This window comes from Corallococcus exercitus (genome assembly GCF_042231735.1).
GTDB lineage: Bacteria > Myxococcota > Myxococcia > Myxococcales > Myxococcaceae > Corallococcus > Corallococcus exercitus_B.
The window spans coordinates 3,595,753-3,710,783 of sequence record NZ_CP102577.1; the positions used below are offsets into that span (position 1 = coordinate 3,595,753).

At 70.5% G+C, this 115,031-nt stretch carries 91 protein-coding genes and 2 pseudogenes (2 of these 93 only partly in view); 61 read left to right on the plus strand and 32 right to left on the minus strand.

The features are described 5' to 3' along the window. The 4 genes in view from NR792_RS13835 to NR792_RS13850 are tightly spaced (at most 14 nt apart) and all read left to right on the plus strand, a layout consistent with a single transcriptional unit that may run on beyond the window. Window positions 1–848 carry the end of a response regulator gene (locus tag NR792_RS13835; protein WP_375760505.1) on the plus strand. 2,635 nt of this gene lie to the left of the window's left edge, so 848 of the gene's 3,483 nt are visible here — the last part of the coding sequence; its start codon lies beyond the left edge, outside the window; the stop codon is at window positions 846–848. Between the two features lie 8 nt (window positions 849–856). Further along, window positions 857–1,684 (plus strand): CheR family methyltransferase, encoded by an 828-nt coding sequence (locus NR792_RS13840; RefSeq protein WP_375760506.1) that lies wholly within the window; start codon window positions 857–859, stop codon window positions 1,682–1,684. A gap of 14 nt (window positions 1,685–1,698) precedes the next feature. Beyond that, window positions 1,699–2,319: a chemotaxis protein CheB gene (locus tag NR792_RS13845; protein ID WP_375760507.1), complete on the plus strand. Its 621-nt coding sequence runs from the start codon at window positions 1,699–1,701 to the stop codon at window positions 2,317–2,319. Next, window positions 2,303–3,466, plus strand: a complete 1,164-nt coding sequence (locus NR792_RS13850; protein WP_375760508.1) for a response regulator — start codon at window positions 2,303–2,305, stop codon at window positions 3,464–3,466. The genes NR792_RS13845 and NR792_RS13850 overlap by 17 nt, the downstream gene beginning before the upstream one ends. Here the strand turns inward: NR792_RS13850 and NR792_RS13855 are convergent. Continuing rightward, window positions 3,456–4,382, minus strand: coding sequence for a metallophosphoesterase (locus NR792_RS13855; protein WP_375760509.1), 927 nt, complete (start codon window positions 4,380–4,382; stop codon window positions 3,456–3,458). The genes NR792_RS13850 and NR792_RS13855 overlap by 11 nt on opposite strands. Before the next feature lie 84 nt (window positions 4,383–4,466). Further along, the gene (locus tag NR792_RS13860) at window positions 4,467–7,409 is read right to left on the minus strand and encodes a choice-of-anchor D domain-containing protein (RefSeq protein WP_375760510.1); all 2,943 of its coding nucleotides are present in this window, start codon (window positions 7,407–7,409) and stop codon (window positions 4,467–4,469) included. 418 nt (window positions 7,410–7,827) lie between these two features. Here NR792_RS13860 and uvrA point away from each other — a divergent pair, with 418 nt between their 5' ends. Then, window positions 7,828–10,701 carry an excinuclease ABC subunit UvrA gene (gene uvrA / locus NR792_RS13865; RefSeq protein WP_375760511.1) on the plus strand — a complete coding sequence of 958 codons (2,874 nt, stop codon included), beginning with the start codon at window positions 7,828–7,830 and terminating at the stop codon, window positions 10,699–10,701. A gap of 3 nt (window positions 10,702–10,704) precedes the next feature. On the opposite strand, the gene NR792_RS13870 is transcribed toward uvrA, so the two are convergent. Beyond that, complete coding sequence (locus NR792_RS13870; protein WP_375761618.1) at window positions 10,705–11,943, minus strand: FadR/GntR family transcriptional regulator; 1,239 nt, start codon at window positions 11,941–11,943, stop codon at window positions 10,705–10,707. Window positions 11,944–12,379: 436 nt separating this feature from the next. On the opposite strand from NR792_RS13870, the gene NR792_RS13875 reads away from it, so the two are divergent. Together NR792_RS13875 and NR792_RS13880 are read left to right on the plus strand one after the other, a co-directional pair. Beyond that, window positions 12,380–13,414, plus strand: a complete 1,035-nt coding sequence (locus tag NR792_RS13875; RefSeq protein ID WP_375760512.1) for a histone deacetylase family protein — start codon at window positions 12,380–12,382, stop codon at window positions 13,412–13,414. A 40-nt stretch (window positions 13,415–13,454) separates the two neighbouring features. Continuing rightward, window positions 13,455–14,903 carry a POT family MFS transporter gene (locus NR792_RS13880; RefSeq protein ID WP_375760513.1) on the plus strand — a complete coding sequence of 483 codons (1,449 nt, stop codon included), beginning with the start codon at window positions 13,455–13,457 and terminating at the stop codon, window positions 14,901–14,903. On the opposite strand, the gene NR792_RS13885 is transcribed toward NR792_RS13880, so the two are convergent. The 6 genes from NR792_RS13885 to NR792_RS13910 form a co-directional block, all read right to left on the minus strand. Continuing rightward, on the minus strand, window positions 14,900–17,029 hold the full coding sequence (locus NR792_RS13885; protein WP_375760514.1) for a PAS domain-containing sensor histidine kinase: 2,130 nt from the start codon (window positions 17,027–17,029) through the stop codon (window positions 14,900–14,902). The two genes, NR792_RS13880 and NR792_RS13885, sit on opposite strands and share 4 nt — an antisense overlap. Window positions 17,030–17,045: 16 nt before the next feature. Further along, window positions 17,046–18,212, minus strand: coding sequence for an FIST signal transduction protein (locus NR792_RS13890; RefSeq protein WP_375760515.1), 1,167 nt, complete (start codon window positions 18,210–18,212; stop codon window positions 17,046–17,048). A gap of 123 nt (window positions 18,213–18,335) precedes the next feature. Continuing rightward, the gene (locus NR792_RS13895; protein WP_375760516.1) at window positions 18,336–19,724 is read right to left on the minus strand and encodes a peptide MFS transporter; all 1,389 of its coding nucleotides are present in this window, start codon (window positions 19,722–19,724) and stop codon (window positions 18,336–18,338) included. 173 nt (window positions 19,725–19,897) lie between these two features. Then, window positions 19,898–22,825, minus strand: a complete 2,928-nt coding sequence (locus NR792_RS13900) for an ATP-binding protein (RefSeq protein ID WP_375760517.1) — start codon at window positions 22,823–22,825, stop codon at window positions 19,898–19,900. Then, entirely contained in the window at window positions 22,822–23,607 is a 786-nt protein-coding gene (locus NR792_RS13905) for a methyltransferase domain-containing protein (RefSeq protein WP_375760518.1), read from the minus strand. The genes NR792_RS13900 and NR792_RS13905 overlap by 4 nt, the downstream gene beginning before the upstream one ends. Next, on the minus strand, window positions 23,607–26,039 hold the full coding sequence (locus tag NR792_RS13910) for a PilZ domain-containing protein (protein WP_375760519.1): 2,433 nt from the start codon (window positions 26,037–26,039) through the stop codon (window positions 23,607–23,609). The genes NR792_RS13905 and NR792_RS13910 overlap by 1 nt, the downstream gene beginning before the upstream one ends. A 379-nt stretch (window positions 26,040–26,418) precedes the next feature. On the opposite strand from NR792_RS13910, the gene nadA reads away from it, so the two are divergent. Further along, window positions 26,419–27,351, plus strand: coding sequence for a quinolinate synthase NadA (gene nadA, locus NR792_RS13915; protein WP_375760520.1), 933 nt, complete (start codon window positions 26,419–26,421; stop codon window positions 27,349–27,351). 86 nt (window positions 27,352–27,437) lie between these two features. Continuing rightward, window positions 27,438–28,049, plus strand: coding sequence for a hypothetical protein (locus NR792_RS13920; protein WP_375760521.1), 612 nt, complete (start codon window positions 27,438–27,440; stop codon window positions 28,047–28,049). A gap of 54 nt (window positions 28,050–28,103) precedes the next feature. Here NR792_RS13920 and NR792_RS13925 read toward each other — a convergent pair whose 3' ends face one another. Continuing rightward, window positions 28,104–28,481 carry a metallothionein gene (locus NR792_RS13925; protein ID WP_375760522.1) on the minus strand — a complete coding sequence of 126 codons (378 nt, stop codon included), beginning with the start codon at window positions 28,479–28,481 and terminating at the stop codon, window positions 28,104–28,106. A gap of 182 nt (window positions 28,482–28,663) precedes the next feature. Here NR792_RS13925 and NR792_RS13930 point away from each other — a divergent pair, with 182 nt between their 5' ends. Both NR792_RS13930 and NR792_RS13935 read left to right on the plus strand, forming a co-directional pair. Next, window positions 28,664–30,226, plus strand: a complete 1,563-nt coding sequence (locus tag NR792_RS13930; RefSeq protein WP_375760523.1) for a hypothetical protein — start codon at window positions 28,664–28,666, stop codon at window positions 30,224–30,226. Window positions 30,227–30,249: 23 nt separating this feature from the next. Further along, window positions 30,250–31,437 carry a hypothetical protein gene (locus tag NR792_RS13935; RefSeq protein ID WP_375760524.1) on the plus strand — a complete coding sequence of 396 codons (1,188 nt, stop codon included), beginning with the start codon at window positions 30,250–30,252 and terminating at the stop codon, window positions 31,435–31,437. Window positions 31,438–31,634: 197 nt separating this feature from the next. Here the strand turns inward: NR792_RS13935 and NR792_RS13940 are convergent, their stop codons facing one another. The 3 genes from NR792_RS13940 to NR792_RS13950 all read right to left on the minus strand — a co-directional run bounded on the left by NR792_RS13940 (window position 31,635) and on the right by NR792_RS13950 (window position 36,624). Continuing rightward, window positions 31,635–32,381 carry a hypothetical protein gene (locus tag NR792_RS13940; protein WP_375760525.1) on the minus strand — a complete coding sequence of 249 codons (747 nt, stop codon included), beginning with the start codon at window positions 32,379–32,381 and terminating at the stop codon, window positions 31,635–31,637. 218 nt (window positions 32,382–32,599) lie between these two features. Beyond that, entirely contained in the window at window positions 32,600–35,353 is a 2,754-nt protein-coding gene (locus NR792_RS13945) for a protein kinase (protein ID WP_375760526.1), read from the minus strand. Between the two features lie 236 nt (window positions 35,354–35,589). Next, window positions 35,590–36,624, minus strand: a complete 1,035-nt coding sequence (locus NR792_RS13950; protein ID WP_375760527.1) for a hypothetical protein — start codon at window positions 36,622–36,624, stop codon at window positions 35,590–35,592. A 161-nt stretch (window positions 36,625–36,785) separates the two neighbouring features. Here NR792_RS13950 and NR792_RS13955 point away from each other — a divergent pair, with 161 nt between their 5' ends. The 3 genes from NR792_RS13955 to NR792_RS13965 are packed head-to-tail and all read left to right on the plus strand — an operon-like array spanning window position 36,786 to window position 38,924. Continuing rightward, a complete protein-coding gene (locus NR792_RS13955; protein WP_375760528.1) occupies window positions 36,786–37,604 on the plus strand; it encodes a glycerophosphodiester phosphodiesterase in 819 nt (272 codons plus the stop codon). Between the two features lie 13 nt (window positions 37,605–37,617). Next, on the plus strand, window positions 37,618–38,370 hold the full coding sequence (locus tag NR792_RS13960; RefSeq protein WP_375760529.1) for a deoxynucleoside kinase: 753 nt from the start codon (window positions 37,618–37,620) through the stop codon (window positions 38,368–38,370). A 35-nt stretch (window positions 38,371–38,405) separates the two neighbouring features. Then, on the plus strand, window positions 38,406–38,924 hold the full coding sequence (locus tag NR792_RS13965) for an acyl-CoA thioesterase (RefSeq protein WP_207056310.1): 519 nt from the start codon (window positions 38,406–38,408) through the stop codon (window positions 38,922–38,924). A 75-nt stretch (window positions 38,925–38,999) separates the two neighbouring features. Here the strand turns inward: NR792_RS13965 and NR792_RS13970 are convergent, their stop codons facing one another. After that, complete coding sequence (locus NR792_RS13970; RefSeq protein ID WP_375760530.1) at window positions 39,000–39,383, minus strand: HesB/IscA family protein; 384 nt, start codon at window positions 39,381–39,383, stop codon at window positions 39,000–39,002. A gap of 101 nt (window positions 39,384–39,484) precedes the next feature. Here NR792_RS13970 and NR792_RS13975 point away from each other — a divergent pair, with 101 nt between their 5' ends. Next, window positions 39,485–39,817 carry a rhodanese-like domain-containing protein gene (locus NR792_RS13975; protein ID WP_375760531.1) on the plus strand — a complete coding sequence of 111 codons (333 nt, stop codon included), beginning with the start codon at window positions 39,485–39,487 and terminating at the stop codon, window positions 39,815–39,817. Here the strand turns inward: NR792_RS13975 and NR792_RS13980 are convergent. Then, complete coding sequence (locus NR792_RS13980) at window positions 39,814–42,033, minus strand: serine/threonine protein kinase (protein ID WP_375760532.1); 2,220 nt, start codon at window positions 42,031–42,033, stop codon at window positions 39,814–39,816. The genes NR792_RS13975 and NR792_RS13980 overlap by 4 nt on opposite strands. Before the next feature lie 100 nt (window positions 42,034–42,133). Here NR792_RS13980 and NR792_RS13985 point away from each other — a divergent pair, with 100 nt between their 5' ends. From NR792_RS13985 to NR792_RS14010, 6 genes are all read left to right on the plus strand, one after another. Further along, window positions 42,134–42,799, plus strand: coding sequence for a hypothetical protein (locus NR792_RS13985; protein WP_375760533.1), 666 nt, complete (start codon window positions 42,134–42,136; stop codon window positions 42,797–42,799). Between the two features lie 224 nt (window positions 42,800–43,023). Next, on the plus strand, window positions 43,024–44,271 hold the full coding sequence (locus NR792_RS13990) for a hypothetical protein (RefSeq protein ID WP_375760534.1): 1,248 nt from the start codon (window positions 43,024–43,026) through the stop codon (window positions 44,269–44,271). 13 nt (window positions 44,272–44,284) lie between these two features. After that, on the plus strand, window positions 44,285–45,004 hold the full coding sequence (locus tag NR792_RS13995; protein WP_375760535.1) for a VTC domain-containing protein: 720 nt from the start codon (window positions 44,285–44,287) through the stop codon (window positions 45,002–45,004). Window positions 45,005–45,010: 6 nt separating this feature from the next. Beyond that, window positions 45,011–46,723, plus strand: a complete 1,713-nt coding sequence (tmk, locus tag NR792_RS14000) for a dTMP kinase (protein ID WP_375760536.1) — start codon at window positions 45,011–45,013, stop codon at window positions 46,721–46,723. Window positions 46,724–46,728: 5 nt separating this feature from the next. Continuing rightward, entirely contained in the window at window positions 46,729–47,439 is a 711-nt protein-coding gene (locus NR792_RS14005; RefSeq protein WP_375760537.1) for a DUF4956 domain-containing protein, read from the plus strand. Then, entirely contained in the window at window positions 47,436–48,245 is an 810-nt protein-coding gene (locus NR792_RS14010; RefSeq protein ID WP_375760538.1) for a hypothetical protein, read from the plus strand. The genes NR792_RS14005 and NR792_RS14010 overlap by 4 nt, the downstream gene beginning before the upstream one ends. A gap of 22 nt (window positions 48,246–48,267) precedes the next feature. On the opposite strand, the gene NR792_RS14015 is transcribed toward NR792_RS14010, so the two are convergent. Further along, window positions 48,268–48,465: a hypothetical protein gene (locus tag NR792_RS14015; RefSeq protein WP_375760539.1), complete on the minus strand. Its 198-nt coding sequence runs from the start codon at window positions 48,463–48,465 to the stop codon at window positions 48,268–48,270. A gap of 208 nt (window positions 48,466–48,673) precedes the next feature. On the opposite strand from NR792_RS14015, the gene NR792_RS14020 reads away from it, so the two are divergent. The 7 genes from NR792_RS14020 (at window position 48,674) to NR792_RS14050 (ending at window position 57,629) form a co-directional block, all read left to right on the plus strand. Continuing rightward, window positions 48,674–50,344, plus strand: coding sequence for a metallophosphoesterase (locus NR792_RS14020; RefSeq protein WP_375760540.1), 1,671 nt, complete (start codon window positions 48,674–48,676; stop codon window positions 50,342–50,344). Window positions 50,345–50,632: 288 nt separating this feature from the next. Continuing rightward, window positions 50,633–52,123 carry an SAM-dependent methyltransferase gene (locus tag NR792_RS14025; RefSeq protein WP_375760541.1) on the plus strand — a complete coding sequence of 497 codons (1,491 nt, stop codon included), beginning with the start codon at window positions 50,633–50,635 and terminating at the stop codon, window positions 52,121–52,123. 36 nt (window positions 52,124–52,159) lie between these two features. Beyond that, window positions 52,160–53,932, plus strand: a complete 1,773-nt coding sequence (locus tag NR792_RS14030; RefSeq protein ID WP_375760542.1) for a M61 family metallopeptidase — start codon at window positions 52,160–52,162, stop codon at window positions 53,930–53,932. A 13-nt stretch (window positions 53,933–53,945) separates the two neighbouring features. Beyond that, window positions 53,946–55,382 carry a hypothetical protein gene (locus NR792_RS14035; protein WP_375760543.1) on the plus strand — a complete coding sequence of 479 codons (1,437 nt, stop codon included), beginning with the start codon at window positions 53,946–53,948 and terminating at the stop codon, window positions 55,380–55,382. A 67-nt stretch (window positions 55,383–55,449) separates the two neighbouring features. Next, window positions 55,450–55,839 carry a carboxypeptidase-like regulatory domain-containing protein gene (locus NR792_RS14040; protein WP_375760544.1) on the plus strand — a complete coding sequence of 130 codons (390 nt, stop codon included), beginning with the start codon at window positions 55,450–55,452 and terminating at the stop codon, window positions 55,837–55,839. A 279-nt stretch (window positions 55,840–56,118) separates the two neighbouring features. Next, the gene (locus NR792_RS14045; protein ID WP_375760545.1) at window positions 56,119–56,997 is read left to right on the plus strand and encodes a ribonuclease HII; all 879 of its coding nucleotides are present in this window, start codon (window positions 56,119–56,121) and stop codon (window positions 56,995–56,997) included. After that, entirely contained in the window at window positions 56,994–57,629 is a 636-nt protein-coding gene (locus NR792_RS14050) for a hypothetical protein (RefSeq protein WP_375760546.1), read from the plus strand. The genes NR792_RS14045 and NR792_RS14050 overlap by 4 nt, the downstream gene beginning before the upstream one ends. A 41-nt stretch (window positions 57,630–57,670) precedes the next feature. Here the strand turns inward: NR792_RS14050 and NR792_RS14055 are convergent, their stop codons facing one another. Beyond that, window positions 57,671–58,513 (minus strand): ankyrin repeat domain-containing protein, encoded by an 843-nt coding sequence (locus tag NR792_RS14055; RefSeq protein ID WP_375760547.1) that lies wholly within the window; start codon window positions 58,511–58,513, stop codon window positions 57,671–57,673. 188 nt (window positions 58,514–58,701) lie between these two features. Here NR792_RS14055 and NR792_RS14060 point away from each other — a divergent pair, with 188 nt between their 5' ends. The 7 genes and pseudogenes from NR792_RS14060 (at window position 58,702) to NR792_RS14090 (ending at window position 66,214) form a co-directional block, all read left to right on the plus strand. Then, window positions 58,702–59,577: a hypothetical protein gene (locus NR792_RS14060; RefSeq protein ID WP_375760548.1), complete on the plus strand. Its 876-nt coding sequence runs from the start codon at window positions 58,702–58,704 to the stop codon at window positions 59,575–59,577. A gap of 88 nt (window positions 59,578–59,665) precedes the next feature. Further along, a complete protein-coding gene (locus NR792_RS14065) occupies window positions 59,666–61,042 on the plus strand; it encodes an AHH domain-containing protein (protein WP_375760549.1) in 1,377 nt (458 codons plus the stop codon). 21 nt (window positions 61,043–61,063) lie between these two features. Further along, entirely contained in the window at window positions 61,064–61,633 is a 570-nt protein-coding gene (locus NR792_RS14070; protein ID WP_375761619.1) for an imm11 family protein, read from the plus strand. A 143-nt stretch (window positions 61,634–61,776) separates the two neighbouring features. Beyond that, the gene (locus NR792_RS14075; protein ID WP_375760550.1) at window positions 61,777–62,511 is read left to right on the plus strand and encodes a glycoside hydrolase family 16 protein; all 735 of its coding nucleotides are present in this window, start codon (window positions 61,777–61,779) and stop codon (window positions 62,509–62,511) included. A 120-nt stretch (window positions 62,512–62,631) separates the two neighbouring features. Beyond that, entirely contained in the window at window positions 62,632–63,837 is a 1,206-nt protein-coding gene (locus NR792_RS14080) for a DUF1624 domain-containing protein (protein ID WP_375760551.1), read from the plus strand. Between the two features lie 134 nt (window positions 63,838–63,971). Further along, a pseudogene (locus tag NR792_RS14085) lies at window positions 63,972–64,693 on the plus strand (IS5 family transposase); the annotation flags it as partial. Between the two features lie 132 nt (window positions 64,694–64,825). Beyond that, on the plus strand, window positions 64,826–66,214 hold the full coding sequence (locus NR792_RS14090; protein WP_375760552.1) for an amidohydrolase family protein: 1,389 nt from the start codon (window positions 64,826–64,828) through the stop codon (window positions 66,212–66,214). Window positions 66,215–66,219: 5 nt separating this feature from the next. On the opposite strand, the gene NR792_RS14095 is transcribed toward NR792_RS14090, so the two are convergent. Beyond that, window positions 66,220–66,921 (minus strand): TetR/AcrR family transcriptional regulator, encoded by a 702-nt coding sequence (locus NR792_RS14095; RefSeq protein WP_375760553.1) that lies wholly within the window; start codon window positions 66,919–66,921, stop codon window positions 66,220–66,222. Between the two features lie 76 nt (window positions 66,922–66,997). Between NR792_RS14095 and NR792_RS14100 the strand changes: the two genes are divergently transcribed. The 12 genes from NR792_RS14100 (at window position 66,998) to NR792_RS14155 (ending at window position 76,675) form a co-directional block, all read left to right on the plus strand. Further along, window positions 66,998–67,471, plus strand: a complete 474-nt coding sequence (locus tag NR792_RS14100) for a MarR family winged helix-turn-helix transcriptional regulator (RefSeq protein ID WP_375760554.1) — start codon at window positions 66,998–67,000, stop codon at window positions 67,469–67,471. After that, window positions 67,461–68,057, plus strand: coding sequence for a VOC family protein (locus NR792_RS14105; RefSeq protein WP_375760555.1), 597 nt, complete (start codon window positions 67,461–67,463; stop codon window positions 68,055–68,057). Before NR792_RS14100 ends, NR792_RS14105 begins: the two co-directional genes overlap by 11 nt. A 101-nt stretch (window positions 68,058–68,158) precedes the next feature. After that, entirely contained in the window at window positions 68,159–68,500 is a 342-nt protein-coding gene (locus NR792_RS14110; protein WP_375760556.1) for a DUF3060 domain-containing protein, read from the plus strand. 166 nt (window positions 68,501–68,666) lie between these two features. Continuing rightward, complete coding sequence (locus tag NR792_RS14115; protein ID WP_375760557.1) at window positions 68,667–70,232, plus strand: GMC family oxidoreductase; 1,566 nt, start codon at window positions 68,667–68,669, stop codon at window positions 70,230–70,232. 85 nt (window positions 70,233–70,317) lie between these two features. After that, window positions 70,318–71,904, plus strand: coding sequence for a GMC family oxidoreductase (locus NR792_RS14120; protein WP_375760558.1), 1,587 nt, complete (start codon window positions 70,318–70,320; stop codon window positions 71,902–71,904). Window positions 71,905–71,936: 32 nt separating this feature from the next. After that, the gene (locus tag NR792_RS14125; RefSeq protein WP_375760559.1) at window positions 71,937–72,827 is read left to right on the plus strand and encodes an alpha/beta fold hydrolase; all 891 of its coding nucleotides are present in this window, start codon (window positions 71,937–71,939) and stop codon (window positions 72,825–72,827) included. Between the two features lie 75 nt (window positions 72,828–72,902). Beyond that, window positions 72,903–73,907, plus strand: coding sequence for an alpha/beta fold hydrolase (locus NR792_RS14130; RefSeq protein WP_375760560.1), 1,005 nt, complete (start codon window positions 72,903–72,905; stop codon window positions 73,905–73,907). A gap of 40 nt (window positions 73,908–73,947) precedes the next feature. Continuing rightward, window positions 73,948–74,271, plus strand: a complete 324-nt coding sequence (locus NR792_RS14135; protein ID WP_375760561.1) for a Nif11-like leader peptide family natural product precursor — start codon at window positions 73,948–73,950, stop codon at window positions 74,269–74,271. Continuing rightward, on the plus strand, window positions 74,271–74,612 hold the full coding sequence (locus NR792_RS14140) for a hypothetical protein (RefSeq protein WP_375760562.1): 342 nt from the start codon (window positions 74,271–74,273) through the stop codon (window positions 74,610–74,612). The genes NR792_RS14135 and NR792_RS14140 overlap by 1 nt, the downstream gene beginning before the upstream one ends. Next, on the plus strand, window positions 74,609–75,313 hold the full coding sequence (locus NR792_RS14145) for an EthD domain-containing protein (protein ID WP_375760563.1): 705 nt from the start codon (window positions 74,609–74,611) through the stop codon (window positions 75,311–75,313). Before NR792_RS14140 ends, NR792_RS14145 begins: the two co-directional genes overlap by 4 nt. A 28-nt stretch (window positions 75,314–75,341) precedes the next feature. Then, window positions 75,342–75,761, plus strand: coding sequence for an ester cyclase (locus NR792_RS14150; protein ID WP_375760564.1), 420 nt, complete (start codon window positions 75,342–75,344; stop codon window positions 75,759–75,761). 62 nt (window positions 75,762–75,823) lie between these two features. Next, window positions 75,824–76,675: an SDR family oxidoreductase gene (locus NR792_RS14155; RefSeq protein ID WP_375760565.1), complete on the plus strand. Its 852-nt coding sequence runs from the start codon at window positions 75,824–75,826 to the stop codon at window positions 76,673–76,675. Window positions 76,676–76,687: 12 nt separating this feature from the next. Here NR792_RS14155 and NR792_RS14160 read toward each other — a convergent pair whose 3' ends face one another. Both NR792_RS14160 and NR792_RS14165 read right to left on the minus strand, forming a co-directional pair. Beyond that, window positions 76,688–80,353: a serine/threonine-protein kinase PknK gene (locus NR792_RS14160; RefSeq protein ID WP_375760566.1), complete on the minus strand. Its 3,666-nt coding sequence runs from the start codon at window positions 80,351–80,353 to the stop codon at window positions 76,688–76,690. 198 nt (window positions 80,354–80,551) lie between these two features. Continuing rightward, the gene (locus NR792_RS14165; protein ID WP_375760567.1) at window positions 80,552–81,520 is read right to left on the minus strand and encodes a 3-oxoacyl-ACP synthase III family protein; all 969 of its coding nucleotides are present in this window, start codon (window positions 81,518–81,520) and stop codon (window positions 80,552–80,554) included. Between the two features lie 630 nt (window positions 81,521–82,150). On the opposite strand from NR792_RS14165, the gene NR792_RS14170 reads away from it, so the two are divergent. Beyond that, the gene (locus NR792_RS14170) at window positions 82,151–87,301 is read left to right on the plus strand and encodes a patatin-like phospholipase family protein (RefSeq protein WP_375760568.1); all 5,151 of its coding nucleotides are present in this window, start codon (window positions 82,151–82,153) and stop codon (window positions 87,299–87,301) included. A 15-nt stretch (window positions 87,302–87,316) separates the two neighbouring features. Then, entirely contained in the window at window positions 87,317–87,886 is a 570-nt protein-coding gene (locus NR792_RS14175) for a carboxymuconolactone decarboxylase family protein (RefSeq protein ID WP_375760569.1), read from the plus strand. Window positions 87,887–87,900: 14 nt separating this feature from the next. Here NR792_RS14175 and NR792_RS14180 read toward each other — a convergent pair whose 3' ends face one another. Further along, a complete protein-coding gene (locus NR792_RS14180) occupies window positions 87,901–88,341 on the minus strand; it encodes a nuclear transport factor 2 family protein (RefSeq protein ID WP_375760570.1) in 441 nt (146 codons plus the stop codon). 262 nt (window positions 88,342–88,603) lie between these two features. On the opposite strand from NR792_RS14180, the gene NR792_RS14185 reads away from it, so the two are divergent. From NR792_RS14185 to NR792_RS14200, 4 genes are read left to right on the plus strand one after another with little or no spacing between them, the layout of a single operon-like run. Continuing rightward, a complete protein-coding gene (locus NR792_RS14185) occupies window positions 88,604–90,070 on the plus strand; it encodes a GMC family oxidoreductase (protein WP_375760571.1) in 1,467 nt (488 codons plus the stop codon). A gap of 38 nt (window positions 90,071–90,108) precedes the next feature. After that, a complete protein-coding gene (locus NR792_RS14190; RefSeq protein ID WP_375760572.1) occupies window positions 90,109–92,049 on the plus strand; it encodes an AGE family epimerase/isomerase in 1,941 nt (646 codons plus the stop codon). Then, window positions 92,046–93,581 (plus strand): DJ-1/PfpI family protein, encoded by a 1,536-nt coding sequence (locus NR792_RS14195; RefSeq protein WP_375760573.1) that lies wholly within the window; start codon window positions 92,046–92,048, stop codon window positions 93,579–93,581. Before NR792_RS14190 ends, NR792_RS14195 begins: the two co-directional genes overlap by 4 nt. Beyond that, complete coding sequence (locus NR792_RS14200) at window positions 93,581–95,326, plus strand: thiamine pyrophosphate-binding protein (protein WP_375760574.1); 1,746 nt, start codon at window positions 93,581–93,583, stop codon at window positions 95,324–95,326. Before NR792_RS14195 ends, NR792_RS14200 begins: the two co-directional genes overlap by 1 nt. Before the next feature lie 285 nt (window positions 95,327–95,611). Here the strand turns inward: NR792_RS14200 and NR792_RS14205 are convergent, their stop codons facing one another. After that, on the minus strand, window positions 95,612–98,065 hold the full coding sequence (locus NR792_RS14205; RefSeq protein ID WP_375760575.1) for an alpha-amylase family glycosyl hydrolase: 2,454 nt from the start codon (window positions 98,063–98,065) through the stop codon (window positions 95,612–95,614). 143 nt (window positions 98,066–98,208) lie between these two features. On the opposite strand from NR792_RS14205, the gene NR792_RS14210 reads away from it, so the two are divergent. After that, window positions 98,209–99,405, plus strand: a complete 1,197-nt coding sequence (locus NR792_RS14210; RefSeq protein ID WP_375760576.1) for a low temperature requirement protein A — start codon at window positions 98,209–98,211, stop codon at window positions 99,403–99,405. 14 nt (window positions 99,406–99,419) lie between these two features. Here NR792_RS14210 and NR792_RS14215 read toward each other — a convergent pair whose 3' ends face one another. Further along, entirely contained in the window at window positions 99,420–100,022 is a 603-nt protein-coding gene (locus tag NR792_RS14215) for an RNA polymerase sigma factor (protein ID WP_375760577.1), read from the minus strand. Between the two features lie 218 nt (window positions 100,023–100,240). Between NR792_RS14215 and NR792_RS14220 the strand changes: the two genes are divergently transcribed. Together NR792_RS14220 and NR792_RS14225 are read left to right on the plus strand one after the other, a co-directional pair. Then, on the plus strand, window positions 100,241–100,735 hold the full coding sequence (locus tag NR792_RS14220) for a response regulator (RefSeq protein ID WP_375760578.1): 495 nt from the start codon (window positions 100,241–100,243) through the stop codon (window positions 100,733–100,735). Between the two features lie 85 nt (window positions 100,736–100,820). Further along, window positions 100,821–101,693, plus strand: a complete 873-nt coding sequence (locus NR792_RS14225) for a hypothetical protein (protein WP_375760579.1) — start codon at window positions 100,821–100,823, stop codon at window positions 101,691–101,693. A gap of 34 nt (window positions 101,694–101,727) precedes the next feature. Here NR792_RS14225 and NR792_RS14230 read toward each other — a convergent pair whose 3' ends face one another. Beyond that, window positions 101,728–103,524 (minus strand): DUF885 domain-containing protein, encoded by a 1,797-nt coding sequence (locus tag NR792_RS14230; protein WP_375760580.1) that lies wholly within the window; start codon window positions 103,522–103,524, stop codon window positions 101,728–101,730. Then, window positions 103,521–104,459, minus strand: a complete 939-nt coding sequence (locus NR792_RS14235) for a LysR family transcriptional regulator (RefSeq protein WP_375760581.1) — start codon at window positions 104,457–104,459, stop codon at window positions 103,521–103,523. The genes NR792_RS14230 and NR792_RS14235 overlap by 4 nt, the downstream gene beginning before the upstream one ends. Before the next feature lie 94 nt (window positions 104,460–104,553). On the opposite strand from NR792_RS14235, the gene NR792_RS14240 reads away from it, so the two are divergent. Next, entirely contained in the window at window positions 104,554–105,468 is a 915-nt protein-coding gene (locus NR792_RS14240; protein ID WP_375760582.1) for an aldo/keto reductase family oxidoreductase, read from the plus strand. On the opposite strand, the gene NR792_RS14245 is transcribed toward NR792_RS14240, so the two are convergent. The 3 genes from NR792_RS14245 to NR792_RS14255 form a co-directional block, all read right to left on the minus strand. Next, window positions 105,465–105,773: an FHA domain-containing protein gene (locus NR792_RS14245; RefSeq protein ID WP_375760583.1), complete on the minus strand. Its 309-nt coding sequence runs from the start codon at window positions 105,771–105,773 to the stop codon at window positions 105,465–105,467. The genes NR792_RS14240 and NR792_RS14245 overlap by 4 nt on opposite strands. Before the next feature lie 121 nt (window positions 105,774–105,894). Beyond that, on the minus strand, window positions 105,895–107,118 hold the full coding sequence (locus tag NR792_RS14250) for an FAD-dependent monooxygenase (protein WP_375760584.1): 1,224 nt from the start codon (window positions 107,116–107,118) through the stop codon (window positions 105,895–105,897). Window positions 107,119–107,231: 113 nt separating this feature from the next. Continuing rightward, window positions 107,232–108,302, minus strand: coding sequence for a hypothetical protein (locus NR792_RS14255; RefSeq protein ID WP_375760585.1), 1,071 nt, complete (start codon window positions 108,300–108,302; stop codon window positions 107,232–107,234). A 375-nt stretch (window positions 108,303–108,677) separates the two neighbouring features. On the opposite strand from NR792_RS14255, the gene NR792_RS14260 reads away from it, so the two are divergent. Then, window positions 108,678–108,872: a hypothetical protein gene (locus NR792_RS14260; protein ID WP_375760586.1), complete on the plus strand. Its 195-nt coding sequence runs from the start codon at window positions 108,678–108,680 to the stop codon at window positions 108,870–108,872. A gap of 31 nt (window positions 108,873–108,903) precedes the next feature. Here the strand turns inward: NR792_RS14260 and NR792_RS14265 are convergent, their stop codons facing one another. Then, a complete protein-coding gene (locus NR792_RS14265) occupies window positions 108,904–109,770 on the minus strand; it encodes a LysR family transcriptional regulator (RefSeq protein ID WP_375760587.1) in 867 nt (288 codons plus the stop codon). A 71-nt stretch (window positions 109,771–109,841) separates the two neighbouring features. Here NR792_RS14265 and NR792_RS14270 point away from each other — a divergent pair, with 71 nt between their 5' ends. Continuing rightward, complete coding sequence (locus NR792_RS14270) at window positions 109,842–110,687, plus strand: nuclear transport factor 2 family protein (protein WP_375760588.1); 846 nt, start codon at window positions 109,842–109,844, stop codon at window positions 110,685–110,687. 6 nt (window positions 110,688–110,693) lie between these two features. Here the strand turns inward: NR792_RS14270 and NR792_RS14275 are convergent, their stop codons facing one another. Then, window positions 110,694–111,506 carry a HEAT repeat domain-containing protein gene (locus NR792_RS14275; protein WP_375760589.1) on the minus strand — a complete coding sequence of 271 codons (813 nt, stop codon included), beginning with the start codon at window positions 111,504–111,506 and terminating at the stop codon, window positions 110,694–110,696. 404 nt (window positions 111,507–111,910) lie between these two features. Between NR792_RS14275 and NR792_RS14280 the strand changes: the two are divergent. After that, a pseudogene (locus NR792_RS14280) lies at window positions 111,911–112,051 on the plus strand (GntR family transcriptional regulator); the annotation flags it as partial. Window positions 112,052–112,939: 888 nt separating this feature from the next. Here NR792_RS14280 and NR792_RS14285 read toward each other — a convergent pair. Continuing rightward, a complete protein-coding gene (locus NR792_RS14285) occupies window positions 112,940–113,311 on the minus strand; it encodes a type II toxin-antitoxin system PemK/MazF family toxin (protein WP_375760590.1) in 372 nt (123 codons plus the stop codon). Between the two features lie 101 nt (window positions 113,312–113,412). On the opposite strand from NR792_RS14285, the gene NR792_RS14290 reads away from it, so the two are divergent. Beyond that, window positions 113,413–114,300 carry a lysostaphin resistance A-like protein gene (locus tag NR792_RS14290; RefSeq protein ID WP_375760591.1) on the plus strand — a complete coding sequence of 296 codons (888 nt, stop codon included), beginning with the start codon at window positions 113,413–113,415 and terminating at the stop codon, window positions 114,298–114,300. A 26-nt stretch (window positions 114,301–114,326) separates the two neighbouring features. Here NR792_RS14290 and NR792_RS14295 read toward each other — a convergent pair whose 3' ends face one another. Next, window positions 114,327–115,031 carry the 3' portion of a CheR family methyltransferase gene (locus NR792_RS14295; protein WP_375760592.1) on the minus strand. Its footprint extends 189 nt past the window's final position, so 705 of the gene's 894 nt are visible here — the last part of the coding sequence; its start codon lies beyond the right edge, outside the window; the stop codon is at window positions 114,327–114,329.

The window sequence follows — 115,031 nt, forward strand, 5'->3', positions numbered from 1 at the left end:
TGGAGACGAAGTCCGCGCCGGGTCCGCGCCGGGTGCTGGTGGTGGAGGACGACGCCCGCCAGCGCGAGAGCCTCCAGAAGCTGCTGGAGACGGAGGGCGTGGAGGTGGAGGGGATCGCCACCGCGCACGCGGCGCTCCAGCGGCTGCGCGAGCACACCTTCGACTGCATCGTGATGGACCTGCACCTGCCGGACTTGAGCGGCCATGACTTCCTGGAGCGCATGGCCGCGGAGGAAGGCGTCTCCTTCCCGCCCGTCATCGTCTACACCGGGCACTCGCTCAGCCGCGACGAGGAGCAGCGCCTGCGCCGCTTCTCGCGCTCCATCATCATCAAGGGCGTGCGCTCCCCGGAGCGGCTGCTGGACGAGGTGACGCTGTTCCTGCACCAGGTGGAGTCGCGCCTGCCGCCGGAGCACCAGCGCATGCTCCAGGCCGCGCGCGACCGCGAGTCCACGCTGGAGGGCCGCCGCATCCTGGTGGTGGAGGACGACGTGCGGAACATCTTCGCCCTCTCCAGCGTGCTGGAGCCCCGGGGCGCGAAGGTGGAGATCGCCCGCAACGGCAGGGAGGCCCTGGCGCTGCTGACGAAGAGCCTGGCCCAGCCCCAGCTCGCGGTGGACCTGGTGCTCATGGACGTCATGATGCCGGAGATGGACGGCATCACCGCCACGCGCGAAATCCGCAAGCAGGACGCGTGGCGCAAGCTGCCCATCATCGCGCTCACCGCGAAGGCCATGCGCGACGACCAGGAGAAGTGCCTCCAGGCGGGCGCCAACGACTACATCGCCAAGCCGCTCGACGTGGAGAAGCTGCTGTCGCTCTTGCGCGTGTGGATGCCCAAGGGATGAGGCCGCGCATGCTCGACGTGACGTCGAAGGACTTCGACATCGAGCTGCGGCTGCTGCTCGAGGCCCTGTACCTGAAGTACCACTACGACTTCCGCGGCTACGCGGCGTCGTCGCTCAAGCGCCGGCTGGCCCAGGCCGCGGACCACTTCGACTGCGCCACCCTGTCCCAGCTCCAGGACCGGGTGCTGCACGAGCCCGCGCTGTTCCCCTCCCTGCTGGACTACCTCACCGTGCAGGTGAGCGAGCTGTTCCGCGACCCGTCGTACTACCGCGCGCTGCGCGAGCACGTGGTGCCGGTGCTGCGCACGTACCCTTCCCTCAAGGTGTGGATCGCCGGGTGCAGCACGGGCGAGGAGGCGTGGTCGCTCGCCATCCTGCTGCGCGAGGAGGGGCTCCTGGAGCGCACGCTCATCTACGCCACGGACATCAACCCCAGCGCGCTCCAGCGCGCGGAGGCCGGCGTGTACGCGGTGGACCGCATCGCGTCCTTCACCCAGAACCACCGGCTGTCCGGCGCGCGCACGTCGCTGTCGGACTTCTACACGGCCGCGTACGGCGGCGCGGTGTTCGACCGTTCACTCAAGGGGCACATCGTCTTCTCGGACCACAGCCTGGCCACCGACAGCGTCTTCGCGGAGGTGCAGCTCCTGTCGTGCCGCAATGTGCTCATCTACTTCAACCGCGAGTTGCAGGAGCGCGCGCTGGGACTGTTCGCGGAGTCTCTCTGTCACAAGGGGTTCCTGGGCCTGGGGGCGCGCGAGTCGCTGCGCTTCTCCTCCCACGAGGCCGCCTTCACCCCCGTCGTCCCCGAGGACCGGCTCTACCAGAAGCGCTAGAGGACCCACCGTCCATGCCCACCGCGCGCCATCCTTCCGCGACGCCTCCTGGCCGCGTCGACGCCATCGTCCTGGGCACGTCCGCGGGCGGGGTGGACGCGCTGTCGCAGCTGCTGCCCACGCTGCCCGGCGACTTCCGGCCCGCGCTGCTCGTCGTCGTGCACCTGCCCCGCGACCGCCCCAGCCTGCTGGTGGACGTGTTCGCCCCCCGGTGCGCGCTGCCGGTGTACGAAGCGGCCGACAAGCAGCCCATCCAGCCGGGGTCCCTCTACTTCGCGCCCCCGGACTATCACCTGCTCGTGGACCGGGACGCGCACGGCCCCACGCTCGCGCTGTCCCAGGACGCGCCGGTGCACTTCTCCCGCCCGTCCATCGACGTGCTCTTCGAGTCCGCGGCGGGCGTCTACGGCGAGCGCCTGGGGGGCGTCCTCCTGACGGGCGCCAACACGGACGGGGCCCTGGGCCTCCAGGCGGTGCGACGCGGGGGCGGCGTCACCCTGGTGCAAGAGCCTGACACCGCGCGTGTGGCCACCATGCCCGCGGCGGCGCTCGCGGCCGGGCCGGTGGATTTCGTGCTTCCTCTTGAACAGATGCCCGCCGTCTTCCGGGCATGGGGAGATGGCGGTGCTATCTGACCTGTCTGTTCTCAGCAAGGAGCCCCTGTCCGTGGCCTCCCGGGTGAAGTGCCTGCTCGTCGATGACCTGGAGGAGAACCTCCTGGCGCTGTCCGCCGTGCTGCGGCGCGACGACGTGGAGGTGCACTGCGCCCGCTCCGGCGCGGAGGCACTGGAGCTGCTGTTGCAACACGAGTTCGCGCTCGCGCTCGTGGACGTGCAGATGCCGGAGATGGACGGCTTCGAGCTGGCGGAGCTGATGCGCGGCTCCGAGCGCACGCGCGACGTGCCCATCATCTTCGTCACCGCGGGCACGGGCGACCCCCGGCGCACCTTCAAGGGCTACGACGCGGGCGCGGTGGACTTCCTCTACAAGCCGCTGGAGGCGCGCGCGCTGCGCAGCAAGGCGGAGGTCTTCTTCCAGATGCACCGCCAGAAGCAGCAGCTGGCGCAGCAGCTGGACACGCTCGCGGAGACCCTGCGCCTCAACGAGATGTTCACCGCGGTGCTGGGCCACGACCTGAGAAACCCCCTCTCCGCCATCCTCACCGCGGCGGACCTGCTCCAGCGCCGCTCGGACGACGAGGCCGTGAAGAAGACGGCCACGCGGATGATGGCCGCCGGCAAGCGCATGGGCCGGATGATTGAGGACGTGCTGGACCTGGCGCGCGCGCGGCTCGCGGGCGGCATCCCGCTGCGCCGGGGAGAGACGGACTTCGGGCAGCTGGTGCAGCGCATGGTGCAGGAGCACCAGACGGCGTGGCCCCGCCACCGCATCGAGGTGCAGCAGGACGGCGACCTCGTGGGGGACTGGGACGCGGACCGGCTGGCGCAGGTGGCCTCCAACCTCATCGGCAACGCGCTCCAGCACGGCGACGCCGCGGAGCCCGTGCGCATCCGCGTGGACGGCACGCGCGACGACGCCCTGCGCTTCACCATCACCAACGTGGGCGTCATCCCGCCCCACCTCCTGCCCTTCCTCTTCGACCCGTTCCGGGGCGGCAACCAGCGCCGGGGCCGGGGCGAGGGGCTGGGCCTGGGGCTCTACATCGTCCAGCAGATCATCCACGCGCATCAGGGCGGCGTGGAGGTGCTCTCCGGCACCGGGCCCTACACGGAGTTCCGGGTGGAGCTGCCGCGCAAGGGCGTGGACGTCGTCAAGCTGTAGCGCCGTTGTCCGCGGGCACGCTGCCCGGCCCGTCCGGCTCCGGCTCGGGGAGCGGCAGCGTGTGCAGCCCCCAGCGCTGCCCGGCCTGCCAGGAGGCGACGCCGGACACGCCCCAGCCGGCGCGCTGGGCCTCGCGGCCCTCGAACTCCAGCCAGAAGACGGCGGTGTCCGGCCGCGCCGCCTGGTCCAGGCACGCCACGCGCGACGTCGTGCGCCCGTGGGACTCCAGCGCCACCGCGAAGGGCTTGTGCGAGTGGCCGCAGAGCACCCACTTCGGGTGCACCGTGTCCACCAGCTTGCGCGTCACCGGGTTGCCAATCCACGGCGACGGCAGGGGGCGCGCGGGGGCCAGCCGCTCGTCGCGGGCCTTCTGCACGATGCCCCGGGGCCACTCGTGCACCAGCAGCAGGTCCACGTCGCGCGCCGCGGCCACCTGCTCCACCTCCGGCGTGCGGAAGTAGCCCGCCTGCTTCGCCGTATCCAGCGACGTGGGCCGCTTCAGCGGCTGGTCGATGAAGCGCGGCGCGTGGATGCCGGACAGGTACGCCACGCGCAGGGGGCCCAGGGTGCGCAGTCCCGCGCGGCCCAGGTAGTGGACGTCCGGGGCCAGCTCCCCGCCGTCGGGCAGGTCGTGCAGCGCCTCGAAGTCCTCGTTGTTGCCGCCAATGAAGTACAGCGGCCGCTTCACGCGGCGCACGCCGTCCGCGTACTCGGCGAACTCCGCGGGCATGGCGCGCTTGGCGGCCTTGCGCCGGTGGTCGTCCGCGCGGCGGAAGGCCTCCACGTCCCCCACCGCCAGCACGAAGTCCACCCGCCGGCCGCGCGCCTGCTCCAGCGCGTCCAGCCACGCCTCCACCCGGTGGAAGCGTCCATGGATGTCACCCAGCGCGGCGACGAGGAGGGAGTCCTGCGGCATGCCCTTCACTCAAAGCCTCCCGCCCCGCGCTGTCGAGTCATCCCCCTCCGGCACTTTCCGGTGACGGACGAATGGCCGTCCTGGCTACGGGCAACCCAGCGGATAGGTGACTTCCACCACCGTGCCGGGAGCCGGGGCGTGCGCGCGGTCGAAGACGACGGCGTTGGCGCGCGCGTCATAGGTCCAGCCGTCCGTCACGGGCACCCCATCCACCCGGACGACGAGGGCGCCCGGGTCCGCGGGCAGCTCCGCCAGGGGGAAGGTGCGGTTGGGGCCGAAGGCGCTCTCCGACAGCTTCTCCAGCGACGCGGCCCAGTTGGGCGTGCAGATGCTGTCCACCACGCCGCCCAGCTTGTGGGCCAGCTCCATGTAGCGGCTGCCGGAGCTGCTGGACGTGGTGCAGGTGGACAGGTCCTCCGGGCCCACCACGGCGTTGAAGCTCACCTTGGTGGGGTCGTTCCCCTTCAGGGCCAGCAGGTAGGTTTCGTACCAGGCCACCGGCTGCGCGCTGAAGTCCTCCTCGTCCGACAGCACGATGATGGCCAGCTTCGCGTCGTCGCGCAGGAAGCCGCCGTTGCCGTCGTCGGACTCCGCCGTGCGCGGGTCGTCCAGGTTGTAGAGCAGTGGATCCGACAGCGCGCGGTACGTGGCATCCAGACCCTGCTCGTTCCAGTGGCACACGCCCACGTGGGTGTTGATGGCGAAGACGCCGGCCGCGTTGGGCGTCTGGGGCGTGATGATGCGCGGGCTGGAGCCGTCCACGGGGAACAGGCGCCCGTTCTCACCGCCCATCGCGCCGCCGGGGCACTCGGACCAGCCGCCGGGGGACGGGTCCAGGCCGGTGGTGGTGACGCCGATGCGGTAGTCCACCTGCGCGGCGGTGGCGGCGGAGAGGAAGGCCGCGAAGTTCTCCCCCAGGCTCTGCTGCTCCTCCATCATGGAGCCCGAGTTGTCGACGACGAAGAGCACGTCCACGCGCGCCTCCGCCTCCTGGACGAAGCGGTCCGTCTGCTCCGTCTTCGCCAGCCCCCGCCCCACGAGCCCCGCGTTGTAGACGGCGCCGTCCTTCAGCGTGAAGCGCACCGTCGCCGCGGCCTCGCCCTCCTCCACGGGCGCGTACTTCGCGGTGAGCTTCACGCGCCCGCCCGCCGGAATCGTGGCCGGCAGCGCGCCGGACACCTCGAACTCCTGGCCCGCCTGCTCCAGCTTCATGCCCGCGACCTTCACGTCCCCCGGACAGTCGTTGTAGGCCATGAACTCGCGGGTGCGCGGGCCGCACACCAGCCGGCTGACGCCGAAGTCCACCGTGGTGGGCTGCACGGAGAAGCACCCCTGCACGCCCCGGCCCACCAGGTTCACCAGCGGGTGGCCGCGCGTGGGGTGGCTCACCCAGCCCTCCGCGAGCCCCTGGAACTCCCCTTCCACGGGCGGCTGGAAGCGCACGATGAGCGTCGCCCTCTTGCCGGGCTCCAGCACGCTGTTGGCCACCGCCGTCGCGCGGAAGGCCGGATCCGACCCCGACGCCAGCTGGAGCGCCGACAGGAAGCACGCCTCGTTGCCGGTGTTGCGCAGCGTGACGCCCAGCGCCACCTCCGAGCCCACCGGCACCTGGCCGAAGTCCAGCACCGCGGGCAGCGCGTACTCGCACGGCGCGAAGGCCCGGCCCTCGCCCGACAGCGTCACCCCGTCCGTGGCGCTGGAGGTGCGCTGGGTGGAGGTGACGGCCAGCTGCCCCTGGCTCACGCTGCCCACGCCCGCGCGAGGGCTGAAGGTGACGCCCACCTTCAGCGTGCCCCCCGGCGCCACCGGCTGGTTCGACGGGGGCTGCGCGAGCGTGAAGTAGCCGCCCGCCTGCGTGGTGAGGTGCAGGCCCGTGACGGAGGTCTCCTCGCGGCAGTGGTTGTGCACGGTGACGTCGCGCGTGGCCGTCATGCCGAAGGCCACCGGCCCGAAGTCCAGGTGCGCGGGCGTCACCTCCACGCACGACGCGCCCCCCTCGCCCGTCAGCGTCACCTTGGGGCCGGGCGACGTCGTCTTCGGCTTGCGCACGGCCACCTCCACGCGGCCGTCGCGCACCCGGCCGGACGCCCGCGGCGTGAAGGCCACGCGCAGTTCCACCACCGCGCCCGGCGGCAGGATGTCATTGGGCAGCGCGGGCGCGCTCACCACCTTGAACACGCCGGACGGGTCCTCCAGGAGCGACGCGCCCTTGTAGCTGAGCGGTTCGTTGCCCTGGTTGCGCACGGTGATGCGTTCCTCGGCGGTGGCGCCCACGGCGACCCGGCCGAAGTCCACGCGCAGCGGCGTCACCTCCAGCGCGCTGGCCACGCCCATCCCCGTCAGCGTCACCACCGCGGGCTCGCAGCCGTCACAGACGGCCACGTGCAGCGCCGCCTCCGCGTTGCCCAGCCGCACCGGGCTGAAGGCCACCGGCACCTTGCGCGTCTCGTGCGGCGCCAGCGAGGACGGCAGCCCCGCCCCGGCGGAGAACTGATCCGCGTCCGCCCCCTCCACCGACAGCACCAGCGGGCTCTCCACGTCGGAGGGGTTGCGCACCGTCACCTCGCGCATCTCCACCAGCCCCAGGTTCACGTTGCCGAAGTCGAGCGCCGACTCCGGCACCTCCACCATCGCCTTCACGCCGCGCCCGCTGACGGGCACCTGCGCCGCCGCGCCGCCGGAAGCGTCGGTAAGCAGTTCCAGCTGCCCTTGCACCGCGCCCTCCACGTCGGGCGTGAAGCGCACTTCAATCTCGTGCTCCGCGCCGGCCGTGAGCGTGAAGGGCTCGAACGCGGGGACGCTCACGTTGGGCAGCGACGAGCGCGCCCCTTCCACGCGGTACGACGCGCGCCCCTGGTTCGCCAGCCGCAGCTTCATCACCTTGGTGCGGCCCACCGCGGCGGCGCCGAACTCCAGGAGCTCCGGCCGCGCGGCGAAGCCCGTGCGTGCCTGCTGTGAAGTGGGTCGCTCACACGCCGTCCCCGCCGCCACCGCCACCGCCAACACCAGCCATCGGAGTCCACGCATACAGAGTCCCGTCCTTCCTACACACGGCACCGGTGTCCCCCCACACAGCCCTGCACGTGGATCCGGTCGACGTGGAAAGGTGCAACCCTGGTGCCTGGACGTCCCAACGAGGCGCCGTCACGCCGCCAACACGGCAAACGGGCGCCCACGCAAGGGAACGGGCTTTAACGGGTAAAGCAGGAGATTCCACGTTTCGTGGAAGCGACTGCAAAAGCTTCTAAAACGGCCGATGCCACACCGACCTCTCACCCTCGGGGGCCGTGCGACTTGCAGCGGGGAGGAGTGGAGCGCGCAGGACGGCCGTGTGCCCGTCAGGCCGGGGGATGCGGGCGGGCGTCCCGGGTGTTGCTCCAGAACCGCTCCGGGCGTGCGCCTTTGCGTGCACCGGAACACCCTTTCAGTGATAAAGCGCGCCCCCATGTCCGAGCCCGACGTCATTTCCATCCGTGGAGCCAGGGAGCACAACCTCAAGACCGTCTCCCTGGACATCCCGAAGAAGAAGCTCGTGGTGTTCACCGGCGTGTCGGGCTCCGGCAAGAGCTCGCTCGCGTTCGACACGCTCTACGCGGAAGGCCAGCGCCGCTACGTGGAGAGCCTGTCCTCCTACGCGCGCCAGTTCCTGGGGCAGATGGAGAAGCCCCGCTACGACACGCTGCGAGGCCTGTCGCCCACCATCTCCATCGAGCAGAAGGCGGCCAGCAACAACCCGCGCTCCACGGTGGGCACCGTCACGGAGGTGCACGACTACCTGCGCGTGCTCTACGCCTCCATCGGCGTGCAGCACTGCCCCCAGTGTGGGCGCAAGGTGGGCAAGCAGAGCGCGCAGCAGATCGTCGATGAGATCATGAAGCTGCCCGCGGGCACCAAGCTCCAGGTGCTGGCGCCCATCGTCACGAACCGCAAGGGTGAGCACAAGGACCTGCTCGCGGAGGCGCAGAAGCGCGGCTTCTCCCGCGCGCGCGTGGACGGGAAGGTGCGCGAACTGGAGGAGCGCATCGAGCTGGACAAGAAGTCCAAGCACGACATCGCGCTCATCATCGACCGGCTGGTGTTGAAGCCGGACCTGCGCACGCGCCTGACGGACTCCGTGGAGACCGCGCTGCGCGAGGGCAAGGGCACGCTCATCATCACGGATGAGAAGGGAACGCTCGCGTCCGACCGCGTGATGAGCGAATTGAACGCGTGCCCCGCGTGCGGCCTGTCCTTTGGCGACCTCACGCCCGCGTCGTTCTCCTTCAACAACCCGCTGGGCATGTGCACGGACTGCAACGGCCTGGGCACCCGGCCGGAGATGGACGCGGACCTGCTGGTGCCGGACCAGAGCCGCAGCATCCGCGACGGCGCGATTGAGCCGTGGGCCAGCGGCATGAACCGCGGCGAGGGCTGGACGGCGGACTTCGTGGAGAGCCTGGCGACCGCGTTCAAGATCGACCTGGACGTCCCGTACGCGAAGCTGTCCAAGCGGGAGAAGGACGTCCTGATGAACGGCGTGAAGGGCAAGTCCTTCACGGTGCAGTGGGGCGAAAACGGCCAGTACAACATGGAGTGGGAGGGCCTGCTCGCCCGCACCATGCGCAACTTCAAGACGACGACGTCGGAGGCGCGCAAGGCGGAGCTCCAGAAGTACTTCAGCGACAAGCCCTGCCCGTCCTGCAAGGGCGAGCGCCTGCGTCCGGAGAGCCGCGCGGTGAAGGTGCACCAGCGCACGCTCGTGGACCTGAGCCGCATGACCATCACGGAGGCGCGCAGCTTCCTCACGCAGATGGGCCTGAGCGCGCAGGAGGAGAAGATCGCCCAGGAGCTGCTCAAGGAGATCCGCAGCCGCCTGTCCTTCCTGGTGGACGTGGGCCTGGGCTACCTCACGCTGGACCGCACCGCGTCCACGCTGTCCGGCGGTGAGAGCCAGCGCATCCGGCTGGCGTCGCAGATGGGCAGCGAGCTGACGGGCGTCATCTACATCCTGGATGAGCCCTCCATCGGCCTGCACCAGCGCGACAACGGCAAGCTCTTGACCACGCTCAAGCGCCTGCGCGACCTGGGCAACTCCGTCATCGTCGTGGAGCACGACGAGGAGACGATGGAGGAGGCGGACTACCTGGTGGACTTCGGCCCTGGAGCGGGCGAGCTGGGTGGGCAGGTGGTGTCCCAGGGCACGCCCAAGCAGGTGATGGCGGACGAGAAGAGCCTCACCGGCGCGTACCTGTCCGGGCGCCAGGAGATTGAAATCCCGGAGACGCGGCGCAAGCCCAATCCCAAGCATCAAATCTCCATCCTGGGCGCGACGGAGAACAACCTGAGGAACGTGGACGCGGACATCCCGCTGGGCATCTTCACGGCCGTCACGGGCGTGTCCGGTGCGGGCAAGTCCACGCTGATCAACGAGATTCTGTACCCGGCCCTGGCGCGCGCGCTCTACGAGAGCCGCGAGCCCATGGGGAAGCACAAGTCCATCAAGGGCCTGGAGCACCTGGACAAGGTCATCGACATCGACCAGCGGCCCATTGGCCGCACGCCGCGCAGCAACCCGGCCACGTACACCAAGGTGTTCGACGCCATCCGGGAAGTGTTCGCGATGACGCCGGAGGCGCGCACGTTCGGCTACGGGCCGGGGCGCTTCAGCTTCAACATCAAGGGCGGCCGCTGCGAGGCGTGCGAGGGCGACGGCGTGAAGCTGGTGGAGATGCACTTCCTGGCGGACGTCTACGTCCCCTGCGAGGTGTGCAACGGCAAGCGCTTCAACGAAGCCACGCTGCGCGTGCGCTACAAGGGCAAGAACATCGCGGAGACGCTGGACCTGAGCGTGCGCGAGGCGGTGGACCACTTCGGCGCGCACAAGGACATCATGCGCGTGCTCACGACGCTCACCGACGTGGGCCTGGGCTACCTGCGGCTGGGGCAGCCCTCCCCCACCCTGTCCGGCGGCGAGGCGCAGCGCATCAAGCTGGCGCGCGAGCTGGCGCGCGTGGCCACCGGCCGCACGCTCTACATCCTGGACGAGCCCACCACGGGCCTGCACTTCGAGGACATCCGCAAGCTCCTGTCCGTGCTCAACCGGCTGGTGGAGGCGGGCAACAGCGTGCTCGTCATCGAGCACAACCTGGACGTCATCAAGAGCGCGGACTGGCTCATCGACCTGGGGCCGGAGGGCGGCTCGGGCGGCGGGCAGATTCTGGCCACCGGCACGCCGGAGGACGTGGCGAAGGTGGAGGCCAGCCACACGGGCCGCTACCTCAAGCACGTGCTGGGCAAGGCACGCCGGGCCCGCATCGGCAAGCGCGTGGACGCGGCCTGAGTCTCACGAAGCAGGTGGCTCCTGGGTCGTGGGCCAGGAAGACGCCAGAGGCACGCAGCCGCCCAGCCCGGTGGTGGGTGGAGGCGGGTCCTGAGGTTCGGGCTGGAGGCCCTCCTCCGCTGACGGAGTTGCCAAACCTGTCCGACAGTCGGACAGGTTTCCCAGGGCCGCGCCTGGAGTGGCCTCCTCCTGGACGCAGTCATCACCGGGTTCGCGGGGATGACTCTCCAGAGCGGATGGAAGCAGCTGCGCCCCGCGGTCCGGCTGCCCGGGGAGGACCGCTCCCCGCGGGCGAGGCACGGACCCGAGCGCCTCGGTGGGCTCGGCGGCTGGTGCGAGGGTGCCGAGGTCACGCTCCCCGACGAAGGGGCGTGCCTCAATCACCTCATCCTGCTGGGGGGCCGCCGAGAGGCCGCCAAGGTCCAGTTCCTCTACGCATGGGCGTGCCTCAAGAGGACCGTCCTGGTGGGTGGCTGACGCGGGTGCGCCGAAGCCGCACGGCTGGGCGTGGTGGACCTCGGGAGCCCCAGTCTCCGGGGGGACTGGCGCGAACTGGTTGAGCACGCGCTCATCGCACGCCTTCATCAGTGCAGGCAGCTGGTGCTGAAGTGCCTGCGCGTCGCGCTCGCTCAAGGCGTGCATCGCGCACAGGGCCCACTGGCGCAGGGATTCGCCGCCCATGAAGGACAGCAGCCGGGCCGCGTTGCCTCGCAGGGCCCGTTGCAGGGACTGAATGAGGAGCACGTGCCCTGGACGTGACGCCGCCTGGGCCGCCAGCCGCAGCAACTCGAATTCCAGCTGCGCGCACCGTGCCCCGGGGTTCCAGTGCGCCGCGTCCGAGAGCCTGTAGCAGGTGTCCTCCAGCAGGCTCACGTCCCGCTCGGAGGCACTCGCGCAGCAGTCCGCCAGGAGCTCCACCAGCACCTGTCGCTTGAGGCTGAAGAAGCCCTCCAGCAGCCGCCGGCATTCCTCGGAGCGCGCGTCATGCAACGCCAGGCCCAGGTTCTCCAGCGTCAGTGACTCATCCAGCGCCACCGCACGCGTCACCCGGCCGGGACGCTGCACCACCAGGCCTCGCGCCGCCAGCCGCCGCAGCGCTTCGCGCACGGTGCCTCGGCTCACCCCATAGCGACGCGCCAGCACCTGCTCCGAGCCAATCTGCCCGTTCCTCGGCAGCCTCCCCAGCGAAATCTCGCGCTCGAGTTGCTCCTCCACGTACGCCACGAGCCCCACCCTCACCATCACCGTCCGCCTCCTCGTCCCAGCCTCGCCCATCCAACCAGAGGGGTCTGACATGGACGCGTGGGCACATTGTTCTCGGCGGCTGCCGGGCCAGGCCGGCCTGGGCCCCAGGCAGTGCGAACCTGTCCGACTGTCGGACAGGTTTGGCGAAAGCGCTCCCGGCGGGCCCCCCTGCCTGTGGCTCCACTCGGGTCTCCGCCCAGGCACACCGTCGCGGACCGCCTCCGTGCTCGGCGAGGCGCGCGTGCGCTGAGAACTCCCGGCGGGCCCCCCTGCCCGTGGCCCCACCCGGGTCTTTGCTCAGCCCCCCCTCGCGGACCGCCTCCGCGCTCCGCGAGGCGCGCGTGCGCGGAGGACTTCCGGGCCCAGGATTGGGTAACGAACTTCGGGCGTCCTGCTTACGCTGTCCCCACTTCGCGAACGGGAGGAAGGCTCGATGGACGTGGTGCACAGTGCCCTGCACGCAGGGCATGACGGCGGGGTGGAGCTTCATCGCGGTCAACTGGTGCCCTGCTACGAGTGCCCCGCTCGGGTGGACTTCATCGAGCAGGCGCTGCGGGCGGCGGGCCGTCACACCTGGCTGCCGCCGCGCGACTTCCCGCTGGAGCGCCTGCTGAGCATCCACGACGCGGGCTTCATCGAGTTCCTGCGCACGGCCTATCCGCGCTGGCAGGCCGAGGGGCGCGACGGCTCCATGCTGCCGAGCGGCTTCCCGGCGCGGGGCCTGCGCCGGGACCGCGTGCCTTCCGGCATCCACGGCGCGATGGGCTACTACGCGTTCGACGCAGGGACGCCCATCGTGCCGGGCACCTGGGAGGCGGCGCTCGCCTCCGCGCACTGCGCGATGACCGCCGCGGCGCTCGTGGCGGAGGGCGCGCGGGCGGCCTATGCGCTGTGCCGGCCGCCAGGGCACCATGCCGCGAGCGGGACCTACGGCGGCTACTGCTTCCTCAACAACGCGGCGCTGGCGGCCCAGGGGCTGCGCGACGCGGGCAAGGCGCGGGTCGCGCTGCTGGACGTGGACTACCACCACGGCAACGGCACCCAGGAGATCTTCTGGGAGCGCGATGACGTGCTCTTCCTCTCCATCCACGGCACGCCGGACACCGAGTACCCCTACTTCCTCGGGTACGCCGACGAGCGCGGCGCGGGCCGGGGCGAGGGCTACACACTGAACCTCCCGCTGCGGCGCGGCACGGACTGGGCGGGGTACTCCGCCGCGCTGGCCACGGCGCGGCAGGCCATCCAGGCCTTCGGGGCGGACGCACTGGTGGTGTCGCTGGGCGTGGACACCTACGAAGGCGACCCCATCAGCGCGTTCAAGCTGCGCAAGGAGCACTTCCCGCTGCTGGGAGAGCAGTTGGCCGGGCTGGGGCTCCCCACGGTGCTGGTCCAGGAGGGCGGCTACGCGGTGGAGGACATCGGCCACAACGTGGCGGCCGTGCTGGGCGCGTTCAACGCCGCTGGTTGAGTCGCGCGACCCCCACGCACTCCTGCGGTAGGGTGGGGCCATGGCCGAGACCTCGACCGCCCCCAGCCCCCAGCGCTTCCCGCCCCAGATTCCCTACATCATCGGGAACGAGGCCTGTGAGCGCTTCAGCTTCTACGGGATGCGGAACATCCTCACGGTGTTCTTCATCGACTACCTCTTGCGCACGCACGTGCCGGAGACGGGCCTGCGGGAGGCGCAGGCGAAGAGCCTGATGCACCTGTTCATGGCGGGGGTGTACTTCTTCCCGCTCATCGGCGGCTACCTGGCGGACCGCTTCTTCGGGAAGTTCCACACCATCTTCGTGCTGAGCCTCGTGTACTGCGCGGGGCACGCGTGCCTGGCGCTCTTCGAGGACAACGCCAAGGGCTTCTACACGGGCCTGACGCTCATCGCGATTGGCAGTGGCGGCATCAAGCCGTGCGTGTCCGCGATGGTGGGCGACCAGTTCACGGAGAAGAACAAGCACCTGGTGAAGAAGGTCTTCGCCATCTTCTACTGGACCATCAACTTCGGCTCGTTCTTCGCGTCGCTGTTCGTCCCGCTGCTCATGAAGAACTACGGACCGTCGGTGGCCTTCGGCGTGCCGGGCATCCTGATGTTCGTGGCGACGGTCATCTTCTGGGCGGGCCGCAAGCACTACGTGCTGGTGCCGCCCACGGGCCCCAACCCGCACTCGTTCCTCAAGGTGCTGGGCAGCGCGTTCCGGGGCAAGGACGTGCCGGGCGGCAGCTGGCTGGACAAGGCGAAGGCGGAGCACCCGGCGGAAGCGGTGGAGGGCGTGAAGGCGGTGTTCCGGGTGTCCATGCTGCTTTTGCCCTTCGTGCCCTTCTTCTGGATGCTGTTCGACCAGAAGGCGTCCACCTGGGTGGTGCAGGCGCGGTCCATGGACCCGAACGTGGGCGGCATCGTGTTCCAGCCCAGCCAGATGCAGTTCATCAACCCCATGCTGGTGATGCTGCTCATCCCCTTTCTCACGGCCGTGGTGTACCCGGCCTTCCAGCGCGCGGGCTGGGAGCTGACGCCGCTCAGGCGCATGCCCATGGGCCTCATCATCGGCGCCGCGTCGTTCGTCATCGCGGGCTTCTTCCAGGTGGCCATGGAGGGCGGGACGACGCTGAACATCGCGTGGCAGCTGTTGCCGTACATCGTGCTGACGGTGGCGGAAATCCTCGTGTCCACCACGGGCCTGGAGTTCGCGTACACGCAGGCGCCCCGGGAGATGAAGGGCACCATCCAGAGCGTGTGGCTGGTGACGAACACGCTGGCGAACGTGGCGGTGGCCATCGCCGCGGCGCTCAACGTCTTCACGGGCTCCGCGCAGTTCTTCTTCTACGCGGCCCTGGCCGCGGTGGCCGGCGTGGGCATGGCGCTGGTGGCCCGCAAGTACGTCGTGCGGGACTACTACCAGACGGACGCGCAGGCCCCCATGGACGGCCGCAACCCCGCGGTGGAGCCGAAGCCGGCCTAGGGCCCCTGCTGCATCGTCGGGTCCGCGGCGGGAGCCGCGTGGGGCCCCTGGCGTGGGAGCTCCACCGTGAAGGTGGCCCCACGCCCCGCCTCGCTCTCGACCCGGACCGAGCCCCCCAGCCGCTCGACGAGCTGGTTCACGATGTGGAGGCCCAGACCCAGCCCGCCGTAGTGGCGCGACGACACGGCGCGCTCGAAGGCGCGGAAGATGCGCACGTGCCGCTCCGGTGGAATCCCGATGCCCTGGTCCCGGACCTCCAGCCGGGCCATCACGGCGTCCCCCTCGACGCGGATTTCAATGGGCCTTCCCTCGCCGTACTTGATGGCGTTCGAGAGCAGGTTGGTGACGATCTGATCCAACCGCGAACGGTCCCAGATGCCCGGCACCGGCGTGTCCGCGTGGACCCGCAGCCGGGTCCCCGACGTGGCCAGCTCGGGCGCGAAGCGGGCCGCGATGTCCCGCACCAGCGCGGCGAGGTCCACCTCCTCGAACTCCAGCTCCAGCCGTCCAGCATGGATGCGGGAGACGTCCAGCAGCGTGTTGACGAGCTTCGCCATCCGCTTCGCCTGACGCTCGATGACCTCCAGCGCGTGCGTCACCGTCTCCACCGGTGAGGTCCGGAGCGCGCCCGTCCTGGCGAGGCGCATCAGGCCCTGCACCGACAGCTGGAGGGACGTGACCGGGGTCTTCAGCTCGTGGGAGGCAATGGAGAGGAACTCATCCCGGAGGCCGATGGCCAGCTGGGCCTGCTGATAGAGCCGGGCGTTGTCCATGGCCATCGCGGCGCGGCGGGCCAGCTCCTGGACGAGGGCGACATCCGCCGGGCCATACGGGCCACTGCCCTCCAGGCGCGCGAGGGTGAGCGTGCCGAGCGCATGCTCCCGCGCGAGCAGGGGCACGGAGATCCGGAACGGGAAGTCGACGAGCGCGGCCACGTCCTGTCCGTCCCGGAGGCTCCGCGAAGGAGAGGTGGCGCGCAGCGCTTCGGAGCGGGCCTCGGTGATCCGCTGTGGGGAGTGATTCCCGTCCAGGACGTCCACCGCGCACGAGTCAGCGAAGCGCTGGACGGTCAGCGCTGCCACGCTCCGCAGCGCGTCCTCGGGAGCGAGCGAGCCGTCGAGCAGCCCGGAGGCCTCCGCCAGGAGCGCGGACCGCCCCTCCTGCTCCTCGGCCCGGGCGCGCGCCTGCTGCTCACGCTGGAAGGTCTGGTCGCGCTCCTGTTCGGTCCGGCGGTGCTCGGTGATGTCGATGCCGGTGCCGATGACGTACTCGATGGCTCCCGACTCGCTTCGCAGGACGTTGCTGGACCAGGAGATGAGGCGGCACTCTCCCTTCCGGGTCAGCCAGTGGTTCTCGTACTGCTCGTGCCCCAGCCCCGCCGCGAGCACGGAGAAGTGCATCTCCACCCGCGCCGCCTCTTCCGGCGGCAGCAGCCGCGCCCAGAACCGCTCACCGCGCAGCTCCTCGAAGGAGTAGCCCGTCACCTCCTGGCACGCCCGGTTGAAGCGGACGATGCGGCCTTCCGGGTCCAGGACGATGACCAGGGCGCGGGCCGTGTCCAGGACCGTCGAGCTGAAGTCCCGCTCGTGCTGGAGCGCGCGCTCGCTGTCCAGGGTCCGCGCGAAGAGCTGCCGGTGGATGAGCGCGGTGCGCAGCACGCCGCCCAGCCGCTCCACCATGCCCTGGTATTGCCGTGGCAGGTGCGGCTCGCGATCGAAGTACAGCAGCAGCACGCTGACGGGGGGCGCCGCGCCAGGCCCGGCTTCGTCGATGGGCACCGACCAGCGCACGAGCCCGGGCGAGGCCAGCTCCGGATAGGGCAGCTCCACCCGGAGCGGCCCGGGCTCGCGCGGGTGCCGGGGGAGCAGCCTGGGAATCGGGAGCTGGCGGGAGGCCGTGGACAGTCCGCTCGCGCCCAACAGCCCCACCTGTCCCCCTGGATCCGACTGGAACCAGAGCGCGACCGCGCAGCCCAGCCGCTCCGCGACGCGGTCCAGGAAGTCGTCAGCGGGCTTCTCCGGGTCCAGGAGGTCGAGCGCCGCGACGGTGAGCTCCTGGAGCACGCTCAGCAGCGCGAGCCGCTCCTCGGTGAGCTTGTGGTCCCCGTCCGCGCCATGGTCCTCCATGCGCCACCTCGTCCCCTTACCCCGGCAGCGCGACCACCACCGCTGTCTTGTTGTGGAACTGGGGGACCCCGCCCCCCATGGCCCCCACCTCGCCCAGGGTCAGACAGCCCACGACCGGGACGCCCTCGCCGAGCGCGTCCTGGAACCGGGAGAGCTCGTCCCGCACCCCCTCCCCCAGGATGAGGTAGCGGGAGACGCAGTCGAACACCACCGCGCCGCCCAGCGCGCCAGGGGTGGCTTCCCGGGCCTGGGCGGCGGCACCGGCCGCGGCGCCGAGCAGGTCCGAGCGCGAGCCCTCCATCACGCGGATCAGCGAGCCGTCCGGAATCTCCGCGATGCAGCGGACCGAGCCGTCGGCGTCGGCGGACAGGGGATCACGGATGACGAACTCGCCGTTGGCCTGGGGAATCCCCAGCGGGTGGGTCATCGCGAAGCGGGCGAAGCTCCGGGCATCCAGGGCGTCGCCCCGGCTCGCGGCCGTGCGCCGGTAGACCTCGAAGGCGCTCTCGTAATCCAGCTCGATGGCGGTCGCGCCCCGGGCCTTCGTGACCTGCGAGGGGGGACCATACGGAGACCAGCCGTGCTGGATCCCGATGCCCAGCGGTTGCCGGGCATCCATGGCAATCACCACCACCTGGTCCTGGTAGGCCTGCCCTTGCGAGAACTGGGCGGTCTTGACGAACCGGAGGTTGTTTCCCGCTCCGCCCCCCGCCCAGAGGATGCCCGCGCCCGCTTCCTGTTGAGCCCCGCGCACGACCTCCGTCGAGTTGCCGCTCACCGCGTCCGGCAGGACGAACAGCGCGCGCCGGTGTCCGGGCGGCTTGGGAGGCAGCTGGCTCACGGCCTCGGCCACCGCCGCGCGCCCGGCCGCTCGCGGGCGCTCACTGACCGGACCGCCCATCCCCACGCCAACGCGGAAGTCGTCGCCGAGAAACAGCGTGATGACCAGCCCCTGGAGCAGCAGCTCGGTTCCCGCGAAGACGCCCGCCGCGCAGCACCCGGCCCAGGGGATGGCCCCCAACTCCTCGCGGACCGCGGCCGCCAGCGACACCGCGTCGTACTGGTCCGTGCACAGGACGAGCGCGAAGGTGGGGGCGTCCGCGCCCCGCAGCGCTTCCTGGCCCGCTTCCCGCGCGGCGGTGGCGCAATCCGGCGAGCGGCTCTTTCCAATCTGGATCCGCATGGGGCTCCAGAATCGATACTCACGCGGGAGCGGGCGTGCAGGGCCCCAGGGGGCCACGAAGAACGCCGGAGCACCCAGGGGGCGCTCCGGCGTTCGTGCTTCGAAGGGGATGTCCCCTTTGGCTCAGGTGGCCGGGTGGACGCTGCCCTGCTGGGCCGGGGCCGGCGGCGCGGCCGTCACTTCGTCCGTGCCGTGCATCATCCGCTTCAGCATGGGGGCGAGGAACAGCAGGATGACGCCCGCCAGGCCCGCGCCGATGACGATGGTGAGGAACACGCTAAACTCACCCATCTTCTCCGAGTAGCCGCCCAGCACGCCGGACAGCTTGTTGGCCACCGCGTTCGCCAGGAACCACACGCCCATCATCGCGGAGACGACGCGCTGGGGCGCCACCTTGCTGACCATGGAGAGGCCCACCGGCGACAGGCACAGCTCGCCCATGGTGTGGAAGAGGTACGCCATGATGACCCACCACGCCGCCGCCTTGCCGTCCGCCGCGCTCTCCTTGGAGGCGCCCAGCATGAACGCGAAGCCCACGGACAGGAAGATGAGCCCCAGGGACATCTTCACCGGGATGCTCAGGTCCTTGCCCTTCGCCGCCAGCGAGCTCCACACCGCCGCGAACACCGGCGCCAGCGTCACGATGAAGACCGAGTTGAAGTTCTGGAACCAGGTGGTGGGCACCTCCCAGCCGAACATGGAGCGGTCCACCTTCTGGTCCGTGTAGAGGTTCATCAGGCCGCCCGCCTGCTCGAAGCCCGTCCAGAACGCGACCACGAACAGCGCGATGATGAAGATGACGATGATGCGGTCCCACTCCTGGCGGCTGAAGGCGTGGTGCTTGCCGTCCGGCGTCGTCGTCTGCGCGGCGGCGGGGCGCGGCTCGGGCGCCAGTCCCACGGTGCCCAGGTACCGCTTCGCCAGCGCCATGAAGATGATCAGGCCCAGCGTCATGCCCACGCCGGCGGAGCCGAAGCCCCAGTGCCAGCCCACGCGCTCGCCCAGCGTGCCGCAGATGAAGTTGCCCAGCACGGCGCCCAGGTTGATGCCCATGTAGAAGATGGTGAAGGCACCGTCGCGCCGGCCGTCACCCGCGGGGTACAGCCCGCCCACCATGGTGGAGATGTTCGGCTTGAAGAAGCCGTTGCCGATGATGAGGAAGCCCAGGCCCGCGTAGAAGATGGAGATGCCGGGTAGCGCCAATAACAGGTGGCCAATCACCATCAACGCGCCGCCCAGCACCACCGCCTTGCGCTGGCCGATGAAGCGGTCCGCGATGTAGCCGCCAAGAATCGGCGTCAGGTACACGAGGCCGGTGTACGTGCCGTAGAGGCCCAGGGCATCCGCGGTGGACCAGCCAAAGCCGCCCCGCACCTTGTCGGTGAGGAAGAGCACCAGCAGGCCGCGCATGCCGTAATAGGACATGCGCTCCCACATCTCGGTGGCGAACAACAAATACAGGCCCGGGGGATGCCCCTTGCGGGCCTCGCCCGCGGCGACGGTGCTTTGCATGCCGTGAGTTCCTCGAACGGATTGCTGTGAGGGGGAACGAAAAGTCGCGCGACTGTAACAGGAGTCACGCCTTCAGCGAGGACAGAGGACACCACGCGTCCGTGGGAATTCCCGTCCCCTGCGCGAGCGGCCCTTCAGCCCCCCGCGCCCCCTCCCATTCGTGGCCGGCCGCGTCAGCCGATGCGCCGCGACCACCGGCCGCGACTCGCACCCGTGGTGGGGGTGGAGGCCAGGGGCTCCGCGTGCGCCGGACGCAGGGGCAGCCGGACCTCCACCCGCGTGCCCTTGCCCATCTGGCTGGTGATGAGGATGCGCCCGCCGTGCTGCAGGATGATGCGGCGGCTGAGCGCCAGGCCCAGGCCGGTGCCCTCCCCCGCCGCGCGCGTGGAGAAGAAGGGCTGGAAGAGCCGCTCCAGGTCCTCCGGGCGGATGCCCACGCCGGTGTCCACGATGGTGACGAGCGCCTCGTCGCCCTGCTGCGCCGTCTCCACCTGCACGCGGCCGGTGTCGCCCACCGCGCGCACGGCGTTGTCCAGGAGGTTGAGCCACACCTGGTTGAGGGTGCCGGGGTCGCCCCAGATGGGCTCCGCGCACTGGTAGGTGCGCTCCACCACGACGCCCGGCGGGATGCGCCAGCCCAGCACGCTGAGCGTGGAGTCGAGCGCCTGATCCAACCGCACCGCCACGGGCTTCTCCGCCGTGCGCACGAAGGACAGGAGCGACTCCGCCAGGTGGCGGATGCGCTGGCCGCACTCCTCCATCACCTCCAGCATCGCGGGGCCTAGGTTGGGGTCGCCGCCGGTCTGCTTGCCCTGCACGACGTCCTTCAGCGGGATGAGCGCGTTCATCAGCCCGTTGAGGGGGTTTCGCACCTCGTGCGCGAAGCCGGAGGTGAGCAGGCCGATGGCCGCCAGCCGCTCGTTCTCCGCCGCGCGCACGGCCGCCTCGCGCAGGCGCAGCTGCGTCTCCACGCGCGCCAGCAGCTCGCGCGGGCTGAAGGGCTTGCCCAGGTAGTCGTTGGCGCCCGCGCCCAGCGCCTCCACCTTGGCGGACACCTCCTGGCGCGCGGTGAGCAGGATGACGGGCAGGTCCACCGTCTGCGCGTGGGAGCGCAGCTGCACCAGGAGGTTGAGGCCGGACAGCACCGGCATCATCACGTCGGACACCACCAGGTCCGGCCGTTCCTCCAGGGCGCGGCGCACGCCCTCCTCGCCGTTGGTGGCCTCCAGCACGCGGTAGCCGGGCGCGAGGATGTCCGCGATGAAGGCGCGGATCTCCGCGTCGTCCTCCACCACCAGGATGCGCGGGGCCTTCGCGTCCGCGCGCGTGTGGTCCTGCGGCTCCGTGGGGCGCTGCGCCCCGGCGACGGTGGCGGCCAGCACGGTGGCGAAGCGGCCGGAGCTGCGGCGCTCGCGGCGGGTGGGCAGGTCCGTGGAGCGGCGCTCGCGCAGGTCCTCGCGCAGGTGCTGGGTGCCCTTGGGCAGCCGCACGCGGAAGCTGGAGCCCTGCCCCGGCGTGCTCGACACCTCGATGCCGCCCGAGTGCAGCTCCAGCGTCTCCTTCACCAGCGCCAGGCCGATGCCGCTGCCCCCGAAGCGCCGCGTGCCGGACGTGTCCGCCTGGGCGAAGCGGTCGAAGATGACGGCCAGGTCCGCGGGCGCCATGCCCTGCCCGGTGTCCACCACCTCCACGTGCACGTCCGTGTCGTCCTCGCGCAGGCGCACCGAGATGGTGCCGCCGGCCGGCGTGAACTTGAGCGCGTTGGAGACCAGGTTGTGGAACACGCCCTCGATGCGCTCCGCGTCCACGTGCACCGGGGACACCGGCCCGCCCTCCAGCGTGAGGGTGAGCCCCTGCTTCTCCGCCACGGCGCGGAAGGGCAACAGCTGGGAGGACAGGAACGCGTGCAGCTCCAGCGGCTGGTAGCGCAGGCGCACCTTGCCCGCCTCCAGCTGGGCCAGGTTGAGCAGGTTGTCGATGAGCCTGAGCAGCCGCTGCGTGCTCCGGTCCAGCGTCACCAGCTGCTGCCGCACCACCGTGGGCAGCGACTCCGGCTCCTTCTGGAGCGCGTCCAGGGACAGCAGGATGAGCGTGAGCGGCGTGCGCAGCTCGTGGCTCACGTTGTCGAAGAACTCCGTCTTCAGCCGGTCCTGCTCGCGCTGCTTGACGAGCGCCGCCTCCAGCTTCTCGTTGGCCTCCGACAATTCGCGCGTGCGCGCCGCGACGCGGTCCTCCAGGGCCACGTTGCTGCCGAAGACCTCGTCGTAGCGCTGCTGCAGCTCCCGCAGCGAGCCCATGTTCGCCTGGGCCTGCGCCGCGAGCAGCTCGTCCTTGCGCTTGATTTCACGCCGCCGGTCCAGCCAGCCGCCCAGCGCGAAGCCGGCCATGCTCAGCGACGCCACGGAGAAGAGCGCGTCACCCCAGCCCAGGTGCGTGGCCAGCAGGCCGCTCACCATGCCCAGCAGCAGGCCCAGGTAGTGGCCCCAGAGCGTGGGCGGATCCGTCCACGTGAGGTGGTAGCGGCACGCCTCGCCGCCCAGCACCTGGCACTCCGTCTCCCGCACCTCCGCGGGGGCCAGGCCCCAGATGGTGGGGAAGGACGCGAACTGGCCCATGCGCAGCTCGCAGATGTTGCGGTTCTGCTCCGGGATGCTGCTGCGGTAGGCCAGCTTGAGCCGCTTGTGCTCCAGCAGGTCCACCGTGAACGCCCCCACCCGGTTGTAGCTGGGGGAGAAGTCGATGGTCTGCTTGTAGCAGGCCTTGGGCGAGCCGAAGGCGCGCAGCATGTAGAAGACGAAGCCCAGCGCCTGCGGTGACGCGGTGAACAGGCCCGCTTCGCGCATGAAGCGCGAGTCGCCGGACTCCTCGCGCAGCGCCGCCGCCGCGCGCTCCAGGAAGCGCAGCGAGACGTAGTTGGTGGGCTGGCGCATGTACTCCAGCCCCAGGCTGAACCCGTGCTCGCGCCACACCTTGGCCAGCCTCTCCGCGCCGTAGCGGTGCTCGAAGTAGAGCAGCAGCGTGGACGTGGCACGGACGCTCACCTCGGGGGCGTTGTCCGGTGACACGTCCTGCACCTTCACCGCCGGCAGGCGTTGGGTCACGGTTTCGTTCCTTCGGTGACGAGCGTCACCGCGTACTTCAGACCCTCCGGGTCCTCGAGCATCGCCAGGAAGTCATCGCAGTGCGACTGGTAGGCCTCGAGGCCGCCGAAGGCCGCGGCGCCCACCGGCGCCAGGGCCTCGAAGCGCGTCTTCCAGTCTCGCACGAGCCGCGCCTCCGCGGCGCCCGGAGAGAGGTAGAAGGGCATCAGGTGCACGCGCACGTCGGTGAGGCCCGCGCGGCGGAACTCGGAGAACAGCTTGCGGCCGACATACAGGTCGAACCCGCGCGTCGCCAGGGCCTCCACGATGCGCTGGGTGCCCGCGCGCAGGTGCTCCGGGAAGGGCCAGTTCTGGAAGCCCAGCCCGTCGATGTCGGACACCACCACGCGCCCCCCGGGCCGCGTCACGCGGATGAGCTCCGCGAGCGCGACGTGCCGGTCCGGCAGGTACTCGAAGACGTACTGGCTCCAGGCATAGTCGAACGCGTCCGCGGGCAGCCCCGTGGCGCGCACGTCCGCCTGGCGGAACGTCAGGTGCGGGCGGTGGGCGTTGCGCGCGCTCGCCTCCGCGACGCGGCCCTCGTGCAGGTCCACGCCGGTGACGTGGCCCCCCTCCCCCACCAGCTCCGCCATCAGCTCCGCGATGCCGCCGGGGCCGCAGCCGGCGTCGAGCACGCGGTCCCCCGGCTTGAGGCCCGTGCGGCGCAGGACGGCGCGCGTGTCCTGGGACTGCTCCTGCTCCAAGAGGCGGCGGGACTCATCGGCGGATTCCATCAGGTACATCACCGCACCTCCTGGTTCGGGGCCGGCGCGGAGGCCCGGCGCTTCGTGCGGCGCGTGGGCAGCTGGCGCTCGAAGAGCGAGCGCCAGGCCTCGCACCAGCGGCGCACCATGGAGCGGTGGAAGGTCCACTCGGAGAAGCGGCCCTGGTCCACGAAGCCCAGCTCGCGCAGCACCGGCACGTCCAGCGCGTCCACCAGCCCCAGCGCCGCGCGCCGGCCCCGCTCGCGCGCGTGCGTCACGCACCGCAGCGTCAGCGCCGCCACCGCGTCCTTCGCGCGCGGGTGCTCCCGGTCCGGCACCACGAGGTTGAAGCCGTTGGTGACCTCGATGAGGCTCAGGCCCGGCGTGGCCTCGTCCTGGAGCGCCAGCGCGAGCGGCCCCCCGTCGCCGTCCACCACGAACATCCGCCGCTCCCGGTGCAGCCCCGCCGCCCGGAAGCGCTCGCCCAGGACGGCCTCGGCGCCGGGGTCCGCGCGCAGGTCCTCGCTGAGCAGGCGCACCATCTCCCCCCGGCGGCGCAGGTACGACTCCAGCCACTGGCGGTCCTCCGGCCCCGCCTCGCGCACGGCCGGCAGCGCCGCCGCGTCCACCGCGGGCTTCAGGGGCAGGTCCGCGCGCAGGTAGTGGAACTGGCGCAGGTGGCACAGCCCCTGGCCCTCCAGCACGCGCGCCAGCCACGTGCCCAGCCGGTGCGGCCAGCGGTTGTCGGTGCGCCACATGTAGCGGATGAACTCCACGTCCTCCATCGCCTCGCCCACCTCCACCGCGAGCGACGTGAGCTCGCTGGAGATCTGCTCGCTGCGGCGGAAGCCCGGCATCACGGCCAGGTGCTGCACCAGCCACGTGCCGGAGTACATGCGCAGGCCGTTGACGTGTCCCAAGAGCCGCCGCGAGTCCGTGAAGACGAGCGAGCGTCCCAGCTCCCGCGCGCGGCTCAGCCGCTCGTGCGTGGCCTCCAGCACGGGCAGGACGCGGGACTCCTCGCCGAAGGGATGGTCCGGGTGGAAGGTGTAGCGGGCCTCCTCCATCATCCGCCAGAGGTCCGGGAAGCGGAACACCGCGCCGTCGCGCACCTGGGGCGCCCGCGCGGACACGAACGCGTCCACGATGGCGTCGCGCACCGTGCGCGGCATGTCCAGGATGCGCACGCCGCAGCGGTAGGGGCGCAGGCGCTGATCATGCCGGGACTCGAAGGGGACCACGTCCACCGAGCGCACCTCCACGCGGCACGCCACCTCCGCGCCGTCCGGCAACAGCAGCGTGGTGTCCAGGTGCGAGCCCACCGGCAGCACCTCGCACGACGCGTCGATGGGGAAGGCGAACCCGCGCGCGCCCAGGTCCAGCACCGCGCGGGTGATGCGCTGGCCGCTGAACGGCGAGGTGAAGCGCACGAGGAAGCGGTGGTGCGCGCTGGGGCGGAAGCGCTGCTGCCCGCGCCGGTTCTCCACCGCCAGCGCGCGGGGCATGCACAGGGACACGCCTTCATGCCCGACGTGGAGCATGCTGGTGACGCCCCGGTAGCGCTGGCCGCCCATCTCGAAGGAGAGGTGGACCACCTCTCCCACGCTCGCGGGCAGCGCCGAGGACACCCGCCCGCGCAAGAGGCCCCGCTCGTCGCTGGCCTCCACCGTGGCGGACTCCAGCCGGAAGTGCGCCGTCTGGCTGTCCGGCGGGTGCACCCACACGGGCAACTCGCGCCGCAGCGCCTTGCGCAGCGCGGCCTGCACCGCCACCGCGTCCCGCAGCGTGCGCGGCGGAGCGGACGTCGCCTCGACGGGGGCGGGGCGCCAGGAGATGCCCACGCGCAGGAACGCGTGCGGCCCCTGCTGCACGGGGGTCGCGTGGCGCACGTAGGCGCGGGCCACGTGCAGCACGGGCCGGCCGTCGCGCACCATGGACAGCGAGTCCAGGGGCGTGCCCGGCAGGAAGGCCGCCATCGACGCGTCCATGGGCACCTGGAGCGCGGCGCCGAAGTGGCCCAGGTCCTGGCACTCCGCGCTGAAGGGCCGGTCGCGCAGGAGGAAGTCCACGCGCATCCCCGCGTCCAGCACCACGCGCGTGGAGGCGCGCAGCTGGAGGATGTCGCGCAGCCGCATGCTCAGCTCCCCCTCGGTCAGCGCGTCATCCACCGTGCTGAAGACGTGCCCCTCCGCGGCCGTCTCCACCAGCTCCTCCAGGCCGTGCTGATCCGACCGCGCGCAGACGAACACGCAGACGGCCTCCGGCGCGGCGCGGTCCACGTGGCGCAGGAAGCGGCGCGCGTTGTCCGCGGGCGCGATGATCAGCGTGGGCACGGACGCCTCCATGCGCCGCGTGGCCTCCAGCTGTGAGCCCACCACCGAGACCCGGTGCGCTCCCAACGCGGACTTCAGCGCGTTGCGGCGCAGCTCGTTGGGGTGGACGATGAGGACTTCGTGAGTCGGCACGCTCATGGATTTTTCCCGACGCGCAAGAGCCACACCGGCGCCCGTGCACGGCGCCATTCCCGTCGACGCGGGGCATGCACGCGCCCCGTTCCCGCCATCCGCATGTCTTGAGTGTCCGAGCCTGGTGCTCTCTCTGGTGCCAGCAGGGCTCGCGCTGAGACGCCTTCCCGGTGACCCGCCGGCGAACAACCAGCGCGTACTTTACCTGCTCCCACGGATTAGGTGATGTACGCGGGGGTGAGAGGACTTTTCGGAATAGGTTAAAGACGCGCGGTCAGCCGGGACCCCTTGGTGGGTAGGGCGCGTGGAATCCGTGCGGACTCCGCGCGCTGGCCCCGGGGCCTGGACGCCGTTACAGAATGCGCGGGCGACGAGGAGGCCCCCCATGGGCGAGACGGTCGATTACGAGGCGGGCATCCGGGAGTTGAAGCGCTCCATGAACGCGGTCATCCTGGCGCACTACTACCAGGAGAGCGAGGTGCAGGACGTGGCCGACTTCGTCGGTGACAGCCTGGCGCTGGCGCAGGCGGCGGCGCGGACGGAGGCCGACGTCATCGTTTTCTGCGGTGTGCACTTCATGGCGGAAACCGCGAAGATTCTGAATCCCACCCGACAGGTGTTGCTCCCGGACCTCAAGGCCGGCTGCTCGCTGTCGGACCGCTGCCCCCCCGCGGCCTTCAAGGCGTTCAAGGACAAGCACCCGGACGCCTTCGTGGTGTCGTACGTGAACAGCTCCGCCGCGGTGAAGGCGATGAGCGACGTCATCTGCACGTCGTCCAACGCCGTACGCATCGTGAACCAGATTCCGAAGGACCGCCCCATCCTCTTCGCGCCGGATCAGCACCTGGGCCGGCACGTGATGAAGGAGACGGGCCGCGACATGGTGCTGTGGCCGGGCAGCTGCATCGTCCATGAAATCTTCAGTGAGAAGAAGCTCGTGGGCCTGAAGGTGGAGCACCCGGACGCGGAGGTGGTGGCCCACCCGGAGTGCGAGCAGCAGGTGCTGCGGCACGCGGACTTCATCGGCTCCACCAAGGCCATCCTGGACTACGTGGTGAAGAGCCCGAAGCAGAAGTTCATCGTGGTGACGGAGGCGGGCATCCTCCACCAGATGAAGAAGGCCGCGCCGGGCAAGACGTACATCCCCGCGCCGCCGGACAACGGGTGCGCGTGCAACGAGTGCCCGTACATGCGCCTCAACACGCTGGAGAAGCTCTACCGGTGCATGCGCGACAGGACCCCGGAGCTCCTGCTGCCGGCGGACCTGCAGCACGCGGCGCTGGCGCCCCTGCAGCGGATGCTGGAGTGGTCCGCCTGAAAAAGGCGGACGCGGACTGTCTGCCGCGTCCCACCTACAGCAACTCGCGTCTTGCGGATGGCGGGCCCAAGTGCCATGGAAGGAGCGTGGCCTTCCGATTTCTCGCACTTCCCGCCCACCGGCTGGTGGACTTCCCCAAGAACCTGCCGGACGACGAGCGCCTCGAGCCGGACCTGCCGCCGGTGATGGAGGCCGTGGAGCGCGCCCTCGCCGGCGCCGAGTTCCGCGACCTGAAAGCCCGCGACCGCCTGCGCGCCCTGCTCCAGGGGGACCGTCCCCCGGCCCTGGGTTCGCCGGGCAAGGGCTTTGGCCCCAGCGCCATCTTCGCCCAGCCGCCCCAGGACCTGCCGGCGCTCCTGCGCATGGCGGACGAGCTGGAGCAGCTGGCGCGCCGGGAGGCGGGAGAGCGCGCGCTGGTGTGGAAGTGCGGCGAGTGCAGCGCCCGCTACGCGGTGCCGGTGGCCCTGGTGCGCCAGGTGTCCATCCGCTGTGAGCGCTGCGGCCACCCGGTGCAGCTGTCCTCGCAGCAGAGCCTGGGCGAGGAGGCCCTCATCGACCCGTTCCAGGGCGCGGTGAACACCAGCCGGCATGAGCTGGCGGCCTTCTTCCGCGAGGCGATGGCGCGCGGCTGGCCCGTGCTCGTGTCCGAGGGCGGCACCCCTGCCCCGCGCGGGCGTCCGTCCAGCCCGACGGCCTGAGCCACCGCCCGGGTTGCCGACGGGGGCCTTCGCCAGTCCGGCCCCCTTCCCGCTTCAGATGAAGATGCCGGCGGAGGCGTCGTTGCGCGCCTCCTGCAGCTCCTGCGTCGCGGGACGGCCGCGCAGCGCGTCCATCACCTGACGCGGCGCGTGACGCCCCGAGCACTTGGAGCACTCGCACTTGCCGCGCTTGCAGGTGCAGTCCGCCTTGCTGCCGCAGGAGCACTTCGCCGTCAGCAACTGGTCCAGCTCCTCCAGGGGGCGCGGCGCCTCGTCCTGCTTTGCCTCCGGGGACGGCTTCTGGGCCTGCGGAGCGGTGCCCTTGGAGGCGGCCGCCTTCGCGTGGGCCTCGCAGGCGTGGGCGCTGACGGGCATCAGCCAGAGGCCGCCCAGCAGCCATCCCGCGGTCATCAACGTCGCGCTGCGTGCCATGTCCGCTCTCCTTGGCGAGGCTCCGTGAAGGCTGGGGGGAGGCGCCTGCCGCTCCGGCCTATAGCGCAGGGCATTCCCCCTGCCAAGGCATTCGCACGTACCTTTGCCTACCCGGCGACGGAGCACACGGTGCGCTCGCCCGGCGCGGGGGCGCGCGCGTACAGTCCGCGCCCTCCTTGCCCGTGACGAATCGAACCGACCGCATCGCCTTCGCCGCCGCGCTCGTCCTGGGGGCGCTCCCGCTCTGGGTGTCGCGCTTCATCCCCATGGTGGACCTGCCGCAGCACCTGTACCTCATCTCGGTGCTGCACCGGCTGGACGACCCGACGACGCTGTACCCCACGCTGTTCGCGGCGCGGCACGAGCTGACGCCCTATCTCGGCTACTACTACCTGGTCAGCGCGCTCAACTGGCTCTTGCCGCTGGAGCTGGCCAACCGCGTCTTCCTCACCGCGTACGTGGTGGGGATGCCGTTGGGCATGGCCTTCCTGCTGCGGAGCCTGGGGCGGCCGTCGTGGCCCGCGCTGCTCACGCTGCCGCTCGCGTACGGGGACAGCTTCGGCTGGGGCTTCATCAACTACCTGGCGGCCCTGCCGCTGACGCTGCTGTGCTGCGGCCTCTTCGTGCGGACGCTGACGGACGCGCCACGCCGCGCGCGCTGGGGCGTGGGGCTGGCGGTGTGCCTGGTGGCGGTGCTGCTCTTCCACGTGCAGGCCTTCGGGTTCCTGGCGTTCGGGCTGCCGTGGCTGCTCCTCACCACGCCGGTGCCGGAGGACGCGGCGGGGCGGGGAGTCGTGGCCCGGCTGCGGCCGCGCGTGCCGGCGCTCCTGGGCGTGGTGCCCGGCGTGGCGCTGTTCCTGTCGTGGGTGGTGCTCCGGTTCGGCAACCCGCCGGACATCCAGCCGGGCGCGCCGTGGAAGGCGTGGGGGCCCACGTTCTCGCCGCAGAACCTGGCGTGGAAGGGCTTCGAGCAGAACCGCGCGGAGTTCTTCCAGGTGCTCGCCAACACGTTCCACGACGGTTCGGACCGGTGGCCGCTGTATGCCGTCGGCGCGGTGGCGGTGGCGGGCTGGGTGCTGGGCGTCGTGGGGCCGGGGACGCGCCGCGAAGGGCGGGTGGCGCGCTGGCGGCTGCTGGGGCTGGGCGTGCTGGCGCTGGCGCTCTACTTCCTGCTGCCCTTCGACATCCGGGGGTACGTCTACTACCTCAACACGCGCTACGCGCACCTGGCCGCGGCCCTGCTGGTGGCGAGCATGCCGGCGGCGCGGGCGGCATGGCGGCGGCCGTTGGTGCTCGCGGCGGCGGCGAGCGCGTTGCTGCTGGCCTTCGTGATGGGGCGCGGCTTCCAGCGCTTCTCCGAGGAGGCCCGCGAGCTGGAGGTGCTGTCCGGCTTCGCGGCGAACCGGCCGAGGGTGATGGGGCTGGTGTTCGACCCGCGCTCCAGCGTGGTGCGCTTCCCCGTCTTCATCCACGCCGCGGCGGTGGTGGCGCGCGAGCGCGGCGGGGTGCCCAACTTCACCTTCGCCACGACGCCGCACTCGCCGCTGCGCTACCGGGGGGAGGTGCCGCCCACCTTCCCTTCCGAGTGGCGGCCCCAGGAGCTGGACTACGCGACGCAGGGCACCTGGTACGACCACTTCCTCGTGCGTGGGGTGCACCCTTCCCGCGTCCTGGGCGGACGGTTGCAGTCGGAACTGGTCATCGTGGGACAGGTGGGGGGGAGCTGGCTGGTGCGGCGGCGGTAGGGCGTGAAGTAGAAACGCGGCGCATGAGCCCTGCCTCCACCGAGCCCCGTCCCCTGCTGGATGCGCTGCGCGCCGGCACGCCCCTGCCCGCCTTCCCGGAGGCGGACGTCACGCGGGCCCGGAAGCTCGTGGACGACGTGGGCGCCGCGTCCCCGGCGGACGTGGAGGCGCTGCCCGAGGCCCTGGCGGGCGCGGTGCTGGAGGCCGCGGTGCTGGCCGGCCGGGTGGCGCTGCCGGAGGCGCTGTCCGCCTCCTCGGTGAAGCCCCTGGCCAAGGCCGCGAAGAAGGCGCTCTACCGGCTGCGCTCGCGCGGCGTCACCCCGCCGGAGGCTCCGAAGGCGGCGCCCCCGGCCCCGGCCCCGGAGACGTTGCCCACGCTGGTGACGCTGGTGTCCTCGACGGGGCAGTACGGCCTGCTGCTCACGCGCGTGGTGCGCGGCGGCGTGGAGCTGCTCCAGGTCATCGCGTCGGACGAGCAGGGCGTGCTGGAGCTCACCCGCACCGAGCAGAGCCGGGGGGACATCCGCCGCATCCTCAAGCACGGGCTGCAGAACGGCTTCGGCATGGAGGTCTCCCGCGAGGAAGGCGCCCGGCTGCTCGCCGAGGCCGCGGCCCTCAACCTGCGCACCCGCACGCCCTTTCCGCCGGACCTGGAGGCCGCGCTGCGCCACCACGGCGTGCAGCCCCTCCATGAGCCCGAGCCCCTCCCCGCCCCCGAGCCCGACGACGTGCGCCGGGTCCTGGAGGGCGACCAGCTCCATGCGACGCCGGAGATCGCGGAGTGGATGCCGCCCGACGCGGAGGTGCGGGGGTTGATGGAGCAGGTGCAGGCGCTGGCCTCGAGCCCGCTGGCGTTGAGCGGCGCCCAGCGCCAGGAGCAGGTGCAGCAGCGGGTGCGGGACGCGGCGCGGGCCTTCTTCACCCCGGAGGTGCGCCAGCGCTACGCGCGCCGCTTGTGGCGCATGGCGGCCTTCTTCGAAGCGACCCAGCGGGCCCTCCAGGCGGACATCGCGAGGGGCGAGGCACGGCGCCTCTTCCACGGGCTCGACGAGCCCTTCTCCCGCTTCGCGGAGACCCTCTTCGCCAAGGTCGTGGTCCTGGCCGCGGCGGGCGCGCAGGCCCAGGCGTCGCAGGGCGCCACGGCCCCCGGTGAGCCCCCAGCCGCGTCCATGGGCGAGCGGCGCAGCCCCGGCGGCCTCATCCTGCCCTGATGCCTTGAGAGGCCCTTGGAGGCCGCTGGCGGCATCCGGCAGCGAGCGGATCAGCCATCCCAGCGGTCTTCCTTCCATGCTGACGCCGCCGGGCCCCATGAGGGCTCCAGGCGGCATCCTCCGGCGACGGGCCAGGCCGCCGGAGCGGCCCGCGTCCCGGACGCCTCAGGGGCGCCCCGGGAGCGGGCCCGTCTCCCTCAGGCCTGCTCCGTGCGAGCGCACAGGAGCAGGTCCAGGTTCTCCTGCTCCCAGGCGAGCGCCCGCTGGTAGTCGTGGAAGCGCTTCTCGTGCTCCATCAACTCCGGCGGGTGGATGCAGCGCCGGCCGTCCTCGCCCCGGCGGGCGCGGTAGACGTGGTGCAGCATCTCGTGGAAGACGATCCACTCCACGAAGTACCGGGGCACCAGCGGCTGGTCCAACGCCGGGTGGATGCGGATGACCTTCGAGTCCGCCGAGTACGAGCCCATCTTGATGCTCTTGCGCGGCCCCTTCACCCGGGGCGCCGGCCCGTAGGTGATGGCCGCGTCGATGCGGCTCTGGAAGTAGCGCTCGTTGAGCCGCTCATAGATGCGCCCCAGGTCGTGGTAGCGCCCCACCGGCGACAGCCGCAGCCGCTTGCGCATCTGCGCCGGGGACAGCCGGCGGATGAAGATGCGGTTGCGCTCGATGTAGCGGTCCAGGAGCGCGCTGGCGTCCGCGTCCCCCTTGCGCACGAAGCTGGCGAGCGCCTGGAGCACGTCGTCCGGCGCCGCCAGGAACATGTGATGCAGCCTCAGCCGCCACAGCGCCCGCTGACGTTGGAACGTCAGCATCGTGTGGGTGTTGTCGTGGATCTCCACCGCCACCTTCCCCCGCAGCCGTGTGCGCAGCCGGCGCTCCAACACGCGCCGCCACACCTTCACCAGTCGGTTGGGCTCCGGGGCGACCGGGAGCTGCCGGGCCACCCTCCCCGCGGGGTAGGTCCTCTGTCGTGTGATGTTCTTCCGCTTCTTCGCGCGAGCCATAGAGGGGCCGGAGTCTACGGACCCCTCTGACATGTGTAAACGCGCCCGCTTGGTGGAAAGCCAAGGAATTCCAACGACTTAAGGGCACTCAAGCTTACCCGGTCCTACGTGTCCTCCGTGGGGTGCGGATGCCGCATACGCGTAAGTCGCCGTGCCAATTAGCGCTTCCTCCGGCATGGGACCCGGAGCGTCTGGAGTTCCCCGGTTACAGGTCGGACGTTGTAGGTCTCAATACCCCGAGGTGCACGCTTTCCCGGGCAGGTGTACTGGACGCGAAGCGGGCCGGGAGCCAGGGCGACCACCTGGTTGATGGGCAGCTTCCCGCCCCCCGGCCGGCCAAGCACGGTGCGCGCCGGGGCCTCGAAGCGGACCTCCACGGTGGCGGGGGGTGGCGGCTCGACGGGGGCCGCCGTCTCCACGGCCGGCGGGGCCGCCACTTCGGTGCCCGCCGCGGCCACCAGGACTCCCGCGTCCGGCGTCGTGGCCGTGTCCGCGAGGACGGGGTCGGCGGGCTTCGGCGCCGCGGCCTCGTCCGGAACGACGGGCGCGGGCGCCTTCGCGGGGGCCGCGCCCTGGGGACCGGGCCGGGCCGGGCCTCCCACGGGGCGCCCCTTCACGGGCGCGGGGGGCGCCTGCGCCTCCTCCGGACCGAAGAGGCCCATCATCCACGCGAGCCCCAGGCCCAGCACGGCGACGAGCACCACGCCCACCACCAGCAGCACGGCCATGCGCGAGCGCTTGGGCGCGCCCGAGGCGTCGAGCGTGTCGGGCCCCTCGTCGTCGTAGGCCTCGTCCACTGCGACGGGGGCACGCACGGCCCTCCGGGGGGGCGGCCGGCGCGGCGCCTGGAACCCGATGGTGGACTCGTCGTCGTCCGGGTCTCCGGTCGTCACCGGAGTTGGATCCGTGAGGCTCACCGCGGAGGGGCCCGGGTCGGTGTGGAAGCGCTCGTCGTCCTCGGGCGAGGGCCGCGGCGGCGGGCGCACGTTGCGAGCCCCGGAGTTGCCAGGCGCGGTGGAGCGGTTCGCGTCGCTGGACGGAGAGGCGCCACGGCGCGGGCCCGAGGGCTGCGTCCCGCGCCCTTCGTCCGCCATGCGCCGGGGCCCGGACGACAGGGGCTCGGAGCGGCCATCGTCGGAGGACGCCATGCCCGACCGGCGCGGGGACGGAGGCGGCGTCGCGGCGCGGTCCTCCGGCGCATGCGGCGGCGTGCGGCGCGGGGTGGGCGCGAACGGATCATCCGACGCCCCGGCCCCTCGCGGCATGGCCACGCCGGACGACGGGCGCCGCGAACGGTCAGGGGCGCCCCGCTCTCCGGGCCCCGAGCGCGCGGTGGGCTCCGGCGGTCCCCACCGGCGCGCGGGCGCGGGCGTGGGCGCGACGGCGCGGGGACGGCGCGCGCGCAGCGGCACGGTGGAGTCGGCGTCCTCGTCCTCCTCCTGCGCCTCCTCGTCCCAGGCCTCCGCCTCGAACACGGGCTCCAGGTGGCGGCGCGGCGCGGGGGCTCCGGGCATCGTCCCGACGGCGGTGGACTCGCCGTCCTCGTCCTCGTCGTCCTCGTGGCCCGAGGGCAGGTCTCGCGGCAGCGCCATCTGCGTCTCGGGCTCACCCTCCTCCGCGTCCCAGGCGCGCAGCGCGGCGGCCTCCGCCGTGGGCCGGCGCGCGGGAGGCCGGGCCACCAGCCCCGCCGGCGTCAACGCCGAGGGCCCCCGGGGGGGCGACGCCGTGCCACCCAGCGGCAGCGTGCGCGCGCCCGTGTCCTCGTTCCCCGCCAGCGGCAGGGTGCGCGCCGCCGTGTCCTCGGTGAGCGGCAGCGTGCGCGCGGCGGTGTCCTCCACGTCGTCCGCCAGGGGCAGCGTGCGCGCGGCGGTGTCCTCCGGCAGGTCCGGCACCGGGGGCGGCAGCGGCGTGCGCAGGGGCGGCAGCGGCAGGGTGGCCTCGTGCCGGCCCGCGCGCTTCGCCGGGGGGATGTGGAGCACGGTGCGCTCCTCCTTCTCCCCCAACAGCCGCGCGATGTACCCCGCCACGTCCAGGCTCTGCTTGAGCACGCCGGACGCGAGGAACGCCTCCAGGTCGCGGCGCACGTCGGCGGCCCGCTGGTAGCGCTGGGTGCGGTCCTTCACCAGGCACCGCATCACGATGCGCGACAGGTCCTCCGGGTAGTCCGGGCGCACCAGGTGCGGCGCCGTCGGCTCCTCGTAGCGGATGGCGAAGAGGATGCCTTCCGTGGTGGCGCGGTGGAAGGGCTGCTTGCCGGTGGTGATCTCGTACAGCATCACCCCCAGCGCGTAGATGTCCGCCCGGTGGTCCAGCCGCTCCTGCATGATCTGCTCGGGCGACAGGTAGAGGAACTTCCCCTTGATGACGCCCGGCTTGCTGCGCTCCATGAACGCGCCGGCCTTGGCGATGCCGAAGTCGACGAGCTTCACGCGCCCGTCGTAGGCCAGCATCACGTTCTGCGGCGAGACGTCCCGGTGGATCAGCTCCAGCGGGCGCCCATCCACGCCCCGGCTGAAGTGCGCATGGTCCAGGCCCGCCGCGATGGCCGCGCAGATCTTCGCCGCGACGCCGTATGGCATGGACGCGCCGAACTTGTGCTCCTCCTGGAGCACGCGGCGCAGGTCGACGCCCTCCACGTACTCCATGCAGATGAAGATGTTGTCCCCCTCCTTCCCCAGCTCGTGCACCTGCACGATGTTGGGGTGGTGGAGCTGGGCGGCGATGCGCGCCTCGTCCAGGAACATCTGGACGAACTCCGGCTCCTCGGAGAGGTACGGGAGGATCCGCTTGATGACCACCAGCGTGGGGTCCGGCGGCTTGTGCGCCAGGAACAGCTCCGCCATCCCGCCCAGCGCGAGGCGCTTGATGAGCAGGTATCTGCCGAACGGGGTGGCCGTCTGGGGCGAGCTCAAGGACGTGGAGGGTGTGGGCCGCGGGTGGAACTTTGAACCGTGTCCGGAGCCTACCTGCAATCCCGCCCCGGGGGGAGCCGTCCGACCCGCCCGGGGCGGACTCTAGGCAGGCCCGGCGGGACACGCGAACTTTCGGGCCCCGGCTCCGGGGGAAACCGGACGCCTGAAACACGACCGCCCCCCAGGGCGCTTGGGCCCTGGGAGGCGGAAGGTGAAAGCGTCAGCGGACGGCGACCTTACGGGAAGGCCGCGCCGTTCACCTGGCCCGGCAGGTCCGTGCAGTCCTGCGGGATGAGGGTGTAGGTGTAGCGCTGGTTGGTGCCCGGCACGCCGCTGTCGGCATTGTTGTTGCCGCAGCCGGTGATGTCCGTGCCGCCGTCGGTGCAGGGCGCGAAGGTGTAGGTGTCCCAGACGCCGCTGATGCCGTTGGGGAACGTCACCGCGCCGCCATCCAGGGCCGCCTTCTGGAAGTCGCAGCGGACGCCGGCGTCGCCGGACCGGTCACGCGTCTTGTCGTGGTAGACGAGGATGCCGCCGGTGACCTCGAAGCCGTAATAGATGGTGCCCGCATCCGCGCTGTCCAGACGCTGGAACTGGGTGGGCTGCGGGTTGGTCAGCGTGAGCGGACCCGCCAGGTGCACGCGCGTGCCCAGGTAGGACGCGCCGTTCTGGGCCTGCGCGAGCGACGCCGTCAGGTCCTCCACCGTCACCTCGTTGGCCGGCGGCCGGGCATCCACGCCCGCGTCGGACTTCACGGTGATGATGAGCTTCTTCGCGTTGCGGTAGTCGTTCACCAGGTGGTGGCGGCGGCCGCTGAACGGCTGGTAGTTCGGCTCCGTGCCGAAGTAGCCCTCGACGTCGATCTTGTTGCCCGGCTGGGGGCGGTAGACGTCCGGCTCGTCGTCGTAGAACTTGGTGATGTAGAGGCCCTCCTTCGGGAAGGCCGGATCCGTCACCCAGAAGAACGAGCGCCACTGCTTGCCGTCCGTGCCCAGCTTCTCGTAGTCCACGTCGGTGACGACCACGTCGCGCAGCGTGGTCTTGGTGGAGAACGGGAGCTTGCGCGTCGCGACGATCTGCCCGGTCGTCCCCGCGTCGGTCCCCGCGTCGGTGCCTGCATCCACAACGCCCGCGTCGGTGCTGCACACGCCCGTACAGCCGGCATCCGGCGTGGGAGGGGTTTCATCGTCACGTCCGCCACAGCCGGCCGCCGTGGCCATCGCCGCGGCAGCCAGGAGGGCCGCAGCGCCCAGCTTCTTGCGCAGTTCCATTTGTATCTCTCCGGGGGGGTGAGGGGCGCCGCGATTCTTGAAGTCCGACGCCGGTCGGGCTGAGGATTCGAGCCCTTATACCGGCGGCTTACCGGGGCCGGCAAGGAACGGACCGGGGCCCTGTCCGTGACATCGCCGTCAATTCAGGAATAGGTGGATCAATGCTGCCGCGCGACACATTTCTTAACGGGCTGAGGCCCACGCTCCACATCGCGCATCGCGGCGGAGCGCTGCTCGCGCCGGAGAACACGCTGGAGGCCTTCCAGCGCGCGGTCCACACGCACCGCACGGACATGCTGGAACTGGACGTGCACCTGTCGCGCGACGGAGAGGTCATCGTCGCGCACGACGACACGCTGGAGCGCTGCACCGACGGGACGGGGCCGCTCGCTGCGCTCACGCTCGCGGAGCTGCGCAAGCTGGACGCGGGCTACCGCTTCACGCCGGACGAAGGCCGCACGTTCCCCTTCCGCGGCCAGGGCGTGCGCCTGCCCACGCTGCGCGAGGTGCTGCGCGCCTTCCCGGCCCTGCGCCTCAACGTGGAGCTCAAGCCGGACGTGCCGGGCGCGGAAGCCGTGCTCGCCCGCCTGCTGACCGAGGAAGGCGCCCTGGGCCGCGTCTGCCTGGGCAGCGAGCAGGACGTCATCGCGGAGCGGCTCCACGAAGAGCTGCCCGACGCGTGCCACTTCTACCCGCGCGACGCGCTGGCCGCGTTCGTGCTGGCGCTCAAGGCGGGCGAGACGCCGCCGGAGGACGCGCGCTACAGCGTGCTCGACATGCCGCTGTACTTCGGCGAGGTGCGGCTGGTGGACGACGCGCTGCTCCAGGCCGCGGCCGAGCGCGGCAAGTGGATCAACGTGTGGACGGTGGATGATCCGGCGGAGATGGACCGGCTCATCTCGGAAGGGGTCGGCGGCATCATGACCGACCGGCCGGATCTGCTCCGCCAGCGAATGGACGCCTCTGGAAAGCCGGGTTAAGCCTTCAGGCTCCATGCCCCGCTCCACCTCCCGCGCGCGTCCCGCGACGTCCCGCACCGAGCCGCCCCCGTCCAAGGCGCCGCCCACGGACGGCGCAGAACCGAAGCCCTCGGCCCGCAACACGCTCAAGGTGAAGGTGCCCCGCGCCAAGCGCTTCGTGGCGCTGGCGGGCAACATCGGCGCGGGCAAGACGACGGCCGCGAAGCTCATCAGCCAGGGCTTCGGCTTCGAGCTGTTCGACGAGCCCGTCATCGATAACCGCTTCCTGCGCGACTACTACGGCGACATGTCCCGGTGGTCGTTCACACTGCAGCTGGAGTTCCTCATCCGGCGCGTGGAGCACCACGAGCTCATCCACTCCGTCAGGAAGAGCTGCGTGCAGGACCGCACGCTGTACGAGGACCCGGAAATCTTCGCCAAGTACCTGCACGGCCTGGGGCACATGACGAACGCGGAGCTGGACCTGTACTACGAGTACTTCCAGCGGCTGTCGCGCCACATCGTGCGGCCCGACAAGGTCATCTGCTTCGACGTGCCGTCGGAGGACGTGCTGCTCCAGCGCATCCGCACGCGCGGCCGCGCGGAGGAGAAGGGCATCGGGCGGCAGTTCCTCAAGGGCCTCAACGGCTACTACGCGGGCTTCCCCCAGGTGCTCCAGGAGAAGTACGGCGTGGACTGCCTGGTGGTGGACGTGTCCAAGCAGGACATCCGCCGGGGCCAGGGGCGCGAGGAGTTCATGGACCGCGTCTCCGCATTCCTCGCCTGACGCGGCGCATTTCTCGTGCGACGCTGCCCGGCGCCATGCACGACCTCAGCCCCAAGAGCCCGCGCGACTCCGAAGTGGTGATGACGCAGCTCATCCTCCCTCCGGACGCCAACAACCTGAACGCCGCGTTCGGCGGGAAGGTGATGCAGTGGATCGACATCTGCGGCGCCGTCGCCGCCCAGCGCCACTGCCGCCAGGTCGTGGTGACGGCGTCCATGGACGACCTGCACTTCCACGCCCCCATCCGCGTGGGCTGGATTGCCCTCCTGCACGCGCGCGTGCTCGCGGCGTTCCGCACGTCCCTGGAGGTGGGCGTCACCGTGCACGCGGAGAACCCGCTCACCGGTGAGCGGCACCTCACCACCAGCGCGCTGCTCACCTTCGTGGCGCAGGGCCAGGACGGCAAGGGCGTGCCCGTGCCGCCGCTGCTCTTGGAGTCGGACGCGGAGCGCCAGGCCTTCCAGGAGGCGGAGGCCCGCCGCGCCCAGCGCCGGGGCCGCGGCAAGGAGGAGCAGAACTGGATGAAGGTGATGAAGCCCGTGGCCGGCGCCTGAACGCACGAAGGGCCGGGGGCACGCCTGGCTGGCGTCCCATCCCGGCCCTTCTTCCACCTCAAGCCAGCAAACGGCTCAGGTGGTGAACGACGTGCCGCAGCCGCAGGAGGACTTGGCGTTGGGGTTCTCGAACTTGAAGCCCGCGCCGGTGATGCTGGTGACGTAGTCGATGTGCGTGCCCGACAGGTACTGGGCGCTCAGCGCGTCGGTGGCGATGGTCACGCCATCCTGCTCCCACGTCTGGTCGCCCGCCTTCGTCTCCTTCACGAGGTTCAGGTCGTAGCCCAGGCCGCTGCAGCCGGAGGGCACCACGCGGATGGAGAAGAAGTAGCCCTGGAAGCCCTGGGCCTGGATGACCGTCTTCACCTGGGCGATGGCGGCGGCCGTCAGGACGACGGGCGCGGAGGTGGCGGGCTGGGAGGCCGGCGTGGTGCCGGCGACGGCGGTAGAAGTATCCATGTGCTTCACTCTCCTCGTAGACGGCGCCTCATAACGCCCCGGCGCCCGAAAAGCCAAGGGACCTGACAGGCCCCTTCCGGGCTCAACAGAAGATAACCCCCATGCCCATCCCTGAAATCACCCCCGCCGAGCTGGCCCGGCGCCTGGCCGGCCCCCCCGAGTCACGCCCCGTGCTGGTGGACGTGCGCTTCCCACACGAGCACGAATGGGTGGCCCTGCCCGGCTCGGTGCTGATGCCCCTGCCGGAGCTGGAGGACTTCCACGAGCAGCTGGACGCGCTGAGGGGCCGCCCCGTCGTCGTCTACTGCCACCACGGGGTGCGCAGCCTGGACGGCGCCGCGTACCTCATCGACCGGGGACTCCAGGCCGTGTCGCTCCAGGGCGGCATCGACCTGTACTCGCGCACCGTGGACCCTTCCCTGCCGCGCTACTAGAGCGCGGAGGCCAGGTCCAGCGGCAGGTCCGTCGTCTCGTCGGCCTTGATGGTGGCCTCGAAGGCGACGGGCTCCTTGAGCTGCTTGCCGCGCAGTTCCAGGCGCTGCTTGCCCTCCATCAGCTTCAGCGTCGTGCTGGCGCTGCCCATCATCTGGTTGTTCCGGTACACCGTCAGGCCCGGCGTCATCCCCTTGGGGGTGATCTTCAGCTTGAGGGTGCCCTCCTTGAAGCTGCGCTCGAAGGTCTTGAGTTCGCCGGGCTGGCCGAACGCGAGCTCCTCGGAGTCCTCCAGGTAGATGCCCTGGGCGTCGTTCTCCAGGATGAGCGTGTCCTGCAGGTGGGCGCCCTGCACGCGGGTGAGCGGCGCGGTGCCCAGGAGCGTCACCGGCTCCGGGCTGCCGCAGCGCTCCGTGTGCCGCACGGACACCTTCACCGGCTGGTTGGTGTTCACCGTGAGCCACACGCCCTGCGCGTCCGCGGCCTTGGACGTGAGCGCCAGCATGATGGGTTCGCGGAAGAGCACGCCCACCGCGAGCAGGCCCACGACGAAGCCCACCGTGGCCAGCGTGCGCACGCCGCCACCCTTCGGCCTCACCGGCTCCGGCAGCGCGGGGGCGCTGTGGCGCGACGGGCGGCGCTCGCCGGAGTCCTCGTCGTCCTCCACCGGCGGCGGGGCCACCGGGCGCGGGCGCGGGGCGTCCACGCGGCTGGAGGTGCGCCGGCGCGGCGGCTCCACGGCGGACTGGCTGCTGCTGGTGCGCCGTCGCGGCGGCAGGGGCGCGGGCACCGTGTCCGGATCATCCTCCGGCGGCGGCAGGCGCGTGCGCTCGTCGTCCTCCAGGTCCATCCGGTGCACGCCCGAGCGCGACCGCACGGGCGGCTCCGACACCGGCACCGCGCGGGACATGGTGCGCCGGGGCGCCGGGACGTCCTCCGCGGACTGGCTGCGCAGGTCCGAGCGCGAGTTGGTGCGCGCGATCTGCGTCGCGTTCGGGTTGCTGGTGGACGTGCCGCGCCGGACCGCCGGCTCCGACACGCTGGAGCGGCGCCGGGGCTGCGGCTCCACGCCGGTGAGCGACGGCGCGTCGTATTCGTTCGGGTCCTCCGCCAGCGCGGGCGACATGCCCGTGGCGCGGCGGGGCGCGGCGCCCGTGCGGGTGTTGCCGCGCGAGCGGTCGCGCGACGGCGACTCGCCCGGCGGGGCGTCCCAGCTCATGTCCGGGGGCGGCCGGGGCGGCGAGGTGTTGGAGTCCTCGCCCACGGGCACGAACTGGCCCTGCTTGAGCTCCTCCTGCAGCCGGTCCGCGAAGAGCGTCTTCATCAGCTCCGAGATCTGCCCGGAGGTGACGAGCCAGCGCTCGTTGACGAGCAGCTCCTCCAGCGCCGTCTGGAACTCGCGCGCGTTGTCGTAGCGGTCATCCGCGCTCTTGGCCAAAGCGCGCATCACCACGTGGTCCATGTCCCGGGGCACGTCGGCCACCTCGGACGGGGACGGGATGGCGCACTCCATGGCCGCCTGCAGCGTGGCCAGCTCCGAGTCCTTCTTGAGCGGCCGGTGCCCGGTGAGCATCTCGTACAGCACCAGGCCGATGGCGAAGATGTCCGCGCGCCGGTCCAGGTGCTTGCCCGCGGCCTGCTCGGGCGCCATGTACGCGAACTTGCCTTTGATGGCGCCGGACTTCGTCATGGACGCCTGATCCGCGGCCTTGGCGATGCCGAAGTCCACCAGCTTCACCGAACCATCGAAGCTGATCAGGATGTTCTGCGGGCTGATGTCCCGGTGCACCACGTTGAGCGGCTGGCCCCGGTCATCCGTGCGGCTGTGCGCGTAGTAGAGGCCCTCGCACGCGGACGCGACGATGCGGATGGCCAGCGGACGGGCGATCCACTGGTTCATCCCGCTGGCCTTGCGCATGACCCGGCCCAGGTCCTCGCCGTGGATGAACTCCATGGCGATGTAGTAGGTGCCGTTGGCCTCGCCGAATTCGTAGACCTGCGCGATGTTCGGGTGGTTGAAGCGCGCGGCGATCAGCGCCTCGTTCTTGAACATCTCCACGAACTCGCGGTCCTCCGCGAGGTGCGGGAGGATGCGCTTGACGACAAGCTCTTTCTGGAAGCCCTCGATTCCGGTCTGACGCGCAAGCCAGACTTCGGCCATGCCGCCCGTGGCGAGCTTCTTGAGGAGCTGGTATTTCCCGAATGCTTGAGGGTTCATCCCGGGTTACTCCCCGGGGGGAGCGGGCTCAGTGGAAGGTGACAGGGCAGCGCATCTTAGGGGACAGCGGCCCATGAGGCAAAGGCGCAGGACCTCCTCCATGGGGTGGGTCGTCATGACCTGCCTGCTGGCCCTGCATGCCGCGGCGGCCCCTGCTCCGGATCAGATCAAGGTCGAGCGGCGCGGGGAGCTGCTGTCGCTGTCCTGGCGGGACGCGGAGGACCAGCTCCAGGGCGTCCTCACCCCTGCCGTCCCCCGCCCCGGTGAACCCCTGCGGCTGACGCTGTCGGTGGGAAACCTCCAGGGGCCTCCCTTCCAGGGCGCCGTCACGGTCGCGTTCTCCCGGGTGGGCGTGCCCGGCCAGGTGACGCGCACCCTGACGCGCGACGCCGTGGGCTGGAGCACCGAGTTCGTCCCCGACGAGGCCGGCACGTGGGAGGTGGACGTGCGCTTCCTCACCACCCGCCCCAAGGCGGTGCACGCGCGGTTCACCGTGAGCGAGCCTCCGGTTCCACCCCTGGTCTGGCGCGTCCTGCTGGGGCTCGCCGGGGGATTGCTGCTGGTGCGGGTGCTGTACGCCGTCACGCGGCGCGGGGTGACGCCCGAGCACCCCATCCCGCCCCTCCCCCAGGCCTCGAGTCCGGAAGCCACGCCCGTGGAGCCGGGGGCCGCGCCTCCGGTGGATCCGCCCGCGCGGGCCGCGCCGCCGGAGCCTGGCGCCACCGCGCCCGCGGGGCCGCCGGTGGATCCGCCGGCTGATCGGTAAGACCGCCCTTCTTACAGCCCGCCGTTACAGCCCTGACTGGCCCCGGGAGGGAAAAAACCTTCCCAGGGTGGGTCTCGTCACGTCCACGTCACGGGGCATCCGCCCCGCGAGCCCCTTCCGGATGTCCGGCAGTGCACGTCCCTGCCCTGGGCACCAGGGTTGCACGGGGGAGCAGGCAGCAGGTCGGATGGCGTGGGCATTTCCGGGGCGGGGAGACATCGGGCATGGGCGGGAGGGGGTTGGAGGCGAAGGGGTGGCGGCGGGGACTGCTCGTCGCGGTCCTCCTGGGCCTGCCGGCGGTCGCTGGCGCGGCACCGGAGCCGGACGAGGACGCGGCGGCGGAGGCGGATCAGCCGCTGGAGGTGTCCGGAGACGATGACGCGCTGGACGGCGCGGTGGCGCAGGCGATGCCGGGCGGCTCCCAGGGGCCCGTCATGGGCGCGCCGGAGCAGGTGACGGAGCCGGGCGCCCCGGTGCCGGACGCGGCGGTGCCGGGCAAGAAGAAGAAGAAGGACACCGGCCCCAAGGCGGACACGCTGGGCGAGGCGCCGGACGAAGCGGACAAGGTGGACGACAAGGGCGGGCCCGAGCAGCGGATCCGCGTGTTCGGCCGCGTGTTCGCGCGCGCCGCCGCCGACGAGCGGCAGAAGTACGAGCGCGACCTGGGCATCGAGTCCGCGCGCGTGGGCGTGGCCGCGTCGCTGTCCAACCTGGAAGCGGAGGTGAGCGCGGACCTCGCCTCCAAGACGATCCTGAAGGACGCCTTCGTGCGCCTGGCGGACGACAACAAGCGCGTGCGCCTGTACGCGGGCCGCTTCAAGTCGCCCTTCCTCCAGCGCTCGCAGGAGTCGGCGTGGCGGCTGCCCATCCAGGAGCGCGGGCTCGTGGAGGACTACCTCACGGAGACCAACGCGCTGGGCGGCCGGCGCCTGGGGTTGATGGGCGAGCTGCGGCTCAAGGACGCCTGGGGCCTGAAGCTGTCCGCGGGCCTCTTCGAGGGCGGCGAGGACGCGACCGGGAAGCGGCTGAGCGAGGACGGCTCCGCGCGCCTGAGCATCCGCCCGTTCAAGTTCCTCACGCTGGGCACCAGCACGTACCTCACGCAGGTCATCGACGGGACGAAGCAGTACGCGACGGCGGCGGACGCGGAGCTGACGCTCTGGGGGCTGTCGCTGACGGGGGAGGCCGCGGCGGGCCGGCTGGCGTTGGGGCCGTTCCGCTCGCAGTCGGTGCTGGCCTACTGGACGGTCCCGGTGGGCCGCGAGGGGTGGGCAGTGCAGCCGATGGTGGGCGCGGAGGCGCTGCAATTGCAGGGCGGTATCCAGGCACAGGGACATTCGGTGACGGGGGGCTTCAACGTGTTGTTGGCGGATTCCTTCAAGGCGCAGCTCCAGGCGGAGCGTGCGCTCCGGCCGGGAGACGTGGCGCCCGCGCTCGAGCTGTCGGTGCAGCTCGCCACCCGCTTCCGGTGAGGAGACCTGGGCCATGATCTCGTTCGCTGAAGGCGAAGTGACGAAGCTGCGTCGTGAGTTCAAGCGCGTGCTGGAGGCCTCCGAGGCCAAGGCGGTGTGCTCGCGGCTGTCCCAGGAGCTGGGCGGGGTCCTCCCGCCGCCGACGCGCATCGTGTCGGTGTACTTCGACAAGCAGGGCTATCCGCTGACGGAGCGCGCGCTGCGCACACCGGAGGACTGCCTCAAGGTGAGGACGAAGGAGTACTCGCCGGACGTGGGCGCGGCGGGCCGCGAGCGCGTGGTGCTGGAGGTGAAGCGCGAGCGCAACGGGCTCACGCAGAAGCGGCGCGTGTGGGTGCCGCGCTCGGAGCTGGGGCGGGCCATCCGGGGTGGCGTGAGCCTCCTGCCGCTCTTCACGGGGGGCAGCCTGTCCCCGGTGCTGGCGGTGACGTACCGGCGGCACGTGTACCAGGTGTCGCAGGAGTGGCGGGTGACGGTGGACCGGGACATCGGCTTCCACGCCGTCTCGCCGGAGCTGGCCCTGTCGCCCACGGCGCTGACGGTGGAGCGGCTGGGGATGCCCGTGTGGGAGGACTCGCGGGTGGTGGTGGAGGTGAAGCACCTCGGGGCGGAGCTGCCCGAGTGGCTGTCGGCCCTCAATCCGGGGGGCCCGGCGGCGTACAGCAAGTTCGCGGAAGGCATGGCGCGGGTGCATGCCTTCGCTTCAGGTGGCGTTGGGGTCGTAGGGGGTTAGGGCACCGTGTTCATCGATTTCGAAGGCATTGACGGCAGCGGCAAGACGACGCTGTCCAACCTGCTCGCGTCCCGGCTGAAGCGGCTGGGCTACAAGGTCGCGCACGCGCGCGAAGGGGGCGAGCTGCAGTCGCCCACCGCTCGGCGCATCCGCGAGCTGACGCGCGACGCTCGGCTCCTGGAGATGGGGCCTCGCGCCGAGTTCTTCCTGAACCTGGCCCGCGACGCGCAGCAGCTGGAAGAGGTCATCGCGCCCGCGCTCAAGCGCGGCGAGGTGTGCATCACGGACCGCTACCTCTACTCGCAGCTCGCGCTGACGGGCGGCGGGCGGGGCCTGAGGGAGGAGCAGCTGTTGTCCTCCTGCGAGCTGGCGTCGCAGGGGCTGTGGCCGGACCTGGTCATCCTGGTGGACGTGGACCCGGACCTGGCGCGGCTGCGCAAGCGGCTGGGCAAGGTGCAGAGCGGCAAGGTGAACGACACCGACAGCCGCAAGGGCCTGGTGGGCGCGGGGCTGGCGGTGCGCGTGCGCGAGGCGTTCCTCGCCCAGGCCCGCAGGGACCCGGCGCGGTGGATCATCCTGGAGAACAACGATCAGCCGCTGCGCGTGCTGGAGCAGCGCCTGGTGGAGGCCGTGGTCGCGCGGCTGGAAGGCCGTGAGCAGCCGGTGCAGCGGCTGGTCCCCGCCCCCACCCCGCCGCCGCCGGGCGTGGCGTCCGTGGACGACGTGGAGGAGCGCTTCTTCCACGCGGTGGACGGCCTGGAGGCGCGCGAGCCCCAGCTGGCCGCGTGGCTGCTCAACGGCATCCCGGGCCTGCCCGCGCACCAGCGCCGGCTGGCGTACGCGGAGCGGCTGCCGGGGCTCGTGGCCCGCGGCCTGACGGGGCTGGATGACGACACGGCGTGGACGCTGCGCGACGTGCTGGCCGCGAGCGTGCCGGCGGACGTGGCGGAGGGCCTGGGGTTCGTGACCTCCCCACGCGCGAACGCGCTGCGGCAGCGGCTGTACGCGCAGGCGCCGGAGGCGGTGCTGGAGGGGCTCAAGCGCCAGGACACGCCGGAGGCATGGGCGCTGCGCGAGCGCGGCCTGAAGGACGGGCACCTGGGGGCGGTGCTGCTGGGCCTGGCCGGCGTGGACGGCGAGGAGTCCTGGGTGGTCCGCGAGGCGGGCATGCAGCGCAAGCTGTACTCGGCGGTGGCGCGCAGCCTGGGCGGCCTGGCCACGGAGCGCGCGGACGCGCTGCGCGAGGCGCTGATTCCGCACGACCGGCTGGCGGTGCTCAAGAGCACCACGGGCCTGGAGACGCCGGTGGCGGTGGGGCTGCGCGAGCAGCTGGAGAAGGGGGCGCTGAAGCTGGTGCTGCGCTCGCTCACCGGCGTGGACACGCCGCGCGCCTGGGCCATGCGTGAGCGCGGCGTGGCGCTCACCAAGGAGGCGCTGGACTCCGTGGACGGGATGGACTCGCCGCGCGCGTGGAAGCTGCGGGCCTCCGCGGCGCGTAGGTGGCCGGCGACGGTGGTGTCGTCCATGCGCGGGCTGCCGCTGGTGGCGGAGACGCGGGCGCTGCTGGAGCGCATCCTGGAGGAGCAGGCCGGGAAGCTGCCCGTCTTGCGCAACGCGTACGCGGTGGTGGCGCAGGCGCGGATGCTGGAGCAGGCGCAGCGGCCGGTGCGGCCCACGGTGGAGACGGCCGGGGTGGACGCCGGGCGGCAGGAGGCATGACGCCCATGGAAGGTCCTTTCGGGGCGCTGTTCCAGGACGTGGAGCAGGAGCTTCAGGCGCTGTCGATGGGGGCCATCCTCCCCCGGCTGGTGGCGTCGGCGGTGATTGGCGCGATGTTGTCGTCGCGGCCCTGGCGGCTGGTGCTGGGCAAGCCGCTGCCGAAGGTGGAGATGGTGCAGGCGCAGATCCTCCTCTGCGCGGCGGCGGCGGTGATTACGGCGGTGATTGGCAACAGCGTGGCGAAGGCGTTCGGGCTGGTGGGCCTGGGCGGATTCGTGCGGTTCCGCTCCGGGCTGAAGGACCCGCGCGACGCGGCCATCCTGTTCCTGGTGATTGGCCTGGGCATGGCGTGCGGCCACGGCAACCTGGTGCTGGCGTTCGTGGGCACGGGGTTCGTGGCGGCGCTGCTCTTCGTGCTGGACCTCTTTGAAAAGAAGGCCGTGGCGACGAAGGAAGCGAAGCAGCGGCTGGTGGTGTCCGCGCAGGCGGACGACCTGGTGCGCGCGGAGGCCACGCTGAGGACGGCGCTGGGGGAGCGCAACGTGCTGGTGAAGAGCTGCGCGCTGGACTTCTCCGCGCGGCGCGTGGAACTGGAAGTGGAGGAGCCGGAGCCTGGAAGCCTGGCGGCGGCGTTGGGACGGACGGAAGGGGCGCCCTTGCGGGGCCTGCGGTGGACGGCGGTGAGCGCGAAGGGCGCGCGGGAGGAGATGGCATGAAGTTCAGGAAGCTGGCGGTGCTGTTCGCGGCGTGGGGGGCGTTGGCCGCCTGTGGTGGCGGCGGGGGCAGCCTGCCCACGGGGAATGATCCGGGCTCGTCCACGACGAATCCCGACGGCACGGTGGACCTGCCGGGCAACCCGGTGGACCCGAACACGGGCGGCGGCACGAAGCCGGATCAGCAGGCGGAGGTGACGACGCTCTGGCCGCTGACCACGGGCTCCACCTGGACCTACCGCATCACTGACGATCAGGAAGGCGTCTTCAACAAGGTGGTGACGGTGCAGGGCCCGGAGACGGTGCCGGGTACGACGATGACGGCGGTCAAGGTGCACAGCAAGCAGGACCGCACGACGACGGGCACGGTCTACGAGGAGAACTCCTGGCAGCTGGAGCTGACGACCGGCGTGGTGGTGCGCCTGCGCGAGGAGGACATCACGGACGGCCTGCCCACGAAGGCGACGACCTGGTCCCCGGCGATGATGAAGTCCCTGGCGGTGACGCCGACGTCCGTGCCCTGGGAGCACCAGGACAAGGTGCGCGAGCTGATCACCTACGCGGCGGGCGGAACCGAGGGGAAGGATCCGACCTACGTCTGGAAGGTGCTGGAGAAGGACGTGACGGTGACGACGCCCGCCGGCACGTTCACCAACGCCATCAAGGTCCAGCGTGACAAGCTGAACAAGAGCGGCGAGGTGAAGGAGGAGAAGCAGCGCCTGTACTGGCTGGTCCCCGGCGTGGGCAAGGTCCTCGAGGACGGGGAACGCCTGGAGGAGCTGGTGTCCTACGACGTGAAGAAGCCGTAGGCCACATCGAGGAAGTCCCTGCTCAGGCCTGCGCGGCGTCGTCGTACGACACGCGCAGGCCGTTGTGCGTCACGGTGATGAAGGGGCGGCCCATCCAGCCGCAGTGCCTACAGACCGCGTTCGGACCGGTCGCGGTGACTCGCACCGGCAGGTCCGACTCGCACACGGGGCAGCCCTCGGGGAGGGTGTACTCACGGGTCTGGGAGTGGACTTCGGTCATGTCTTCAGGGGTAACGCAGCCCCCGGACTCCGCAAGGCGGCGCCCTCTACGCGCCTGAACTGAAACAGGCAATACACGCCCTTCTGTCTGCCTTTCAGCCACAACCAGCGCCTGCATGCCTGCCTACTGGCGGGTGCCCGATTTCCGGATGAACGTTGAGCCATGAACGGTTGCGCCCCGGTCCCGAATGTCTCGGGCCGGAGGATTCATGGACCGGACGAAGTCTCTCTCGCTCGCTGCCCTGGCTGCCCTGTTCGTCGGGGGCTTCGCCTCGGGTGATGCGCTCGCCCTGCCGCGTGATCCCTACCTGCAGAAGGTGGGCCCCGACACCGCCACCGTGGCGTTCCGGCTGTCGTCGAGCTGCTCCAGCGCCCAGGTGCGCTACGGCGCCGGCGACACCAGCCAGACGGCGCGCTCCACGGCCACCGCGAAGATCCACGCCGTGGTCCTCACCGGCCTGTCCCCGGGCACCTCCTATACGTACTCCGTGGACGCGTGCGGTGAGACGACCCCGGCGAAGACGTTCAGCACCGCCCCCGTGCCCGGCACGCGGCGCGTGCACTTCGCCGCCGTGGGTGACTTCGGCACCGGCGGCAGCGACCAGAAGAAGGTCGCCTCCTCCATGCTCGCCAACAAGCCGGAGCTCTTCGTCGCCCTGGGTGACAACGCCTACGCGTCCGGCACCGAGACCGAGTTCCAGACCAACCTCTTCACGCCCATGGCCGCCCTGCTCGCGCAGGTGCCCATGTTCGCCACGCCCGGCAATCACGAGTACGTGACCAACGAGGCCCAGCCCTACCTGGACAACCTCTACCTGCCCACCAACAACGCGGAGGGCTCGGAGCGCTACTACTCGTTCGACTGGGGCCACGTGCACTTCGTGTCCATCGACTCGAACTGCGCCGTGGGGCTCGCGTCCTCGAGCAAGTGCACGCTCGCCGCGCAGAAGGCGTTCGTGGAGAAGGACCTGGCCGCCACCACGCAGCCGTGGAAGGTCGTCTTCTTCCACCACCCGTCCTGGTCCAGCGGCGAGCACGGCTCGCAGCTCACCATGCGCCGCCAGTTCGGCCCGCTGTTCGAGAAGTACGGCGTGGACCTGGTCCTCACCGGCCATGACCACGACTACGAGCGCAGCAAGCCCATGCTCGGAGACGCCGAGGCCGGCAAGGACGCGAAGGGCATCCCCTACCTCGTCGTCGGCGGCGGCGGCGCCACCCTGCGCGAGTTCGCCACGTCGCGCCCGTCCTGGAGCGTCCTGCGCGACGACGCGGCCCACGGCTTCCTCGACGTGGACGTCGTGGAGGGCACCCTCACCGCGAAGCTCGTGAAGACGGACGGCGGCACCCTGGACTCGTTCACCCTCACCAAGCAGCTGCCCGCGCAGCCGGAAGCGCCCCAGGGCACGCTGAACGTCGCCGTCGACAGCGCCAGCGGCACCGCGCCCCACACGGCCGCGTTCACCGCGACGGCCTCCCAGGCCGGCACCACCGTCACCTGGGACTTCGGCGACGGCGCCACCGCGGAGGGCCCCCAGGCCCAGCACGTCTTCGCCCAGCCCGGCACCTACACGGTGACGGCCACGGCCACCGCCCAGGGCGCCGCGCCGCTGACGTCCACCACCGTCGTCACCGTGACGGCCAGCGGCACCACCGACCCGGGCACCGGCAGTGGCAACGACGAGGACCCCGGCACCACGCCGTCCGACCCCGACCCCCGCCCCGAGGTTCCGGCCACGCCTACGACGCCAGGCGTCACGCCGGGGACCGGGGATGACGCGAACGGGGGCGGTGGCTGCGCCGCCGGTCCGTCCGCCGCCCTGATTCCCGCCGCCGCGGCCCTCGTGGCCGGGCTCGTGCGCCGCCGTCGCCGGAACCGCTGAGCCCGCCCCGGAGGCGCCCTGGCTCAACTGGTCCGACAGTCGGACCAGTTGGGCGCCCGCCTGGGCCGGAACCGCTGAGCCCCCCGGCGGCGCCCCCCCCACGAACCTGTCCGACAGTCGGACAGGTTTGCGGACCCCGCCGGGCAGGGGCGGCCCGGGGAGCTCCGACGCCCCAGCCCCGAAGTGACTCCCAGGCGCCTCCGGCGGGTCCCTCCAGGGCCTTCCGGGGGCGTCTTTTGCGTTCCCTGCTTGTCAAGGCTGCCCGGGGGATGCGAAGGCCCATGCGACATGGCCACGACTCGCAAGCCTGGACCTTCCCGCGGCGGCGCCCCCAAGCAGGGCGGCCCCCGCTCGTCCCGCCCTGGCGCTCCCAAGAAGCGCAAGGACGCCAAGGGACGCGCTGACAAACCGAAGCTGAGCCGCGCTCAGCACGAACGCGCGCGCCCCAACCCCAACCGCCCCCTGCGCGAGGACCTGGTCCTCCAGGCGTGTCTGGAGGCCTACGGCGGCGTGCGCCGCGAGGGCCGCCTGTCCGACCGCGCGCTGGAGTTCGTGCTGCGCCGCAAGACGGCCCTCTACTCCACCGAGCGCCGCGCCGTGGCCGAGCGCGTCTACGCGCTGCTGCGCCGCCAGCGCACCGTGGACTTCCTCCTGGACCGCGCCCACCGGAAGTTCGACGCGTTGGACCCCACGCGCCAGGACGTCATGCGGCTCGCCGCGTCCCGCATCCTCCACGGCGAGGACCCCACCTACGTCGCGCGCTCCAGCGGGCTCACCGGCCCGGACCTGTCCGTGCTCGACCGGCTGCCGGACGCCGCCGCCGACCTGGACAGCCTGCCGGAAGCGCAGCGCTTCCCCATCGCCGCGTCGCTGCCGGACTTCCTCGCCGACCGCTTCCGCGCCGTCTTCGGCAAGGACGCCGCCCGCGCCGCCGAGGCCATGAACGAGCGCGCCCCGCTCATCGTCCGCGCCAACACGCTCAAGGGCGACCGCGCCCAGCTCCAGGAGCGCCTGGCTGCGGAGGACGTGGAGTCCACGAAGCCCACCGCGCTGTCCCCCTTCGGCCTCGTCATGGAGACGCGGCTCAACCTCTTCTCCCTCCAGGACTTCAAGGACGGAGGGTTCGAGATTCAAGACGAGGGCAGCCAGCTGCTGGGCATGCTCGTGGACGCGCCGCCCACCCGCGTGGTGGACGCGTGCGCGGGCGCGGGCGGCAAGACGCTGCAGCTGGCCGCGCAGATGAAGAACCGCGGCGACCTGCACGCGCTGGACGTGGACGAGGGCCGCATGGAGGACCTGCGCAAGCGCGCGCGCCGCGCCGGCGTGCACAACGTGCGCACGCAGCTCATCCCCCACGAGGGCCCGGACGCGGATGCCGCGCTCACGCCGCTCAAGGGGCTGGCGGACCGCGTGCTGGTGGACGCGCCGTGCAGCGGCACCGGCACCTTCCGCCGCAAGCCGGACGCGCGGTACCGCCTCACGCCGGAAGACCTGGAGATGCACGTGGGCCGGCAGAAGGCGCTGCTCGCGCGCTTCGCCATGCTGGTGAAGCCGGGCGGCCGGCTCATCTACGGCACGTGCAGCGTGCTGCGCGAGGAGAACGAGAACGTGGTGGAGGACTTCCTGTCCAAGCACCCCGACTTCAGCGTGCGCCCCGTGGCGGAGGTGCTGGGCGCGGAGCTGGGCGCGAAGCTGGGGCCCGGCCCCTTCCTGCGACTGGCCCCGCACACCCACGGCACCGACGGCTTCTTCGGCGCCGTGCTCGTCAAGGCGAAGTAACCCCGCCGTCCCCCAAGGAAGAAAGGCCCTCCGTCCATGTCGCTCGCCGTCCGCTACCACGTCGCCATGCCCCGCCCGCATGCGCACCTGTTCGAGGTGGAGGCCGCCTTCCCCGCCGGGCCTGACGTGCTCGACGCGGTGATGCCGGTGTGGACGCCGGGCAGCTACCTGGTGCGCGAGTACGCCCGCCAGGTGCAGGACGTCACCGCGCAGGGGCCGGACGGCCAGCCCCTGCCGGTGCGCCGCGTGGACAAGCGCACGTGGCGCGTGGACGCGAGGGGCCAGGCCGTCACCCTGCGCTACCGCGTCTACGCGAACGAGCTGTCCGTGCGCACCAGCCACCTGGACGGCAGCCACGCCTACTTCAACGGCGCCACCGTGTTCCTCTACACGGAGGGCACGCGCGCCCTGCCCCACCACGTCACCGTGGACGCGCCCCAGGGCTGGCGCACGTTCTGCGCGCTGGACTCGGACGGGGCCACCTTCCACGCGCCGGACTACGACACGCTCGTGGACAGCCCCTTCGAGGTGGGCCCGCACACGCCGCTCACCTTCACCGCCGCGGGCGTGCCGCATGAGGTGGTGGTGTGGGGCGACAGCGTGCCGGACGCGGAGCGGCTGTGCGCGGACATGCAGCGCATCTGCGAGGCCCAGGCGCGCATGTACGAAGGCCTGCCGCTCAAGCGCTACCTGTTCCTCGTCTACCTCACCGACAAGGGCCGCGGCGGCCTGGAGCACCAGGCCTCCACCGCGCTGCTCTTCCCGCGCACGGGCCTGTCCTCGCACCGGGGCTGGGAGGACTTCCTCACGCTGGTGGCGCACGAGTACTTCCACCTGTGGAACATCAAGCGGGTGAAGCCGCGCGCGCTGGTGCCGTTCGACTACTCGCAGGAGAACTACACCACGCTGCTGTGGGCCTTCGAGGGCGGCACCGCGTACTACGACAACCTCTTCGTGCGCCGCGCGGGCCTGATGTCCCCCTCGCGCTACCTGGCCCGCCTGGGGGAGACGCTCAGCCTGCTGCACTCCACCCCGGGCCGCCGCGTGCAGACGCTCACGGAGGCGTCGCTCGTCAGCTGGGTGAAGCACTACCGCCCGGACGAGCACTCCACCAACAGCGCCATCTCCTACTACCTGAAGGGCGAGGTCGTGTGCGCGCTCCTGGACCTGGAGGTGCGCCGCGCCACCCGCGACACGAAGTGCCTGGATGACGTCATGCGGTTGCTGTGGCAACGCCATGGCGACGGCTCCGGCGTGGCGGAGGACGGCGTGGAGAAGGCCGCGAGCGAGGTGGCGGGCGTGGACCTGACGCCGTTCTTCGACCGGGCGGTGCGCTCCACGGACGACCTGGACTACGGCGTCTTCGCGCACGTGGGGCTGGAGCTGTCCTTCCGCATGCGGGAGGCCCCCAACGACAAGGGCGGCACGCCGCCGCGCCTCAAGGGCGAGCCCAAGCCGAAGGGCTGGCTGGGCGTCACGGTGCGCGGCTCCTCCACGCTGTCCACCGTGCCGGAGGGCACGCCCGCGCTGGAGGCCGGCCTGTACCCGGAGGACGACGTGGTGGCGCTGGACGGCTGGCGCGTGGACGGCGCGGGGCTCATCGCCCGCTGCGAGGACAAGCGCCCCGGCGACACCGTGCGGGTGACGCTGTTCCGCCGCGACCGCCTGCTGGAGGTGCCGGTGGTGCTGGGCCAGAAGCCCGCGGACGCCGCGTGGCTCCAGCGCGTGGAGCGCCCCACGGACGCGCAGAAGGCCGCGTTCCAGGCGTGGCTGGGCGCCCCCTGGGATGAGACTCCCGGCCCGGCGTAGGCTTGCCGGCCGTATGGCCACCTCCGTCCCCGCCCCACCCCACTGCACCGGCCACCCGGACTCCGCCGCCGGCTGGCGCTGTGAACACTGCGAGGCCCTGCTGTGCCCCGCGTGCGTGGAGCTGCGGCGCACGGGCACGGTGGAGTACGCCGTGTGCGGCCGGTGCGAGGGCACGGCGAACGTGCTGCTGCGCTCGCGCTCGGGGCTCTCCCTCCAGGGCCGGCTGCTGGACTCCCTGCGCTTCCCGTTCACCGGACCGGGCCTGCAGACGCTCGTCGCCGTGAGCGTGATGCTGGCCGTGCTGCACATGCTCGCGGTGGGCGTGCGCATCCTCCACGTGCTGCCCATGACGCTCGCGCTGGGCGTCTTCTGGTCCGCCTTCTTCTCGCTCGTGCGCGGCACGGCCCGGGGCGACGCGGATCCAGAAGGCCCCGGCTTCACCAGCCTCGTCCAGGACAACCTCGTGCCGGGCCTGCGCGGCCTGGGCGTCACCGTGGGCGTCTTCCTGCCCGCGCTCGTCTACGCCTGGCACCTGCTGCCGCCCGTGTCCGGGTTCGCCATCGTCGTCCGGTTCCTCTACCCGCTGGAGACCCTGTGGGTGCCCGGCGTGAGGGGGGACGCGCTCTTCTGGGGGCTCGCGGCCCTGGGCCTGTTGTGGCTGCCGTGGGCGCTGCTCCTGGCCGCCACCACGCAGTCGGTGCTCGCCGCGCTCAACCCCGTGCGCACGCTCGGCTGCTTCCGGGCGGTGGGGCGCGACGCGGGGCTCGTGACGGGGATGTTCGTGCTGCTGGCCTGTGTCCACGGCGGGCTGCACTGGGGCGCGGCGTGGGTCGTCGAGCTGGGGCTTCCCTTCGTGTCCGGGTTCGTCGCGCAGGTGCTGACCTGCCTGATGCCCTTCTGCGCCGCGAGCCTGCTGGGGCGCGTGCTGTACGTGTACGGGGACGCGCTGGGCTACCTGCCCGCGCGCGACTTCCTGGAGCCCACGCTGGGGGACACCGCGCCCCAGCGCGTGCCCACCGCGCTGCGCGAGTCCCCGGCACTCCCCTCCCCGCAGCCCGACGCCGCCGAGGCCGAAGCCGCCCGCGAGCAGCAGGTGGCGGAGCTGGGCGCGGCGGTGGCGGCGCGCGACGTGGCGAAGGCGCTGGCGCTGTACGGCGTGCTCCACGTGGTGCCCCGCCTGAAGCTTTCGCCGGCGCACCATCTGTTCATTGGCCAGGCCGCGGCGGTGGAAGGAGATTTCCCACTGTCGGTCAAAGCGTTGGAAGCCGCGGCGGACACGGCGCCGGATGAGCCCACCGCGCCGCGCGCGCTGGTGCTCCTGGCGCGCGTGCAGGGGGAGAAGTTGGGAAACGCGGTGCGCGCGGAGGAAATCTACCGGTACATCCTGCATCGCTATCCGGACACGGATGCCGCACGTTTTGCCCATGCGCGGCTGCCGCCCGCCGCCTGACACACGCATTGCAGCACCCGTCCTCCGGTACCAGATTCACGGCATGGGACGGGTTGGGGGCGTGGGGATGGGAAAGCAGTTGAGGACGTATGGATGGTTGGGGCTCCTCGCGAGCGTGGTGCTGACGGGCTGTGATGACGCCCCCAGCGCGAACCGGCACGAGGACACCTGCGCGGAGCCGATGTCGCTGCGCGTGGAGGTGATGTCGGCGGACGGCGCGTACATCCAGGGCGCGTCCGTGACGGCCACCAACCTGGAGAGCAACGTCAGCATCACCGGCGTGACGGATGACCGGGGCGTCACCACGGCCATCAACGAAACGCTCGCGCCCAGCCCCATCCGCGTGGTGGCCACGGCGGGCTCGCACGTGACGCCCGCGGAGCGCGTGGAGTGGACGTGCGACGCGTGTCACTGCACGCCTGTTCCCGCCACGGTGACACTCCAGCTCAGGGATTGAGCCGGAAGACCCGCCAGTGAGGGCCCGAGCGCGCGGAAAATCCGCTGCCCCGGGCCGTCGGGCGGTTGTGCACACCTGCCCGCGCGCGGTAGCACTTACGCCATGCGTCAAACCCGCATGCGCGCCTCCGCGTCGGTCCGGCTCTCCTCCAGCCTCGCCGCCCGCCCGTCTGGCCTGACGGCGTGCGTACGGGCGTGTTGTCGCGGCACTGGTGTTTCCCCACTCCAGTAAGCCGTGCAACCGCGCTACCCGACGGGTAGGCAATCCCGAAGGTCCCCCATGTCCGTAGAGAGTGTGCAGGCGCTGCTCGAATGCTCGGTCACCGAGCTGACCGGGCGGTTCGTTACCCAGGCGCAGCCGGTCCCCCAGGGGCTGCTCGAAGCGCTGGAAGCAGATCCACGCCAGGGCGCGCAGGCGCTCGCGAAGAGGCTGCGCTCGCGCCAGGAGAAGAACCGCGCGGAAGGCCAGCGGCTGCGGCACCTGCTGAAGTTCGAGACGGAGCTGTGGGAGCAGGGCCTCTTGAAGGTGGCGGGCGTGGACGAAGCGGGCATGGCGCCGCTCGCGGGCCCCGTCGTCGCGGCGGCCGCCATCCTGCCCCGGGGCTACAAGCTCAAGGGGCTGGACGACTCGAAGAAGATATTGGACCCGGACAAGCGCGAGGCGCTGGCGGAGGCCCTCAAGCGCGACGTGGTGGCGTGGGCGGTGGGCCGGGCGGAGGTGGAGGAGATTGATTCCATCAACATCTACCACGCGGGCCTCCTGGCCATGCGGCGCGCGGTGGAGGGGTTGGGGCTGACGCCGGACTACGTGCTGGTGGACGCGCGCACGATTCCCCAGTGCCCCTCTCCGCAGCGAGGCATCATCAAGGGGGACTCGCTGTCGCTGAGCATCGCGGCGGCGTCCGTGCTGGCGAAGACGACGCGCGACCGGCTGATGGCGGAGCTGGACGCGCAGTATCCCGGCTACGGGCTGGCGGCGCACAAGGGCTACCCCACCGCGCAGCACGTGCAGGCCATCCAGGCGCGGGGCGTGCTGCCCATCCACCGCCGGAGCTTCGGCCCGGTGCGCGAGGCGCTCGGACTGGCGCAGCCCTCCGGGCCCGTCCCGATGCAGTCGGAGCTGTTCGCCGCTACACCTGTCCCGATGGCCAAGCGATGAGCGCGGATCGAGACATCGACGGGTGGTTGGCGGAGCGGGGCGTCACGCTGATGGACGCGCGGGCGCGGGCGAGGGGCGTGTTGGAAGAGGTGGGGCTCACGCGGCCAGGCAAGGCGCGGATGAGCGAGCCCAAGCTGCTGCGAGCGGCCGAGGTGCTGGCCGAGCGCTTCTTCCAGGTGTGCGCGGATCCCGGCTGCATCCAGGTGGCCTCGGCGAGCGGCCGGGAGCCCCTGCGGGTGGAGCCCCGGAGCCACTGCGCGCGGTGCGGCGGTTCCGCCAACCGGCGCGCGGAGGTGGCGTTCGTGGAGATGTGCCACCAGCGAGGCGTGCAGCGCGTGGTGGTGGTGGGCGGCTCGCCGGCGGTGCGTGAGGAGCTGGAGGCGAAGCTGGGCGGCCACATCTCCCTGCGCATGGTGGACGGCACGGAGCGCCGCACGGCGGACCGCGCGAAGAGCGACCTGGAGTGGGCGGACCTGGTGCTGGTGTGGGGCGCCACGGAGCTGCACCACAAGGTGTCCACCCACTACACGCACCTGGCCTCCTCGCACCACCGCAAGGTGGTGCACGTGGTGCGCCGGGGCGTGGCCGCGCTGCTGGATGAGGCGATGATTCATCTGCAGCGGGCGCGCTGAGCGACCCGACGCAATGGCCGGCGGGTTCGCCCGCCGCCAGGTCAGGCGCCGAGCAACTTCGCCGCGCCCGACTGGCCTCGCTCGACCGCGATCGCCCTGGGCGAGTCCCCGTGCTGATTTCCTGGCCGCGAGGGATCCGCGCCCGCGGCCAGCAGCGTGCGAATCACCTCTTCCCACCCTGAATACGCAGCCACCCCGAGTGCGGAGTACTGCAAGTATTTGGGAGCTTGGTGATTCGGATTGGCTCCGCGCTGCAGGAGCAATTGCACCAGGGAAAGCTGCCCCTGGCTCGCCGCGAAGACAAGCGCATCGTCCACGGAAGCGATGGCTCCTGCGCGATCGATGAGAAGTCGCACGATATCGGTGTGCCCTCTCCAGACCGCCCCCTCCGCCGGGAGGCGTCCCTCGCGATTGAGCATCCTCACGTCCGCACCCGCCGCAAGCAGCATCTCGACCATGGCGGTGTGCCCGTTGGAACACGCTTTGTGGAGCGCGGTGTTTCCATCGCCATCCATCGCCGTGATGTCGGCTCCGCTCGCGAGCAGGAGGCGCACCGTCTCCAGCAGGTTGCCTTCGGTTAGCGAGCCTGCCGCACAAATCAGTGGCGTGCCGAGCAGCTTGGAGCCCTTGTTTGGATTGGCGCCGGCCTCCAGCAACGCGGCCACGATCTCCGATTGCCAGGCGGAACTCGCTGCCATGAGCGCGGAGTAACCATTCTCCGCGGAGTCCGGCGATGCGCCCTCGGCGAGGAGCTGTTGCACATTCGTGAGCGAGCGCGCTCGGGCGGCGTGCATGAGTGCCGGATTCGACTTCGGCCGCTTTGGCGCCGCCCTCGGCTTTGTCCTGGGTCGCGCCGTCGCCTTCGCTGACTTCTTGACCGCCATGCTTTCTCCAGGAGCGCGTCACCCGCCGCCGCAACGCTCGCACTGCGAGGGAGTCCGTCTACGTCCAGGATGTCAGCGCTCCAGCGTATCGGGAGGCCTTCCGGTGCGTCCATCAATCCCGTATGGCAATGGAAGCGCGGAGGACGCCATGATGGATGCCTGGAAGTGCCAACCCCCAGGAGTCCTGTGTGCGAAGCCTCTCATTCCGGGTCACCGGTCTTGTCTCGGCGATGGTCGTGCTGGGCGGTTGTGAGCGTCAGGAGAAGGCGCCCGCTCCCGCTCCTGCTCCGGTCAAGGCCAGCGCGCCCGCGCCGGCCCCGTCCTCACGAAGCAGCACCGAGGGAGAACTGCGCGAGCGGCTGCGCTGCGAGGCGCTCCTCGGCTTCAGCGGGCTGATGGCGGCGCAGCAGGAGTTCTTCGGGGAGAAGAATGTATGGACGGCGGACGTCACGCGGCTCCCCTCCCCGGCGGCGTGCACGGATGGCAGCCGCGTGCCCACGCTGGACGGCACCTGGCTCGCGGGTTGCCACTTCCGTTACGCGGTCTCGGTGACTGGCTCGCACCCCGACAACAGCACTTTCAGCGTGCGCGCGGTGGGCGTGGGCGGGCTTGCCGAAGGGCTCACCTACGCGATGACGCATGGGTACGCGGACGGGAAGCCCGTGCGTGTGTGGCCCTCGGAGCTCGTCCTCGAGGACTGCCATGGGGTGCGCAGGCCGGAGGGGACGCCCCTGCCCGCCCCGCTGTGCGAGGGGGCCAGCAACCTGAAAGGGTTCTTCACGGCCCAGAAGGCGTACTTCGGCGAGAAGGACCGCTACTCGGAGAGCGCCGCCCAGGTCGGCTTCGCTCCGGAGCCCTGCCTCGACGGCTCCCGCGCGCCAGTGCCCGACGACACGTGGACCGCGGGCTGTCGCTTCATCTATCGCGCCGAGGTTTCAGGCACGGCGCCGGAGCAGACCTTCCGCCTCACCGCGCGCGGAATGAAGGGCCCGGTGGTGGAACAGAAACTGATGCTGGACTCCGAGTACACCTGGAGCCCCGCCGATCCAGGCTGCGCGCCCTGACGCGCGGTGGTCTCAGCAAGGTGAAGGTGGAGGCCACCCGTGCCATCTCCGTGACGGGCAGCTCCAACTCCGTCACCTGGAAGCGAGGATGACGCTCTTTCCCGCTGGGGGCTTGATGAGGGGACATCGCGCGGTCGCGCTACTCCTGCTGGTTTGGCTGACAGGCTGTGCCTCAGGGCGCGTGGTGCGCTTGGAAACAGCCCCTGGGCCGCCAGTCGTCTTCACGCCTCACAACGACGAAGCCGGTCCGGTGGAGGTGGAGCGGCGCGAGTTCAAAGCGGCCGTGGCGAGGCTGGCGCGGGGCGTGAGACTCCCGGCCAATCCCCAGCAGGCCGCGCGGCGCCTGATGGGGGTGGACGCCCGAGGCGGCACGTACCTCTTTGATCCGCGCACCCGGCGAATGACGCCACTGGAGGGGGCTGCACTGGCCTCCGACATGCCGCCAGCGGAGGTGGAGCTGACGCGGGCATATCTGCGCTGGTGCGAGCGCACCGGGCGCAAGGGTGACTGTCTGCGTTTGCTGGCGGAGGGTCCCACCGTCACCGGAGACGGGCGCTACGCGCTGGCCATGGCCATGGCTCAAGGTGTTGTCCTGGAAGAGATGCTGGATGCCTTCAAAGGCATGGCCGACCCGCACGCGGCGCTCTCGGCGGCGCTGTGGACCATGACCTTCTATCTGGTCCTCTGGTCGGTGCCCGAGCCAGTGAGCAAGGGCCTGGCTGCCGTGATGACGGCGACTGCCATTGTCTACCTCGGGGTGGACACCTTCTGGACGCTGATCGCGGGCTTCAAGCGGCTGGTGGACGAGGCGGACCGGGCCACCACGTTTGAGGAGCTACGCGATGCGGGTGAGCGCTACGGCAAGGTGATGGGCCGGAACGCGGCGCGAGCCTTCGCACTGCTGGCGACGGTGGCCATCGGAAACACGGCCGCGGGCTTCGCCTCGAAGGTGCCGACGCTGCCCGGTTCCGCCCAGGCGGCGGGGCTGGCCGGAGGCCGCGCGGGAATCCGCCTTGCCGCCGTGGGCGAAGTGGGAGCGGTGGCGGTGACGGGCGAGGCCGTCACCGTGGCACTCGCCCCCAATGCGGTGGCCATGACGGCACGGGCCCTGGGGGGCACGGCTGCCGCCCCGGTGGATGCGGAGGGCCACGACCACCACATCGCCACGAACAAGTGGTGGAAGGCCACGAACAATGAAGGCCCGTGGTCACCCCGGTTTCAGGAGATCTTCGACAAGGCGGGCATGTCGCTGGACGACCCGGCCAACATCGTCCACGTCAAGGGGCACAAGGGACCTCACCCGCTTGCGTACCATCAGCGGATTTTCCGGCGGCTGGCTGACGCAACGGAGGGGTGTCGCACCATGGAGCGATGCCGTGAGGCGCTGACAGCCGAACTCGGCCGGTTGGGGCAGCAGCTCACCACTCCGGGCACCAAGCTGAACAAGCTGGTGACGGGCACCTAGATGCGGCGCCACAATGAGCGCATGCCAAGGCGGTACTTCGACCTGCATGACGACATGCGCATTCGGGGACGATGGTTGCTCGGCACTCCCACAGATGCCCAAGGTCGGGAGGTAGACGACCCGTGGATGTTCTATCGAGGCCAACGACTCCCGGACTTGGGCCCCTTGAAGCTCCCCGTGACCGTGCCCGGCAGGGCGCTTGATTTCTCACTCGCCGCGTTCGCGACCCCGGTGGTCCACGCCCGCGTGGCCTCCGTGCTCTCGGAACTCGCGCCCGAGGAGGTGCAAACCCTGCCCGTAGAGATTGAGGGCCAGTCGGAACAGTTCTTCCTTCTCGTCGCCACCAGATTGATTCGCTGCATTGACGAAAAGGCCACCGAGGAGTTCGAGAAGTGGACGCCGGAGGACGGGCGCCCTGAGAAGGTCGGAAAGTACCGAGACATTTGGGGAATGCGGATTGACGCCTCCCAGGTAGGCGACGCGAAGGTGTTCCGCGCTTGGGGATGGCCCATTGTCCTGATCGTCCGGGACGACATCAAAGAAGCCCTGGAACGCATGGGAGCCACAGGGCTGCAATTTGAAGAAGTCTAGGGACGGACTCCTTCCAGCCCCGCCTCCACTGGAGCTTCGTCAACTCGACAGGACAGCGGGGCATTCCATTTCAATCCAAGGAAAAGCTGATTATACGGAGAGGAGTGCCTGACGTTGGCACCCTTCACGAAATGGGGTCATCCATGCGCGGCTCACAGGTCCTCGGTATCGCTCTCGTCTCCAGCATTGCCTTCGCTCCGCTCGCGGACGCGAAGAGCGTCTCCTTCTCGGGCTATCAATGGGAGGTGCGCAGCGGTCAGGGCGGCCCTGGCCCCAACACCTGGGATGACCGCAACGCCTGGGTGGATGCGAACGGCTACCTCCACCTGAAGATTGCCTGGCGGGACGGACGCTGGACGACGGCGGAGGTCTACATGCCTCAGCAGCGGCTGGGGTATGGCACCTACCAGTTCAAGGTGATTGGCCGGCCGGACCTCTTCGACGACAACGTGGTCCTGGGCCTGTTCAACTACACGCGTCCCGACGTGGGCCCGGACGCCACGAATGAAATCGATATCGAGTTCGCGAAGTGGGGCGGCAGCCAGCCGCAGATGGGCAACTGGGCCGTGTACCCCGCGGTGACAGGCGTCCCCTACTCCCATCAGGCCTACCCCATCAGCCTCGGGGGCACCTACTCCACCCACCGCTTCCAGTGGTCCTCGCGGCAGGTCTTCTTCCAGGCGTTGCATGGCCACCAGGATGGCAACGTCAACCAGATGGCCAGCTGGCTCTTCGCTCCGTCGGACTACGTCCAGCGCATTCCCCAGAACCCCCTGCCCGTCCACATGAACTTCTGGCTCTTCCAGGGACGCGCGCCCAAGAACGGTCAGGAGGTCGAGATCGTCATCGCGGAGTTCAAGTTCATCCCCGCGCCGTAGACGGCAGGTGCGGGCCTCAGGAGCAGCCTGCTGGAAACCCGGGGGTCCTGGGAACACGGCGCGCAGGGGGGTGTTGACCCTTCGCTGTATTCCACGACGTGACCCGGAAGGGGACTCCAGGTGCCCGCAGGCTCGCTCTCACTCCCGCAGGGGGCTGACTCACCGGCCGGAGGACAGGCCAGGAGGCAGGCGTCCGCGGGACGCATCGCCGCCATTGATGCCCTGCGTGGCTTCGTCATGCTGCTCATGCTCGTCGACCACGCGCGTGAGTTCTTCTACATGCACGCGCAGGTCAGCGATCCGGTGGACCTGGCCACCACGCCTCCCGGCCTCTTCTTCACGCGGCTCGCGGCGCACCTGTGCGCGCCGGTGTTTGTCGCCCTGACCGGGTTGTCGGCGTGGCTCTATGGCCAGCGGCGGGGCGGCAAGCGCGCGGCCTCCGAGTTCCTGTTGAAGCGGGGAGCGTTCCTCGTCCTGCTGGAGCTGACGCTGGTCAACTTCGCCTGGACGTTCTCGCTGACGCCCTCCACCTACTTCCTCCAGGTCATCTGGGCGATTGGCTGGTCGATGATCGTCCTCGCCGGGCTCCTGTGGCTGCCGAAGCCCGCGCTGCTCGGCGTGGGGCTGGCCATCGTCTTCGGACACAACCTGCTGGACTCCATCACGCTCGCCCCCGGGGAACCCGGCTCCGCGCTCTGGGCGATTCTCCATGACAGGGGGTTCATCCCACTGCCCTGGGACGCACGGGCGCGGACGTCCTATCCCCTGGCTCCGTGGATTGGGGTGATTGCCCTGGGCCACGTCATCGGGCCCTGGTTCGCCCAGGCGGTGGACGGAGGGATGCGCCGGCGCAGGCTCGTTCTTGTCGGGGCGTCCGCGTTGACGCTGTTCATGCTCCTGCGGTTGTTGAATGGGTATGGGGAGCCGGTGCCCTGGGGGACAGGTGCCACGCCCCTCCTGACGGTCATCTCCTTCCTGAACCTCACCAAGTATCCGCCGTCGCTCGACTTCCTGCTGTTGACCTTGGGGGCAGGCGCGCTGCTGCTCGCGTTGTTGGAGCGGATGCCCGCGCGAGGACTGGCGCTGCTCACGACCTTTGGAGCGGCGCCGCTGTTCTTCTACCTGGCCCATCTGTACCTGCTGCACGGGCTCAACCGTGTGGCGCTGCTTGTCTTTGGACCCAATCAGGGAGCGTTCTTCAGCGTCCCGAACATCGCGGCACTCTGGGGGCTCGCCGCGATGTTGTTGTTGCCGCTGGGGTTCGCGTGCCGCTGGTTCGTGAGGCTCAAGGCACGGTCGAACAGCGCATGGATGAGCTATCTCTAGGGGGTGTCCCTAATTATCTGAAGAGAGGTGCTGGAGGCCAAGCGGCCGCCAGCACCTTGGGCCGGGGTGAGCTTGCAGGGAGAAGAAGAGCTGAGCACCCCTGGTGAGTGCACCGACATGAGCTGACGGACGAGCAGTGGAAGCAGCTGGAGCCACTCATTCCTGCCCGACGAGGGCCGCGCACCAAGAAAGGTGACCGGCAGTTCGTCAATGCAGTGCTCTGGCGAGTGAAGACGGGCGCACCGTGGCGTGACTTGCCAGAGCGTTACGGGCCTTGGAAGACGGTCTACAACCGCTTCGGACGCTGGGCGACGCGAGGAGTCTGGGAAGGGCTCTTCAAGGCGCTCCAGTTGCAAGTGGATGATGTCGGCTCGCTGCTGGATGCCACCATCATCCGGGCACATCAGGACGCCTCGGGTGCAAAAGGGGGGGCCGATGCAATGCTCTGGGCCGTTCTCGAGGAGGCTTTTCTTCCAAGGTCCACGCCCTCTGCAACACCCAGGGCCAGCCGCTCGAAGTGACGCTGACGCCTGGGCAGCGCGGCGACGTCACTGAAGCCGAGCACCTCATTCAGTATGCGCACGGCAAGGCGCTCATCGCCGACGCCGGCTATGACGCCGACCACCTCGTGCAGGCCGTCCGAGAGCGCGGCATGAGGCCCGTCATCGCGATGAATCCAACGCGCAAGCACCACCGGCGCCGCAACAGCCGCGCCCTCTACCGGCTGCGCATCCAGGTGGAGTGCATGTTCCACCGTCTCAAGCGCTTCCGCGCCGTGGCCACCCGCTACGAGAAGACCGCCACCAACTACCTGGCGGTCCTCCATCTGGCCTGCATGATGCTCTGGCTTAATTAGGGACACCCCCTAGGCCGTGAGCTCCGTGAGCACGGCCTGCGCCTGCTGGCGCAGCCAACCGTGCGCACGGGAGCGTGACGGCAGCCATGGTATACGGCGTATACTCCTGGCCTCTTCCAGGAGGAACACCGGATGGGCGACCGATGGATGCTGCGTGGAGCGGAGATCCTCACCTGCGACCCTGAACAGCCGGACCTGCCGCGAGGCGACGTCCTGGTGGAGGACGGGGTCATCACGGCAATGGGCCCCGAGCTGCGCGCGGAGGACTGCCGCGTCGTCGACCTGCGCGGGAAGCTGCTCATGCCGGGGCTCATCGACGCGCATCGGCATGCGTGGCAGACGCCCTTGCGCGCCCTGGGCGCGGACTGGACGGTGATGGACTATCTGGCGGCGGTGCGGGTGAAGCTCTCGCCCGCGTTCCGGCCGGAGGACCTGCATGCCGCCAACCTGGCCGGGGCCCTGGAGGCCCTGGACGCGGGCATCACCACCCTCGTGGACTACTCCCACTGTCTGGAGACGCCCGAGCACGCCGATGCCGCGCTCACGGCGCTCGAGGGCGCTGGCATCCGGGCCCTCTTCGCGTATGGCTATGCCGCCGGGCCCCAGGAGAGCGCCGCGCTGCCAACGCATGCGAGCCGGCTCCAGGACGCCAGACGCCTGCGCACCACCCGGCTTGCCTCCGACGGCGGGTTGGTGCGAATGGGCATCGCGCTGACGGAGATGCAGGTTCCCTGGGAGCAGAGCCGGGCCGAAATCCTTTCAGCGCGCGAGCTGGGCGTCCCCATCACCGCCCACTGTTCCGCGTGGCCCATGCCGGGCCCGAGCGAGGTGCAGCGGATGGCGGCCGAGGGGCTGCTCGGTCCGGACCTCCTCTTCGTCCACTGCACGTGGAGCTCCGAGGAGGACTTGAAGCACATCGCCGGAAGCGGCGGCTCCCTCGCGGTGACTCCGGAAACGGAGCTGCAGATGGGCATGGGCTTCCCCGCCACCGGACGCGCGTTGCGCGCGGGGGTGCGGACGACACTGGGTTGCGACGTCGTCTCCAGCAACGGAGGGGACCTGTTCACCGCGATGAGGCTGGCGCTCCAGGTGGAGCGTGCGCGGGCCCACGAGCGCGAGGGCCTGTCGCGGGTCCTCGCGCTCAGGGCGGAACGCATGCTTCCCATGGTGACGCTCGATGCCGCGGAGGCCCTGGGCCTGGGGCGGGTCACGGGCTCGCTGCGCCCTGGCAAGGACGCGGACCTCATCGTCCTCGGCGCCGGGGCTCTGAACCTGACGCCGCTCAACCGCCCCCGCGACGCGGTGGTGCTCCAGGCGCATGCGGGCAATGTCGAGTCGGTGATGGTGCGCGGACGGTGGGCGAAGCTCCAGGGCGCCCTGGTCGGCGTGGACATTGAAGCGGTGCGACGCCGGGTGGTCGAGGCCCGCGACGCGGTGCTCGCCCGGGTGGGCGGGCCGGACGCGCTCCTGGGCGAGCGGGAGGCGCTCGCCACGCACTGGGAGCTGGGCCGCGCTGGCTGAAGGCTTCAGCGCCTTCGCGTGGAGCCCTGTCGTGCGTCGATGCGCCGCTGGATGCCCTCCAGCATGAAGCCGAGGCTGGCCTCGAACTCGCGCCCGACATCCGTGGCGCGCATGTGGGGCAGGCTGTGGGCCAGGCCCGGGTAGTCCGCGGCGGGAAGCGCCTCCGCCGCCGCGAAGAACTTCTCGAAGGGAGGGGGCGCCCCCGGGGTGCTCACGTCCCAGGGCTCCTGTCTGCGGACCGCTCCGGCCAGCCAGGAGAAGAACGTGTTGTGCAGCGCGCCCGCCTCCTTCCAGGGGATGCCCGCGGCGTGCAGCTTGCGGACCGTCCTGTCCAGGATGACGAGCGCGGGTTGGACGACGGGGCCTTCCTCCAACAGGAAGTCCATCAGGCCCCGGTGCCGCAGGCCCACGACGCGCAGGTCTCCCGCGAGCTTCCGGAGCCACGCCACGGGAGCCAGCCGCTCCTCCGGCAACACGACGGCCCCGAGGATGGACTCGACGCACAGGAGCGCGAGCGCGTCCCGGTTCGCGACATGCTTGTAGACGGCCATGGGCGTGACCCCGAGCCGTTGGGCCAGCGTCCGCATGGAGAGCTGCCGCAGTCCCTGCTCGCGGACGAGCGCGACAGCGGTCTCCACCACGAGGTCCCGCGAGAGACGTGGAGACCGCCCGCGCTTGCGCCGGGGACTGACCGCCTGGGTGCTCATGCGTAGGAGCATACCCGGCCGGCCCCGGCCCCGGCACCAATCGACAGGGACCTGTCGTTATGACAGGCTCCTGTCAATGCCACCCCTCACCCAGAAAGCAGAGACCTTCAGCACACTGGTGCTGGAGGTGTTCCAGTTGAACGGGCTGCTGCTCCAGGCCGGAGATCGGCTGAGCGCTCCAGCGGGATTGACGAGCGCCCGCTGGCAGGTGCTGGGCGTCATCGACCATGGCCCCGCCACGGTGGCGGCGGTGGCGCGCACCATGGGGCTTGCGCGGCAGAGCGTGCAGCAGACGGCGGATGCGCTCGCGAGCGACGGGTTCGTGGAGTACGTCGAGAACCCGAATCACCAGCGCGCGAAGTGCGTCGCGCTCACCGCCGCCGGGCGCCGCGCCTTGCGCAAGGTCGAGCTGGCGCATGCCGCGTGGGCGGACCGGCTGGGCTCGAGCCTCCCTCCGAGGCTCCTGGCCGCGGCGGTCGAGGGCGTCCGCGAAGCCCGTGTGCGTCTCGAGCAGGACCTGGCCGAGGAGGGCCGCTCCCATGAAGGGTGACGTCTCCATCCCCCTGCTCCCCTGCGTGGAGCTCGCGCCGACGCTCGAGTTCTATGCCCTGCTCGGGTTCGAGGTGACGTACCGGCAGCAGGCTCCGAACCCCTACGCGGCGACACGCCGGGGTGGCGCCCAGCTCCACTTCTTCGGCCTGAAGGGGTTGGATCCGGCGAAGGCCTTCAGCACCTGCCTGGTCATCGTGGACGAGGTGGAGGAGCTGCATGCGCGCTTCCTGGACGCGCTGCGGAAGGCCTATGGCCGGACTCCCGTCCGGGGACTTCCACGAATGACTCGCATGCGGAAGGGGCAGACGCGCTTCACCCTCACCGACCCTTCCGGCAACTCGCTCATGTTCATCCGCCGTGACGAGCCCGCCGGTTATGGAGATGACGCGAACACACCGGCCACCGTTCTCGGCAAGGCGCTCAAGGCGGCCCGGCGCCTGCGCGACTTCAAGGGCGATGACGCCGCCGCCGCGAAGGTCCTGGATGCCGCGCTGAAGAAGCCGGACGCGGGGACGGCGAAGGAACGGGAACAGGCGCTCGCGGACCGCGCGGAGCTGGCCGTGGCATTGGGGGAGACTTCTTGAATCTTTCGTCACCCCGCACGTAGATGGCGCCGTGCGGCAACAGGCCCGCACCTCTTCCACAGGGGACACGGATGAACAGGAAGTTCGGAACGGCAGTGCTCATGATGGTGGCATGTGCCTTCGGCCCGATGACGGCCGTCGCGCAGGACGACTCGGAGGGCGCGGGCAACATCGACGTCACCGGCTCTGGCGAGACCGCGACCCACGAGTGTACGCCGCAGAGCACGGTGGAGATCACCGGCGAGTCCAACACCGTGACGCTGACCGGCGAGTGCAAGAGCGTCACCGTGAACGGCAGCAACAACAAGGTGAAGGTGGAGGCCACCCGCGCCATCTCCGTCACGGGCAGTTCCAACTCCGTCACCTACAAGCGCGGCCACGGCAAGTCCAAGCCGAAGATCAGCCGCACCGGCATGGACAACAAGGTCACGCAGGAGAAGTAGTCGCCGGACCGCGGTCAGAAGCCCAGCAAGCCCACCGGCTTGCTGGGCTTCGCGCGTTCCGCCTGGGCGTCGAGGGGCTGGTCGCTTCGCTGCTCCGGTGGCCCTGGACGCGCTGCCCGCGAGGGCCCCTCGCGTCACAGGTGGCTGCTCGCGGTTCCATGCTTCAATGACTTCCGCGAAAGCCTTTGACTACATCATCGTCGGTGCCGGGGCCGCGGGCTGCGTGATTGCCAGACGGCTGGTGGACCAGTCCGACTGCCGCGTCCTGCTCCTCGAGGCAGGTGGCTCGGATGACCGCGAGGCGATTCACAACACCGACCTGCCCTCCATGACGTCCATGTGGGGCCCCGATGACGCCAACTGGGGATACACCACGGTCGCGCAGCCCCACCTGAATGGCCGCTCGATTCCCATTGCCCAGGGCAAGGTGCTCGGAGGCAGCACCTCCATCAATGCCATGATGTACATCCGTGGCAATCGGCGTGACTTCGACCACTGGAACCAGCTTGGCAACGAAGGCTGGAGCTACCAGGACGTCCTTCCCCGCTTCAAGAAGTCAGAGGACTTCGAGGGGGGCGCCTCCACCTACCGCGGCGCTGGCGGGCCCCTCAAGGTCATCCGCTATGAGCAGCCCTCCCCGGTTTCGATGGCCTTCGTACAAGCCGCGATGGAGCTGGGATACGCGGGTGACGGTTGGGATTGCAACGCCGAGCAGCAGGAGGACGGCGCCTTCCTCTACCAATCCACACGCACCCTGGACAACCGCCGCTGCAGCACCGCCGTCGCGTTCCTGCAGCCGGTGCTGAAGCACCCGAACCTCACCGTCGCGACCCGCGCCCAGGCCACGCGCATCCTGTTCGAGGGCACGAGGGCGACGGGGGTGGAGTACGTGCAGGGCGACGCCGTCCACCAGGCCCGGGCTGAAGCGGAGGTCGTCCTCGCCTGTGGAGCATTTGCCTCGCCGAAGCTGCTGATGCTGTCCGGCCTGGGGCCAGCGCAGGAGCTGACGCGCCACGGAATCACGCCCCTCGTGGACCTGCCGGGTGTGGGGCGCAATCTGCAAGACCATCTGCTGTTCGGCGTCGGCTATCAGAGCCTGCAAGAGCTGCCGTCCCCTCAACTGCTCTCCGAAGCAGGGCTCTTCACCCACGCACACGAAGGACTGGGCGCCGCCTCCCCCGAGCTCCAGTTCTTCTTCGGCCCGGTCCAGTACGTCGATGAGCCCTACCGGGTCCCGGGCCCCGGCTTCACGTTCGCTCCGATTCTGGCGCAGCCCCACAGCCGCGGCACCGTCACCCTGCGCTCCAAGGACCCGCGGGACCTTGCCGTCGTGGACCCCCGCTATCTCGAAAGCGAAGCAGATGTCGACGTGCTCGTTCGAGGCCTCGGGCTCGCTCGAGCGCTGGCGAATACCCGGGCCCTCGCCCCCTTCCGGGGCCGAGAGCTGGCTCCGGGCGACAAGGTCACCCGCCGGGACGAGCTGGTCAACTACGTGCGCAACTCGGCGTCCACGGTGTGGCACCCCGCCGGCACCTGCAAGATGGGCAAGGACCGGGAGGCCGTCGTGAACCCCCGCCTCCAGGTGCATGGCGTGGAAGGCCTGCGCGTCGCCGACGCCTCCATCATGCCGAGGATCACGTGCGGCAACACCAACGCCGCCACCATCATGATCGCGGAAAAGGCAGCGGAGCTGCTCTGCGCGTCACACCGGCGCACTCGCGAACTCTATTAGCGCCCAGGCACAGCGGGCCGCGCCTCATTCACAGCCAACACCGGAACGCCCCTGCGTCCACGCGCCCCCCGGGAGACAACCACACATGACGGCTACGTTCGATTTCATCATTGTAGGCAGCGGCGCGGCGGGCTCGGTCATCGCCCACCGGCTCAGCGAGATGTCAGACGTGTCCGTGCTGGTGCTGGAAGCAGGTCACGCACGGATGACCGAGGCGGTGGAGAGCCCGTCCCGCTGGAACGAAGTGCTGCTGACCGACCTGGACTGGGCATACATGAGCGAGCCACAGCCCGCGCTCAATGGCACCCGGGTGTACTCGGCATCCGGCCAGGGGTTGGGCGGCACCTCCAACATCTACCACATGATCCATACCCGGGGCCGGGCCGCGGACTACGACGCCTGGGCCTACGGCGGCTGCGCCGGGTGGTCCTTCAAGGACGTCCTCCCCTTCCTGCAGAAGCTCGAGGACCAGCAGGACGACACCAACCCCACGGCGGGCAAGGGCGGCCCCATCCATGTGATGAATGCGAAGGAGACGGGCAACCCCGTCTCCCAGACGTTCATCGACGCCTGTGTCGAACTCGGCCATCCCCATGTCGAAGACTTCAACGCGTCTGCCTTTGGCGTCGGCTGGCATCATGTCGACATCAAGGACGGCAAGCGCCGCGGCGTCCGCGTGGCGTATCTCGAACCGGCTCGCGAGCGTCCGAATGTCTCCGTGGAGGAGAACGCCCTGGCGACCCGGCTGCTCTTCGAGGGCTCGCGGTGTGTCGGCGTCGAGTATGTCCAGGACGGTGAGCTCAAGTCCGCCCGGGCCCTCCACGAGGTCGTCGTCAGCGCGGGGGCCATCCAGTCACCCAAGCTGCTGATGCTCTCCGGCATCGGCAACCCGGAGCACCTGGCGGCGCTGGACATCCCCGTGCGCGTGGCGCTGCCGGGCGTGGGCGAGAACTTCCATGACCACCCGCTCATCATCGGCCCCATTGGCCTGATGTCGAAGCCGGCCCCGGACCCGCGGGGCAACGTGACGGAGGTGGCGCTGTTCTGGGGCTCGGAGCCAGGCCTGACCGTCCCCGACATGGAGATCTGCCTCGTGCACCGCGCCCCCTTTGGCGACCAGTTCTTCGCCAACGTGGTCAGGCGCGTCCAGACCGGCCAGCCCATCGCGCCGGTGCAGCAGCTGGTGGATCCCCGGGTCATCCTCAGCCTGCCGGGGCTCGTTCGCCCGCTGTCACGCGGCTGGGTGCGGCTCGCGAGCGCCAACCCCGCCGACGCCCCGCGAATCCACGCGAACTACTTCGCCGAGCGAACGGACCTCGAGCGAACGACCACCATGGTCCAGCTCGCGCGGGACATCTACCGCACGAGCGCGTTCACCGACACCTGGGGCCTGACGGAGGTCGCCCCGGGTCCCGACGTCAAGACACGCCAGGAGCTGGAGGACTGGGTGATCCGCAATGCCGGCTCGTATTACCACTTCACCGGCTCCTGCAAGATGGGCATCGACAACATGGCCGTGGTGGATGCGCGGCTCCGGGTGCGCGGCGTCGAAGGGCTTCGCGTGGCGGATGCCTCCATCATGCCTGCCATTCCTTCAGCCAATCCCCATACGAGCGTCGTGATGATTGGAGAAAGGGCGGCTGACTTCATCAAGCAGGACCTGTCCCACTGACACCCATCCACGCGAGAGGACACGAGGACGCCATGAGCACGAATGCACTGTATCTTGGCAGGGAATGGAACATCGACCACGACCAGCGCGTGAAGGTCAACGACGCGGAGCTGCGATATGCGGTGCTGGGAAGCGGTGAGCCCATCCTCTGCATCCACGGCACCAGCATCGCCGACAGTCTCATCACGCCGCTGCGGTTCCAACCACGGCTCCTCGAGCAGTATCAGTTCATCAGCTACTACCGGGCGGGCTACAACGGCAGCACGCTGGAGAAGAGCAGCCTGAGCATCGAAGAGGGCGCGGAGCACGCCCGGCAGCTCCTGGACCATCTGGGAATCCAGAAGGCCCATATCCTGGGCTTCTCCTTCGGGGGCGTCATCGCGTTCCAGTTCCTGCTCTCTCATCCCGAGCGAGCCCACTCCGCGATGCTGCTGGAGCCGTACCTGCCTCGCGAGGCCCCGGAGGGCGTGCAGGCCAACATCGACGCCTACACCCGGGCCATGGCGCTGTACCAGGCGGGAGACAAGCTGGGGGCCGCGCAGCGCTACATGGAGGACGTGTGCGGTCCCTCCTTCCTCGGCGCCGTCGAGATGACCGGCCCCCTCGACGTGTGGAAGCGCGTCGAGGAATGCGTCGACACGACGTTCACGGTCGACTTCCCCGCCATCTCGTCATGGGGATTCAGGATGTCGCAAGCGGACCTCATGGTGAGCCGCAAGCCCACCATGCCGGTGCTGGCCGTCATGGGGCACGACAGCGAGGCGGCCATGCCTGGCTTCCGCGAAACCCAGCGCTTCCTCATGAACTGGCTTCCCCAGGCGGAGCGCTGCGGAATCATGAATGCCACCCATGGAATGCAGAGCATGAATCCCCTCGCCGTCGGGGAGGGACTCCTCGCGTTCCTGAAGAAGCACCCCATGTGACGGAGAGCCCGCGGCAGGGCGTGCCCACCGCCTCCCCTCACGGTTTCACGGTCCTCAACACAGGAGCCCCACACGATGGATTTCTTCGAGCTCGGCGACTTCAAGCTCTCCTCCGGCAGCACCCTCCCGAACGCCCGACTGGCCTACAAGACCCACGGCACCCTGAGCGCGGCGAAGGACAACGCCATCCTCTTTCCCAATTTCCTCGGCGGCACTCCGGAGGCCCTGGAGGTCTGGATTGGCGAGGGCCGGCCGCTCGACCCAAGCAAGTACTTCATCATCCTGCCCGGCCACTTCGGCTCCGCGCCCTCGTCCTCGCCCAGCACCGCGGCGGCCCCCTTCGAGCGAGGCGCCTTTCCGGCGGTCCACATCGCGGATGACGTGATGGCCCAGCACCGGCTCGTCACCGAGAAGTTCGGCATCCAGGAGCTTCAGCTCGTCCTCGGCTGGTCCGTGGGCGCCCTGCAGACCTACGAGTGGGCGGTTCGCTTCCCGGAGAAGGTCAAGCGGATGGCCTCCATCGCGGGCGGGCCCAAGCCCTCTCCCTGGACGAAGCTCTGGCTGCACACGGCGCTCGAGGAGCCCCTCACGTCCGATCCCCACTGGAACAACGGCTTCTACACGGATGCGCAAGCGGTGCTGACCGGAACGTACCGGCAGGCGCACGCGACCGCACTGACGCTGCCGCCGCCGGGGTTCTACCGCGAGGGAGCGGAAGGCTGGCGCTCGCTTGGCTTTGGCTCCATCGACGACTTCATCAGCCGGTTCTGGGCCACCTTCTGGCGCTCGCAGGACCCCAACGATGTCGTCGCCCAGGCGCGGAAGGCCCGCGGCGCCGACCCGAGCGCGGGGGGTGACCTGGCCGCGGCACTGAGCCGCATCACCGCCAAGGCGCTCGTGGTCGCGTTCACGGGCGATCCGATGTTCCCTCCCGCGGAGTGCAAAGCGGACGCGGACCGCATCCCAGGCGCGCGGTTCCAGGAGATCCCCAGCGGCTTTGGCCACCTGGCGACGTTTGCCCTGAGCGAGCAGGACAAGCAGGCCATCGACCAGGCGCTCCGGGAGGTGCTCGCGAGCTAGCCCCCCCCCCGAACACCGAACCGAACAGGAGGCAGAGGCGATGTCGAGACAGGGTGTCCTGAAGTTCTTCCAGGCCTGCGTCGAGGATGAGGGCCTGCTGCGGCGGTTCAACCGGAAGTCGTTGCCCGAGCTGCTGCTGCACGCCCGGAGCAGCGGTTTCGAGTTCACCCGGGACGAGCTGGCCAACGTCGTCGGGGACATGGAGGCCCGAACCATCACGGAGCGCCTGCATGAGGAGGTCAACGCCTCCAGCAGCCTCTGGCCCAGGATGTGGGGAAAGCCTCGTCTGCAATATGTCATTGACGAGCTCTACCTGCCGTTCTCCGAAGCGGAACGTGCGCGACCTGGCGCGGGAGCAAGGTGATGGCCCAGAGCGAAGTCTTCCGCTTCCTGAAAGCCCTGGGGAACGAGCCCGAGCGGGTCCTCCGGCTCCGCACGCTGCCCAAGCCGGAGGTCCTCGCCTCCGCCCATCGGTCCGGCTACGCCTTCTCGGAAGCCGAATTCGACGAAGCCGTCTGGGGCATTGAACAACACCTGGCAGGACTGATGGGAGAGCCTTTCGACCTCTCCTTCAGCCTCTGGGAGACCATGTGGGGCAAATACTATCTTGAGTTCCTTGTCGACAACAGTGTCGGCGCGGTGACTCCCCACGACCTCGAGGCGTTCCTGAGCGCCCGGCAGCAGGCAGAGGAGGACTCGCGTTGATCCACCAATTCATCTTCGCGGCGCCCAGGCCGGGCATGACCGTCGCGGCCTTCCAGGACTACTGGGCGAACGTTCACGCGGTGCGGTTCGCCAGCAGGATTCCCCAGATCAAACGCTATCTGATCAACTCCCGGATCCCTCTTGAGGGTGATTGGGGGAGCCCCCCGCTGCCCCATCAAGGGATTGCCGAGATCTGGCTGGAGAACGAGGAGGAGCAGCTGGCCTCGCTCCAGAGCCCGGAGTTCCTCCAGGGGGCCCGGCTGGATGAGCCCACCTGGGCCGCCTTCTGGCGGACGCTCGTCGTGGACACGACAGCCCATGAGATTCTGGTCGGGCCGCCGCCGACCCGCGATCCCACCTGGGTGAAGCTCACGGTGCTGCTCAAGCGGAAGCCGGGCATGCCGCTGGGCGAGTACCGCCAGCGGAGCCTGGCTTCCTATGCGCCCATCGCGGCCGGGCTGCCCGGGCTGCTCCGCTACCTGCACTGCCATACCCGGGATGGCGCCTATGTGTTTGGCGAGGCGAGCTTCGACAGCGTCGAGCAGTTCTTCTTCAACAACCCCGACACGCTGAGAGAAGCCCTGGCCTCGCCGTACTTCGCGGAGCAGGTGGAGCCGGCGCGCGCGGGCCTCGTCGACCCGAAGTACGTCTTTTCGATGGCGGCCCGGGAGCGCTGGATCATCGGCCCCGAAGCCCGCTGAACACCCCACCCCACCAGGAGGAACCCCCATGTCCTTGCTCAACACGGCCGAGCAGTTCTTCAAGGCGCTCAATGCGCACGACCTCGACAAGGTGGTGTCCATGATCAGCCCTTCCGCCAACATCCGCACGCCCATCGGGTCACTCGTCGGGGGCGAGGCCTATCGGCAGTGGATGGAAATGCACTTCCGCGCGTTGCCGGACTTCACCCACGAGATTCGCGGGCTCTCCGCGGAGTCTGGCGACTCGGTTGCTTTCGAGCTGCACGCCTTCGGGACCCACACCGGGCCCCTGGAGCTGGCCACCGGCGTGGTGCCCGCGACTGGCAGGAGCCTTGACGTCTCAGCGGTCGACATCTGGCGATTCCGGGACGGACTCATCGTCGACTATCACCTCTATTTCAACCTCCTCGACTTCCTGGGGCAGCTCGGTTTGGCCCCCAATCCCTAATATTCCCGGGCCGTCAGGAATAGGGAGGAGCGGTCGTGACGAGCGTTGCACGGGGAAATCCCATGAGCGCGGGGCAGGCGGGCTCGAGGCCCTGGGCCGTCATCGCGGGAGCGTCCTCGGGGACGGGTGCCGCCATCGCGGTCCAGGTGGCGCGCAAGCCGGGCCTCCATGTGTTCGGGATGCACCGGGGGCGCTACCTGGAGCAGGCCGCGGAGGTGGAGCGCCAGGTGCTCGCCACCGGCCGCCGCATGGTGATGATGCGGGGAGACGCCGGCACCCCGGAGGGCGTGGCCCGGGGCGCCGACGCCCTCCTCGCCGCCGCGGGCCCCCGCTCCGTGAAGCTCTTCGTCCACGCGCTCGCCAGCGCTTCGGTGGGGCGGTTCATCGTGGGCGACCAGCCCCCGCTTCATCCCCGCCAGCTCGCGCGCACCTTCGAGTCCATGGCCCACTCCTTCGTCTACTGGGCCCAGGCCCTGGTGGAGCGGGACCTGCTCACCCCCTCGGCCCGCCTGCTGGGCCTCACCAACCCGCTCACCGAGTCGCTCCTCCACAACACCGGTGCCATCACCGCGTCCAAGGCGGCGCTCGAAATCTACGTGCGCCACCTGGCGCTGGAGCTCGGGCCCCTGGGGCACCGGGTGAACCTGCTCAAGTTCGGCACGGTGATGACCCCCGCCATCCGCCACGTCTACACCCCGGAGGTGCTGGCGCGGATGGAGGAGGCCCACCGCCGCATCAACCCCGCCGGGCGGATGTGCACCCTGGAGGAGGTGGCCCGCATCATCCCCGCGCTCCTGGGTGACGAGGCGGAGTGGTTCAACGGAGCGACCATCGACTTCACCGGGGGCATGACGCTGCGCCTGTTGGACCTCGTCTTGAACGAGCAGGGCGGGCCGCCGGCCTCCGGGGGGTGAAGCGGAGCGGCGTCAGCGCGCGCCTTCCCGCGCCATGGCCGTCTCCACCCGCGCCAGGTCATCGAGCGCTTCGAGCCGCGTGAAGAGGTCCGTCGCGCGCACCAGGTACTCCCGCCGGGCCGCGTCCCCGGCGGGCCCATGGCGCCCCAGCTCGAACCAGGCGCGCCCTTCCTCGTAGGGCATCGCCAGGACCTGGGCACTCCCGACACAGCGCCGCCACTCCCGGAGCGCGCGGCGCGGGTGCCCGGAGAGCGAGGCCTCCAGCCCGTTGCACAGCAGGGCGAACGGCTTGCCGAGGACGAAGGCCCGGGCGAACCGCCGCAGGGCCTTGCAGGCCTCGTGCGCCGAGCGCACCAGCGGCTCCTCCTCCGGAAGCCCCTCCCCGCCGCGCTGCTCCCACAGCCGCAGGTACACCTCGCAGACGCAGGTGACGCCCCCGAAGATCCAGTACGACACGGGCGTCATCCCCCGCAGCAGCGCCAGCCCGCGGTCCGCGATCTCCAGCGCCCTCGCCTCTTCGTGCTGCCGCAGTAGCGCGAGGGCGAGCGCGCCCTGGACGACGACCGTCTCCGAGGCACCGGCGTGGGCCTCGAACCAGGGCAGCTCCTCCTCCAGCTCCCGCCGGGCCTCGCTGGCCCGGCCCATGCGCACCAGGGGCGCGGCCCGGGAGCTCGGCCCCCAGTGCTGCGTCTGGACGGAACCGCGCCGCCGCGCGGAGTCCTCCAGCTCCCGGGAGAGCTCGATGCTCCGCCGAAACTGTCCGCGGTAGAAGCAGGGCATCAGCAGCACGATGCGGCTCTCCTCCGAGTTCCGGTAGTCCCGGGCGGCATCGGAGAGCCGCCGGGCCCGCTCCCCCCACGCCTCCGCGTCCTTCCATTGGGCGTACCCGATGCCGCAGACCGCGCGGCGCACCAGGGCGTAAGCGACGTCGGGAGAGGCCCCCAGGCGCTCGATGGCCTCCAGGCCGCGCGCGTGCCACCCCTCGACCAGCGGGCGCAACGGGGGAAGGCTGCCCAGCACCGTGGCCATGATGATGCGGCCCCGGGCCAGGTCCAGCGATGGCCCCGCGGGCGTCAGCACGTTGAGCAGCCGGAAGGCCGTCCACAGGAGCCGGGGGGCATCCTGGGCGTAGAAGAGGACGTCGCTCAACATCCTCAGCATCTGCCCTTCCTCGAGCCGCAGCTGCCGGCGCTCGGGGGACCTCGCCTGGAAGGCCCAGGGCATCGCGGACTGGACCAGCGTGCCCAGCACCTGCTGCGCGACGCCCAGCTTCGAGCCCTTCAGCATCCGCATCACGGGACAGCCGAGGCGATCCAGCGCCTGCTCGAGGTAGGCGCGGCAGTGCTCCAGGTCCCCCATGAGGTAGTAGGCCTCGGCCAACCGGCCCTCGAGGTGGATGACCCACCGGGCGTCGTCCGGCTGGGACTCGGCGAAGGCCAGGGCCCGCTCGAAGTACGGAACGGCCTCGCAGCAGGCGTTGACGGACATGGCGTGCTCGCCGGCCCGCTCGGAGTAGCGCGCCTCGCGGGCCACGTCGCCGGCCTCGCCCCAGTGGTGGGCGAGCGCCGCCATCCATCCCCCCTCGTCCGGGTGCGCCGACTCGATGGCCCTCGCCGCCTCGCGGTGCAGGGCCCGCGCGTCCTCGGGGGAGAGGCTGTCCAGCAGCCCCTCTCGCAGCTTGTCGTGGGCGAAGCGCCAGCGGTTCCCCGTCACCTCCAGCACCGCCGCGTCCGCGCACTCGACGAGCCAGCCCGCCACGTCCCGCGCGGCGGGGGTCTCATGCAGCAGCTCCTCGTGGATGTCCCGGCCCAGGATGGCCGCCAGCCGCAGCGGCCCGCGCGCCCACGGGGGCACCATGTCCAGCCGCCGCTCGACGATGGAGCGCATGCCTCCGACGAAGGCCGTGGCCGGCAGGGGCAGGTGGCCGATGTAGTCCAGCCGCCCGCTCTCCTCCGCCAGCGAGCGGATGACCTCGATGAGGAAGAAGGGGTTGCCCTCCGTCTCACGCTCCAGCAGCGAGAGCACGCGCGGCTCGCGCCCGGGCGAGCCCATCATCGACTCGCTGAGCTGGGCGATCTCCGCGGAGGACAGCCGGGGCAGCGTCAGCACCGGGATGCCGGGCAGCTCCTCCGGCAGCTTGGGGCGCTCATCATCCCGGTAGCTGGCCAGGAGCAGCAGCCGCATGCCCGAGGCCTGATTCGCGAGCCGCTTCAGCAGTGACAGCGTCGAGCAGTCCGCCCACTGGAGGTCCTCCAGGAGGACCACCGTGGTCTGGGGCAGCCGGTTGAAGATGTCCTCCACCGCGAGGAGGAGGCGCTGGTCGGCCGCCTCCGTGGCCAGGGGCTCGGCGTCCGGCACGGGGCGGCGCAGCACCTCCGCGATGTCCGGCACGAGGGGCTTGAAGACCGAGGCCTCCCAGTCCCCCAGCTCGGTGAGGCACGTCAGCGCGCGCAGCACCTCGTGCCACGCGTGGTAGGGCAGGCCGCCCGCGCGGACGGCCTGTCCGCGCAGCACGGGGATGCCCCGCGCCATCGCCCGGACGCGGAACTCGTCCAGCAGGCGTGACTTGCCCACGCCGCTCTCGCCCGCCACCAGCCACGCCCCGCCCTGCTCGTCCCGCTCGGCGCTCTCCAGCGCGGAGCCGAGCAGCCCCAGCTCGTGCTCGCGGCCGATGAAGCGGGCCGCCTGCAGGAAGCTCTCGCGGGTGGCCACCGTCTCCACGGGCAGGCTCTGCCCCGTGGCCGCGCAGAGCGCGCCAATGGCCAGGTCCGCGCTCTGGAACCGGTTGTGGGGCAGCGGGTCGAGCAGCTTGAAGAGCAGCTGGGCCAGCGCTGGCTCCAGCTCCTGGGGCATGTCGAAGACCCGGCAGTCCGCGGGGTCGCGCATCCCGACGATGAGCCGGTCGACAATCCAGGCGAGGTCCGGCTCGAAGCTGTCGGCCCTGCCATCCCCGTCCAGGCTGTCCGGCTCGTCCAGCCAGGCGAGAGGGGAAGTCGAGCGCTCCTCGGGACGGGGCCTTGGGGGGGAGCACCGCACCTGCGGATGCTTGCCCACGAAGAGCTCATACGCGAGGACCCCCACCGCGTAGAGGTCCGACTGCTCCGAGGGGGCATCTCCCCGGAGCACCTCCGGCGCGAGGTACCCCGGCGTCCCCGAGCTCATCGAGCGCACCCGCTGCTCCGGGCCGACCGCCAGGCCGAAGTCGAGCAGCTTCACCTGCCCGTCCACGACCAGGATGTTCGCCGGCTTGAGGTCGCGGTGGATGATGCCGTGCCGGTGCAGGTAGTGGAGCGCCTGGAGCATCTGCACCAGCATGTCCACCTGGACGGACCGGGGCTGCCCTCGCCCCGCCTGCGTGAAGGTCAGCGCCTCGTTGAGCAGCTCGAGCACGAGGTAGGGCTGCGACCCGTCGAAGCCATAATCCAGCACGCTGATGATGTTCGGGTGGCGCAGCGAGGCCAGGACCTCGAACTCATGCGCCAGGACGAGCATGGCCCGGTAGCGATGCTTCGACGGAAGCACGCCGCCAGGGCGCCCCCCGCCGGCGTGCTCATGGTGGTTCGAACGCAGCCGTTTCAAGGCCACCAGCCCGCCGAGCCTGTCCCTGGCCAGGTACACCGTCCCGAAGCCGCCGCCCCCCAGGCGCCGGAGGATTTGATAGCGATTGCCGACCTCCATCAGTGGGGAGTCGCCGGAGTGCTCGCGGATTGGCTCCCGTGGCCGCTGCAATGGTGATGGTCCCAGCATGTGAAGCCCCTTTTCACACCATGACCATTGAGCCGTGTGATCCCAATACGTACAGAATCTGTCTGGGACCTGCTTGGAGAGACACCCGGAGTGGCGGGGGATGACAGCCCGCCGCTCACCCTCCGGGAGTCATCCGCCAGCCTGGTAGAGCACGGCGCCCGAGGAGACTCCCGCCCCGACGCCCACCATCAACAGCCGCTCCCCGGCCCGCACCGTACGGGTGCGCAGCAAGCTGTCGAGGCTCAAGGGAATGGAGGCGGCCCCCACGCTGCCGACCCTGTCGACCACGGGGACGATGCGCGTTGGCTCCACCCCGAGCATCTCCGTGATGAGCCGCAGCATGGCGCCGTTGGGCTGGTGGGGCAGCACCCACTCCACCTCGTCCAATGACAGACGCGCCTGCTCCAGCACGGAGCGGGTGGCGTTCTTCAGCGCCTGGAGGGCCACCTCCGCGATGCGCTGGTGGGAGCTTTCAAAGCGCACCCGCTCGCTCGCGCCCGTCACCAGCGGGTGGGCCATCCACACGTCCGAGTGCTCGGTGCCGTCATTGGCGAAGGCCGCCCCCAACACCCCCTCCCCTTCGCGCGCCACGCCCAGGATGGCGGCCACGGCGGCATCGCCGAAGACGAGGTAGGGCCGGTGGTCCTCCGCCGAGATGATGCGCGAGCCGAGCTCCACCACGACGATGGCCACCGGCGCGAGCCCGGTCGCCACCGAGCGGCTGGCCACGTCGAAGGCCGAGACGAACCCCATGCAGGCGTTGTTGAGGTCGAACGCATCACACGTGCCCGCGAGCCCCAGCTCCGCGGCGACGCGGTTGGCGGTGGCGGGGATGAGGACATCGCCTCCGGTGGAGGAGACGAACAGGAGGCGTCGCAGGCTCCGGGCCTCCAGCCCCGCGGCGGCGAGGGCCCGGCGAAGCGCCTCGGCGCCCAGCCCGGCCAGGGAAGTCCCCGGGGGCGCCCAGTGGCGCGTCCGGATGCCTGTCTTCCGCTCGATGGCCGCGGGGTCGCGTCCCAGGGCCACCGCCAGCTCCCCGGTCGTGACGGCGCGCTCCGGCAGCACGCTGGCCGTCCCCAGGATCCGGACCGGAATCACTGCTCCACCGCCAGGAATCGTTCCATGCGCATCCCCCCACAGCCGTCGGAGGAAACTACCACTCGAGCCCGCCGTGGCGGCCCGACGCGCCGGGGCAACGGTTCCAGGGATGACACGACAGGGCGCATCCGCGCCGCAAGGTGGCTGCCCGGTGCCCATGGCACCCGAGCGCAGGTGCTTACCGTTGAACAAGACGCGTTGAGTCCAGGGGGGCAATCCATGTCGCGCATTCCCGAGAGCGAGGTTCTCGACTTCCTTTCCAGGGGGACCGCCCTGGGAGACCTCCCCCGGGAGGCCAGGCGGAGGAGGTTCCAGCAGGAGGCATGGCTGCCAGCACTGGCACCACGGCTGAGGTCCGTCACCCTCCGCCCCGGAGACACGCTCGCGAAGCGCCCGCCCGCCCTGCGCTTCGTCCTTTCGGGTGAAGTGGAAGTGAAACGGCACTGCCGCGCCCTGCCCCGCGGCGTGCAGGTGTTCCGGCGCGGAAGCGTCCTGGGATTGAAGACCCTGTCCTCCTGGAAGACAGACAGGGTGCTCCGCCCGGAAGAAGAGGATGCCAGGGTACTCGTTCCCACCGAGCTCCTGGAGTTGCAGGGCGAACAATTCAAGACGGCCTTTCAGGACAAGGACATGCTCCTCGAGCGCCTTCTCGCCGCCCGCGAAGTGGAAGAGGCCGCGGCGGAGCTCGTGCGCGTGTTGAGCGAGTCGCCACGGCTGACCAACGCCCAGGATGCGGACCTCTTCCGGCTCGTGGAGGGCGCCACGCCCGTGAGGGTGAAGAGAGGCTCGCGGGCCACGCTGCTGTTCTCGGAGCTCGCCGTTCCGGGCGGGTTCTACGTCGTGCTCGAGGGGTGCTGTGACCTCGCTTCATCCTCCAGCAGGCCCAGCGCCAGGCTCGAGGGCCCCACCTGCGTCGGGCTCGATGAGTTCCTGACCCGCGAGCCGTTGCCGGGCGCCGTGGAGTTGAGGCCTCCCGCGCGGAAGTGGTCCCGCGCCTTCCGCCTCCCCCTGGCCCTGGGGCACGACGCCCGCGCCTTCCACATCAGCAGGGAGTGGTTCGATCACGTCCGGGAGTGGGAGCCGGACTTCGATCGGGCCGTCGTGAGGGGCTGCCCCGAGGAGTTCCAGGCGCTGCCGCCCCACACCGCGCATCAGGTCATCGTGTGTGGCGAGCAGGAGGAGGACCTGCCGCCGTGGAGTGCCCTGAGCGAGCTCCTCGCAGAACGGATGGCGGTCCACCTGCACGAGCATGTCCTCGTGGTCCGGCTCAAGGAGGGCGCCAAGGACGAACTCCCGAAGATTGAAAAGCCCGCCAGCGCCATGAACGGCTGGGTGGCCCACTGTGAGCGCCCCCCCAGCCGGACCGACCTGGAGCCACTCCTTCCACCGAGCACGATGACCACCTGGATGGGGCTGTCGTCGCGTCAGGACCTCAGCAAGTTCGCGGGCCGCACCAACGTCACCCTGGTGGACACCTCCGCGCTCACGCCCCGCGAACGTCAGGAGGTGCTCCAGCACCTGTCAGAGCGTGCGTTGGCCGGGGAGCCCATCAAGTACCTCAGCATGAGCAAGGACCGGCACCGTCCCACGTTCGTTCCGCCCAAGCCGATAGAGCTCGTCCACGCCGGACTGCTCCGTCTCCCGCGACCCGAGCAGGGGCTGGGGCTGGCACTGGCGGAGCTCTTCCATGACAAGACGCCGTGGGCGAAGACGAAGCGGGCCGTGTGCGCCGCGGACCTGGTCCGGAAGGGTGCGGAACGCCAGCTGCGCCGGCTGGTCACGTGCAAGAAGTCCCAGGAGCCGGAGGAGTGGCCCATGGGGACGGTCCGCCTGCGCTTCCCCGACCCATGGCGCCAGAGAGAAGCGCGGCTGCCCACGTCGCTGGATGGCCCGGGGCCAGAGCTGGAGTCCCTCAGGGAATCCTTCGAGCGCTGGGCGCGGGCCGCCACCGGGCGACGCGTCGGGCTGGCGCTCGGGGGAGGCGGGTCCTTTGGCTTCGCGGACATCGCCCTGCTGGACAAGCTGACCCCCTCCCACGAGGGGGACGGGAAGGAGGACTCCGAGCCGCGGGTGCCCATCGACATGGTCGCTGGCTCCAGCTTCGGCGCCATGGTGGGGGCGTTCTATTGCGTCGGCGGTCGCGGCGCGCTCGAGCTGCTCATCCGGCGGGCAGGCCACATGCTGCCCATCGTCACCCTCACCGCCATCTCGAGCGCGATCCTGGAGCTGTGGACCAACTACCAGCTCGGTCCATGGCCCCTCGATGAGATGGAGGTGCCGTTCTTCCCCGTGGTGACCGACGCGGACATGGGCGTGGAGTGGGACCTGCGCACCGGGTCCATCGGGCGCGGAGTCCGGGCCAGCAGCGCCCTGCCCCCGATCTTCGGCCCCACCCTCATCGGCAACCGCCGCCTGCTGGATGGCGGACTGGTGGCCAACGTGCCCACGGACGTCCTGCGGGCGGAGGGAGCGGACATCCTCATTGCCGCGAACCCCATCTCCCGCGTCCCCCCCCGCTCGCGCAGCTACCCGCTCACCTGGGTGGGGCCGCTCTGGCGGCAGATCAGTCCAGGCATGCGCATCAAGGACAGCCTCCGGCAGTTTCAAATCATCGGGCGGCTGGCGGGGACGCTCCAGAACCGCGATGGCGACACCGTCGTGTACCAGCCGCAGCTCACCCCGGCCACGCTGCTGGGCTTCAGCAACGGCCAGCGGATCGTCGAGGTGGCCCAGAGCAGCCCTGAAGTGGACGCAGCGGCCCTCCGGGCCCGGGCCGCGTGGAGCAGGCGGCTGAACAACCCGCGGTGGCTCCATCTGGTGGAGAACCCCGGCGATGACCAGCCGCCGAAGACGACCAAGACGCCGGAGGCGATCGAGCTGACGCTCCCACTCGTCTTCAAGGACCGCGCGGGCGGCTCCAGCCTCACGACCACCAGCAACCAGATCCTCGACGAGCTGGCCGAGTACCTCCATACCCAGAAGGAGATCGCGTCCTTCAGGATCCAGCTCACCGCGCCGGACGAGCACCTTGCGCGGCAGCGGGCGCATGCCCTGGCGGACGCGCTGAAGCCCCGCGTGTTCCAGGAGCCGGTGGTGAAGCGCCCCGTGCGGCTGCCGGCGAACGGCCAGGAGGAGGCCACGAAGGGCATGGCCTCCTGGGTGAGGCTCACCGTCCAGGATACGCAGCCCCGCCTCACCCAGGACGTGATGCAGGAAGCGGCGAGCGTGATGGAGAACCAGCGTTACCTGCTGGAGCTGCAGCGGACCCGGGCGGATGTGCGGATGCGCACCCTCCTGTCCGAGGCGGAGCAGCAGGGCCGGCAAGGCGCCCCCGAGCAGGCGCAGCGGCTCGCGCTCGACGCCGTGGAGTCCGCCCGCCCGCCCCTCGCGGACACCCGGCCCGTCCTCGCGGACACCCGCCCCACCCTCACGGACGGCGGCTCCACGCGGAAGCGGCCCTCCCCTCCGCCGGAGTCCCAGGCGCTGCTCGACGGAGTGCTGCGCGGGGTGCTGGAGCGCCGCGGCACCTGCCTGTGCGTCCTCTCGAATCGCGCGGCCCTCCTCCGCGCCGCCTGGAGCCCGGATGGCAGACACCTGGCCACCGGAGACACGGTGGGGCAAGTCCACCTCTGGGACCTCCAGTCGCCGGACGCGAAGCCCACCCGCATCCATGCGGGCACCTCCGAGAGCGCCTCCGGCGTGAAGGCACTGGTCTGGGCCGCCCGGAGCAACCATCTGGCCTGCTGCGACGACGATGCCCGGGTCTGGGTGATGACCGTGGACGGGAAGGGGGCCCACGTGCTGCGCCCTCCGTACAGGGCGGGGACGCGCGCCCCCTGGGGGCTCCTGCTCTCGCCCGACGAGGAGCTGCTGCTCGGGCCGTACGGCAACGACGGCGCAAACCCGGGCGACACCGCGCGGCATGCCGCCGTGCTCGGCGTGACGCGGGAAGCGCGGGTCCCGGTGTGTGACCCCGGGCCGGAGCAGCCCCCCCGGTGCGCCGAGGTGCTCGGCGCCGCCTGGGCGCCCGGTGGGGACGTCTTCGCCACCGTGGGGCTCGACGAGGTGGGCGTCTGGCGCGTGACGCGGCGCGAGCCCCGGAACACCGTCACCCGGCAGGAGACGTTCCCCGTGGCGGGGGTCCTGACGGTGGCCTGGCATCCGCGGGAGCAGGTGCTCGCCGCGGGAGGGGCAAAGGGGGTCGTCGTCTTCCGCGGATCCGGAGACGCGCTGAAGACCCAGCAACTGGAGCCGCCTGACGCGGTGGAGCACGTGGCCTGGAGCCCGGATGGCCAGTGGCTCGCGGCGGCCAGCACCGGGACCGTGCGCCTCTGGCACGCGGACTCGGGCCTCCTCTCGAATGTCCTCCACGTGGAGGCCCCTTCGCTGGGGGGGCTCACGTGGAATCCCCGGCGGCGCGGCGTCCTCGCGACCTGGAGCGGCAACGTCGCCCGGGTCTGGGACGTGGAGCGCGGCCAGGTGCTGGCGACGCTCACCGGCCACGCTGGAAGCATCCACCAGGTGGTGTGGCGTCCCGACGGAAGTCAGCTCGTCACCGTGAGCTCGGATGCCACGGCGCGCATCTGGGACGACACCCCCGGCGGACCCGAACGCCGCGAGACGTGGGAGCAGCTGGAGGAGCAGGTCCTGAGGAAGGTGACCTCTCCCCTCGACCGCTGGGACTACCCGCGGGAGCTCCCGCTGGAGCCGGGCGCTCCTGGCACCGCGTGGGCCTTCTACAACCCCGCCAATCCGAGGCAGGCGGTCATCCCGGAGGCCTCGTCCCGTTCCCTTGGCCTGTGGGAGGGCCAGGACCTGAGCACCGCCCCCAGCGTGAGGGGACGCGGGCTCGCGGCCACCTGGAGCCCTGATGGAAGACATGTCGCGGTCCAGGACGGACCCGGGACCTTCTCCCTGTGGACGGCTTCTGGCGACCTCAAGGCCCGCTGGAAGGAGGCGCGCAGCGACCTGCTGCGGTGGGTGTGGCATCCCGGGAGCAAGGCCCTGGGAATCGTCCTGCGCGACGAGCCGGAGCCCAGGTTCTGGGACCTCACGAGCGAGAACCCGACGCACTCCCGGGGCCAGGAGAGCGAGGCGCTATGGGACGTGGCCTGGAGTCCGTCGGGCCTGCAGTTCGCCACCGCCTGCGATGACGGCTGGGCCCGCATCTACGAGGCCAGCAGCGGCCACGCGCTCGACCAGCTGCTGTGGAGCCTGAGGCTGGTGTTCCCGGCCCGCCGCATCGCCTGGAGCCCGGATGGGCATTTCCTCGCCACTGGCGACGCCGGAGGGCTGGTGGGCATCTGGGACTCGCGCGGCTACGACCTGGTGGCGAGCCCCCAGACGCACTGGGGGCCCATCCAGCACCTGGTGTGGAACCGGAGCGGCTCGTGCCTCTTCACCGCGAACGAGGGCGGCCGCGGCCTGCTCTGGCGACAGGGAAGCGATGGGCGCTGGGCAATCACGGCGGTGCTGGACGCGGAGCCCACCGCGCTGCGCTGGGCCACCTTTTCAACCGATGGCCGGTGGCTGCTGGCGATGGAGGCGGACGGCGCGGGCATCCGCCGATACCCCGCGGAGTTCGAGACGCTGGTGGCCCAGGTGGCCGCCCGGCCCGTCCCGACGCGCGTTCACGAATCAGGAGCACCTCCACGCCCGGCAATGCCGGAGCCAGAGCTGGCAGCGCCGCCACGCGATGCCGACGAAGCCGACCCCGGCTCCTGGTGGTGGGGGTACCCGCCCGGCACCAGCCCCTCCCTCGGGAGCCATCAACCGCAATGAACCCAAGGAGACGTCATGGAACAAGGACAGTTCGTGCAGCCACCCACCTCGACCGTCCCGCAAGAGCCCCCACCCGGCACGCAGTCCCAGGAGGTCTCGGGGCTCCTCTCCTGCGACGCGCTCAGGCGGCTGCGGAGCCGCTACAACGACAAGCCGTCGGACCCGGTGGCGGAGATCTCGCAGAAGATCATCTGGGGCATGTATTCCCAGTCCGACGATCTCCTCAAGGAGATGATGAGCGAGTTCTACAGCCCCCAGAAGTTCGCCCGGAGCCAGGACTTCGCCCAGTTCGCCCGGGACCGCGAGCAGATCGTCATCGCGCTGCTGGCGGCCCGCGTGGGCAACCGGCGGATGTACCTGGCGGTCCATTTCTACTGGGGCCTGATGGTGGGCCTGTCTCCCGCGGAGATCGCCCACCGGCTGCTGTTCGTCAGCTTCTACAGCGGCATCGACACCCTGACCTCGTCGCTGGAGACGCTCAGCGCGGTGCTGAACACGCTGCAGGACCTGGCGAACAAGGCCAAGACGGACGACGCGCTGGAGCCGCGGATCATCATGGGTGAGCTGAAGGCGTTGTTCCCCTGAGCTCCCGGCCCGGCTCACGCCGCGCGCTGTAAAAACGCCTCGCCGGCGCATGAGTCCGGGTCGAGGTCGTGCATCCAGAGCTCGGCCACCCGGTCCTCCTCGAACACGAAGACGTACAGGCCCCGGGGGGCCGGCCCCGGGCGCGGGCCCTCGGCGCGCCAGCGGACCGCCACCTTGTTGCCCTGGATGGCGCGGCGCTCCATGGCGAACTGGACGCCGGGAGCGCTCCGGAGCAGCCGGCGGACGAACCGCCGCAGGCCCTCCCGCCCGGTGCCCGACTCCGGCCGCGCGGGTCCGCGCAAGGCGACGCCGGGCGTCATCAGCGCGTCGATGAGCTCCAGCCGGCCCTGGCCCAGCACCTCGTCGAAGTAGCTGTAGACCGTGTCCACCATCCGCGCCCTCGTGGACTGCGCGCTCCGGGTGGACTCGACGTTCGCGTGGATCTCTTTGAGCATGGATTGACGCCCTCCTGATGTCTGGTTTGTCGGAGCGCCTGTCATTGCCGCGGCAGGTGCACCGTTTGACAGGCCAGATGGAAGAGCCGGCAGGTGCCCGGTGTGATGAAGCGCCGGCCTCCGTTCGCGCCCCCAGGTCCGCGTCGTCACGGCATGCCTACCCCGGCTCCATGTCAGTCCTGACACTGCGAGGAGAAGACATGCGCGTCCGCGAAGTAATCGACCGGTACTACGAGTGCATCAACGCGGGGGACTGGCGACGATGAACGCCTATGACTTCATCGTGGTGGGAGCCGGCCCGGCGGGCACGGTCATCGCCCACCGGCTGACCGAGGACCCCGAGGTCCGCGTGCTGCTCCTGGAGATGGCGGACGGCCGGACGCCCCAGGCGTACCGCAGCGAGCCCCAGATGGCCCTCCAGGGCCGGCGGATCGACGAGCCGCGCGGCACGCTGCCTGGCGGCAGTGCTTTCGCCTGGGCACACGTCCGCGGGCACCCGTCGGACTTCGACGCCTGGGCGCACCAGGGGTGCCCGGGCTGGGCCTGGCAGAGCGTGCTGCCCTACTTCCAGAGGATGGAGGACGAGGCGGGGACGAGCGCACGGTGCCACGTGGCGAGCCCCGCCTCCGGGGCCTTCATCGAGGCCTGCCAGGAATCGGGCTACCCCCTCACCCAGGACTTCAACGGGCCCCGGATGGAGGGCGCCGGCTGGCACCACCTCCACCTCAAGCAGGGCAAGCGTCACGGCGTCGACGTGGCGACCCTCCTGCTGGCGCGGGCGCGGCCCAACCTCACGCTCGTGACGGGCGCCCAGGCCACCCGGCTGCTCTTCGAGGGCTCGGACTGCATGGGCGTGGAGTACCACCACCAGGGCCGGCGCGAGAGCGCGTACGCGGTCGAGGAGGTGGTCCTCTGCGGTGGAGCCCTGGAGTCCCCCAAGCTGCTCCTGCTCTCGGGCATCGGACAGCCCGAGCGGCTCGAGCGGCTCGGCGTCCCCATGCACTCCGCCCTCCCCGGCGTGGGCGAGAACCTCCACAACCACGTCCTCACGGGAGTCGTCCGGGAGTGCACCGGACCCCAGCCCGTCCCGGCCCCCTCGTCGGGTGTCTGCGAGAGCGCCCTCTTCTGCCACTCCAGTTACGGCTGGCTCGGGCCTGACCTGCGGCTGGCGTTCCTCCACGGGCCGCCCGACAAGGCGCTCGGCCAGAAGCACCCGAACACCTTGAGCATCCTGCCGGGCGTGGTGCGGCCGCTGTCGCGCGGCTGGGTGCGCCTGGCCAGCCGTGATCCGCTTGCCAGGCCCTCCTTCAATCCCAACTACCTGGCCGTCGAGGCGGACGTCACGCGCCTGATGCGGGGCGTGGAGCTGGCCCGGGAGCTCTTCGCCACACAGGCGTTCCGCGGTCAGGTGGGCAGCGAGCTGATGCCCGGCCCCGGGGTGGGCCACCGCGCCCAGCTCAGGACCTTCGTCCAGCGCGCCGCGGACTCCGGCCAGCAGCCCGCGGGCTCCTGCCGGATGGGGCTCGACGCGATGGCCGTCGTGGACCCGGAGCTGCGCGTCTTCGGCATCGGCGGACTGCGCGTGGCGGACGCCAGCGTGATGCCGTCGCTGCCCTCCGGCGACAGCCACGCCGCGGTCGTGATGATCGCGGAGAAGTGCGCCGACCTGCTCCAGGCCGCGCACGGCCTCCGCGCCCGCACCGTCACAGCGCGCCCTCCCTGTCTCTAAAGACAGCCGCAACGCAACACCTTCCCTCACGAGAGCGCATGAACAACCTCTGTCAGACCATCACCCTTCAGGGCACCGTCACGTCGTCGCAGCCCGAGCAGCTCCGGTGCGACCTGCTGCTGCGAAGCGGCGACACCGTGACGCTCCACTTCGGCGCCGAGACGACGTTCTCGGTCCTCACCAACATCGACGGCACCTCGCATGACCGGGTGCCCGACGTTCCCGGCCAGGAGGGCGGCGAGCTGGCCCGCAAGGTGGCCCGCTACCTGCGGCCCGAGGACACCGTCTTCGTCCGGGCCATCCGGTTCGAGCACGAAGGGGAGGAGCGCTACGACGCGCGCGCCGTCACCCGCATGCACTCCGAGCCCCAGCGCTTCCTCTTCGAGGACCCGCACTGGTGGATGACCCAGACGCGGGAGATGGCCAATGCGTGGCTCGATGACCTCTTCGGTGACTCGCGCACCTACAGCGAGGACGACTTCTCCAAGCGCTACCGCACCAACCTCAACTACTACGGCGGCGCCACGGACGACACCCTCCAGGCCATGCCGACCCTCGCCCGGCTCATCTACGGACTGTCGTCGGCGTACCTGCTGACCGGCGACCACCGCTACCGGCTGGCGGCCGCCGCGGGCATCCAGTTCCAGCGCTCCTCCTTCCGCCTCCTCAGTCCGGATGGAGAGTCCTGCATCTGGGCCTTCGGCCGGCGCAAGGGCGTCAATGGCACCTTCACCCTCGTGGCCTCGGAGAACAGCGACGACGCCGGCGCCATCGCCCTGTACGAGCAGATCTACGGCCTGGCGGGGCTCGCCCAGTACTACCGCATCACCGGCGACCCCGAGGTGCTGGAGGACCTCCGCCGCACCATCCGGACGTTCAACACGCTCTTCCTCGACAGCAAGGAGGCCAACGCCGAGTTCCCCGGCTTCGACGGCTACTTCGCCCACCTCGATCCGGTCACCCTGCGGCCGGACTCGACGGCGCTCGGGCGGCTCCAGTCACGCAAGAACTGGAACTCGGTGGGCGACCACATCCCCGCCTACCTCATCAACCTCATCCTCGCCCTGGACCCGCTGCCGCAGGGCGCGGACCCGGAGGTCGCGAGCTTCCTCGACACCTGCCGGGAGATGCTCGACCGGACGACGCGGCTCATCCTGGAGAAGTTCCCGGACCCCGACTCGCTGTATGTGAATGAGCGCTTCCACGCGGACTGGACGCCCGACCACCAGTGGGGGTGGCAGCAGGACCGCGCCGTCGTGGGCCACAACTACAAGATCGCGTGGAACCTCACGCGCATCGCCTACTACCAGCTCGCCCAGGGACGGCAGGAGGAGGCAGGACGCGCGCTCGAGCTCGCCGAGCGGCTCGCCAAGGCGATGGTCGCCCACGGCGCCGACCTCATCCGGGGCGGGTGCTTCGACGCCGTGGAGCGGCACCCCACCAACGGCCAGCCCCTGGAGTTCCCCTGGGGCAGCGTGAAGGACTTCTGGCAGCAGGAGCAGGCCATCCTCGCCAACCTCATCCTCCATGGCCAGACGAAGGACCCGGAGTACCTGGATCAGGCGCGCTCCATGTCCGCGTTCTGGAACATGTTCTTCCTGGACCGGGACAACCAGAACGTCTTCTTCCGCGTCAACGAGGACGGCCTTCCCATCACGAACGGCGCGTTCGCCAACAAGGGGCAATACGCCGTCGCGGGCTACCACTCCTTCGAGCTGAACTACCTGGCTCACGTCTACACGTGCGCCTACGTCGCGCCCGCCTCCAGCTTCAGTCTGTATTTCCATCCGTCCGCCCACAGCGGCTTCCGCTCCATCAACGTGCTGCCGGACTTCGTGAAGCCCGGCTCCCTTGAAATCGCGAGCGTCTCCATCAACGGCCGCCATCGGGCCAACTTCGACCCCAACCGGTTCCAGCTCCCCCTGGAGCCCTCGGACCTGGGTTCGGAGGTCATCGTCCAGTTCCGGAGGAAGTCATGAGCTCCCAGTCCCTGAAGGGCAAGAAGATCGCCGTCCTCGTCGAAAGCCAGTACATCGCCGATGAGATCGCTCAGTACCGTGACCGGTTCGGGGAAGAGGGGGCGGAGGTCCACTTCCTCGCGAACCTGAACGGCAACCCCTTCCTGAACCTCGTGAGCGAGGTCGAGGAGGAGGGCCGCACGCCCAAGCTGCTGACCGTCACGCGCGACATCCGCAAGGCCGCCCCCGAGGACTACGCGGCCATCCTCGTGGCGGCCAACTACCCCAGCGTGCGGCTGCGCCACTTCGTCCCGCCGGACGGGCCGGATGGCAAGCCGCTGCCCATCACCCCGGAGATGGTCCGCACCTCGCCCGCCGTGCAGTTCTTCAGCCGCGCCATGCGCGACCCGGAGATCGTCAAGGGGGTGCTGTGCCACGCCCTCTGGCTGCTGACGCCCACCCCGGAGCTGCTCGCGGGGCGCAAGGTCATCTGCCACGAGGTCGTCCTGGCCGACGTCCTCAACGCCGGCGGCCACTACACCCCGGATCCGTCGGGCGTGGTGGTGGACGGGGACCTGGTGACGGGGCGCTCGTTCGCGGTCGTCTCCGAGTTCATCAAGCGCATCAAGGAGCGGCTCACCGCCCAGGAGCCGGCGGTGGCTCCGGCGCCCCCGGTCTCCGCGCCGCCTCCGCCCGGGACGGGCCGTCAGCGCAGCATCCTGGTGGTCCTCTCCAACCACGGCTACTGGGGCGAGGAGCTCGTGGGCCCGCTGGAGGTCTTCGAGCGCCAGGGGTACCGCGTCGAGTTCGCCACGCCGAACGGACAGCGCCCCGTGGCCCTGCCTCCGAGCATGGACTCGGGCTACATCGACCCGCCCCTCGGGCGCTCGGTGACGAGCCCCCAGATGGCCCTCAAGGTGGGCCTGCTGGACTCCACCGGCCCCGGGCGCAGCGAGCGCTCCCGGATGCTCGATGCGCCGATGAACCTCTCGGCGATGCTGCCCGAGCGGCCCTACTTCAGCCATCCCATGATGGTGCGCGCGCTCGAGGCCTACTACCGCGAGCGTGATGAGGCCCTCCGCGCCTTCGAGCGGTTCGACGCGCTGCTGCTGGTGGGCGGCAGCGGCCCCATCGTCGACCTGGCCAACAACCAGCGCGTGCACGACCTCATCCTCGGCTTCCTGAAGCAGGGCAAGCCCATTGCCGCCGAGTGCTACGCGGTGACCTGCCTCGCGTTCGCGCGGGAGTTGGAGGACCGGCGCAGCATCCTGCGCAACAAGCACGTGACGGGCCATTGCCTGGAGTACGACTACAAGGACGGCACCGGCTTCGTGGGCACCGACTTCAACATGGGCCCGCCGCCGTACCCGCTCGAGTACATCCTCCGCGACGCGACCGCGCCGGAGGGGCAGTACCACGGCAACTTCGGCCAGGAGCGGTCGGTCATCGTGGACTACCCGTTCGTCACGGGCCGCTCCACCCCGGACTCCACGCTGACGGGCGAGAAGCTCGTCGAGGTGCTGGAGCAGGGCCTGCGACGCTGGGGGTTCTGATGCAATCACAGACAAAAGGAAGAAACACCCTGAAGCAGAGAACCGGTTGCACCGCCCTCCTCGAGCAGCTCGCCGCGGAGGGGACCCGGTACCTGTTTGGCAATCCAGGTACGGTCGAGGAGGGCTTCCTCGATGCCATGCGCGACGTGCCGTCCATCCAATACATCCTCGGCCTCCAGGAGTCGGTGGCCGTGGCCATGGCGGATGGCCACGCGCGGGCGACGCGGCGGCCCGCCTTCGTCCAGCTCCACTCCTGCGTGGGGCTGGGCAACGGCATCGGGATGCTCTACCAGGCGAAGCGCGGCAACTCCCCGCTCGTGGTGCTCGCGGGGGAGGCCGGACTCGCCTACGACGCCATGGACGCGCAGATGGCATGCGACCTCGTCTCCATGGCCCGCCCGGTGACCAAGTGGGCCACGCGCGTCGTCGACCCGGGCTCGGTGCTGCGGGTGCTGCGGCGGGCCATCAAGATTGCCTCGACACCGCCCATGGGGCCCGTCTTCGTCGCCCTGCCCATGGACGTGCTCGACGCACCCAATGATGAGTCCGTCTTCCCGACGCCGCGGCTCGACACCCGCTCCGCGCCGGAGCCAGAGGCGGTGAAGGCGCTGGCCCACCTGCTCGCGGAAGCCGAGCAGCCGCTGCTCATCGTCGGCGATGGCGTGGCGGCCTCGGGGGCCCAGGAGGAGCTGACCCGGGTGGCCGAGCTGCTCGGCGCCGAGGTGTGGGGCGCCAACAGCTCCGAGGTGAACATGGATGCGGCCCACCCGCTGTTCCGGGGCCTGCTGGGCCACATGTTCGGCAAGGACAGCGCGGCGGTCGTCTCGCGGGCGGACGCCGTGCTCATCGCGGGCACGTACGTCTTCCCCGAGGTCTTCCCCGCCCTCTCCGGCGTCTTCCGTCCCGGTGCCAAGGTCGCTCATGTCGATCTCGACGCGTATGAGATCGCCAAGAACTTCCCGGTGGACCTGGGCCTCGTGGCGGATCCGAAGCGGACGCTCGCGGCGCTCGCGGAGGCGCTGACCTGGGTGATGACGCCTGCCCGGCGCGAGGCCGCGGAAGAGCGGCTGCGAAGCGTCCGGGAGCAACGGGAGCAGGAGCGGGCGCGGCCCTCCAGCGCCGGGACGGGCTCCGCGGGCTCCGGTGACGCGCACACGGCCATGCCCAGCCGCTTCCTGGGAGAGCTGGCGAAGCGGGTGGGTGACGAGGCCATCGTCTTCGACGAGGCGCTCACCCTCTCGCCGGAGGTGGCCCGGGCGCTGCCCGGGCGCAGGCCGGGGCACTTCTTCCAGACGCGGGGTGGCTCGCTGGGGGTGGGGATTCCCGGGGCGCTGGGGGTGAAGCTGGCCCACCCGGACAAGACCGTCATCGGCTTCACCGGGGATGGCGGGAGCATGTACACCATCCAGGCCCTCTGGACGGCGGCGCGCCACGACATCGGCGCGAAGTTCGTGGTGTGCAACAACGGGGGCTACCGGCTGCTCGACCTCAACATCCTCGAGTACTGGAAGGAGCGCGGCATCCCCGAGCACCCGTTCCCCGGCTCCTTCGACCTGGCCCGTCCGGCACTCCACTTCGTGGAGCTCGCGCGCTCGCTGGGAGTGCCCGCCGTCCGGGTGAGCACGGAGCAGGACATCGGTCCCGCGCTCGACCTGGCCCTGTCGGCCTCGGGCCCGTTCCTCATCGACTGGGTGCTCCCCCACGCGCCCCTGGACCCGACCGCGGACCGCCGCTGCGGCCAGTGAGCGCGCGGCCCGATAGCCGGTAAAGAGAGACGGGCGGTGCGCAATCCCATGCGCACCGCCCGTCTTGTCAGGCCTCCACGACAAAGGCATCCACGACGGCCCACCCCGGCTTCTCCGGCGGTGGGCCGTCGCTCTTGAGCAGGGTACCGGGTGCCGCGAATGCTCCCGATGGCCGGTCCTGACGAGCAGCTCGCAGGCGAGATGAAGAAAGGGCCAGGACCGGGTCTCCCCGGTCCTGGCCCCTGTCATTTCAGCTCAGCGAGACAGCCGCTGGAAGACGTCAGCTCAGCGAGACAGCCGCTGGAAGACGACGAGGCCCCGCGCGGGGAGGACGACCCGCAGCGCGTCTCCCGACGCAAGGAGCGTCGCCCCGAAGTTGCCGACGTTGCCCCCTCCATACCGCTCAGCGTCGCTGTTGAAGACCTCCGTCCAGGCGCTCGCGCCGAGCCGGGGGCTCACGAGCTCATAGCCCAGGGAGAACGGCGCGTCGTTGAGGCTCGCGACCACGAGGAACTCCTCCGCCCCGCTCCAGCGGCGGAACGCGAGGACGCGGTTGGCGTCGTGCACGGTGAGGACCTCCAGGTCGCGCGACCGCAGCGCCGCCTGGCCCAACCGCAGGCGGATGAGCTCCTGGTAGTACCGGAAGAGGTGCTGTCCCCTGCCCTCGCGCAGCCCCAGGAGGTCCTCCCGCCGGCTCACGAAGGTGTCGTACCGGTAGTCCTGGGCGGCGCCGACCTCCTCCCCCATGAGGAACATGGGCGTGCCCGCCGCGAGCACGGAGAGGCCGAAGACGGTCCGGCAGCGCGCCTCCGCGGCCCGGAGCACGTCCCCCTGGAGCTCCGCCCCGTTGGCGGCGACGACGAGCGTCCGCCGCGTCCCCTCCCCGTTGCCGGCCTCGTCGTGGGACTCGTGGTAGACGACCTTCTGCTGCCCCGTCCGCGCCAGCACGCTGGCGAAGGTGCCCATGGCCAGCGGGCCGTTCCCGCCCTGGCCAGAGGTCCAGAGCAGCTTGGCGAACTCCATCCCCCGCGTCGGACCGCCGATGAGGTGGTGGTAGAAGTCGGCGTACCACGCGGCGTCGAAGCCCAGGCCGCCCTCCGGCACCGGGGTGGTCACCGCGTTCCAGCCGGAGTGGTCCTCCGCCATGAGCATCACCCCCGGGCGGAGGAGCCGCAGGGTGCGGCACCACTCCCGGAGGAACCGCGCCCCGGCGATGTTCGTCCGGGAGGCCGGCTGCCCGTTGGCGTGGAGGACGTTGTAGCTGTGGATGCACGTCGTCTGGTCCACGCGGAACCCGTCGATGTGGAACTCCTCCATCAGGGAGACGGCGCTGCTGGTGAAGAGCGCGCGGACCATCTCCTCGTGGAAGCGGGGCGCGTACCCCGTCGACTGGTTGTCGATGTACCCGCCGTGCCCTGGCGCGGCCGCCGCCCCGGGCTGCGCCGCCGCCCGCTCGTAGTCGGGGTAGTGCTCGGGGCGGCCCTCGTACCAGTAGTAGAGGTTGTCCGGGTGCGCGCTGGAGTCATACATCCACTGCGCCCGGTCGGCGTCCGGGTGGTAGTGGTTGTAGACGACGTCCATGATGACAGCGATTCCGCGGCGGTGGCACTCGCGCACGAAGTGCTTGAGCTGGTCGCGCCCGCCGCCCGCGTACTCAATCGCGAAGTAGTGCGTGGTGGCGTAACCCCAGTTGGGCAGGCCGCCGAACTCGGACATCGGGAGCAGCTCGACGGCGTTGACGCCGAGCGACTCCAGGTGGTCCAGCAGCGCCATCGCGTCCGCCAGGGTGCCCGCCCCGTCCTTGCCGAAGCCGAGCGCTCCGACGTGCAGCTCGTAGAGGACCAGGTCCTCCACGCGCGTGGGCACGGGCCGCCCGGGGCGGAACTCGTCGCGCCAGAACTCCTCCTCCGGGAGGAACTCCTGCTCGGGCCAGCGCGGCTCGGAGAAGTGCTTCGTCACCTGGTCGGGGTCCGCCACCACGGAGCAGCTCGCGGTGGCATTCACCTCCAGCCGGCTTCCCAGGTGGGGCTTGCCCCGGGGATTGGAGGTCCCCCGTCCCAGCTGGCAGCGCGAGTAGAGGTCGGTCCTGTAGACGACCTGTCCGTCCGCCCGGGTGACCCTGAACATGTAGGGCTGGAAACGCAGCCGCTCGAACTCCAGCGCGCCAGGGCCCTCGGAGGCCGTCTCCCAGACGCCGCCTTCCTGGCGGACCATGGGCAGCACCGGGAGCGAGGGCGACAGGCCCGTCCCGTCATCGGCGATGTACCCGCCCTCCTGCGTGCCGAACACCACCTCGACCTGTCTTGCATTGGGAGCCCAGACAGCGAAGCGCGCCAGCGGCCGGGCTGCTCCCGGGGCGAAGTGCTTCTGGGCGCCCAGGCGGCGGCCCTGCGTGAGGTAGTAGCGCTCGCACGAGGGCTCGGAGCGGAGCACGAAGCCACGGACCGGATCGGGCGCGATGGGATCACGGATCTCGGCCGGGATGCCCCACTGGTTGTCCCCACCGGGCCCGTCCACGATGACGCCCCACAGGAAGCACCTTCCCACCTCGGCGCTGTCGAAGGAGACGGTGGCGCGGAAGCAGGGGCAGCCATCCTCCGCGAGGGCTGGCTCCATGCGGACGACCGACCAGGTGCCGGAGGGGCGTCCCTGCGCGTCCCAGCTGCCGGTGAGGCGGACATTTCGAAAGACTTCTCGTTTCACTCCCGTGCGGTATTCGAATTGGACGGAGATGGGCATGCGGATTCCATTGGCTGGAGGAAGGTGTGGCAGAGCCATGGATCGGCTGTCCCGGAGGCGTGACGGCGCCCCGCCGCGCCGGGGCCCTGCGTCCATCACGTCGCCCGCCTCGAAGCTCTATGGAGGCCACCCGGAGGTGACTGGTGCATCCACGAGCAGAGACCCCGCTTCCTGCCCTCTCCAAGCGCCCCACGCTCCGCTCCATCGAGAGCGAGCAGCACGAGCGCAGGGCCACCTGGACCGAGCTCTTCTTCGACGTGGTGTATGTCGTGGCCATCGCGCGGGTCGCGCATGAGCTGAAGCAGGACCCGACGATTCCGGGCGCCCTCGCGTTCGCGGGCCTCTTCGTCCCCGTGTGGTGGTCATGGATTGGCGTCACCATCTACGCGGACCGGTTTGACTCGGATGACACCGCCGACCGGATGCTGCTCGCCCTCCAGATGCTGGGGGTGGCGGCGCTCGCCGTGCAGATCCACGACGGGGTGGGCGTCAACGCGCCCGGCCTGGCGCTGGCCTACTGCGGGCTGCGGCTGCTGCTCATCCTCTTCTACACGCGAGCCTGGCGGCACATCCCGGAGGCCCGGCCCCTGGTGGCCCGGTACATGGCGGGCTTCTCGCTCGCGCTGCTGCCGTGGCTCGCTTCGGTCTTCGTCCCGCCCCCGCTGCGCTTCGGCCTCTGGGCGGCCGGCATCGCCATCGACCTGCTCACGCCGCTGACCGCCCGTCCCCTGCAGGGGGCGCTGCCGCTGAGCTCCTCGCACCTGCCCGAGCGCTTTGGCCTTTTCATCATCATCGTGCTGGGCGAGTCGGTGGCCGCGGTGGTGGGCGGCGTGGCCGGGCAGCACTGGGCCGCCACCTCCGTGCTGACCGCCGTGCTGTCCTTCGCCTTCGCCTTCGCGATGGGGTGGCTCTATTTCGACAATGTGAAGTACGCCACCGTCAACCGGGGGCGGCGCTCGGCGCATGCCTGGGTTTACATCCACCTGCTCCTGACGATGGGCCTGACGGCGAGCGGAGCGGGCGCGGAGATGCTCATCGCCACCCCACCCGGCGAGCCCGTCAGCGCCGCTGCGCGGTGGCTCTTCTGTGCCGCCACCGCCAGCTGCTTCGCCGCGTTCGCGGTCATCCTGCGCACCACGGCATGCCCGCACGACCCGAGTCCGCGGCGCGCCCTCCAGCCCGGGATGCTGCTGGCGGCCTCGGGCATGATGATGCTCGTCGGCTTCGGCGGTGAATCCCTGCCCCCCTTCCTGCTGACCGGGAGCGCGGGCGCGCTGGCCGCCCTCCAGCTCGTCGCGCACCACCAGGGGCGAGCGCACGCACGGCGGAGCCAGGGATGAGCAGGGGCCTTCCGCTAGGCGTGGGTGTCCGAGAGGGCGATGAGCCCTTCCTCGATGGCCAGGGCGCGCAGCTGGGTCTTGAGCCGCTGGAACTGCTGGCGCAGCGCCGCCGCCTTGCGGGCCTGCTGCTCGCTCGTCATCGACTCGTCCGAGTCCGACATCGCGCGCACCACCTCCGGCCAGGAGAGCTTCTGGTCCACCCGGAGCACCAGCAGCTTCTGCTGCTCGGGGTCCAGCCGCTCGCAAAGAGAGCGGAAGCGGTCCTTGACGGTGCTGCGCAGCCAGGGGCGCGTGGTGGAGCGCCGCGGCGCGGAGCGCGCGGAGACGGCGGACAGGCTGACGTGCCGGTGCCGCACGGCGGGCGCGTTCAGCACCTTGAAGCAGACGTTTCGCGCGATGCGTTGCGACCAGGTCCGGAAGGAGCTCTCCCACCGGAACTCCGGCAGCCCCTTCAGGAGGCACTCACAGAAAAGGCTGAAGGCCTCCTGGGCCTGGGCCTCGTCCCGAAGGACCGCGCCCATGAGCCGGCGCAGCTCCGGCCCGTAGGCGTTCAGCGCCTGTTCGACGGCGCGGTTGTACTCGCCTCGAGCACAGAGCGCCTGCAGGTCGTCTTCCAATCTTCTTCTTTCCTCGAGTTGCACGCCAGGTCTCCTTCTTCTCGCAATCTCTCCCGAGAAGATGGAGATGGAGTGCCGGACCCGCCGTTGTGACGCGTCCCGGGTCCCCCTTGAGTTTCGCGGGCTCGGCGGCCATCACAGCGAGGACGTCCGGGGTCTACTGAGAGAGAGGGATGGAACGCGGTTCGGGCCATCACCTCAAGAAAGGAAGACCCGCCATGAGCACCATTCTCCTCGTTGACGATGAAGTCGAACTCCTCGAGCTCTATTCCGACGTTCTCGAGTCGATGGGCCACAATGTCCTTCGAGCGGGCGACGGCCTGGAGGCCTTGGAGGTGGCCCGGCGGCGGCATCCGGACCTGGTGGTGACGGACCGGATGATGCCGCGCATGAACGGCGTGGAGCTGTGTGGCGCGCTCGTCCAGGAAGAGGCACTCCGGGGCCTCCTCATCATCATGCACAGCTCCTCCGGCAATCCCCACGCGCCGGGCGTGGTGGCCTTCCTGGACAAGTCTGGCGATCTGGACCAGTTCGAGAAGGTGGTGACGCGGACGCTGGACACCGCGCGGAGGAAGTCGCGGCAGGCCTGTCCCCCTGCGGCGGCCCGGCAGCAGTCGCACCGGCCATCCCAGTCGCGCTCGGCCGTCCGCCTGTTTCTCCGGCCTCCGGACGGTGGGACCCGGAGACAGCCTGGGTACGCCCTTCCGCCATGAACGCTCACCCCCTCCAGCGCCAGTGCCCCGCGGTCCGACCTGGCCCGAGGTGCCGCAAGGCGGCTTCTGCTATGACGCTGCCTCAATGATTCGCAACCTGTTGATGGCTGTCGTCCTGGTGCCCACGGCGTCGCTCGCGTTCCCTGTCGCCGAGGAGCCGGGCTCCAGTGCCACCAGCGATGTCCCCACCCTCCAGGAGTCCCGGCCAGCGGACACGGCCGCGGACACGCCAGGCGCCGGCGAGCCGCCCGTGGAGGCCGTGACACCACCGGCTCCGGAGCGCCCGGTGCGCTCCTTCGCGGAGGCGAAGGAACAGTACGAGCTGCGGCACATCGGCTTCGACGACTACGTCGCGACGGCGGTGAGCCCCTGGGCGGCGGGAAATGGCGGCTGGTCGATGAGTCCCCCGAGGACGCTCGCCCGTTGGACCCTCCCCTACGAGGGGAAGCACAAGAAGCCGCTGGAGGGCGTGGCGTTCTACGAGAAGCTGGGCCGGGCGGACCTGGTGGCCCAATACCAGTCCAACATGCGCAAGAAGGTCATCCTCGGGGTCGCGGGCGGAGCGACGATGGCGGCGGGGCTGGGTCTGATCCTCGGGGTGCTGGGACCCAAGGACGAGGACTGCGATCTCAACCGGCCCGGCTTCAGCGCGTGTGTCGGGCGCAACCTGGATCGCGGCGACAAGCGGCTCACGCTGAGCCTGGCCGGCATGGGCGTCGGACTGGTGGGCGTGGGCGTCCTCACCTATGGCGTGTGGCTCACCCCGCATCCCGTCGCGCCCCACCAGGCGCGAGAGCTCGCGGACGGCTACAACCAGCAGCTCCAGGGGGAGCTGGGCCTGTCGGAGGACCCCGCCCGCACGCCCCAGCCGCGGAAGGTGCCGGGCGTCATCCAGGCGCGCCTGTCCCCCACGGTGGGTCCGGACGGAGGCGGTCTGCGATTGCACGGCGTGTTCTGAGCACACACGCCGTACGGGTCCATGCCGGCAATGACTAGCGTGACGCGGAAGGCGCCGTGTCCTCACCCAGCAGCAACTGGCGGACGATGGGCACGGGCGGGTAGCCGTGGGAGACCACCGCGTCGTGGAAGCGCTGGAGGCTGAAGTCCTTGCCCCACTTCACCTTCGCGTCCTCGCGCAACTCCATCAGCATCTTCTTGCCCAGCGCATACACCAGGTACGTCGGATCCGACGTGCCACGGCGCGCCTCGCGCTCCGCGTTGATGCGCGTCATGTAGGCCTCTTTCTCGAAGAGGCTCACGGCCTGGTCGTACGTCATCCCGCGCGTGTGCAATGACAGACCCGCCACGTAGCGCGCCAGCCGCTGGAGGTAGAGCGCCAGCTGGTTCAGCCGCAGCTTGTCCGCCTGGGGCCCCGTGCCGCCGTAGCCCTCGTCCAGCATCATCTGCTCGGTGTACAGGCCCCAGCCTTCACTGAAGGAGCCTGAACCCAGCAGCTTGCGCACCTTGGACTGGATGCGATTGGTCCACAGGAACTGCACGTAGTGTCCCGGGTACGCCTCGTGGATGGAGACGATGGGCAGCGCGTAGCGGTTGTAGAAGCTCATGTGCTGCGTCGTCTGCTCCGCGCTCCACGCCGGGTCCGGCGGCGTCACGTAGTAGTACGCCTCCGTCGCCTTCGTCTCGAACGGGCCGGGCGTGCTCATGCTCGCGAAGGACAGCGCGCGGCTGAACACCGGCGTCTCCGCCACCTTCGCGCGCACCTCGCTGGGCACGGTGATGATGCGGCGGTCGATGAGGAACTGGCGGATGTCTTCCAGCGTCGCCGTCGTGGTGGACACCAGCGCCGCCCCCGTCGGGTGGTCCTTCCCCAGCTCGCGGTACACGTCCATGGCGGGCTTGCCCGGGGCAATCCGTCCCGCCACCTCGCGGAACTGGTCCTGCGTGCGCTTCATCTCCGCGCGCCCCCAGGCCAGCAGCGAGTCGATGCTCTCCGTGACGCCTTCCTCGTACTGGAGCTTCTGGCGGTACGTCTCCTCGCCAATGGCGAAGTCCCCGTTCGAGCGGGGCAGCAGGTCGTTCTTCAGGAAGCGGATGTAGCCGTCAATGGCCTCCAGGCAGCGCGCCTGCTCCTTCTTGAAGGCCTCCTGGAGCGCGGCGTCCTGCACCGGCGCGAAGGCCTGCGGCAGCGTCTGCGCGTAGAGCGAGCGCGTGCCCTTCACCTGCTCCAGGGCGATCTCCGTCCACAGCTTCGGCGGGTTCTGGAGGTTCGCCGGCGCTGCCGCGAAGACCTCCGGCACCAGCGCCATGCGCTTCACCGCCGAGCGCATCCGCTCCTCCAGCGGCGCGAAGTCGCGGTTGATGAGCTGGTAGACGGCATTGGACGCGAAGCCCAGATAGGCGTTCGGGTTGCGCTCCCACGAGCGCACCGTCTCCAGGTCCAGGATGCGCGCCCGGAAGTGGTTCTCCAGCATGTCGTAGTCGGCCCGGTCCCCGGGAGGCAGCGCGGAGCGGTCCACCGCCTTGGGCAGCGCCGCGAGCCGGTCCTTCAGGAACGCCAGGTGCGACGCCCGCTCCTCGGGCCGGAAGCCGCGCAGCTCCCCGTCGTACGTGTGGACACCGGCGGACGTGGCGGACATGGGCGAGCGGCGGAAGTGCTCCTCGAAGTACGCATCCACGAAGCCGCGCAGCGCTACCTGCGCGGGGGACACCGCGGGCGCGGCGGCCTGCGCGGCCTGCGACTCCGCCTGGACCGGTGGACGTGACGAGGTGCAGCCAGGGGACAGCAGCAGCAACGCGGCGAGGACGCTGGGGGTTCGCAGTGCGGTCATGGGTCCTTGGGGGAAGGAGACACGGTGTTGGCCCCGGCCGGGGCCTGCTTGATGAAGTCGATGAACGCCCGCAGCGGCGCGGGCACCAGACGCCTTCCAGGGTAATAGAGGAACGGTCCGGAGAAGCGCTGCCACCAGGGTTCGAGGACGGGCTCCAGCGCGCCGCGCTCCAGGTGCGGCCGCAGCCAGTCCTCGAAGAGGTACACGATGCCGGTCCCCGCGATCGCCGCGTCGACCGCGAGGTCCGTCGCCCCACCCACGCCCACGATCAACGGCCCCGTCGGTTCGACGCGCACCGCCTCGCCGTCGCGCTCGAACTCCCAGAGCGTCATGGCGCCGCTCGAAAAGCGGCCGCGCACGCAGGCATGCTGGAGCAGCTCCTGGGGATGTTCCGGCCGGCCATGCCGCGCCAGGTACGCCGGGGAGGCGGCGGCGGCGAAGCGCTGGGTGCGCGGCCCGATGGGCACCGCGATCATGTCCTGCTCCAGCCGTTCGTCGTAGCGGATGCCGGCATCACATCCTGCCTCGAGCACGTCGACGAAGCTCTCCTCGGAGATGATCTCCACGAGGATGTCGGGATAGGCCGCGAGGAACGGCGGGAGGATGCTCGGGAGGACCAGCCGCGACACGCTGACCGGCACGTTGAGCCGCAGGGTCCCCGCGGGCTTGCCTCGAAAGCCGTTCACCACGTCGAGCGCGGCCTCCATTTCGCTCAACACCGGCCCCAGCCGTGCCAGCAGCCCCTCCCCGGCCTCGGTGGGGACCACGCTGCGGGTCGTCCGGTTGAGGAGCCTGACCCCCAGTTGCTCCTCCAGCCGGCGGACCGCATCACTGAGGGAGGACGCACCGCGTCCACTGATCCGCGCGCCATCCCGGAAGCTCCGGGCCCGCGCCACCACCACGAAGGCGTTCAAGTCACCCAGGTCGACCTTCACTGTCCGCCGCTCCGCACGACCTGTACGGGCCGTGCCCTGTTATCGGGAGAGCCCACAGGGGCTATTCCTACCTCATCATCAAAGGAGATGGAGCATGCCCGGTTTCAACCTGTCCAACAGCTTCCCCCTCGGTGACCGTCCCGTGAAGCGGCTCGGCTATGGCGCGATGCAGCTCTCGGGGCCCGGCATCTTCGGTCCGCCCAGGGACCCCGCCGCGGCGCTGGCCGTGCTGCGCGAGGCCGTGGCTCACGGGGTCAACCACATCGACACCAGCGACTTCTACGGCCCGCACGTCACCAACCGGCTGATCCGGGAAGCGCTCGCGCCCTACCCCGGCGACCTCCTCATCGTCACCAAGATTGGCGCGCGGCGCGGCGAGGACGCGTCCTGGATCCCGGACTACTCGCCGGAGGCGTTGAAGCAGGCCGTGCACGACAACCTGCGCAACCTGGGGCTCGACGTGCTGGACGTGGTCAACCTGCGGATCATGTTCGCCCCGCTAGGCCCCGCGGAAGGCTCCATCGAGGCGCCGCTGACCGTCCTGGCGGAGCTTCAGCGGCAGGGCCTGGTGCGGCACATCGGGCTCAGCAACGTCACGCCCACGCAGCTCGAGGAAGGACGCCGGATGGTCCGGGTCGTCTGCGTGCAGAACCACTACAACCTGGCGCACCGGGACGATGACGCGCTCATCGACGCGCTGGCGCGCGACGGCATCCCCTACGTGCCGTTCTTCCCGCTGGGTGGCTTCAGCCCGCTCCAGTCCTCCACCCTGTCCGCCGTCGCGGAGCGCCTGGGCGCCACGCCCATGCAGGTCGCGCTCGCGTGGCTGCTCAACCGCTCGCCCAACATCCTGCTGATTCCCGGCACGTCCTCTGTCGCGCACCTGCGCGAGAACCTGGCCGCGGCCGACCTCAAGCTGCCGCAGGACGCCCTCCGGGAGCTGGACACCATCGGGTCACCGGTCACGCCTGAGCTGCGTTTCACAGAGAACGAAGCCCACCCGCACTAGCGAAGGCGGAGGATGAGCTTCGCGAGCCCCAGGACGAGCTCGTCCCCATCCGAAATCCTGACACGGCCCGAGAGAGGCTTCTGGTTGAGCCAGGAGCCCCGGGCCGAGCCCTGGTCCTCGACGGTCCACCCGTCGGCTTCGCGCTGAAGCAGCGCGTGCCGGGGAGAGAGGCTGGCGGAGTCCGGCTGGAAATCACAGACACGGCTCCGGCCAATGAGGAAGGAGGTGCCCGTCACGGGGACCTCCTCGCCCTTCTCGGTGAGGAGCACCAGCTGCGGCGGCGCGGTCGGCTGCGGTTCACTCATGAGGCTTGAGCCTACCGGCACGGGAGCACGTCTTCCTACCGCTCTTCCCGGCCTCCGGCTCGTGGAGCCCCACGCTGACCCTGTGCGGTCTGGCCCAGGACCTGACGGACCGAGCACGGGGCTAACCGCCAGAACCTCCCGCAGCGCCGCGCGCAAGCGGAGTCAGATAGCGCGGCTCGACCGTGGGTCCCGCCACGTCCTGCATCTTCTTGCCCGCGAGGGCCATCACCGCGCCCAGGAGCGTGAACATCAGGTGCAGCACGCCGAGCGGCTTGAGCACCATCTGCCCGGCTCGCGTCTGTCCGGCCTGGACCCGGTCCACCTCGGGCTGGCGCTCGTCCTGGATCCGCTGGAAGAGCGCCGCGTCCAGCGGCCGGTCCTCCCGGAGGGCATCCAGCAGGTGGTTGGCCGCGACGAACGTGTCCTTGATGGCCAGGTTCAGGCCCTGCCCGCCCGACGGGGACATGGTGTGCGCCGCGTCTCCCAGGAAGAGGACGCCCGGTGCGTGCCAGCGCTTCACCCGGTCCACGAGGATCCTCAACACCTGCCACTCGGTGTGCTCATCGAGCTTGCGCTCGATGTGGGGCCGGAGCGCTTCCGGCACCGTGGGCAGCAGCCGGCGGCGCAGCTCCGGGAGGTCCTTGCGCAGCCCGTTGAGGTCACCCGGCTCGCTGTAGGCGACGTGCAGCCGGTGACGCGTGGAGGGCTGGAAGACGACCACCAGGCCCCTGCCGAACATGTGGACCTGGAGCGACGTGGGCAGCGTCTCCGGTGCGTCGGCGAGGTCGAAGCGCAGCCAGAGCGCATCGGCCGTCGTCTCGAACTGCTCGGTCTCCAGGCCGCAGGACTTGCGCAGGTGGCTGTTGCGCCCGTTGCACACGATGAAGAGGTCCCCGTCGACGCGCTCCTCCACGCCGTCGCGGCGGGTCCTCAGCGCGACCACGCGTCCGTCCTCCTGCACGGCGTCCAACACCGTGGTGCCGAAGTCCAGGCGGTAGTGCGGGTGACGCATGCACTGCTCATGCAACAGCGCGAGCATTCCAGGCTGAGACACCACGGCCCCGCGCTCCCGGGGGCCCGGCACGCGGACCGTGCGGCGCTTGCCCACGTACATGACCCGCTCGATGTCCGGCAGGGCCTGCCCCCGCGCGCGCAGCGCGGCGAAGAGCCCCGCCCGCTCCAACGCTTCGACGACCGGGGCTTGCAGGAGCTCCCCGCGGAACTCGCGCTCGAAGTCCGGGTGGCGCTCCAGGACGCGGACCGGAACGCCGTTCGTGACGAGCTGATACGCGAGGACCATTCCGGCGGGACCACCGCCGACGATGACGATGCGAGGAGGCTTCATGGCCGCCCTTCTACCGGACTCCCTCCGCTTCGCCTGCGGTCTTGTTCAAAACGCCGGAGCCGGGCCGCCAGCACGTCCTGCGCGTGCCACGCCCACGCACGCGCGGCGAAGGACTACTTGTCCTTGTTCTTGAGACGCTCGGCGTCCGCCTCTTCGTACATGGTGATCAGCGCCTTGGCGGCCCCGGACGGATCGGTCCCGAGATAGGCATACATGCCTTGCAGCGCCTCCAGCAGGGAGTGGCGATCCGGCGTGAAGACGCCGCCCCGGATCCACGAGTCATCGTTCAGGTACTTGTCGAGCCAGTGCAGGGCCACGCTGTAGCCGACGAACATCTTCTCGTCTTCGTCCAGCTTGAGGTACTCACAGAACTTGAGCACCTTCATGATGGTCGCGGAGGCCCCGAACATCGTCGTCGGCGCGTAGTAGTCCTGGTCTTGATACCTGACGACCGCGTGCCGATCCCACGGGGAGACCCGCCGAAGGACGCTGTGGATGAAGTCGGCGAACCCCGTCGGGAACTTCAGGGTCGTGGCGAACTGGCCAAGCTTCCACGTGAAGCGAGACAGCTCCGCATCCGTCTTGGCCAGCATGCGGGGCTCTTCCCTGCCCTCGTGCTTGAAGAAGGACTTGATGTCGCCCTTGTACGACTCGGCGCAGATGACGAAGGTGCCGCCGAGCAGGCAGATGGCCTGGTTGGACCAGGCCATCTCCTGTCCCAGGCTCTTCTGCAACAGCGTGAAGGCCTGTTTGGGCGTGTGGCGCAGCTGGGTGGGGTCGAACACCGCCAGCGTGCCGCTGTAGGGATGGAAGCCGGACTTCGGATTGTCCTTGAGCTCTTTCTCAAGCGCCGTGTAGGCCTTCGTGAGCGCCTGGTTTGTCTTTTCAACCGACTTCTTGAGCGTGGCGTCCAGCGCGATCTTGTCCCAGGTCCACTTGCGGATGACGTGCTTCGCGGTACCGGGCCACGGAATCACGTCCCACTGGTTGCGCATGTCGTATTTGTCGACATCCGACTTGAGACTGAGCGCGCCCGCCTCCGACTCCGACAGCCTTCCGTAAAAGCCCCTGTATCGGATTGAGTAGTAATTGTAGAGAAAGAAGAGCCCCAGGAGCAGGAGGCCGCCAGCGCCGGGAATGCCTGAGAGCCAGGCCATGACGATCAGGAGGAAGAACTTGAACACGCGTGCGCGCCGCCTTGCTTGCTGGAAGACCCTCTGCCCAGCGGGTCATGAACCCACGGGTGTTGACGTGCGTCAATTCCCCTGGGGGTTGGCGATGCGCCCGGGGCCCCGCCGGTAGGACCGGGCCACGGGGGGAGGAGGCCCGGTCCATCAACACACGGTTTGATTCATCCGCGTGGATTGTCGCCACGAAGCGGGCAGCGCCTTCGTTCAGGGGAGACATGGCCGATAACGTGAGACAGCTCACGCCGGGCCGGACGGCCCCGGGCATGCGTCCACCCGCGAAGGAGTCCAAGGGATGCGCAGTCATTCGACAGGGTTCGTGAGCAGGCTGGGGTGTCTGTGTTTCGGACTCTTGCTGCTGGGCCTCGCCGCATGCGGCATGGAGGTGGACGCGCCGGAAGCGGCACCGGGGCGGCAGTCGTCCGCGCGGCGGGTATCTCCCATGCGCTGGCGCTGCGTTCGGACGGCACGCTGTGGGGCTTCGGCTTCAACACGGAAGGCCAGCTCGGCAGTGGCCTCCCCGTCCATGCCCCCCCTGCGCTCCCAGCTCTACGGAGAGCGTCGTGAGGCCCGCGGTCCGGAGCGCGGAAGGCCGGGCTCAGGTGGGGGCTCCACGGCCGTCGCGCAGCCGCGCCAGCAGCTCCGCGACGACCGGCCGCACCGGGGCCTGGGTGCGCTGCACGGCATGCACCGTGTTCGTCAGCGCGGGCTTGCCCCAGCTCACCACGCCCAGGCCCCGCCCCTTCGGGATGCAGAAGCCGGGGACGACCGCGACGCCGCGCCCTTGCGCCACCCATTCCAGCACCTCCTCCAGCTCCTCGAAGTGCGCGGTGCTGTACCAGTGCGGATGGCGCCGGCCGAAGTGGTGGCCCAGCCACCGGCCCACCACGTAGTCCCCCTCGTCGTACGTGACCAGCGGCACGTCCTGGAAGTGCTCCTGCACCCGCAGGCGCCGGGCCCAGGTCCGTCCCGCGACGAGCACGAGCTGCTCTTCATGAACAGGCGTCAGCGTGAGCCGGGGGTGCACCGTGGACCGGAAGGAGAAGCCCACGTCCACCTGGCCCTCCAATACCTGACGGAAGACCTCCTCCGCGGACGGGTAGCGCAGCGTCAGCGCCCGGTGCAGCGACCCCGACTCCCGCAGCAACGGAAAGAGCACGTAGCGGCCAAAGCCAGACACCGCGGCGATCTCCAGCGGACGGTCCTCCGCGTCCCCCTGCATCACCGCCTGCACGTCCCGGGCGAAGCCGCCGAGGAACCGGAAGAGCCGGTCCGCCAGGGGCGTGGGCACGAGCCGCGCCGACCGGCGTTCGAACAGCGGCGCGCCGAGCGTCTCCTCCAGCCGTCGCAATTGATAGCTCACCGTGGGTTGGGTGCGATGCAGGCGCGCCGCGGCTTCCGTCACGCCGCGAGACTCGTAGACGGTCACGAACGTGCGCAGGAAGGGGAGGTCCGGGAAGTCCATCGAAGCTTTCTATGGATTCAGGCCGCCACTATCAATTGGCGTCCGCGCGCCTGAACGCGCACCTTGCCGGCATGTCGAAAACGCTCCCACTGCTGACGCTCGCGCTCCTCACGGCCTGTGCACGGACCGGTCCCCTTCCCTCTCCCGGTCCCTTCTCGCGTTTGCACTCCAGCCCCGAAGAGGCCGTGCAGGCGTACTTCCAGGCCTCCGACACGGGCTCCAGCCGGCTGCTGCGGTCCACGTTCCATCCGGACGTGCTCATGCACTGGGTCGAGGGGGCTGACGGCACGCCGCGGACGCGGACGCAGCTGGAGTGGTGGCAGTCATTGGATGCGGACGCGAAGGCGCCCAGGCCCGCGACCGGGCGCAGTCAGACGGTACTCGACCGCGAGGGCCCATTCGCCTTGATGGAGGCGGTCTCCCACTGGCCGGACCACACGTTCGACGACCTGCTGCTCGTCGTGGAGACACCGGTGGGCTGGCGCATCGTGGGCAAGGTGTTCCAGCGGCTCGCGCCAGGAGAAACCGCGACCGCATCGCCTTCCGCGCGGCAGGAGGTTCGCGCGGTGCTCGACGCGAAGATCGAAGCGCACGCGCTCTACAGCCACGCGCTGCTGCACCAATCACATACACCGGACTGCCTCTACTACCGCGTGCACGTGGACGGTGTGCCCTTCGCGTGGGGAACGCTGTCCGAGGCCGCGGCCCGCTACGCGGCGAACGCGGAGGCGGGCCTCCAGGACCATGAGAGCCCCTGGAACGTCCTGAAGGTGGAGATCCGGGGCAACGTGGCCGCCGCGAAGCTGGAGGTCCGCGTCGGAGGCGTGCGCTTCATCGACCACCTGCTGCTGGTGCGCACCGGCGGGCAGTGGCGAATCTCCGTCGCGGCCTGGGGCAATCCCATTCCCCCCACGTGAGGCGCGTCAGGCCAATGCCTCCAGCGCGGTGATGGCCTGGGCCAGCAGGCGCGTGAACGGGAGGTCGTCCTGACGCTGTCCCTCCAACGCACGCAGCGCCGGGAGCAGTGACGGCTCTCCCAACGCTCCGGCGGCCTCCACGAACTCCAGGCGGACGCGCGAACGGCGGAGGACCTTGCGCAGCGGCTCCAGGGTTCGCGAGTCCCTGCGCAGCGCGAGCAGGAGAACGGCTTCGGCCCGGAGCGCCGGACTCACGTCGTCCATGCGGCGCACGAGCAGGTCCCGGAGCCCGGGCGTATCGACCTCCGGAGGCAGCGTCCGCAGGTGGGCCAGCGCCAGGCCTCGGACGCCTTCATCCGGGTCGTCCAAGAATCCGAGCAGCGCGGGCAGCGGCTCCTCACCGGGCGACTTCAGGAGGCTCAGCAGCACCGCGCCCCGGACCCGGGCGGAGGAATGGTCCCGCAGGGGTTCAATCGCTCGCGGCACGCGCGAGTCCCCCAGGTGCCCCAACCCCAGGATGAGTGCATGCAGGACCTGCGCGTCCTGTTCTTCGAGGAGCAGCGGCAGCATCCGGTCCGCGGCGCGTGAACGCACGCCGGAGGGCTGTTCGAGCTGCGCCAGGATGTCGGCGCCCCGTGCCCGCTCCCTGGGATGGGCTGAGCGCAGCAGCACGCTGCCGGCGGTGAGGACTTCCTCCCCATCCCTGCGGCGCAGGGCGTAGATGGCCTCCCAAGCCTCGGAGCTTTCCGGCACGCCCCGGAGCGCCGTGGCCACCAGCGCCTCCACCGTCCGGTCATCGTCGCCTGGGTCGTGAGCCACGCGACGAGCCTCCGCCAGCGGGCCCCGGCGTGTCACGCCTGGATCGCCATTCAAGGATGCGTGTCCCTTCAAGTCCAATGCAGGAGCGCGGCTGCGATGGAGGCTCGCCAGGCGGGCCCCGGAAGTCGAGGAACGAGTTCCGCGGCCCGAAGGGCCTCCAGGAGGACACGTGCCTCGCGGAGCACCGCGACGGTGCGCCTGAGCCGGACGCCAAGGTGAGTGTCCACGGACAGGGGCGCCCGCCGGGAGTGCTTTCCCCAAACCTGTCCGACAGTCGGACAGGTTCGCACTGCCTGGGGCCCAGGCCGGCCTGGCCCGGCAGCCGCCGAGAACGATGTGCCCCCGCGTCCATGTCAGACCCCTCTGGTTGGATGGGCGAAGGTGGGACGAGGAGGCGGACGGTGATGGTGCGGGTAGGGCTCGTGGCGTACGTGGAGGAGCAACTCGAGCGCGAGATTTCGCTCGGGAGGCTGCCGAGGAATGGCCAGATTGGCTCGGAGCAGGTGCTGGCGCGTCGCTACGGGGTGAGCCGGGGCACCGTGCGCGAAGCGCTGCGGCGGCTGGCGGCGCGAGGCCTGGTGGTGCAGCGTCCCGGCCGGGTGACGCGTGCGGTGGCGCTGGATGAGTCGCTGACGCTGGAGAACCTGGGCCTGGCGCTGCATGACGCGCGCTCCGAGGAATGCCGGCGGCTCCTGGAGGGCTTCTTCAGCCTCAAGCGGCAGGTGCTGGTGGAGCTGCTGGCCGACTGCTGCACGAGTGCCTCCGAGAGGGATGTTCGCCAACTGGAGAACCTCTGCTACGCCCTCGGGGACGCGGCGCACTGGCATCCTGGGGAGCGCTGCGCGCAGCTGGAATTCGAGTTGCTGCGGCTGGCGGCCCAGGCGGCGGCCCGTCCCGGGCACGTGCTCCTCATTCAGTCACTGCAACGGGCCCTGAGAGGCAACGCGGCCCGGCTGCTGTCCTTCATGGGCGGCGAATCCCTGCGCCAGTGGGCCCTGTGCGCGATGCACGCCCTGAGCGACCGCGACGCGCAGGCACTCCAGCACCAGCTGCCTGCGTTGTTGAAGGCGTGCGATGAGCGCGTGCTGGACGCCTTCGCCCCCGTCCCCCAGGAGTCTGCGTCCCCCGAGGCCCAGTGCGCCCCGAAGAACCTCCTCGAAGCCCCTGCGTCAGTCACCGGGCAGGACGATGCGTTGGAGGTACCCCCTCCGAGGAGGAGCACGGCCTCGGACGCATCGTGCCAGCCGCCGAGTCCCCCGGGCCAGGCGGGCTGCGCTCCCCCGGAATCTCCGTTGCTCAATCACCAGGACACCCTGCTTCGGGTGCCGCCACGGCCCTTCGCTTCTTCCATCGTCCCTGAAGATCAGGACGTCCTTCCCTGTGCGGATTGCCTCGGACGTATCCACTCGATCCGTGAGTTCCTGGCAGCTTCCCTAGTCGCGGAAGAAGGACGCCTGCTGGAAGCGCAGGCCCGCGAGGATCTGCTCGACCCGCGCGTCGGAGAGCGCCCCGATGCGCTCACCGAGCCGGGCCTTCTCGACCGAGGACACCTGGGACACGACCACGACGCTCCGCTTCGCCAGGTGGCCCTCGCCCTCTTCGAGCAGCACGTTGCCGGGCTCGCCCGCCTTCTTCAGATTGGAGGTCAGCGCGCACACGATGACGGTGTGGATGCGGGAGCGGTTGAAGACGTCGTCCTGGATGACGACGTGGGGGTGGGCGATGGCCGGGACGGAGCCGCGCGCCTCGTCCGGCTCGCACCAGAACAGGTCGCCTCGGCGGATGGTCTTGGGGACCGTGCTCATGCGCCGGGTTGTCCCACACGGTGTCGAATGGCGGCAATCCTTCCCCGGCCCGCGCGTTGATTGTAGGCAGGGCGCGCAGTCAGGCTCCGAGGAGAATCACCATGCGGTCCGTGTTCCGGGATGGCGAAGGGCACTTGCGCAACGGATGGAAGGCCCTGGGCTTCCTCGTGCCGACGTTCTTCCTGGTGGGCCTGCTGCTCTGGGGCTGGACGCTGCTGCCCGCGGCCGTGAAGCCGTTCGTGCCCCACCCCTTCCTCGCGTTCCTGGGGGTGATGATCGGGACCCTGGGAGCCCTGCGGCTCGAGCGCCAGCCGCTGGCGTCGCTCGGCATCTCCGTGGGCCGGGGCCCGGCCCGCCACCTGGGCGCGGGGGTCCTGGGCGGCATGGTGCTGGTGGGGCTCGTGGCGGTCTGCGGCTGGGCGGCCGGTGGCTACCACCTGGAGCGCGCCGGGAGTCCCCAGGTGACCGCGGTCGTGAAGGCGGCCTGGCTGATGCTGGGCGTAGGCCTCTTCGAGGAGGCACTGTTCCACGGCTACTTCTTCCAGCGCATCATCCGGGGCCTGGGCACCTTCTGGGCGCAGGTCATCGTGTCCCTCGTCTTCTGCCTCGCTCACCCCTTCAACACCCAGATGGAAGTCCCCACGCGCATCGTCGCGATGCTCACCACCTTCCTCGCGGGCTGGATGCTGGGCCTGTGCTACCTGCGCACGCGGCACCTCGCGTTGCCGGTCGGCGTGCACATGGGCTGGAACTGGTTCCTGAGCGTGATGGGCTTCGGCGTGAGCGGCAATGAGTCCCACGGCTGGTGGACGCCCGTCTTCCACGGCCGCCCGGAATGGCTCTCGGGCGGCGCCTATGGTCTGGAGGCGTCTGTCTTCAGCGTCGGGGTCCTCGCGCTGGCCGTCGTCGGCCTGACGCGCTGGAAGGGTTCGGCCGCGCGGGACGGCCACCTTCAGCGGGAGGACCCCTCCCTGGCGAGCAATGCGTAGTGGAACACGTCGCCCCAGGCGCACCGCTACTCGCGCGACGGCAGCGGCGGTCCCGGGCGCGGGGTGTACACGTTGGCGCTCACGGAGCGCGCCGCCGCGGTGATGCCAATCAGGCTCTCCGCGTGCCCCAGGAAGAAGTAGCCCGTCTCCGGCAGCCGTGACAGCAGCCCCTGGATGACGCGCGTCCGGGCCTCCGCGCCGAAGTAGATGAGCACGTTGCGGCAGAAGATGATGTCGAACGGCCCCATGGGCCAGGTGGCCGGCGCGTGCAGGTTCGCGCGGGCAAAGCGCATGAACTGGCGCAGCTCCGGGCCCGCCGTCATCAGCCCCTCCTGGGTGCGCACGCCCTTCAGCATGTACTTGCGCAGCAACACCGGAGGAATGGTCCGGGCCCGCTCCAGGCTCCAGAGGCCCTCCTCCGCGCGCTTCACCGCCCAGGTGGACAGGTCCGTGGCGACGACCTCCAGGCTCCATCCGGAGCCCTTGGGGAACGCCTCCAAGAGCTCCATCGCCAGCGAGTAGGGCTCCTCCCCCGTGGAGCACCCGGCGCTCCAGACGCGGATGCTCCGGGGCCGCCGGCCCTGCGCCGCCTGGGCGCCCCACTCCGGGAAGACGTGGTCGCGCAGCAGGTCGAAGTGCCGGGGCTCGCGGAAGAAGGACGTCTCGTGCGTGCAGAGGCTGTCGAGCATCCGCACCTTCTCCGCCTCGTTCCCCCGCGTGGTGACGTACGC

Excerpts from the sequence above, each read along its gene's own strand:
- uvrA (WP_375760511.1), top strand. The coding sequence starts at position 7,828 with ATGTCCGAGCCCGACGTCATTTCCATCCGTGGAGCCAGGGAGCACAAC.
- NR792_RS14230 (WP_375760580.1), bottom strand. The coding sequence starts at position 103,524 with ATGACCGCACTGCGAACCCCCAGCGTCCTCGCCGCGTTGCTGCTGCTG.
- NR792_RS13905 (WP_375760518.1), bottom strand. The coding sequence starts at position 23,607 with ATGTACCTGATGGAATCCGCCGATGAGTCCCGCCGCCTCTTGGAGCAG.
- NR792_RS14125 (WP_375760559.1), top strand. The coding sequence starts at position 71,937 with ATGAGCACGAATGCACTGTATCTTGGCAGGGAATGGAACATCGACCAC.
- NR792_RS13995 (WP_375760535.1), top strand. The coding sequence starts at position 44,285 with ATGATCTCGTTCGCTGAAGGCGAAGTGACGAAGCTGCGTCGTGAGTTC.
- NR792_RS14090 (WP_375760552.1), top strand. The coding sequence starts at position 64,826 with ATGGGCGACCGATGGATGCTGCGTGGAGCGGAGATCCTCACCTGCGAC.
- NR792_RS14205 (WP_375760575.1), bottom strand. The coding sequence starts at position 98,065 with ATGCCCATCTCCGTCCAATTCGAATACCGCACGGGAGTGAAACGAGAA.
- NR792_RS14245 (WP_375760583.1), bottom strand. The coding sequence starts at position 105,773 with ATGAGTGAACCGCAGCCGACCGCGCCGCCGCAGCTGGTGCTCCTCACC.
- NR792_RS13980 (WP_375760532.1), bottom strand. The coding sequence starts at position 42,033 with ATGAACCCTCAAGCATTCGGGAAATACCAGCTCCTCAAGAAGCTCGCC.
- NR792_RS13960 (WP_375760529.1), top strand. The coding sequence starts at position 37,618 with ATGCCCCGCTCCACCTCCCGCGCGCGTCCCGCGACGTCCCGCACCGAG.
- NR792_RS14130 (WP_375760560.1), top strand. The coding sequence starts at position 72,903 with ATGGATTTCTTCGAGCTCGGCGACTTCAAGCTCTCCTCCGGCAGCACC.
- NR792_RS14020 (WP_375760540.1), top strand. The coding sequence starts at position 48,674 with ATGGACCGGACGAAGTCTCTCTCGCTCGCTGCCCTGGCTGCCCTGTTC.
- NR792_RS14150 (WP_375760564.1), top strand. The coding sequence starts at position 75,342 with ATGTCCTTGCTCAACACGGCCGAGCAGTTCTTCAAGGCGCTCAATGCG.
- NR792_RS14015 (WP_375760539.1), bottom strand. The coding sequence starts at position 48,465 with ATGACCGAAGTCCACTCCCAGACCCGTGAGTACACCCTCCCCGAGGGC.
- nadA (WP_375760520.1), top strand. The coding sequence starts at position 26,419 with ATGGGCGAGACGGTCGATTACGAGGCGGGCATCCGGGAGTTGAAGCGC.
- NR792_RS14180 (WP_375760570.1), bottom strand. The coding sequence starts at position 88,341 with ATGCTCAAAGAGATCCACGCGAACGTCGAGTCCACCCGGAGCGCGCAG.
- NR792_RS13970 (WP_375760530.1), bottom strand. The coding sequence starts at position 39,383 with ATGGATACTTCTACCGCCGTCGCCGGCACCACGCCGGCCTCCCAGCCC.
- NR792_RS13850 (WP_375760508.1), top strand. The coding sequence starts at position 2,303 with ATGGCGGTGCTATCTGACCTGTCTGTTCTCAGCAAGGAGCCCCTGTCC.
- NR792_RS13925 (WP_375760522.1), bottom strand. The coding sequence starts at position 28,481 with ATGGCACGCAGCGCGACGTTGATGACCGCGGGATGGCTGCTGGGCGGC.
- NR792_RS13845 (WP_375760507.1), top strand. The coding sequence starts at position 1,699 with ATGCCCACCGCGCGCCATCCTTCCGCGACGCCTCCTGGCCGCGTCGAC.
- NR792_RS13860 (WP_375760510.1), bottom strand. The coding sequence starts at position 7,409 with ATGCGTGGACTCCGATGGCTGGTGTTGGCGGTGGCGGTGGCGGCGGGG.
- NR792_RS14120 (WP_375760558.1), top strand. The coding sequence starts at position 70,318 with ATGACGGCTACGTTCGATTTCATCATTGTAGGCAGCGGCGCGGCGGGC.
- NR792_RS14160 (WP_375760566.1), bottom strand. The coding sequence starts at position 80,353 with ATGGAGGTCGGCAATCGCTATCAAATCCTCCGGCGCCTGGGGGGCGGC.
- NR792_RS13910 (WP_375760519.1), bottom strand. The coding sequence starts at position 26,039 with ATGAGCGTGCCGACTCACGAAGTCCTCATCGTCCACCCCAACGAGCTG.
- NR792_RS14170 (WP_375760568.1), top strand. The coding sequence starts at position 82,151 with ATGCTCCTCGAGCGCCTTCTCGCCGCCCGCGAAGTGGAAGAGGCCGCG.
- NR792_RS14155 (WP_375760565.1), top strand. The coding sequence starts at position 75,824 with ATGAGCGCGGGGCAGGCGGGCTCGAGGCCCTGGGCCGTCATCGCGGGA.
- NR792_RS13990 (WP_375760534.1), top strand. The coding sequence starts at position 43,024 with ATGGGCGGGAGGGGGTTGGAGGCGAAGGGGTGGCGGCGGGGACTGCTC.
- NR792_RS14050 (WP_375760546.1), top strand. The coding sequence starts at position 56,994 with ATGAGCGCGGATCGAGACATCGACGGGTGGTTGGCGGAGCGGGGCGTC.
- NR792_RS13985 (WP_375760533.1), top strand. The coding sequence starts at position 42,134 with ATGGGGTGGGTCGTCATGACCTGCCTGCTGGCCCTGCATGCCGCGGCG.
- NR792_RS14105 (WP_375760555.1), top strand. The coding sequence starts at position 67,461 with ATGAAGGGTGACGTCTCCATCCCCCTGCTCCCCTGCGTGGAGCTCGCG.
- NR792_RS14070 (WP_375761619.1), top strand. The coding sequence starts at position 61,064 with ATGCCAAGGCGGTACTTCGACCTGCATGACGACATGCGCATTCGGGGA.
- NR792_RS14065 (WP_375760549.1), top strand. The coding sequence starts at position 59,666 with ATGACGCTCTTTCCCGCTGGGGGCTTGATGAGGGGACATCGCGCGGTC.
- NR792_RS14185 (WP_375760571.1), top strand. The coding sequence starts at position 88,604 with ATGAACGCCTATGACTTCATCGTGGTGGGAGCCGGCCCGGCGGGCACG.
- NR792_RS13950 (WP_375760527.1), bottom strand. The coding sequence starts at position 36,624 with ATGGAACTGCGCAAGAAGCTGGGCGCTGCGGCCCTCCTGGCTGCCGCG.
- NR792_RS14025 (WP_375760541.1), top strand. The coding sequence starts at position 50,633 with ATGGCCACGACTCGCAAGCCTGGACCTTCCCGCGGCGGCGCCCCCAAG.
- NR792_RS13935 (WP_375760524.1), top strand. The coding sequence starts at position 30,250 with ATGAGCCCTGCCTCCACCGAGCCCCGTCCCCTGCTGGATGCGCTGCGC.
- NR792_RS13965 (WP_207056310.1), top strand. The coding sequence starts at position 38,406 with ATGCACGACCTCAGCCCCAAGAGCCCGCGCGACTCCGAAGTGGTGATG.
- NR792_RS14175 (WP_375760569.1), top strand. The coding sequence starts at position 87,317 with ATGGAACAAGGACAGTTCGTGCAGCCACCCACCTCGACCGTCCCGCAA.
- NR792_RS14285 (WP_375760590.1), bottom strand. The coding sequence starts at position 113,311 with ATGAGCACGGTCCCCAAGACCATCCGCCGAGGCGACCTGTTCTGGTGC.
- NR792_RS14055 (WP_375760547.1), bottom strand. The coding sequence starts at position 58,513 with ATGGCGGTCAAGAAGTCAGCGAAGGCGACGGCGCGACCCAGGACAAAG.
- NR792_RS14200 (WP_375760574.1), top strand. The coding sequence starts at position 93,581 with ATGCAATCACAGACAAAAGGAAGAAACACCCTGAAGCAGAGAACCGGT.
- NR792_RS14270 (WP_375760588.1), top strand. The coding sequence starts at position 109,842 with ATGTCGAAAACGCTCCCACTGCTGACGCTCGCGCTCCTCACGGCCTGT.
- NR792_RS14265 (WP_375760587.1), bottom strand. The coding sequence starts at position 109,770 with ATGGACTTCCCGGACCTCCCCTTCCTGCGCACGTTCGTGACCGTCTAC.
- NR792_RS14195 (WP_375760573.1), top strand. The coding sequence starts at position 92,046 with ATGAGCTCCCAGTCCCTGAAGGGCAAGAAGATCGCCGTCCTCGTCGAA.
- NR792_RS13885 (WP_375760514.1), bottom strand. The coding sequence starts at position 17,029 with ATGGAGGACCATGGCGCGGACGGGGACCACAAGCTCACCGAGGAGCGG.
- NR792_RS14075 (WP_375760550.1), top strand. The coding sequence starts at position 61,777 with ATGCGCGGCTCACAGGTCCTCGGTATCGCTCTCGTCTCCAGCATTGCC.
- NR792_RS13890 (WP_375760515.1), bottom strand. The coding sequence starts at position 18,212 with ATGCGGATCCAGATTGGAAAGAGCCGCTCGCCGGATTGCGCCACCGCC.
- NR792_RS14250 (WP_375760584.1), bottom strand. The coding sequence starts at position 107,118 with ATGAAGCCTCCTCGCATCGTCATCGTCGGCGGTGGTCCCGCCGGAATG.
- NR792_RS14005 (WP_375760537.1), top strand. The coding sequence starts at position 46,729 with ATGGAAGGTCCTTTCGGGGCGCTGTTCCAGGACGTGGAGCAGGAGCTT.
- NR792_RS14095 (WP_375760553.1), bottom strand. The coding sequence starts at position 66,921 with ATGAGCACCCAGGCGGTCAGTCCCCGGCGCAAGCGCGGGCGGTCTCCA.
- NR792_RS14115 (WP_375760557.1), top strand. The coding sequence starts at position 68,667 with ATGACTTCCGCGAAAGCCTTTGACTACATCATCGTCGGTGCCGGGGCC.
- NR792_RS14190 (WP_375760572.1), top strand. The coding sequence starts at position 90,109 with ATGAACAACCTCTGTCAGACCATCACCCTTCAGGGCACCGTCACGTCG.
- NR792_RS13840 (WP_375760506.1), top strand. The coding sequence starts at position 857 with ATGCTCGACGTGACGTCGAAGGACTTCGACATCGAGCTGCGGCTGCTG.
- NR792_RS13955 (WP_375760528.1), top strand. The coding sequence starts at position 36,786 with ATGCTGCCGCGCGACACATTTCTTAACGGGCTGAGGCCCACGCTCCAC.
- NR792_RS14225 (WP_375760579.1), top strand. The coding sequence starts at position 100,821 with ATGATTCGCAACCTGTTGATGGCTGTCGTCCTGGTGCCCACGGCGTCG.
- NR792_RS14010 (WP_375760538.1), top strand. The coding sequence starts at position 47,436 with ATGAAGTTCAGGAAGCTGGCGGTGCTGTTCGCGGCGTGGGGGGCGTTG.
- NR792_RS13875 (WP_375760512.1), top strand. The coding sequence starts at position 12,380 with ATGGACGTGGTGCACAGTGCCCTGCACGCAGGGCATGACGGCGGGGTG.
- NR792_RS13975 (WP_375760531.1), top strand. The coding sequence starts at position 39,485 with ATGCCCATCCCTGAAATCACCCCCGCCGAGCTGGCCCGGCGCCTGGCC.
- NR792_RS14260 (WP_375760586.1), top strand. The coding sequence starts at position 108,678 with ATGCGGCATGGAGGTGGACGCGCCGGAAGCGGCACCGGGGCGGCAGTC.
- NR792_RS14040 (WP_375760544.1), top strand. The coding sequence starts at position 55,450 with ATGGGAAAGCAGTTGAGGACGTATGGATGGTTGGGGCTCCTCGCGAGC.
- NR792_RS14045 (WP_375760545.1), top strand. The coding sequence starts at position 56,119 with ATGTCCGTAGAGAGTGTGCAGGCGCTGCTCGAATGCTCGGTCACCGAG.
- NR792_RS14035 (WP_375760543.1), top strand. The coding sequence starts at position 53,946 with ATGGCCACCTCCGTCCCCGCCCCACCCCACTGCACCGGCCACCCGGAC.
- NR792_RS13895 (WP_375760516.1), bottom strand. The coding sequence starts at position 19,724 with ATGCAAAGCACCGTCGCCGCGGGCGAGGCCCGCAAGGGGCATCCCCCG.
- NR792_RS13880 (WP_375760513.1), top strand. The coding sequence starts at position 13,455 with ATGGCCGAGACCTCGACCGCCCCCAGCCCCCAGCGCTTCCCGCCCCAG.
- NR792_RS14030 (WP_375760542.1), top strand. The coding sequence starts at position 52,160 with ATGTCGCTCGCCGTCCGCTACCACGTCGCCATGCCCCGCCCGCATGCG.
- NR792_RS14135 (WP_375760561.1), top strand. The coding sequence starts at position 73,948 with ATGTCGAGACAGGGTGTCCTGAAGTTCTTCCAGGCCTGCGTCGAGGAT.
- NR792_RS14110 (WP_375760556.1), top strand. The coding sequence starts at position 68,159 with ATGATGGTGGCATGTGCCTTCGGCCCGATGACGGCCGTCGCGCAGGAC.
- NR792_RS14220 (WP_375760578.1), top strand. The coding sequence starts at position 100,241 with ATGAGCACCATTCTCCTCGTTGACGATGAAGTCGAACTCCTCGAGCTC.
- NR792_RS14290 (WP_375760591.1), top strand. The coding sequence starts at position 113,413 with ATGCGGTCCGTGTTCCGGGATGGCGAAGGGCACTTGCGCAACGGATGG.
- NR792_RS14140 (WP_375760562.1), top strand. The coding sequence starts at position 74,271 with ATGGCCCAGAGCGAAGTCTTCCGCTTCCTGAAAGCCCTGGGGAACGAG.
- NR792_RS14240 (WP_375760582.1), top strand. The coding sequence starts at position 104,554 with ATGCCCGGTTTCAACCTGTCCAACAGCTTCCCCCTCGGTGACCGTCCC.
- NR792_RS13870 (WP_375761618.1), bottom strand. The coding sequence starts at position 11,943 with ATGGTGAGGGTGGGGCTCGTGGCGTACGTGGAGGAGCAACTCGAGCGC.
- NR792_RS13855 (WP_375760509.1), bottom strand. The coding sequence starts at position 4,382 with ATGCCGCAGGACTCCCTCCTCGTCGCCGCGCTGGGTGACATCCATGGA.
- NR792_RS14100 (WP_375760554.1), top strand. The coding sequence starts at position 66,998 with ATGCCACCCCTCACCCAGAAAGCAGAGACCTTCAGCACACTGGTGCTG.